We start from the raw sequence: 115,343 nt of genomic DNA, 5'->3' as shown, positions 1-115,343 counted from the left end.
CCGGAAAAGATGACGTCGGCACGGTTCTCGATGGCGGTACGCACCATCTGGGTGAAGGTGGTCAGCGCCACCATGATGTTGACGCCGATGATGCCCTGCGTTTTTTCCCGGGCGAGCTGCAGCTCCTGCCGCAAGGCACGCAGATTGGCTTCAATGGGATTTTTGGCCACATCCGGCTCGCGCATGCCGATCATGGCCCCGGCGATGACGCCGATACCGCCTTCATTGGCCACGGCGGACGCCAGACCGGAAAGAGAAATGCCAACGCCCATGCCGCCCTGCACGATGGGACGGCGGGCGCAGAGTTCGCCAATTTTCAAAGGGGGAAAAGGCACGGTGAACAACCTCCGCGGGCGCATGGAAAGGGAGGCCATGTCTTCCCCCGTCACATACGGGAGGCGTCATGGCCAGAGCAGAACAATTTTAAGGAAAAACAGGCCAAAACACAAGGGTAGCGCACACATCGACACATCGTCCCGATGACGGCGCGACGGAAAGGACGGAAGAACGCCGGGCTGTTGCGTGTCGCGCCCCCGGCGGGCTTTCCCGCCTCGCCGCATGCGCTTCCGGGGCCTGCCGCCGTATGCGGCCGCACAATATCTTACAAAAAAAACCTCCCCACCGGGCGGGAGCATCCGGGACTATCCGGCATCATCCGTCCCGATCAGGCCCGATCAGGCCCGGCAGGCTCCCCGGTAGGGGCAGCGGCCGCAGCGCCCCGTCACGGGCCGGAAGGCGGCGCAATGCTCCATATGCCAGACCACCAGGCCGAGCAGCTCGCGGCAGCGGTGCAGGGCCAAGGCATAGTCCTCGCCGTCCCACGGGCCGCTGAACAGGGGGTGTTCCTCTCCCTTCTCGTAGAGCTCCACGAGACAGGCGTTCTCCACCCGTTCCTCCGGCCGCATCCCGGCCAGCAGGGCGACATAGCAGGGCAGTTGCAGACTGCGCAGGCGCTCCCGCACCGTCGCGAGCAGCGGCAGGGCATCGTCCGCATCCGCCGTCCCGGCTTCCGCCGCGCCGCGGAAGTCTTCCAGCTCCCGCCAGAAATCTTCCTCGTTCCAGAGCAGCGTGTCCGGCCCGTGGACGCGGCCTGTCTTGTAGTCCACGAGATGGAGCGTCCCTTCCCGCCGGTCGATGCGGTCCGCCTGCCCACGGAAGGAAAACTCGCGTCCTTCCCAGAGCGGCAGCCGGGTATCCAGCACTTCCTCCAGGCCGACGATGGTCGTTTCCGGCTGGGCGTCCAGATACTTCCGCAACCGGTACGGTGCGGACAGCTCCAGCATGATGCGGCTCTCCGGCGGCAGGGCGTTCTCTCCACCCAGTTCGGCAAGGGCCTGCGCCAGCAGCCCATCCAGATCCGCCTGCCGGAAAGACGCCGCGTCCACGCGTTTTCCCATATGCGGCCTGTACAGCTGCTCGAGCACACGATGGATGACCTTGCCGACCAGCGCATGGTCGTCGCCCTCATTGACTTCCTCCGCCTCATGCAGGCGGCAGAGGTAGTGCCAGACAAAACGCTTGGGACAGCCGAGGTAGGCATCCAGCGCCGTGGGCGAAAGACGGCCGGACAAGAAGCGCCGCATGGCCTCCCGCAGGGCGGGGGAATGGTCGATCTCGCGCGGTTGCGCCGTGGAGGGCCGCGCCGCGCAGGAGGGCGTACGCAAAGGCTCTTCGCCGGGCGCGAGCAGGCGGCCGCGCCGCCGCTCCTCCTGCCAGATGAGCTGCTCCACGAAGCGGCTGCGGCTTTTGCGGGCATCGAGGAGAGCGGAGCGGGCGATGCCCTCCTGCCAGTAGAAGAAGACCTTGCGCGCCCCGGCGCACAGCCGGAACAGGGTATGCGCCGCCGCCCGCTCGCGCCGCCGCGCATCGGGCAGCCCCAGCTCCAGGCGCAGGCTGTCCGGCAGCAGGGGATCCTGCGCCGCGCTGCCGGGCAGGCTCTCGTCCGTGGCGTCCAGGATGTGCAGATGATCGAAATGCAGCAGGCGGGTCTCCAGCATGCCCAGCACCTGCAGACCGGTCAGGGGGACCGCCTCGAAGGGGATGCGCTCCTGCTGCATGATCTGCCGGGCGAACTGGAAGAGTTGCCGCGCCGTGAACGGCTCCCGGCTCAGGGCATTGTGCCGCAAAACGGGCAGGCAATGCTCCCGCAGACGGTACATGGCCTCGGCGTCCAGCGGATAATGCGGCCAGATGTGCCCGCCGCGCTCCTGCAGGCAGGTACACAGAGCCTCCAGCGCATCGGCCAGCTCCGCGCAGGTCCGTACGGCGGCAAAGGCCTCAAAGAGGATATGCGTCAGTTCGCGCAGGGCGCGGGCCTCCCGCGGCGCGAGCACAGCTTCCACCGGGGAAAGGGCCTCGTCGAGCGTGAGGCTGCGGCTGCCCTGGCGGATGGCTTCGGCCAGCAGGGCCAGCGGTTCCCGCAGGGAGGCGCGCTCCGCGTCCGGCACTGGCGCGGACGCCACAACGTCCTCCTGCTGGAGCATGGCCAGATAGGGATGGCGCAGACATTCCAGCAGGCTCCGCCAGTAATAGCGGCCGTCCGCGCCGCGCTCCTCCTGCGTGCGGAAAAGGCTTTCCAGCAGGCGAAAAAGTGGCGACCGCTCCAGCGGATAGCCCATGGAGATGTTGACGTCCTTGCGGGGCAGATGATGCAGCACCGGCAAGAGCAGCCCGTTATGCGTCAGCACCACGGCCGTGGACGGCCCGGCAGGCTCCTGGCCCGCGGCCCAGTGGATGGCCCCGGCATCCTCGCCGTCCGCATCCTCCAGCCGGGCGACGTCCGCCGTGGCGGGCTCCGCCTCCGGCAACAGGGCCTCACGCAGGGCGGCCAGCTGGGAATGCACGTCATAGCCGGCAAAAAAATGGAATTCCGGCCCTGCCGGCTCCGCCGCATCCGCCGCATCCGCGAGTATGGCCCGCGCCTGCCAGCTGCGCAGCCAGCGGGCATGCTCCTCGCAGGCCCAGTGCGCTTTGCCGCCCAGCGCCAGCGCCGCGTCCGTGTGCAGGCAGACGTCCGTTCCGGCTTCCCAGAGACGGCGGAGCAAGGTGTCCTCGGTGGGCGTCAGCAGGGCAAAGCCCGCCAGCAGCACCGGCCGGTCAGGCCGGGCGCGCAGGCTCTCCGGCACGTCTTCGCCAAGACGGGCCGTCTCGCAGGCGTCAAAGCCCGGCGTCGTCCAGCCTCGTTCCCGCAGCAGACGGGCATAGGCCTCCTGGATGCGGCCCAGCGCGGCGAGCAGGGCGGCCGCGGGCGGCGCCACTTCCCCTTCCATGTGGGCGATGTCGGCGGCCGTCACGCCGTACCCGAAAAGCTCGTCCAGCACGCCGGCCAGCCGCATGCCCCAGGGCAGGAACTCCTCCATCTCCATGCGGGAAAAACGCTCGGCAAGGCCGCTGTCCGTCCGGGAAAGGCCGGAGACGCACTCGCGCAGCAGCGCCACCTGATCCAGACTGTTGGCCGTGCGCACGGGCGGCTCGCCCGCCTGTTCCCGCCAGCGGCCCAGCAGCTCGGTAAAGGTCATGACCTTGGGCAGCAGGGTGGGCTTGCCGTCCAGAGCATAAAGATGCTGCAGATACCGCCAGGGGCGGTTGTGCGGCACCACCAGCAGGGCCCGTCCGGGACAGCCCTCCGTACGGCGGGCGATGTGCTCCTTGAGCGCGGGCAGGAAGGGCTTGCGCCAGTCAAAGACGGAAAAGGGCGTTCCGGCCATGTCTACACCTCATGACGGCAGGGGAAGACCTGCGACAGATCCGCCTGCGCTTCCGTGACGTCCGACAGTTCCACCCGCCGGAAAGACCGCTCATCCAGGTAGACGAGCAGCCCCGTGGCCGGGAGATCCGCCGGCAGGCAGCTCAGGTAGCCGCGCAGCTGCGCCACATGCCCCGCTTCCGGCCTGCCGCTCTTGAATTCCAGCACCAGATGACGCCGCCGGCCCGGAACGATCAGATCCGCCCGGCCGGCCCGCAGGCCGTCGCGTCCGGGCACGAGCAATCCCTGCTCCGCATGCCCCCGGCCCAGCCAGTCCATGAGCAGGGGCTGCCCCGCCACCCAGCCGAGGGCGGTCAGGATGCCCCGGCGCAGCTCTTCATCCTCCGGCACGGCCCGGGGAAAGGTCTCCCGGCCGCGCCGCCAGGCCGCTTCCGCCCGGCATGCGGCGCTCTCGCCCGCCGCCGCGGCAAGATGTTCCAGACAATGGTGCAGGAATTCCCCCCTGTCCTGCGGACGGAAGGCCGTCCCCAGCGGGTTGCGGAAGATCTTGAGCGTGGGCAGCCACTGCATGGGCCGCCACGGCGGATCCCCGCCGTCGTCCGCGCCCGCGCGGGAGCCGCCGTCTTCCGTCAGGGGGGAGGGCGCTTCATCGGGAGCGGGCGTCCCCGCATCGTCCACGGCATCCGCCGCCGTCTGTGCCGGGAGCTCTCCTTCCGCGTAGGGGACGGCGAAACCGGCCAGTTCCCAGAGCCGGTTCAGACCGGCCGTGACGCTGCCGCGCGTCGAGGAGGAAAGCGGCGTGCGGATGACGTGCAGCTCCTCGCAGGCACGGGTAAAGGCCACATAGAGCTGATTGAGGCGCTCCACGCCCTGACGGACGAATTCGCGGTAATACGGCTCGCCCATCCTGGCCCGCGCCCGGCAAACCACGCGCACCCCGCCCACGCTCACGGGCAGCATCTTGTCCACCAGAAGGGACATGCCGGTACCGGGCAGAATGACCACCGGGGCCTGCAGGCCCTTGGACTTGTGAATGGTCATGACGCGCACGGCGTCCAGATTTTCCGGCGCGGGCACCTTCTCTTCCTGTCCCTTCTGATCCCAGTGATACAGAAAGGCCGCCGGAGAGGCCAGGCCGTTCTCCTCGGCGGAGGAAAGCACCTCCATGAAGCAGCGCAGGAAGACCGCCGCGTCAGGGAAACGCTCGCGCGCCCGGAGCCGTTCGCACCATTCCATGAGGGTGTCGTAAGGGGTCATGAGACCGGCCCGCCCGAGGAAGGGCGCCAGGAAATAGTCCCAGATATCCGGGCGGAACTCCCGGAAGGCCTGCCAGAGCGGACGCTGCCTGCGGGCATGGGCGGCCCGCCAGTCGTGCAGGGCCTGCGGTTCGAGGCTGAAGGCGGGATGCCCGGCCAGCAGCTCGCCGTGCAGCACGGTCCACAGGGCCACATCGTCCTCCGGCCGGTCCAGAAAGCGCAAAAAGGCCACCAGCTGCAGGATGAGCGGATGCTCCGCCAGCAGGAGGCTGTTCTCCGTGATGACGGGGACGCCGTCCTCCATGAGCAGCTCGGCATAATCGTGGGCCAGTTCGTTGGTGGTCACCAGCACGAGCAGATCCGACCAGGGGCGGCGCGCGCCCGTTTCCCGCACAAGGCGCAGCAGGCTTTCCCCCACGGCCTGCCTGCCTTCGGCGGCATGGGCGATCGTCTCCGCCTCCGCCGCATCGTACACCCGCACGCAGCCGCCCGGGGCGGACGGCTCCGGCAGACGCTGCACGGCATCGGCATACGCGCCCGCCACGGCGGCCGCGCCTTCTTCCAGCAGATCGGCGGGAACGCTCCTGCCCAGGATGGCCGTCAGCACCTCCCGCGCCGTCTCGCGGTCGGCCAGACGGGAGAACAGGCGGTTATTGTGCTCCACGATGACCTGACGGCTGCGCCGGTTGCAGGGCAGGGATTCCTGACGGCAGCCCTCGGCCATGCCCAGCAGCTCCGCATCCCGCGCCAGTTCGTCGAACAGGCGGGTATCGCCGCCGCGCCAGCCGTAGATGGCCTGCTTGACGTCGCCCACCCAGGTCAGGGTGCCGCCCTGGGCAAGGGCTTCTCCCACCAGCGGATGCATGGCCTGCCACTGCTGGCGGCTGGTGTCCTGGAACTCGTCGAGCATGAAATGCCGCAGGCGGCTGCCCAGACGGCAGAGGGCCTCCGGCACGCCGAACTCCCCGGACAGCGCCTCACGGGCCTTGAGCGGGATGAGCACCGCCGGTATGTTGCCGTCCCGGCGGCTGTCGGCGGCAAAGTCCTCGCAGAGCAGACGGGCAAGCCGGACGGTCTCGGCGGATTTGCGCGCCTCCTCCAGCACGGTCAGATGACGGATGGCCTCATGGGCCGTCCGCCAGAGCGTTTCCCAGGCTTCCGTCAGCGAAGCGGGACGGGCGCTGCCCTTATTGAGGATCTCCTTGCCCGGCTCGGTGAAGTAGGTACTCGTCATAAAGCCCGCATCCCCGGCCGCGACCTTCTCGCAGGCCTTCTTCGCATGGAGATTGAGCTTGATGCCGCTGCCCCGGCCTTCCTCAAGGAAGGCCTCGGCCGCCGTACGGCAGGCCGTCCAGATGCGCCCTTCCTCCTCGTCGATGGCCGCCGGCGGGCTGAGCCGGGCAAAAGTGCCGTCCAGAAAGCCGTCCCAGAGGGAGCGCAGTTCCTCCACAAGGTGAGCGCCCGCCACAAAGCCCTTCCTGTCCCCCTGGAAGATCAGGCCGGCGTACACGGAGCGCAGCATGGCCAGCTTGTCCGCATCCCCGTGCCAGGCCTCGTCTATGAGCCTGTCCAGCCGGGGTTGCATGGCCTCGCTGCTGGCAAAGACGGGCTGGAAGTCCGGCGGCAGGCCGAGGTCCAGCGCCGCGGCCCGCACGATGCGATGCAGCAGGCTGTCGATGGTGCGGATGTTGAGCGAGGAAAGATCGCGGAGGATGACCTCCAGCCAGCGGGCGGCCGCATGCGGCTGCAGGGGGATGTCCTGTGCCGTGTTGCCCAGGGCCACGCTTTTCAGCTCCCTGATGACGCGGTCGCGCATCTCCGTGGCCGCGGCATTGGTGAAGGTGATGGCGAGGATTTCCCCCCAGTGCGCGGGGCCGTCATGGCGCACCAGACAGGCCCCGCCCGCCCCGGCGGCATTTGCCTCGCACTGGGCCAGCCGGTTCAGGAAAAGGCGCGTCAGGGTATAGGTCTTCCCCGATCCGGCGGAGGCCTTGATCTGCAGCATGCGCCGGGGAGAACGCAGAGCGGCGGCGATATCCATCCGCGCTCCGCCCTATGCCTGCTCCGGCGGCAGCATGCCGGCAAGCATGCCCTGACCGGTGGACTCCAGCACGGCCCGCCAGAGATCGGAAGCGATGTTGAGCTTGCGGCGCTTGGCCGTCACCAGCGGCAGCGGCAGATGCACGAACTTGTCCTGCAGGCGGCCCACCACCATCTCCGTGCGTCCGGCCAGGGCGGCATGGACGGCGTACTGGCCCAGGAAGCCGCAGTACACCTTGTCGTTGGGGGTGGCGGGCACGGAACGGATGATGTAGCTGGGGTCGATGAACTTGAGCGTATGCGGCACCTGACGCTCCCCGAGGTAGCGCCGGATCTCCCGCTGCAGCAGGGTGGCGACGTCCCCCAGCACGGGATTGCCCGAAATGTCCGTTTCGCCGCGCAGATCCAGCAGATGCTGGCCCGCGCCCTCGGCCACCACGATGACGGCATGATGCCGCGCCGCCAGCCGCCGCTCCAGCGCGGGCAGCAGGCCGCCTTCGCCCTCCAGCCGGAAGGGGGCTTCCGGCACGAGCACGAAATTCACTTCCTTGAGCGCCAGCGCCGCGCGCGCCGCGATGAAGCCCGACTCGCGCCCCATGAGCTTGACGAGGCCCACGCCGTTATGCACGCCGCAGGCTTCGGTATGGGCGCACTGTATGGCTTCCGTGGCCTTGGCCACGGCGGTCTCGAAGCCGAAGGACTGGGCGATGAAATTGATGTCGTTGTCGATGGTCTTGGGGATGCCGATGACGGAAAGCTTGAGGTTGCGCGCCGAGACCTCGGTGGCGATGGCCTGAGCCGCCTTCATGGAGCCGTCGCCGCCGATGACGAAGAGGATGTTCACATTGTTGCGCTCCAGCATGTCCACGATCTCTTCCGGGGACTGCGGCCCGCGCGAGGTGCCCAGGATGGTCCCCCCGAAGCGGTGGATGTCGCTCACGCGCTGCGGCGTCAGTTCGGCCACCGCATGCCCGTACCGGGAAATGAAGCCTTCCAGACCGTAGCGGATGCCGAGGACGGACGGCACGTCGTAGGCATGGTAGGCCTCCAGGACGATGGAACGGATGACGTCGTTGAGTCCCGGACAGAGCCCGCCGCAAGTGACGATGGCGCACTTGGCCCGGCGGGGATCGAAATAGAGCTTGCGCCGCGGCCCGGCCGCCTCGAAGCAGAGACAGACCGGATCGTCGAAGTCGTCGCAGAGCTCCCTGTCCACATAGATGGGGATGCGCCGGTCGTCGGCCCAGGCCCGGAAGGGCAGGGGAGAGTCCAGCTTGGCAGGGCCGAGCAGCCGGATGTCGGTCGCTATGCCGTTATACTCCCTGTGACAGACGGACAGCATGGGCTGTGACGCGTCGTCCATGTGCTGCTGCGACATGTTTTCCTCTCCTTGTTCATTGCTTTTGTGGGGGAAGGGGAACCCCTTCCCCCAAAACAGACAGCGAATACTGAAAATGTTCTCTGGAGAGAAGCTGTACGCCCTATGCGGCCGGCTGCGCGGCGTCATGCTCCGCCTTCATGGCGGCGATGACCAGCGTGAGGAAGGCGTCCAGCTCCAGGCCGATCTTTTCGCATTCCCGGATATTGTCCCGGTTGACGTTGGCGGCAAAGGCCTTGTCCTTCATTTTCTTCTTGATGCTCTTGCTCTCCATGCCCTCGTAGCCCGTGGGCCGCATGAGGGCCGCGGCGCCGACCAGACCGGTGACGGTCTCCGCGCAGCGCAAGGCATAGTCCAGCCGGCTTTGCGGCATGACGCCCGTCATCTCGCCGTTATGCGCCCGGATGGCCACGATGGCCTCCTCCGGCAGCTTGCCCGCCAGCAGCTCGCCGGCCGCAAGCCCGTGCCGCTGCGGCTCCTGCATGGTGGCCGGATAGTCCACGTCATGCAGCAGGCCCGTCAGCGCCCAGAGCTGTTCATCCTCGCCAAAGTGGCGGGCCAGGGCGGCCATGACCGCCGCCGACGCCGTGCTGTGCTGCAAAAGGCCGCCTTCCACACCATTTTCCGCCAGCAGGGCCAGCGCTTCCTTATGGGATATCATGCGTGCATACCTCGTCAAAGAAAAGTGTCTTAGCCTATGTCAGGCCGGCACGCTTGGCAAGGGAGGAGCGTCCCGTGTTGACAGCGCAGGGAATATGTCGGAAAAGCACTGTTTGTCGTTATGATTTCTTCACGAGGTTCCGTATCGTCATGCCCCTTTATGGCCTGAAATTCCGTACGCTCGGCCAGACGAGCTACCATTCCGGCCCGGATGCGCTGCGCCCCGGCGACCAGGTGATCATCGCCGCCGAGCAGGGCGAGGCCCTGGCCGAAGTCGTCTCCGGGCCGCATGAGAGCCTGCCCGCGCCCTACGCCGACGCCGCGCAGGACATCCTGCGTCCGGCCACGGACGAGGACAGGGAACGCGCCCGCAGCAACGCCGTCCTGGCGCAGGAGGCCGCCGCCTTCTGCCGCCAGTGCATCCGGCAACGCCGGCTGGACATGAAACTTGTGGAAGTGGAAGTCTACTTTGACCGCAGCAAGTTCATCTTTTACTTCACCGCCCCGGCGCGCATCGACTTCAGGGAGCTGGTGAAGGATCTGGTGCGCGAATACCGCGCCCGCATCGAACTGCGCCAGATCGGCGTGCGCCACGAGACGCAGATGGTGGGCGCGGTGGGCAACTGCGGCATGGTCTGCTGCTGCCGCCGCTACCTGCGCAAGTTCGCGCCGGTGACCATCCGCATGGCCAAGGAACAGAACCTTTTCCTCAATCCGGCCAAGATCTCGGGCATCTGCGGACGCCTCCTGTGCTGCCTTGCCTACGAGCAGGAGAACTACGACCGCTTCCATCGCAACTGTCCCCGCCTGGGCAAGAAATACCAGACCACGCAGGGCAGCATGAAGGTCCTGCGGGCCAACATGTTCCGCAACTCCCTGTCCGTGCTCAACGAGAACAACGAAGAACTTGAACTGACGCTTGAAGAATGGCAGGCCCTTGAACCGCACCGCCCCGAGGCGCCGCAGCAACAGGCAGGACAGGGCAAGGCGCAGGCCAGGCCGTCGGCCTCTCCCGCCACGGACGGCATGCTCATCGTTTCCGCCACGCCGGACACCATCGATGACGATCTGTCCCGCTTCCATGACCTGCTGCCGGAGGCGGAAGGCGATCCGGACACGTTGCCGGACAATGCCGCGGGGCAGGAAAGCGCCGCTGGCCAGACGGCGGGGCAGGGCGAAGGCGGCAAGACCCGCCGCAAGCGCCGCCGCAAACCGGCCGCCCGCGGCACGGATGACGGCGGCCCCTCTACCGAACAACCGTAAGGAGCGACCCGGTGTCCCACTTTTTCATCACCACGCCCATTTATTATGTCAATGCGCAGCCGCATCTCGGCCATGCCTATACCACCATCGTGGCGGATTGCCTTGCCCGCTTCCATCGCCTGAAGGGCGAGGACACCCTTTTCCTGACCGGCACGGACGAACACGGCGACAAGATCGTGCAGTCCGCCGAAAAGCAGGGCCAGAGCCCGCAGGAATTCGTGGACGGCATCAGCGGCCAGTTCCGCGCGCTCTGGCCGCGGCTCGGCATCGCCAACGACCGTTTCGTGCGCACCACGGACGCCGACCACAAGGCCCGCGTGCAGCGCTTCCTGCAGCAGGTCTACGATGCCGGGGACATCTATTTCGGGGAGTTCGGCGGCCATTACTGCTACGGCTGCGAACGCTTCTATACGGAAAAGGAGCTGGAGAACGGCCTTTGCCCGCAGCACCTCACCAAGCCGGAATTCATCAGCGAGAAGAACTATTTCTTCCGCATGTCCAAGTATCTCCCCTGGCTGAAGGAGCATATCCTTGCCAACCCCGACTTCATCCGGCCGGAACGCTACCGCAATGAAGTGCTGGGCATGCTGGAATCCGGCGCGCTGGAAGACCTGTGCATCTCCCGCCCCAAGAGCCGCCTGACCTGGGGCATCGAACTGCCCTTCGACACGGATTACGTCTGCTACGTCTGGTTCGATGCGCTGCTCAACTACATCAGCGCGCTGGGCTGGCCGGACGGCCCCGACTACGCGCGCTACTGGCCGGGAGAACATCTGGTGGCCAAGGACATCCTCAAGCCCCACGCCATCTTCTGGCCCACCATGCTCAAGGCCGCGGGCCTGCCCCTCTACCGGCACTTGAACGTCCACGGCTACTGGCTGGTGCGGGATACCAAGATGTCCAAGTCGTTGGGGAACGTCGTCGATCCGCTGGCCATGAGCCAGGAATTCGGTCTGGACGCCTTCCGCTATTTCCTCCTGCGGGAGATGCACTTCGGCTCCGACGCCAGTTTCAGCGAGGAGAGCATCGTCACCCGCATCAACGCCGATCTGGCCAATGATCTGGGCAACCTCTACAGCCGCGTGCTGTCCATGACCGCCAAATTCTGCGACGGCAAAACGCCCCCGTGCGGCAGCCTGAACGAAGATGACAAGGCCATCGCCGAGCTTTGCCTCACGGCCATGCAGAATTATGTGCAGCTCTTCGGCGTCGTCCAGTTCTCGCAGGCGCTGGAATCCCTCTGGGAGCTGGTGCGCGCCTGCAACAAGTATGTGGATTCGCAGGCTCCGTGGGCCCTGTCCAAGCAGGGCGATACCGAGCGCCTGAACACGGTGATGCACACCCTGCTCACGGCCATGCGCAAGGTGGCTCTCTGCCTCTGGCCGGTCATGCCGCAGTCGGCGGCGGCCATGCTGACCCAGCTCGGTCAGCCCGCCGGCGGCGAGACGGCCCCGGCCTGCGACCTGGAGCGGGAAATGGGCGAATTTGCCGGGCTGACGGCGGGCACGCCGCTGGCGGCCGCCTCCAACCTTTTCCCGCGCATCGACGCCGCGGCCCGGGCCAAGGCGGCCGAAGCCGCCGCCAAGGCCGAGAAGGAAAAGAGCAAGGCCGAAAAGGCCGCGCAAAAGGCCAAGCCCGCCCCCGCGCCCGCGGGACCGGCGGAAGAGATCACCTTTGAACAGTTCAAGGCGGCGGATCTGCGCGTGGGCACGGTGCGCGTCTGCGAGCGCCACCCCAATGCCGACCGCATCCTGCGCCTTGAGATCGACTTCGGAGAAGGGCAGCCGCGGCAGATCCTTTCCGGGCTGGCGGAATTCTTCGCGCCGGAGGAACTCGTGGGCAAGCAGGTGTGCGCCGTACTCAACCTGGCCCCCCGCAAGATCCGCGGCCTCATGTCCCACGGCATGGTACTCACGGCGGAACAGGACGGCAGGCTCGTCCTCCTGCAGCCCGGCGGCAACATGCCCGACGGCAGCCGGATAGGGTAGATGACGGCGGGGCGGGGCGCGGCGGCGCGTCCTGCCCTTTGCCGCTCCCGCCGTCCGTCAGTCGCGCTCAGGAAGCGGCGCGGCGGAGCTCTCCCCGGCCTGCGTGGCGAAAAGCCGTTCCAGCGCCTGCTGATCAAGGGGAGAGAGATTGAAACGCATGGCGGCATCGTCCAGCAGGGCATACAGCCCGGCCCGACCCTTTTCCGCCAGCCCGGCAGCCACATAGGCCGCCGCACGGCGCACCAGCTCGCTTTGCGGCATGATCGTCGTCATGGGGAACCTCCTTCGTGCGGCCCGCTCCGCCGGCACTGCGCGGACAGGCGTTCCGCCATTTCCTGCTGACCCGGATCGCCCGGAAGAGCCCGGGCATCCCTATCAACCATTAGCCAAAGTCGTGCCCCTTGGCAATGCGGAAGGGCGCACACGGGGAAATCATGGACAACCTTTTTGTGGCCCTCATCCTCAGCATTGTGGAAGGACTCACGGAATATCTGCCCGTCTCCTCCTCGGGCCATCTCATCCTGGCCAGCGATCTGCTCAACTTCGTGGGCGAGAAGGCCGCGACCTTCAATGTGGTCATCCAGCTCGGCGCCATCATGGCCGTCGTGGTGCTGTACTGGGAGCGCTTCTGGGGCCTGCTGCGCCCGCAGCCCTATGTGCGTTTTGCCGGCATGCGCGGCATCGTCCTGCTTGTCCTGACCTGCCTCCCGGCCTGCATCGTGGGACTGCTCCTGCACTCCACCATCAAGAAACATCTGTTCACGCCCACCACGGTGCTGCTGGCGCTGGTGGCCGGGGCCATCATGATGATCGTGGTGGAGCGGCGCAAGTACCGCCCCTCCTGCGTGACCCTGGACGAGATGACGCCCCGGCTCGCGCTGGGCATCGGGCTCTTCCAGTGTCTTTCGCTCTGGCCGGGCTTCTCGCGTTCGGCGTCCACCATCATGGGCGGCATGCTCCTTGGCGCCAAGCGCAACGTGGCCGCGGAATATTCCTTCATCGCCGCCGTGCCCATCATGATCGCCGCCACAGGCTACGACATGCTCAAGAGCTGGCACCTCTTCACCGCGGCGGACATTCCCTTCTTTGCCGTGGGCATGGTGGGGGCCTTCCTTTCCGCGCTGCTGGCCATCAAGGCCTTTGTGGCGCTGGTCGGACGCATCACCCTGATCCCCTTCGCCATCTACCGGCTCGTGCTGGCGCCTTTCGTCTTTTATTTCATGGAGTACTGACCCGTTCAAAAAAAAATTTGGTCTGACATGAAAAAAATGCTTGCCATCAGGCGGAAGTTTGTCTAAGTTTCTCTTCGCGCTTGATGGAAAACACGGCAAGGTAGCTCAGTTGGTCAGAGCATGCGGTTCATACCCGCAGTGTCGGGGGTTCAAATCCCTCCCTTGCTACCAGAATCCAGGACGTCCGGGAGCTTTCCTCCCGGACGTTTTTCTTTTTGCGCCGGACGGCCTGTCCGTAACACCACCATGCTGAAACCTCCCTCCATGCCGACACGCCCCCGGCACGCTGCCGCCCCAGCCCCGGGCACCAGACCGGCCACCAAACCGTTCGTCAGACCGTCCGCCGGTTCGTCCGTCAGCCCGGCTCTTCAGCCTGCCGGGAAAAAGACGGATGCCGTCCGGCCCGCCGTGCCGCCTTCCACGCCGGACACGCCGCCGGGCTGGCGGGAATGCCTGCGCCGCTATGCCGCGCACCTGCGCCGGCACCCTGTGCGCAGCCTGCTGCGCTGGGCCGTGTTTCTGCTCTTTCTGGACATTTTCCGTTACGCCGTCCTGCCGCCGGTCATCCCGCTCATGGCCTGCGACCCCGGGGAAACGTCCATGATGACCCTGCGCCGCGAAGCCTTTGTCGCGGCCCACCCCGGCAAGACCTGGCGTCCACGGCAGCGCTGGGTGCCGCTGAAACGCATCTCCCCGTGGTTGCGGCAGGCTGTCGTCGCGTCGGAGGATGACCGCTTCCGCCTCCATCATGGCTTTGACTTTGAACTGCTCTGGCAGGCGGCCCTGCGCAATTGGGAAAAGGGCAGGCTGGCGGCCGGCGGCAGCACCATCACCCAGCAGCTGGCCAAAAATCTCTGGTTCTCGCCCGAGCGCTCCCTGCTGCGCAAGATCAAGGAAGCCATCATGACGGCACGGCTGGAGCTCTGGCTCGACAAGGACCGGATCCTGGAGCTCTATCTGAATGTGGTGGAGTGGGGGCAGGGCATCTTTGGCGCGGAGGCCGCCGCCCGGCACTATTTCGGCAAGTCGGCCGCCGCCCTGACCAAGCGGGAGGCCGCGCAGCTGGCGGTCATGCTGCCCGCGCCGCTCAAGCGTTCGCCGCGCTCGCCGCTGGTGCAGCGCCTGTCCTCCCGCCTCATGCGCCGCATGTACTGACGCCGCATGTACTGACGCGGGTTCCAGGCGACGACTGTCCAAAAATCATACGGCGTCCAGTTTTTGCACAGGGGAGGGCGGCCGGAGGCCGCGCCTCTTGATTGTCTTCTGTGCCGTAATGGGGTAGAGTGCTCCCCTCATGTCTGAGACCACACCTTTCAAGGAGTAATACATGACCGAGGAATTGCAGACCCAGCAGGGCCACGACGACGCCCAGGAAGATTTCGCCACCCTTTTCGCCGCGCAGGAGGCCGCCGCGCCCCGCCTGCAGACAGGCCAGAAGGTGACGGGAAAGATCATTGAAATCAATGGCGATTCCGTCTTTGTCGATGTGGGCATCAAGGTGGACGGCGTCATGGATCGCAAGGACATTCTCGATGCCGAAGGCAAGGAAATGGCAGCCCCCGGCGACAGCATCGACGTCTGGGTCGTGGGCGTCAATCCCCACGAGATCCGCCTGTCCCGCTCCATGAGCGGCAGCGGCATGGCCGCCCTGGAAGAAGCCTGCCAGTCCGGCGTCCCGGTGGACGGTCGCGTCGTGGCCTCCTGCAAGGGCGGCTACACCGTGGAAGTGCTCGGCAAGACCGCCTTCTGCCCCGGCAGCCAGATGGATGCCGCCGCCACGGGCGACGCCGAGTCCGTCGTGGGCCGCACCATGCAGTTCGTGGTGCTGCGCGTGGAAAATCGCGGCCGCAACATCGTGGTGTCCCGTCGGGCGCTGCTGGAGCGCGAACGGCAGGACAACCTGGAAAAGCTGCTGGCCAGCATCAAGGTGGGCGATACCGTCGAGGGCCGCATCACGCGCCTTGCCCCCTTCGGCGCCTTCATGGAACTGGCTCCGGCAGTGGAAGGCATGATCCATCTTTCCGAACTTTCGTGGTCGCGCGTGGGCGCCGCCGACGAAGCCGTCTCCCCGGGCGATATGGTGCGGGCCAAGCTGCTGTCCGTGAGCACGGACGACAAGGGACGCACCCGCATCTCCCTTTCCCGCAAGCAGGCTGAGGGCGATCCCTGGGCTCAGGTGACCGACCGTCTGGCTGTGGGCAGCGTCATGGAAGGCAAGGTGACCCGCCTTGCGCCCTTCGGCGCCTTTGTGGAACTGCTGCCCGGCGTGGAAGGCCTCGTGCACCTTTCCGAAATGTCCTGGACCAAGCGCGTGAACAAGGCCGAGGACGTGGTGGCCGCCGGGGATACGGTGTCCGTGAAGATCAAGGAGATCAATCCCGAGACCCGCCGCATCTCCCTGAGCATGCGTGACGCCGAAGGCGACCCGTGGCAGGAGGCCGCCAGCCGCTTTGCCGTGGGCACGGTGGTGGAAGGCACGGTGGAGAGCCAGAGCAAGTTCGGCGTCTTCGTGACGCTGGCTCCGGGCATCACGGGTCTGCTCCCGGCCGGCGTCATCAAGAGCGCCAAGAAGAGCGAATTCACCAGCCTCGACAAGGGCGACAGCGTCAAGCTGGTCGTTCAAAATCTGGACACCGCCGCCCGCCGCATCAGCCTGGCCCCCGAAGGGGTGGAAGTGGCGGAAAAGACCCGCGATACGGACTGGAAGCAGCATGCCAGCGCGGGTTCCGCCGGTCAGAGCGCAGGAATGGGGATCATGGCACAGGCTTTGCAGAAGGCTCTGCAAAAGAAAGCCTAAGGAGCTTCCCCTATGAGAATGAGAAAACCCCTTGCTCTGGCGCTCGCCGCACTGTTCATGATGGGCAGTCTGGCGCAGGCCGCCACGCTGCCTGACTTCACCACGCTGGCCGCCAAGTGCGGCCCGGCGGTGGTCAATATCGGTACGGAGCGTACCGCGCAGGCGGGCGGGCCCGAAGAATTCTTCGGCGAGATGTTCCGCAACATGCCCCCCGGCTTCGGTCAGTTCTTCGACCAGTTCGGCATGGGCCCGCGCGGCGGACAGCGTGCCCCGCAAAAAAAGCAGAAGTCCCTCGGTTCGGGCTTCATCATCTCGGCTGACGGCTACATCGTCACCAACAACCATGTGGTGGCCGACGCCGACGTGATCCATGTGACCCTTGACGAAAGCAACGGCAAGTCCACGCCGCTTGTGGCCAAGCTCATCGGCGCCGACGAGGAGACCGACCTTGCCCTGCTCAAGGTGGAAGCCAAGAAGGAACTGCCCTTCCTCAAGTTCGGCAATTCCGACGCGCTCAAGGTGGGCGAGTGGCTCATGGCCATCGGCAATCCCTTCGGCCTTGACCACACGGTGACCTCCGGCATCCTGTCCGCCAAGGGCCGCAATATCCGTTCCGGGCCGTTCGACAACTTCCTGCAGACGGACTGTTCCATCAACCCCGGCAACTCCGGGGGCCCGCTGCTGAACATGGACGGCGACGTGGTCGGCATCAATACCGCCATCATCGCCAGCGGGCAGGGGATCGGCTTTGCCATCCCCAGCAACATGGCCGCCAATATCATCGAGCAGATCAAGAGCGGCAAGAAGGTCAGCCGCGGCTGGATCGGCGTGACCATCCAGGATGTGGACGAAGCCATGGCCAAGGCCATCGGCATGGATACGCCCCGCGGGGCGCTGGTGGCCAGCACCCTGGAAGGCGAGCCCGCCGACAAGGCCGGCATCGAGGACGGCGACGTCATCGTCAGCGTGGACGGCGAGAACATCGCCGACTCTTCCGCCCTGCTGCGCGCCATTGCCGCCAAGAAGCCCGGAAGCATCGTCAAGCTGGGCATCTGGCGCGGCGGCAAGGAGCAGGTGATGGACGTCACCCTTGGCGAACGTCAGAGCGCCCAGAGCGCCGCTGCCCCCGGCAAGGACGGCAAGAAGCAGGACGAAGGCCTGCTGGGCCTTACGGTACGGGCGCTCAAGGCTGAGGAACGTCAGGAGATGGATCTTTCCGACAAGGAAGGCATCCTTGTGCTGGATGTCAATCCCGACAAGGCCGCTGCCGAGGCCGATATCCGCCCCGGCGACATCATCCTGCGCGCTGACCGCAAGCCGGTGAACACGCCCGAGGCGCTCTCCAAGATCGTCAAGGAAGTGGGCGTGCAGCGCGGCGCCATCATGCTGCAGGTCATGCGGCGCGGCGATACGCTCTTCAAGGCGCTCACCATCGAAAAGAAGTAAGCCAAAAGCCCTTTCGGCAACAAAAAAGGAGGCGCAAGCCTCCTTTTTTGTTGCCCGGCAAAAACAGGGTTGTAACACGCTCCAAAGTCCTGTATCTGAAAAGCAGGAACGCAGGCTTCTTTTCAGATCCCGAGAAAGACACCTCAAGGAGATCTCATGGCTACCACATCCTCCGGCCGGCCCATGCATCCCACGTTCGACGCGGCGCATGAAGCCTTTGTCCAGGAATATCTTGCGCTCTACCACAATTTTCCGAAATATATGGAAGATCTTGTTCTCGGCTTTGGCTGGGGAGAAGGCAAAGACGGTCAGCGCTGGTTCATCATTTCCGCCGATCCCAAGGACTTGCAGCATCTTACCTATCCCGAGCTCATGAACTGGGATCATGAGAGCTTCCGCGATCTCCCCGAGCTCATCCAGCATGCCCGCCTTGAACATATCGTGGAGTAAGGCCCGCACACGACATCTTCAAGAAACGCCCTGACGGCGGACGGACTGCTCCGGCCGGAAGCTGCGCGCCCCTGCATGCGCCGAGAGCAACCAACTCCCGGCCTCCTGCTTTTTTTTGCCCCGAAACTTTTCCCGAGCGTGCGATCCGTTTGCTCGGACACTGCGGGCGAGGCTGCTTTCCCGCATGCGCGGGCGCTGGAGACGGCTGCCGGCGCCTGAGCGGGGAGGCCAGCGGTTGCGTCCGGCAAAAGGGCAGGCTATACTGACGGATGACGCCAAAGGAGGAAACTATGTCCCTGCATCCCCACGCCGGGCAGCTGCCCACGCCTGACATGCTGACTGACGTTCCCACGCTGGTCAGCGCCTATTATACCGACTTTCCCAGTCCGGCCGAGGCATCCCAGCGGGTCAGCTTCGGGACATCGGGACATCGGGGCTCATCCCTCGACCTGAGTTTCAACGAGGAACATATCTACGCCATCACGCAGGCGGTCTGCGACTACCGGGCCAGCCACGGCATCAAGGGACCGCTCTTCCTCGGCGGAGACAGTCATGCGCTTTCCCAGCCGGCCTTTCGTTCGGCCCTGGAAGTGCTGGTCGCCAATGACGTCCATGTCTTCATCGCGCCGGACGGGGAGTATACCGCGACCCCCGTCATTTCCCACGCCATCCTGAGCTGGAATGCCGCCAACGCGGGCAGCGCCCAGGCGGACGGCATCATCATCACGCCTTCGCACAATCCCCCGCGTGACGGCGGCTTCAAGTACAATCCCCCGCACGGCGGCCCGGCGGAGACTTCCGTCACCCGCTGGATAGAGCGCCGGGCCAATGAACATCTGGAAGCCAGCAACCGCGCCGTGCAGATCATGCATTACCGGGCGGCCCGCCATTCCTCGCGGGTCAAGGTCTACGATTTCACGGCCCGGTATGTGGATGATCTTGCCGACGTGCTGGACATGCCGGCCATCGCCGCTTCGGGGCTTTCCCTTGGGGTGGATCCGCTGGGTGGGGCAAGCCTGCCCCTGTGGGAACCCATCGCCCAGAAGTACGGTCTTGCGCTGAAGGTGGTCCACAAGGAGGTGGATCCCTCCTTCCGCTTCGTGCCCTGCGACAAGGACGGCAAGATCCGCATGGACTGTTCGTCCCCCTACGCCATGAGTCGTCTGCTGTCCTTGCGCGACAGCTTTGATCTGGCCTTTGCCTGCGACCCGGACGCGGATCGCCACGGCATCGTGACGCGTGACGAACTCATGAACCCCAATCATTTCCTGGCCGCTGTCTGCTGGTATCTCTTTCGGACGCGTACGCAGTGGAGCAAGGGCAGCGGCATAGGCAAAACGCTGGTGACCAGCGCCATGCTGGACAGGGTAGGGGAGGAACTCCAACGGCCGGTGGTCGAGGTCCCCGTAGGCTTCAAATGGTTTGTCCCCTACCTGCACAGCGGTCGCTGCGCCCTGGGCTGCGAGGAAAGCGCCGGCGCTTCTTTCCTGACACGCGACGGCAGACCGTGGAGCACGGACAAGGACGGCCCGCTGCTTTGCCTGCTGGCGGCGGAAATGATGGCCAGGGAAGGCAAATCCCCGTCGGCCGTTTACGCCGGTCTGACGGAACGGCACGGCGCGCCCTGCTACCAGCGCCTTGATGCCCCGGCGGACGCCAAAGTACGCAGCCTGCTCAAGGGGCTGACGGTGGAACAGGCGGACATTCAGGAACTGGCGGGCGAGCCGGTGGAGAGCGTCATCACCCACGCCCCGGGCAATGACGCGCCCATTGGCGGCATCAAGGTCATCACCCGCAGCGGTTGGTTTGCCGTGCGCCCGTCGGGTACGGAACCCATTTGCAAAGTCTATACGGAAAGCTTCGCGGGCGAGGAGCACCTGCACCGCCTGCAAAAGGATGCCATCGATTTTCTGAACCGTCTGCTCCAGCAGGCATAAGCGGCACGGCGTAGAACCTCTGCAGGCTCTTCCCCCGAACAATGGGAATTCGGGATACACTCCGAATCCCACCACGGGGGAGGGGCCTTTTTCTTGCCAAACACTAAGGGGACGGCCTTGTGCCCTGCCGGGCACTGACCGTACCTTTCCTAGACCTGTAAACACTATTTACAGCCTGTTGGGGGGAAGAAGAACCCCTCGCTCTGCTGTCTTACGGCCTAACAGGCACGGCCCTATGGGCCGCCTTTCGGTCGCCGTCGGCGGGGGAGGGGTTCCCCCTTCCCCTCAAGCCCCCATCCCTTGCCCAGCGCGCTTTTACCAAGGGTAGCGTCGGGAACACGAGGCGACCCCGCCCCCAAAAACAAGCGGAGCGTGTACGGACTAGTTGTCTTATCTATTTAAATTATTTGTTAATCTTACATTGACAGACTCTAGCGCAACCCCACCACCCGCCGCAAGGTCACGAGTTCAGCCTCTTCCAGCGGACGATAATGTCCCGGCGCAAGCGTGCCCAGCTGCAGCGGGCCGACAGCCACCCGCCGCAAGCGCAGGATCGTCAATCCCAGATCCCGGCACATGCGCCGGATCTGCCGGTTGACCCCCTGCCGCAGGACCATCCGCAAGAGCGTACAGCCGGAGGCCGTGCTGCGTGCCGTCACTTCCACGGGGAGCAGTTCCTCACCTTCCGCCAGGCGCATGCCCGAACGCATGGTCTGCAGGGCCTTCTGAGTCACCACATTGCGCACCAGCACCTCATACAGCTTGGGCAGATGATGGCGCGGATGCATGAGGCGCTGCGCAAGGCGTCCGTCATTGGTCAGCAGAATAAGCCCCTCGGAAAAGTAGTCCAGCCGCCCCACAGGGAACAGCCGTACCCCCGGAAACTCGCGCGCCACGAGGGAAAGCACGGTCTGACGTCCCTGCGGGTCCGCGGCCGTGCTGACCACCTGAACAGGCTTGTGCAGCATGAGGTAGAGCATTTGCTGTGCGCGGGCGAGCGGCTTGCCGTCCACGCACACCGTATCGTCCAGAGAGATCCGCCGCCCGGCCTGCCTTTCCACCTCGCCATTGACGCTGACGCGCCCGGCAAAAATCAGTTCATCCGCCTTGCGCCGGGAACAGCACCCGGCCTCGGCGATCACCTTGTTCAGCCGGCGCTCAGAGGACAGAGGAGGCCGGCGCGACGGACGCCGCCAGGCAAGAAGCTCCTCCCGTCCGGCCTGCCGCCAGGAAGAGCGGGCGGAGTCGCCGCCATGATCCTGCTTCGGAGAAAGCGAGGAGGGGAGGGGAGCGAGTTTTTTGTCCCCTGAGGAAAGGTGGTCAGCGCCGACTTCCACTTTTTCCGCCTTTTCCGTCAGGGCACGCTGGGCGGCCTCCTCGCGCTTCCGCCGGGCCTGCCGCTGCCATTGGTTCGCGGCGTCCGCCAGAGGATGGGTCCCGACGGATATTTCAGCCTCCTTTTTGCTTGTGAACTTATTCACTTTTAACGGATCTTTTTTCTTCCATGCCTTTTGGGCATCGTTCTGGTGAGGCGATCTACCACCTTCCAGACAGGCGTCCTGCCTGTCTCGCTGACGCGTCGAGCGATCGCGCGCCGCCTGACCATCATAGTCGGTGTGGCTCCGTTTTGCCTCCCGGCGAGGCCTGCGTCCGCAATCCGCCGGAACCGCCGCATCCGGCTGACACGGAGCTGCCCCCTCGGACGGACAAAAGGGCGCAGGGCACGATAACAGTGCCGCATCGTCAGCGGAAGACCCGGCAGAAGGAGAAGGAGACGGTTTCGGCGCAGCCGCCGCGCGAGGCGGACGCCGCCGCACGGCACGGCGCAACAAGCGAGATCCCATAGAACATACCTCATGAAGCTGACATGACGCCAGAAAGAACACGCCTAGCGCCAACCCGAGTTTTGTGCCCAAGTTGGCGGGACAGGTCAAGAAATTTGTGCCCAAGTTGGCGGGACAGGTCAAGAAAGAGGAACGAAGGTTACGCGAGACAAAACATACAACCCTACGAAATTACACGATTTTTTATGTCAAAAGTTTACATAATTATCATTATGAGACAAATAAAATACGTTTTGGGCAATCATGAGGAAACCCCCCTTCGCCCCTCATTTTCCACCTCATTCCGGGTCCATATTTTTGGCCAAACGCCATAAGGCATCCCATCCATTTTTGCCCATCAAACAGTAGCATGTCTCACCTCAAAAATGAATGCTTCCCTGAGAGGGTCATTCGTTGCCCCCCTTTTGCGTACATCTCGCACCGCCTTCTTATATGCAGTACATCAAAAACTACTCTCACGCCTTCTTGTCCTCGCATTTGCTGTTTTTATAAAACTGTATTGAGCCCTCTTTTGTCTTTGGCTCAATTTTGAATCTTTTTTCCCCATTGACACCCCTGACGCTTTGCTTTCTAGTGGACTCCCCACCGAGGCAGAAAATCCATTCCCGGCCTGGACAGCGCCTGCGTGCGCATGGCCGCAGCCGATACTCCTTCAGCATGCAGGTTATCCCACGATGCCCACTCCGTCCCTGCCACCCCTTTCGCCGCAGCGCCATAAGGAACTGCGGAACCGCCACCCCTTGTACAAGCGCCTTTCAGGCGAAAGCGTCTGGGTCTTTCTGGAGGAACTCGGGCTGGATGAAGCACAGTGTGAGCTCTTCATGGATGCGTTCTTCCGCCAGATGGACCACATCCTCGCCTGCATGGATGCGCTGGAAAGCGACCCCCGCCAGGCGGCCCGCATCACCGGCAGCGCGGAAGCCTGCTGCACGGCATGCGCCGCCTGTACGGGAAGGCGTCTGCTGCCGGACAGCGATCCGGCCTATGGCGATCTGCTGCCGCCTTTCGGTATCGGCTGCCCTCTGCTTCTCCAGCTTGAGGACGCCGGTACGACGCCGCAGCGGGACGACGTGTCGGCTCTGCCCCATGCACGCAGGCCTCTGCAAGAGGAGCATTCCGTGCTTTGCGCCGGTCTGGCGGCAGATCCGCAGGGTGGGCTTGAGCGCTTTCTTGAGGCGCTGCGCGAACTCCCTTCCGCCGCTGTCCCCGCCTAGCCTTCCATTAAGAGGACGTATGACGGATAGTCCATCATTCATGATTTTTTTCACAAGTAGGTCCCGCAGCAAGAAAATTTGGCGTGCGGAAAAAATTCTCCTTGCTTTTTGACGCGGCATCCCCTATATACACGCCTTGCAAGGTCATGGTATTCCCGTTGCGCCATGACTCCGACGGCAAGACCGGATAGTTTTGTAACATCAGTTTTTCTGTATATACGGAGGATACCATGAGCAAAGAATGCGCTTTCTGCGGCAAAAAGCCTCAGGTCGGCAATCTTGTGAGCCATTCCAACATCAAGACCAAGCGTCGTTTCAACCCGAATCTTCAGCGCGTGCGCCATCAGTTCGCTGATGGGACCGTCTGCACCCTCTCCGTCTGCACCCGCTGCATCCGTTCCGGCGTCGTGACCAAGCCGGTCGTGAGCAAGAAGGCTGACGCCTAGGTCTCTGCTTCTGTCCTACAGGCCCCGGCAGCAATGCCGGGGTTTTTTTGTATCCAGGCCTCCTCACCCGTTCAACTGCCGTGCGACCGTATCAGCGTCCCCGCCGCTATCGACTGCGCCGACGTCCGCCTGTCCTTCCGGCCTTCTGGCGTCGCCTCACTTCCCCCAAGGGATTCACCGACTATCTTCAGAAACGCGAGTGGGAACTCCTCTTCAGCGCACGCGGCATCCCCTACCGCTTTGACAAATTCTCCGGGCGGGAACATCTCTATGTCCCTCCTCTATATGAAGACATTGCGCGCTATGAGCTGGAGGCCCTTTCCCGCGAAGCGCAAGAGCCCTCCCCTCCCCCGCCGGCCCTTCCGGCGCATGCGCATGCGGGATGGACCGCCCTGCTGCCTCTTTTCCTGGTTCTCTGGCACGGCTGGCGGGAAGGCTGGTGGCGCTGCCCCTTCCCGTGGCCTGACGCTTCCCGCTGGTCTTTTTTGGGGGAGCTGGACAGCGCCCGCATTGCCGTACATGACGAATTCTACCGCTTCAGCACGGCCCTGACCCTGCATCAGGATGCGCCGCACCTCTGGGGCAATGTCCTCTTCAGCCTGATATTTCTGCCGCTGCTGGGACGTGCCGCCGGGACAGGTCATGCTCTGCTGATCTGCCTGCTGGGCGGGACCATCGGCAATGTGGCCAATTACCTTTTCCGTCAGCATGCCTTTGTCAGCCTGGGGTTTTCCACGGCTCTCTTTGCGGCGCTTGGCGCTCTGAGCGGCATGGCGACCCTCTATCAGCGCAAAAAGGCGCTTATCCCGCTGGCGGCGGGCATGGCGCTCGTCTCCATGCTGGGCACAGGTGACGAAGATGTAGATTACCTTGCCCACTGCTGCGGTTTCGGGGCAGGCTTCCTGCTGGGCATGCTGGAAGGCGCGCAACGCCGCTTCGCACCGGCATGGCTACTGCCCCAGTCCGCTGCCTGGCTGCTGGCCCTGCTGCTGCCGCTGCTTGCCTGGTGGCGGGCATTCCTCGCCTGATCCCTTCTGCCCGGAATCCCTCCCGTGAAAGCGGGAGGTTTTCTTCATACAAAAAGCCCCCCGCCCAAACAGCGGGAGGCTCTTGCCTGAAAACATCCTATCACGCTTGCGGTGGGCAGCGCCGAAAAGATCTCTTACTTGAAGGCCTTTTCAAAATTGGGCACGACCTGCTTCTTGCGGCTCATGACGCCATCCAGCCAGACCGTATCGCCGGACAGATTCACGCCGAAGGCCTTTTCCACCACGGAGGGATCATCGGAAGCCAGCAGCAGTTCCGAGCCTTCCTTCATGATATCGGTCAGCAGAAGGAAGACGCTGTGGCGTCCGTCAGCCTTGATGCGGGCGATCTCCTGCTTGAGCCCGTCCTTGACGCCATCCAGCAGAGAGAGGTCCACCACTTCCAGCTGGCCGATGCCGACCTTCTTCCCGCTCATGTCAAAATCCTTGAAATCACGGTAGACGAGGTCGTGCATGCTGGCGCCGTCCACGGCGCTCTTGACGCGGAACATCTCCATGCCCAGCGCCATCACATCTTCCACGCCGGCAATGGCGGCCAGCTTGGCCACGGCTTTTTTGTCCGCTTCCGTACAGGTGGGCGACTTGAACATGACGGTATCGGAAAGGATGGCGCAAAGCATGCCGCCGGCGATGCTGCGCGGGATCTCGATGCCGTAGAATTCATACATGTTGGCAAGCACCGTATTGGTGCAGCCCACGGGCCAGATCCAGGCTTCCAGCGGGAGGGAGGTGGTGATGTCGCCCAGCTTGTGATGATCCACGATGCCCATGACCGTGGCGCTGTCCATCCCCTTGGGGGCCTGGGCCAGATCGGAATAGTCCACGAGGTAGAGCTCGCGCCCGGCCACGTCATCCACGATCTGGGGAGCCGTCAGCCCGAAACGCTCCAGAACGAAGGCCGTTTCAGGCGCAGGCTTGCCCTGCGCGGCGGGAACGACGTCGAGCCCCCGCTTGGCGTACAGATCGGCGGCGGCAATGGCGGAAATGATGCTGTCGGTATCGGGATGCAGATGACCAAGAACGTAGGCGGACATGATGACTCCTTGCAACGCTTCCCGCAGGAAACGGTGATATGTGATTTTTCCGGGCGGCGCTGACGACCTGCCCGTTCCACGTCTTTGCAATATTTTGACGCGGATTGCAAATCCCGCACGTGCCGGGGCTCTCCCCGCTGGCGGAAAGACTCATGGGAGCGCCCCCTGACGGCAAGAGACAGGGGGGCATGCGCTCTGCCCGTCGTTAACCGTCCCCGTCCTTGCGGACTGGGGCGGACGGCATCGCTTCCGGTTCCCCGTCCGACGACTGGGCCTTGGGATGCGCGGCGTCATACACGCGCATCAGATGCTCAAGGCTGACCTGCGTGTACCGCTGTGTGGTGGTCAGGCGGCGGTGGCCCAGCAATTCCTGCACGCTGCGCAGGTCGGCCCCGCCGTCCAGCAAATGCGTGGCAAAGGAGTGCCGCAGGGCGTGCGGCGAAAAATGCCTGGCCACACCGGCGAGACTGCCCAGACGCTCCATGCTGCGCAGAGCTTCCCGGCGCTGCATCCGCCTGCCGCCGCGCATGCCCACGAAAAGCGCCGCCTCCCCGTCCGCCGCCAGCAGCGTCCGGTCGTCCAGCCATTCCCGCAATGCCGGTACGCATGTGTCGGACAGGGGCGCCATCCGCTCACGATTGCCCTTGCCCATGACGCGCACCACGCCCGCCGTCAGCTGCACATCATCCACGTTCAGGCCCAGAGCTTCGGAAATGCGCAAGCCCGACCCATAGAGCAGTTCGGCCAGCGCCTTGTCCCGCGAATGCCGCAGGGGATCGCCGTCCATGCCGTCCTCGGCGTCCAACACGGAAAAGATCTCATCCACGTTGAGCACACGGGGCTGATAGCTCTCCTGCCGGGGATTGCGCACGGCTTTTGCCGGATTTTCCCCCACCTGCCGCATGCGCAGGGCGTATTGAAAAAAGCTGCGCAGCGCGGCCAGCTTGCGCGACATGGATGAGCGGGCTTCTCCCCGACGGAAAAGCTCGGCCAGAAAGGACTGCACATCCCGCCTGTCGATGCGATCCAGCCGTTCCGGCGTCCTCCCCTGCTCGGCAAGGAAGCTCATGAACTGCCGGATATCGGTAAGATAGGCGCGCACCGTGGCGGCCGAAAGGCCTCGCTGCGTCTCCAGCCACAGATGATAGGGAGCAAGAAGCGCCTCATACTGCCGCGACAGCATGGCCTCTTTCTGCTCTCCAGAGCGCGCGGCCTGCCCCGCCTCCTCTGCGGGCGAACGCCTTGTCTCCTCCCGGGGAAGAAGACTTTCTCTTTTTCGTCCCCGCCGTGCGGCCGTCATGACGTCACCTCATAGCGTGCGCCGGGAAGACGGCGAACCTGTCCGGAAAGTTCCAGCTCCAGCAGCAGCGCGGCCAGACTGGCCGGGCGCACATGCAACCGCTCGGCGAGCGCATCCACATGGAGCGCCCCCTGCCGCAACAGCCGCACGACCTCGGCCGCCTTCCCCACTGGGGCGGAAGGCTGTGCCGCTGGCGCTTCCGTACCGGCTTCGGCCAGGACTTCACCGCCGGTCGCCGGCGGACGGCCATGCTTCCGTTGCGGCGGCACGGCGGCATGGCCCGCGGCTGCGGAAGAGGCTTTGTCCGGCGCATGGACGGAGCCGGACGCCGCAGAGACAGCCTCCCCGGAGCCGGCCGCCTCCTGACATGACGAATTTTGGGCCGCCTCCCGCAGCAGAGCCTGCTCATCCAGGACAGGCCGCTCGATCCCGTAGGGGCGCAGACGCTCCAGAAGATCGCACAAAATATCTTCGGCGGAAAAGACGGCCCGCGCCCCCTGACGGATCAGCTCCTGCGCGCCGCAGCACTGTTCATCCAGGGCCGGACCGGGAACGGCATAGACCTCCCTGTTCTGCTCCAGCGCCGTGCGGGCCGTGATCAGGCTGCCGGAACGTGTGGCCGCCTCCACCACAAGGATGCCCAGCGAAAGCCCGCTGATGATGCGATTTCTGACGGGGAAGTTTTCGGGCAGAGGGGGCGTGCCCGGCGCGAATTCGGACAGGAGGAGACCGCCCTCCTTTTCCATGCGGGCAAAAAGGCCGGTATTGCGCTGCGGGTAGATCCTGTCGATCCCCGTTCCCAGTACGCCGATGCTGCGGCCGACTTCCCGCAGGGCGGCGTCATGGGCGCTGGCATCGACGCCCTGCGCCATGCCCGAGACGATGCTGATGCCGCAGGCGGCGAGGCAGCGGGCCATGTGGGCCGCCACCCGGCATCCCTGTTCCGAAGCCTTGCGCGCGCCGACCACCGCCAGGCAGGGGGCGCGCAACAGGCTGACATCCCCCCGGCAATACAGCAGGATGGGTGCATCCGGCAGAGTACGGAGACAATCAGGATACAGAGGGTTGTTCCAGAGCAGGATTCCGGCGGCAAGACGGCGCGCGGCATCCCACTCCCGTCTTGCCGTCGTTCGCCAGGACCCGGAGGCCATCTCCGCGGCGAGCGTCGAATGCTTTCCCGCTGTGCGCCACAGATCAAGCTGCTGCAGAGCCTGATAGGCGCTGCCGAAACGCCTTACAAGCGAGGCCTGCCGTCGCGGGCCGATCCCCCGGCAATGACGCAAGGCGAGGCTGGCCCAAAATTCCTTGCGGCCAGCCTCGTCCAAATCTTGCCACTGCGGGCAACAGCCTATGGCATTCTGTGACAACGTACGCTCAGATTAACGGCCGATGCCGCTAGAACGGATCTTGCTCGCGGCTTCGGACTTGGGGAAGAGCGCAAGCACCTGCTGATACTGCTGACGAGCGCCCTGCTGATCTCCCAGACGGCTCATGGTCATACCAGCCTTGAGCATGGCGTCGGCACTCTTATGGTGAGCGGGATAACGGGTGCTGACAGCCTGGAACTGGCCGAGGGCTTCCTGAAGCTTTCCTTGCGAATACAGGGCTTCACCGATCCAGTATTCGGCGTTGGGCGCAAGCTTGCCCTGCGGATACTGCTGGAGGAACTGACGAAAACGTTGGATGCCTTCTTCCGTACGGCCGCTGCGCACCACCTGCAACGCTGCCTGATACTCGGCGTTTTCCGTCCGAGGGGAAGACGAAATGGCCGGGGTGGACGTAGCGGAGGGGTACGGCTGAGGCTGCACCGCCGGCATCGTCGCGGCAGGCGCACCCTGGGCAGGCTGCGCGCCGCCCATGCTGGGCAGCTGAGGAACGGGGACCGTCGCATCGCCCCTGCGCGAAGCGGGCGTACCGGGCGTCACCGAAGCGGGAGAAGGCGCGGGCTGGCTGGCCGCAGGCGCGGCAGCCGGAGCGGGCGCCGGCGTCGCAGCGGGAGCGGGAGCCGGGGTCGTGGCGGGCAGCGTAGCCGGAGCCATGGCCGGCGGCATGCCGAGAGCGGAGGCATCCTTGGGCTCTTGCGCCTTGGCGGGAGCCGGAGCGGCCGCCGGGGCGGCAGGAGCGCGCCGCGGCGCGGCGGGACGGCGTGCCGTCGAACCACCCGGGAAGGGGGCCGGCTTGCTGGCGGGATTGATCACCCGCGAAGCCGGAGCGCCCTGCTTGGCCTTGCTCGCCTGCGCGGCGGGCGCCGCCGGAGCGGCGGCAGGCGCGGCAGGTTCACCGCCGGGGTTGCGCAACTCGCTCGGAGTGGGGTTATACACCGGGACAGCCACCATGGATGTTTTTCCACCGCGGCGGGTACGGATTTCATAGGTCGTTTCGCTCAGGGTGGTGAGACGCCGGTCAAGAGAATCCACACGCTGAGCAAGCTGAGAGATCCGCTGTGAATTTTCCAGGACGCCGGTCCGGTTTTCCACCGTCGCATCTTCCAGCTGGCGATAGCCGCAGCCACTGGTAAGAACAAGGCAAGCCAAAGACAGGGCTGTCAATTTATTCATTTTTCCCCTCACTCCTCTTCAACAGGAAAAAACCAAAACTTTAAGTTTTTCTTTAAGAATACCTCGGCCCAATGAGGCGTTCTTCCAGTAAGAGATAAAGAAATTTCCTCGGCAAGGCAAGCCTTTACCCCCATGTTGCGCCATTTTCCAGAAAAAAATTCGAGAATTTCTTTATTTTTTTGCCAAGGGCCTGTCAGCCTCTTGCGACCATGCGTTTTTTCAGGCACAAAGTCCCTGTTCTCTTGTATGGGGGCGGCGGCATGCCCGCATGGTTTCCCCTCCACGTTCTTGCATAAAGGCGGTCGTATGCAGGCGTTCCTTGCCGATAATCCTGTGCTTCAACATATCCTGGATGTGGCAGCCGTCATCATCCCGCTGTCCATGCTCTTTGCCTTCTGCGGCATCTGCATCCTGACGGTATCCGGCGAAATCCTCAGCCTGCGGCGGCGGCGCAGCTTTTACGGAAAGTGCGCCATGCAGCTGTCCATGCTGGGGCAGGGGCTGGGCTGGACGCTGCTTGTCGGCGGACGCGTCTGGCTCTATTTCCTCGAGCAGGATATCCCTAGTGAGAGCTTCCTGATCAACATCCATGAAGTCAGCTGGATGGTGCTCGGCCTTTCGGTCATCTTCAGCTGCATTTACTTCCTTTTATGGAAGGCGCTGGCCCAGTATCCCGGCATCCATATCGGCGTGGGCGTGCTCAGCGCACTCCAGGGAGTGCTTGCGCTCCTGCTTGTCCTTGTCTGTCTGCGGATCGCTGCCGTGGGCAGCCTGCCGCATGCGGAAGAGATCACGCTACTGGAAGTGGTGCTCCCCGTATGGGGGACGGACTACGCGACCAGCCTGTGCTATGTCCCCTTCCTCCTGCTGGCCATGCCGGCTGCCTTCGGCTGCGTCTGGCTGCTGCTGCGCCGTAGCAAGGACGATTACGGACGGGATCATTACAATACGGTCGTTCCCTGGTGCGCCGCCTGGGCACGCAATGCCTGGGGAGCCGTCTGGCTGCTGCTTGCTGTCGCCAGCGGGCTGGAGATCAGCCGGCTGCTGGGCGAGAAGGATTTTACGGCGGACGCCGTGACGGCCGGGATCCGGGTCCTCCTCTGGCTTATCCCACTCCTGCTCTGGTTCATGGCCGCACGCAGCGAGACCCCGCTGCGCCACAAGGCCGGACTGACGGTCAGCCTGGTGTTGAGCTGCCTGTTCATGCTGCCTTTCTTCATGGGCCTGGGCAGCTGGACGCCCCTCCCCTGATCGTGATGACAATTGCGGGAGAGAGTTTCTTCCTGTCCGCCGCCGGCAGCAAGCTGCCGGCGGCTTTTTTTAGAGCGTATCGCTTTTGAAAAAGACAAAACGCAATGCGGGGCAGCACCGCCCCCCGGCCGAAAGCACACGGGGAAAACCATATTTTTCCGTGAAACGGCAGGCCCGCATGGGGCTTGAAAGAAAACGCAAAGCCTTTCACACGGGAAAAGCTTTCTATTCGACAGCATGCCGGACCTTTCCCCGGCGAAACGCTCCGTTCCGCTCCGATGCCAACCAGTAACGGGCGGCACGGAAACTTCTTTCCACTGCTGACGCGACAGGGGCTATCTATAGAGACAAGGCAGACATGGCGACTCCGCAGAAGCGGCCTTTTTCCTGCATGCAAAAAGCCCCGACCTTGCGGCCGGGGCTTTGATGCTGGCAACGTGCGGCAGACGCTAGACGACAGGCGTTTCCGCCGCCTTCATCTGGGCCAGCAGCTTCTTGGCGGGTTCGTAGTCGGGATCAAGCTCAAGGGCGATCTCCGCAGCCTGTTTGGCCTTGTCCTTGCTGTATCCCAGCGACAGCACCTGTGCCATATTGTAGGCCACCACGGGCGACGTGCGGGGAAGGCTGGAGTTGAGCCCCAACGCCTTGAGCATGAAGCGATTGGCGTTCTCGTATTCCTTGCCTTCGGCGTGGGCCATGGCGATATTGTAATACAGCTCGCTGGAATTGGGAGCGATCTGCAGCGCACGCTTGTATTCCACGATGGCGTCAAGCCACCTCCCCTGCTTGCGCAGGCATATGCCCAGCTGATTGAAGGTGGTGAGGTCATCCGCCGTAAGATCCTTGCCCTTGAGCTCAAGACATTTGCGGAGATACTTTTCCGCCTGAGCCGGGTCCTTGTCCTGCAGGGACATGGCGATCTTTTCCGACATGAGCGCCACCTGCTGCATGGCGTTTTTATAGGCACGGTTGACGGCGCCGTCAAAAAGCTTCTTGGCCTCGTCCATGTTGCCCATTTCCATCTGCAGCTCTGCCATTTCCACCTTGCGCTGGGCATTCATGGGGGACAGCTCGTCCAGCCGCTTGAGATACTCAAGCTGCATGTCGGTCTTGCCGTCTTCCTTGGCCAGATCCACCAGTTTCTGCAGGGGCTCCAGGTAATCCTGCGAATACTTGCAGGCGCGTTCATAGGCCACCTGGGCCTTGTCCCTGTTGCCGGAGACGCGCAGGGCGTCCCCCAGCACCACATAGCCGGAAGCGCTGTCCGGTTTGACCTTGAGCACGCCCTGCGTGATCTTGATGGCCTCGCTGCTCACGTTCTTGATGACGAACTTGCGCGCCTTGTCGAGCAGCTGGCGGATGGTGCTCGGCTCGCGCAGGGTGACGGCCATCTTGTCGATAAGATCGATGCTGCTTATGGGCTTGAGGATGAAGTTGTCCGCGCCGGACTCGTAAAGCAGCATGATGCGTGCCTTTTCCGAGGTGGTCGTCATGGCGAAGATGCGCAGGTCAGGAAAGCTTTCCTTGAACTGGCGGACCATGAAGCTCGTTTCGCCCGAGCCGCTCATGACGCTTTCGATGAAGAGCGCGGGCCGCTTGTGGGCGGCGAAGGAGTCCGTGATGGCCTTGAGCAGCTTGCTCGGGTCAGGAACGAAGACGACAAGCTCGGAGGCCGGCAGGCCCATTTCCTTAACGGTCGCACGCAGCAGGCTCAGGATGGTCGGATCGTCCGACAGGCAGAGAAGCTGTCCATTCCGTTTGGTAAAGTACTCGCGAATAATCGATTTCTGCTTGTTCTGCTTCTGTTTTGTCTGAAAATCTGCAAATGCCATTCTCTGCTCCCGCGTACATGGATTACATGACTCGTAATCCGGTAAAACGAAGCCTTACCGGAACAACCGCCATACGTCCGCCTCAGGTAACCATGAAAATTTTCGTTTGCCGCGCCCGGCACGAAAACAGGATGATCTCCGCCGGTATCGAGCGGAACATTTTTCCCGGCACGATACTTGCATAAAATTAGCGTATTGCAATTTTTTCATCGGATTTGACATGCGGCACACGACGAAACATTTCAGCGCATCCCTCTGCGGGCACAGCAGCGAATCCCTTCTGTCAAAAAAAGGGGAGAAATCTCCCCTTTTCGCAAGAAACTGCTGCTTTTCCCCGATGAAAAAAAGCAATTCTCCCCGAACCAGAGGATATGGGGAGAATGCCCTCATCCCTGTCGCCGCATCCTGCGGCGCGGCAAAAGCATGTTGTGCAACTCTGCTAGGCCTGAAGGGACAAGGCTCCATGCGCAGGCTGGGCATACGCCCGGCCGTAGGTCTCATTGCGCTGGGCAACCTTGCCGCCAAGAGCTGCATTGTTAAAGAACTGCATCTCGCTTTCGCTCAGATATTTGCGGGCGGTATACAATTCAAAAAAATTTTTTTCTTCCTGGCTCAGCACGGAAGAAGGTTCCCGGGTCATCACGTCCTGTTTCAGGGGAAGGACGGCTCCCGGGCCCATGACCGCAGCCAGCTGAGAATTGACATTTTCCGCTGCCTGCAGGCCTGCCTGTGACTCGAATGTCTCTGCGAACGAGCTGCCCCCCGCAGCCTGCCGCGAACGCGACGCCTCTGAAGACGTCTGCGCATGAGACATCCCAACGCTGTTGATGTTCATAACTCCCTCCCAAAACGTTTCCTGTACCCTACGCACTTTTGCAGGAAAAGGCCAGCTTGAGGGAACTTCTTTACATTTCGATACGTTATAAAAAAATCAAGATGGCGTACAAGGTTTTTTACTTTTTTTTATCTAATAAAATCAAAATGTTAAAACTTTATACCTTTTCTAGATTTTTTTAAAATTGTACATTTTTTTCTGCGCCCGCCGACGTACCGCAGGGACACATCCCCACGAAAAGACATATATTTTAATAGGTTAATTCAAAAAATATTTTTTCTCACGCAAAAAAACCTCCGTCCCTCTCATCATCCGGCATTTTATCATGCCGAAATCCTTATTTTTCTGAGATAGCACGGCAAGGGGAACGCCCCCATAGCGAAGGCGCAGCTATGCCGCCCGGCAGCGGCGATGCGCGCCGGATGACTCCCGCAAGTCGTGGGCAAGGGAGCGGGACGACCCGCTCCCCGCGCATCAGGCACCCCGGTACTGCCGACGCCACTCGTCCAGGAAGAGGATGGCCGTCTCCACATCGCTCAACGCACCACTCTGCCGGCGCAGCGTGTGGACGACATTTTCAAAGGATGCCCCGGGCCCCAGCTCCAGCCGCTGCAGCAGCTCCAGCAAGGGGGGAGCAATGGCCGCCTGTTCCGCTTCCGCCTTCCAGGGGCCGAACTGTTCGGCCACATAGTCCAGCAGCCGCTGCATGCGCTGCGCATAGGTATGCTCGGCCAGAACGCGCTCCCTGGCCCGCCGGCAGTACCGCGCCCGCTCGTCGGGATGAGAGAGGAAGAAGTCTATCTTTTCGTAGAGCTCCGCCTCGGAATCAAAGCAGGCCAGCTCGTCTTCGGCAAAAAGTTCCGGCAGGAGGCGGCGTCTGTCCACCAGCTGGAAGGCCCCCATGCTCGCCAGCTCAAATGTTCGCGGATTGACGAAATCCCCGTGGCTGACCAGCGTCTCCGTCTTCAGACTGGAATGCAGGTTCAGATTGATGCGTGAGGCATTGTAGATCTTGACGCTCTCCTCCTCACCGATGCGCTGCCCCTGACGCTGGATGCAGGGGGCAAGCACGCTCTCCCCTTCCCAGTCCGAGCCCCAGATCTTGAAGTTGCGACCGGCCAGCGGCCGGAAGGCCAGCCGGCGGTTGGGGTAGCCTGCGCCAAGGAAGCCGATGTCCGCGCCGTACTCCCGCTCTTCCTCCGCGGACAGAGCCAGCGGCCTGTGGAATTCGGGCAGAGCGGCCAACGGCAGATAAGGGGCGTGCGGCTGCCCCGCGGCGGCAAGCTTTTCCTGGAAAGGATCCTTCTGGATGACGGCAAAAACATCATAAAGAGGCGCATAGGTCTGCCAGTAGTCGAAGATCTGCCAGTCTTCCACAAACCACATGGCCGTCCGCACCCCGGCCTTGCGCAGCTTCTGAAGAGTGAGCCGGTTCAGCGGGGCCTGCGCCAGCGCCAGGACAAAGGCCGGTTCAAAGTGTTCCACCTGCGCCCAGATCGCCTGATTGAGCACCTGAAGGAAGGAATTCTCCAACGGCCCCAGGGCTGAAGGGGGAAGCTCCAGGTTTTTCAGACCGGTAAAGGCGGAATGGAAGGCCGGCGCGTCAAAGATGCGCACGGCATGCCCCATGCCGCTCAGGGCTTTGGCGCAGTACCGGCCGATGGGCAGAGAGCCGCCGTACAGCGGCAGGACGACAAGGATACGCAGCGAGGGCGTCATCAGCTATACCTCCGGGGGGGCAACATCCAGTCGCTGTCGGCACGCAGCCAGCGACGCACGGTTTCTTCGGCAGCGGCATCAGCGCGGGGGACGCCGTCCGGCATGTCCTGCAGCGTCAGCCCCAGCCATGCGGCGAGTTCCTGACGCGCGGCGCGGCGCAGGCCGGCCTGGGCGTCCCGCCCTGCCGCCAGCCGCAGCACGCAGCCCAGGGCATCCAGCCCGCTGGTCCAGACCTGCAGGCCGTCGGGGAGGCGGCTTCCGGCCGCATCCGCCCTGCCCTGCAGCAGCCCCACCAGCGCCCCGGGCAGCCGTTCGTCCTCAAAGGGACGCAAACAGCTCACGCCACGGGGACAGGGAGCCGACTCCAGACACGGCACGCAGGGAATATCCGCCTGTACGACGGTATGCCCCACCCCGTACGGGCCTGTTTCGTGCGCATAGGCCGAGGACAGGAAAAAGGCCAGCACCGGCACGCCCAGCGCGGCGGCCAGATGCATGATGCCGGTATCCGGCGTCACCAGCCGGTCCAGACCGCGCACCGCCTCCACGAGGGCCGGCAGATCGGTTTTGCCGCTCAGATCCTCCACATTGCCGAGCATGCGCGCCGGCAGCTCGCGCAGCAGCCGCCGGGCAGCGGGCCGCTCCTGCGCGGAACCCAGCAGACGCACGCGCGGCCCGCCCATGAGATCATGCAGCGTACGCACGATGCGCGCCAGCAGCGGCACCGGCAGGGACCGGCGGGATTCGCGGCCGGCCAGCACCACGCCCAGCCCGGCCCCTCCTCCTGCCGCCGGCGGATTGACCCGCTCCGGCGCTATGGGGTCCGGCGCGAAATGCCCCCAGTAGTCCACCAGATTGAGACTGCCGCAGGCTCGATGCTCCGTCATCCGGAAGGCCCGCCGGGCCCACGGCGACCGCTCGGGCCCGCCGCTGCCGGGCCGGTAGCCGTGCACCAGCTCCGGGGCGAAAAGACGGCAAAGGCTCGTGCCGGCCGACGAGAAATTGCAGTTGTAGACCGCCGTGAAGTCCAACTCATGCCAGGCGTGCAGCACTTCGCCGGCCTGCCGGGCCGCGGCGGCCGCATCCCGGGTGTAGAGCGGCAGGGCGTGCAGCCGGGCAAAGGGATAGAGCACACGGGCCAGCGGCACCAGTCCCGTATCCACGGCCAGATGCGTTTCCCCGCGCTCCGCCAGCGTCAGCAGGAGACGGCGCGTCTGCACGAGGTCCCCCAGACGGGCGGACTGGATGACAAGAAATCGGGGCATGGACATTCCTTTACCGTCACACACAACCGGACGGACAGCGTTCCAGCCTAGCCCAAGCCGTACGGAGAGGCAAGAAAAGCCTCCCCCGCCCCCCTTGCGCATGACGACGGCTTGCGTATACTGCCGCAGGGTGACGTATGAAATCCGACCTCTATCCTTTGTTTCTCGATCTGCATGATGCGCGCTGCCTCGTGGCCGGTCTGGGCGACGTGGGCTGCCGCAAGCTGCGGGGCCTGCTGGAAGCGGGAGCCGGTACGGTGCTGACCTTCGATGTCGCCGAACCGTCCGCCGAAGCCGCCGCCCTGCTGGCATCGCCCCAGGTGCGGCACGCCCGCCGCGCGTGCGCGGAGGAGGATGTGCGGGGCTGCCGGCTGGTCTTCGCCGCTACCGGCGACCGTGCGGAAAACGCCCGCATCGCCGCTCTGTGCCGGGCGCACGGCGTCCTCTGCAATTGTGTGGACGCCCCCGACGCGGGAGATTTTCTGGTACCCGCCCTTGCCCGGCAGGGAGAACTCATGCTGGCCCTTTCCACGGGAGGGGCCAGTCCGGCCCTGGCGCGCCGCTGGCGGCGGGAGCTGGAAGAATGGCTCGCGCCGCGTGTGCGCATGGCCCGGCTCATGGGCCGTCTGCGCCCCTGCGTGCTTGCCTTGTCCACGGACTCGCGGCAAAATGGAAACCTGTTCCGCAGCCTGGCGGAATCCCCCTTGCAACACTGGTTGCAGGACGGCGACATGCAGGCCTGCCGCGACTTCCTCGCGCAGAGCCTGCCGCCGGAACTGCATGCCCGCATACCGGAGTTTCTGCATGATCTCGCCTGAACTCTCCACCCTGCTCACCCTGTGCCTTTACGGGGCGGCCAGCCTTGCCGGCATCAGCGGCATGATGCTGCGCAGCGCCATGCTGCGCAAGGCAGGCTGCTGGCTGGCCGGCCTCGGTTTCCTCGTCCAGACGCTCATGCTGGCGCTGGGCTTCCACTCCACTCTGCCGGAAGGGCTCAGCCTGGGGGCCTACCTCCAGATGCTGGCCTGGTTCGTGCTGCTCTGCGGGCTCATCTCCCGTCTGCGTTACCGGCAGGAGGCCACCCTCATCCTGTCCGCGCCGCTGGCGCTCATCCTCTTCATCATGTCGGCCCCCTACCTTGCGGCGGTGGTGAAGATCCCCCCGCAGCTGAGCGCCCCCTTCTACGCCCTGCATATCGGCGCGCTCTTCCTCAGTCTGGGGCTGCTCACGCTGGCCTTTGCCGCGGGCTGCATCTTCCTTTTCCTCGAGGGGCGCATCAAGAGCAAGCAGGCCATGAAGGGCTTTTGGCAGGACATGCCCGCCCTTTCCCTGCTGGACAGGATCAACTCCTTTGCGGTGATGACGACCTTTCCGCTCTATACCCTGGGCATCGTCGCGGGGCTCGTCTGGGCCAAACCCGTTTTCGGCGCCACCTTCAACGGCGACCCCAAGGAGGTCATCAGCCTTGTCGTCTGGCTGCTGCTGGCCGCCCTTTTCCATAACCGGCTGACGCGGGGCTGGCGGGGCCGCAAGCCCGCCCGTCTTGCGGTCATCATCTTTGGCCTGTGCCTTTTCTCCATCATCGTGGTGAACACCTTCATGGAAACGCACCACGCCTTCATCAGGGGCTGATCTACCACCATGAACTGCGATCTTGTACTTGTGGGACTCAATCACCGCACGGCGGGCGTGGATGTGCGCGAACGCTTTGCGCTGGTCAATCACTGCTCGGCGGACAGCTGGGCCGTCCCCTGTGAAGGGGCCATCAGCGAGGCCATGATCCTTTCCACCTGCAACCGGGTGGAACTGCTGGCCGCCGGACACGGCGACATGGCCGAACAGATGCTGACCGACTGGGCGCACACCTGCAAGGCCCCTGTGGAAGACCTGCGCCCTTACGTCTACATCTATAAAGGGGTCGAGGCCGTACGCCATCTCTTCACCGTGGCCTCCAGTCTGGATTCCATGGTGCTGGGCGAGCCGCAGATCCTGGGGCAGCTCAAGACGGCCTACCGCAAGGCGGCGGCCTGCCATACCACGGGGCTCATCCTCAACCGGCTGCTGCACAAGGCCTTTTCCGTGGCCAAACGCGTACGGACGGAGACCGCCGTGGCTTCCAGCGCCGTTTCCATCAGCTACGCCGCCGTGGAGCTGGCCAAACGCATCTTCGGCGACATGCCCTCCCATCGGGCCATGCTGCTGGGCGCCGGGGAAATGGCCGAACTGGCCGCCACCCATTTGCTGCAGGCCGGCATTGCCGAGATACTGGTCGCCAACCGCACCCTTGCGCGCGGGCAGGAGCTCGCCCGGCAGTTCAACGGCCGGGCCATCGCCTTTGAGGCCATTGCCGCCCATCTCGTGGATGTGGACATCATCATCGCCTCCACCGGCTCGCCGGAACCGGTCATCCGCGCCCGCGACATCCGCAGCGTGCTCAAGGCCCGCAAAAACCGGCCCATGTTCTTCATCGACATCGCCGTCCCCCGCGACATCGACCCGGACGTCAACGGACTGGACAATGTCTATCTGTATGACATCGACGACCTTAAAGAAGTAGTTGAAGAAAATCTCGCTTCCCGCCGGGATGAAGCGCAAAAGGCCGCCGAGATCGTCAATGACGAGGTGGGCCATTTCGAGCAGTGGGTACAGGGGCTGGATATGCAGCCCACCATCGTGGACATCATCCAGCGCGGCGAACACATGGCCGAGGAGGAGCTTGCCCGCACGCTCAAGCGGCTGGGGCCGGTCTCCGACGAGGTGCGCGAGGCCCTGGACGTCATGGCCAAGGCGCTGGTCCGCAAGATGAATCATGATCCCATCATCTTCCTCAAGGAAGGCGCGGGCTCGCATGAAGGCAGCGCCTCGCGCATCAGCCTCATGCGCCGCATCTTCAATCTGGACGGCGGCACCTGTACCCGGGCCGCCCCGCGGGAGAAAAGCTGATGCGCGTCTATCTTGCGGAAGATCTGCCGCCGGAGCTCTGCCGCCGCCTGGCGGACTTTGCGCGGGAACGGGGTTATGCCTCCTCGCTTGAAGGGCTTTTCTGGCTGCCTGTGCCGGAAAGCCTCTGGTCGCCCCTGCAGCGGGAACATGCCGCCCGCTGCGGGCCGTACGTCGTCTCTCTGGAGATAGGCGAGGACTCCCTGCGTCTGGAACTGCTGGTACGCGCCCGCGACCGCCTGCATTGCGAGTGCATCGCTCCGGCGGACAGCGCCACCCGTCAGGCGCTCATCGACCGGCTGGAAGAGCTCATCAGCGAATGCGATCTGCCGCACTAGTCTGCCCGTCCCGTGCGCCCGGCATCCGCCGCCCGGGCGGTTCCGTATCCTTCTCTCCTTGCGCCTTCGCAGCAGGCCAGCCGTGACGCTTCCTCCGCTGTCCGCGCCGCCGGCTTCGCTCCGTGAGCTGCGGCCCGCCGTGGCCCGCGAGTGCCTGCGGCTGGAAAACGCCCTCCTCCGTTGCGGCGTGGCTCACGGTCAGTCGCTGCTGCTGGCGGTCTCCGGCGGAGGGGACTCCACCGCCCTGACCGTCATCCTTGCCCTGCTCGCTCCCCGTCAGGACTGGCGTCTGCACGTCTGCACCGTCCATCACGGCCTGCGCCCGGAGGCCGACGCCGAGTGCGCGCAGGTAGGGCATCTGTGCGCGGCGCTGCGCCTTCCCCATCACGTCCGCCATGCCTCTGTGCGGGACATGGCCCGCGCGGCCGGGACCGGTCTGGAAGAAACGGCCCGCAAGGCCCGCTATGCCCTGCTGGAAGAGGTGCGGCGGCAAACGGGCTGCCACTGGCTGCTCACCGGCCATCAGCGCGAAGATCTCTGTGAGGATCAGCTCATGCGCCTCTTGCGCGGCACGGGCTGGCCCGCGCTGGGCGGCATGGCCGCCTGCGACCCGGAACGCCGCCTTTTGCGGCCGCTCCTGCACCTGTCCGGCAAAACGCTCCGGCAATGGCTGACCGACTGGGGGATCCCGTGGAGTGAGGACAGCTCCAACAGCGATTCCGCCTTTCTGCGCAACCGCCTGCGGCACACGCTCCTGCCCCTGCTGGAAAAGGAAAATCCCGCCTACGGTGAATCGGCTTCCCGCCTCTGGCGTCTGGCGCAGCTGGACGCCGACTACTGGGAAAGCACGCTGGATGCGGCCCTTGCCCTGACGCCCTGGCAACAGACCGAGGACGGCATCACCCTCCCCCGCGCCCTGCTCCGCGCCCATCCCCCGGCCGTGCGCCTGCGCCTCTATCTGCGGGCCCTGCGCCACCTGAACCGCCGCCACGGCGGGCAGGCCCGCGCCGAGCGCCTGCTGGCGCTGGATCAGGCCTGGCAGGAGGGCCGGGGAAATACCCGCTTCCAGTTTCCGGGCGGGCTTGTGGCCGTCCTGCGGGGCGGAGCCGTCACCTTCGGCACAACGCCGCCCGACCCAAAATGAGCGGAAAAACCGCGCTTTTTCCGCGAAACGACAGGCCGTATGGTTTGAAGCGCGCGTAGAGTGTCAACACGCTGTTCACCCTCCGTTCAGGCATGAAGCTGGAGGTTTTTGCCAAGAGCCGAATGAGGAAAGGGGAACAACCTATCGGAACACGACACCTAGTGTCAACAGGCCCTCATGGGCAGAGATGAAAAAAGCCCCCTTTGCCTTGAGGGCAAAAGGGGCAAGACGACATTTTTCCCTGAGCCGTCACTCCTGCAGGGCGTCACGCACGGCCTGCGCCAGATGTTCGGCATCCAGCCCCACCATGCGCCGCAGTTCGGCCTGCGTGCCGTGCTCCACAAAGGCGTCCCACAGTCCCAGCCGGCGGATGCGCTGTCCGCGCAGGGCCCCCTTGTCGGAAAGCAGCTCCAGCACCGCGGACGAGAAGCCCCCGGCCCGGACGCCCTCCTCCACCAGCACCAGCACGGAAAAACGCTCCGCCAGCTCCAGCAGCTGGGCCTCCGGCAACGGCTTGATCCAGACGGCATCGAACACTTCCACGGAAAGGCCTTCCGCCGCCAGCGTTTCCGCCGCCTGCAGGGCCGGATGCACGCAGCTGCCCACCGCGATGAACACGGCATCCTTGCCTTCGCGCAGGCATTCCCCCTGCCCCACGGGCAACAGGGCGGGCTCTCCCTCCAGCGGCACGCCGACGCCCGCGCCGCGCGGGATGCGCAGGGCACAGGGGGCGTTCACCGTAAGCGCCGTGGCGAGGCAGTGCCGCAGCGCGTTCTCATCCCGCGGGGCCAGCAGGTGCATATTGGGGATATGGCGCAAATAGGCCATATCGAAGACGCCGTGATGGGTCGCGCCGTCCTCGCCCACCAGCCCGGCCCGGTCGATGCAGAAGGTCACGGGCAGATTCTGCAGGCAGACGTCATGCACGATCTGGTCATAGGCCCGCTGCAGGAAGGTGGAATAGATGGCCACCACGGGCCTGAGGCCCTGACTGGCCATGCCCGCCGCAAAGGTGACGGCATGCTGCTCGCAGATGCCCACATCGGCAAAGCGATCGGGGAAACGATTCTGGAAGGCCTGCGTGCCCGTGCCTTCCGGCATGGCGGCGGTGATGGCCATGATGCGCTTGTCCTCTTCGGCCAGCGCCACCAGCGTCTTGCCGAACACGCTGGTATAGGACGGAGCCGAAGCCGTGGCCGAAGGCACGGCCTTGCCCGTTTCCGGCAGGAAATGCCCGACGCCGTGATAATGCGTGGGGTCCAGTTCCGCCGGAGCATAGCCCTTGCCCTTGCGGGTGCGGATATGCAGCAGCACCGGACCGTCCTCCACGCCCGCGGCCATCTCCAGATGCGTCCGCAGGGCGGTCAGATCGTGCCCGTCCACCGGCCCTATGTAGGTGAAGCGCAGGGCCTCGAAGAGCATGCCGGGCGTGAAGAAGGACTTGAAACTCCACTCGCCGCGCATGGCGTAGGTGGCCAGATGATTGCCGATGCGGGGCACGGTACGCAGGAAGGCCAGCACGTCCTTGCGGACCTGCCGTACCCAACGGCGGGAGAGCGTGCGGCTCAGAAAACGGGAAAGCGCCCCCACGTTGGGAGAAATGGAGATCTCGTTGTCGTTGAGCACCACGATGAGCCGCCTGCCCATATGTCCGGCAAGATTGAGCCCCTCGAAGGCCTCCCCGCCCGTCAGGGAGCCGTCCCCGATGACCGCCAACACATGATGCTTCTGATGCTGGTAGTCGCGGGCCACGGCCATGCCCAGCGCCGCCGAGATGGACGTGGAGGAATGGCCCACGCCAAAATGATCGAAGGGGCTTTCCTCCCGGCGCGGGAAGCCGGAAATGCCCCCCAGCTTGCGGAGGGAATCAAAGGCGGCATGCCGGCCGGTCAAAAGCTTGTAGGCGTAGGACTGATGCCCCACATCCCAGACCAGCTTGTCGCGGCTCATGTCGAACGTGGCCAGCAGGGCCAGCGTCAGTTCCACCACGCCCAGGGAGGGCGCAAGGTGGCCGCCGTTGCGCGCCACCACCTCGATGATGCGCCGCCGCAGCTCGTCCGCCAGCTGCTGGAGCTGGCTGTCCGTGAGGTTCCCCACCTGCGCCGGCCCGGTAAGGGAATCGAGCAGCGGCGTCATGCTTTCCGTGTCCATCGCTAGGCCGTTCTGTTGACTGTGTAATCCGCCAGCGCCGCAAGGAAGGCGGCTTCCTGTCCGTCAAAGCGGGACAGCGCGGCCTGCGCGCCGTCGGCATAGCCGCGCGCCAGTTCCCGGCTCTTTTCCAGCCCCACGAGTTTGGGATAGGTATTCTTGCCCTGTTCCTCGTCGCTCCCGGCGGGCTTGCCGAGGGTCTCGGTATCCGACACCACATCAAGGATGTCGTCGGCGATCTGGAAGGCCACGCCCAGCGCCGCCCCGAAGTCGCCAATGGCCTTGAGCGCATCCTCGCCAGCCCCGGCCAGCAGGGCCCCGCACACGCAGGAGGCGCGCAGGATGGCCCCGGTCTTCATGGCGTGCATGAGGCGGAGCTGATCCAGACTGATGCTGTCCATGCCGGTGAAGATCATGTCCCATTCCTGCCCGCCCACCATGCCGGACGAACCGGCCGCCAGGGCAAATTCCCGCAGGGCGGCCAGCACGCGGTCCGCAGGCAGGTCAAGGCCGCTCATGACGTAGAAGGCGTCCGTCAGCAGACCGTCCCCGGCCAGGATGGCCGTCGCCTCGTCAAAGGCCTTGTGATTGGAGGGCTTGCCGCGCCGCAGGTCGTCATCGTCCATGGCGGGCAGATCGTCATGGATCAGGGAATAGGTATGCACCATCTCGATGGCCCCGGCAAAGGGCAGCACCTTTTCCGGCGCAAGGCCGCACATGGCCGCCGTGCTCATGCAGAGCACGGGACGGAGGCGCTTGCCGCCCGCCTGCAGGCTGTACAGCATGGATTCCTTGAGGCGCGGCGGCAGATCCCGCCCGTCCAGACAGGCGGCGAGCCAGGTCTCGACCTGTGCGCCGCGTTCCTTGAGCAGTCGTTTCATTTCCTGAGGCGTCATATGTGTTCCTCCTCGTCCGGCTGACGGCCGGACACGGCATCCGTAAGGGTCAGATCCTTTTCCTCGCCATTCTGCCAGATGGTCAGCTGATGACGGGCCTTTTCCAGTTGTTCCCGGCACAGGCGCGAGCATTCCACGCCTTCCTTGTACAGGGCCATGCCCTCTTCCAGCGGCAACCGGCCTTCTTCCAGCGCGGTCACGATCTCCTGGAGACGTTCCATACGGCCCTCAAAGTCGGCCGGGATCTTGTTGCGTGAATTCTTCATGTATTACTTGAGGGGTTGAGCGGCCGGAGAAGCGGCCACGGGCTGCGCCCCGCTCTCTTCCCAGGGGGCAAGGAGCGGTTCCACGTCCACGGACTGTCCCTGCACGATGAGCGAAAGATGCAAGTGCGGCCCGGTCACGCGCCCCGTGGCGCCGACCTTGCCGATGATCTGCCCCTTGCGCACTTCCTGTCCGTTCCGCACCAGCTGCTCGGACATGTGCAGATAGGCGGTGAAGACGCCCTGCCCGTGATCCAGATACACGGTCTTGCCGGAAAAATAGAGGTCATCGCACAGCACCACGCGTCCGTCGGCGCAGGCCTTGATAGGCGTTCCGCTGGCGCCGCGCAGGTCAAGGCCCCGGTGATAGCCGCGCGGCTGCCCGTTGAAGACGCGCTTCAGCCCGTAAAGACTGGATATCCCGCCCGGCACGGGCCGCGTGAGCGGCAAAGCCCACTGCCGGACAGGCGAATAACTGGCCAGCGCGGCCTTGACCTGTGCCCTGTCCCGGCGGATGCGCTCCATGACCTTGGCGGGCGGATCCACATATTTCTTGTCCACGGTGAGTTTCTGCACCGGGCGCTTGCGGTCGAAAAGCGTCACCGCCGCCTGCGGGGAACGCCCGCCGCCCGCTGCCGAGGCCGACAGGGCAAGGCGTTTCTCCTTGGCTTCCAGCGGGACGGAAAGCAGCATGACGGCCTGCCAGGCCTGCGTCCCCTGCGGCGTGGCGACCGTCTCGGCCTGTGCGCGCCATTCCTTGCCGCGCCAGCTGAAGACCACTTCCTGTACGGGGACGTCGGAAACGGCCAGCGCCAGGAAGGCATCGCCGCGCGCCACCTGTTCCGGCGCTTCGAGGCGAAGGGTCGCCGCCTGCGCCATGACGGCCCACAGGCAGCAGCACAGGGCGGCAAGCCCGGGCAGCGCCATCCGGCCCCCCCGGCGCAGCATGCCGGGAATCCGCAGCCAAGACTGGGACATGATCATTCTCCTTTTTCCGCCGTTGCGGTCGTGTCCGCACGGGGGCGAATCTGGGCGACTGTAACCCCCAGTGCGCCATCCTGCAAGCGGATGTGCAACTCCTGTCCGCCCCGCGCCTGCCGGACGCTGCGCAGCAGCGCCCCCCGGCTGTCGGAGACCAGCGCGTAGCCGCGTTCCAGCGGCCCCAGCGGATCGCAGGCCGCCAGCCGCAGGGCAAGCCGCTCCTGCTGCGCTTCCGCCCTGCTCACGCTCTGTCGTCCGGCCGCCTGCAGACGCTGCTCCCACCAGAGCAGTTCCTGTTGCCGCCGCGACAGCAGCCGGGGCAGCGCCGCCCGCAGACGTTCCTCCAGCGCGACGGCTTCCCGCGCTTCCGTCGCCAGCCGGGCCGGATTCCAGAACGAGCGCAGCATCCTGCTCAGATGCTCCGCCTGCCGCTGCCGTCCGCCCAGCATTTCCCGCGCGGCCCGCTGCAGGGCCAGCGCCAGGCGACGGCGCGTACTCTCCAGCCGTTCCAGCCGGCGCTGCGGCGCATGCGCCCGCAGCAGACGCGTCAGATTATCCAGCTGCAGCGCCTGACGTTCCAGCCGACGCCGCATGCCGCGCCAAAGGGCGGCCTCCTGATCGTCCAGCAGCTGCAGCAGCTCCTGACGCGAGGGCCAGAGCAGCTGCGCCGCATGCGAGGGGGTCGCGGCCCGAACGTCGGCCGTCAGATCAGCCAGCGTCACGTCCACTTCATGTCCGATGCCGGCCAGCACCGGCAGCCGGGAACGGTACACCGCCTCGGCCACCTCCTGCTCATTGAAGGCCCAGAGATCTTCCAGCGAACCGCCGCCGCGGATGAGGACGATGACCTGCGGGCCGTCAGGCCGCAGGGCATGGGCATTGGCCGTCTCCAGAGCGCGCACGATGGACGGGGCCGCGCCGTCCCCCTGCACGGCCACCGGATACAGCCGAACATGCGCCGCCTGTCCGCGCTGGGCGGCCAGACGCCAGAAGTCATGGATGGCCGCGCCGTGGGGAGAGGTGATCAGCGCCACCCGGACGGGATCCCAGGGCAGACGGCGCTTGCGCTCCTGCGCGAAATAACCGAGTGCGGCGAGACGGCGCTTGCGCTCCTCGAAGGCCTGAGCCAGGCCTCCCTGTCCGGCAGGCTGCACGAGCTCCACCACCAGCTGATACTGCCCGCGCGGAGCGTATATGCCCACATGTCCGGCACAGATGAGTTCCGTGCCCTGCCGGAGCAGTTCCTCCGGGGCGGGCGGCGGCGTCTCAAAGACTTCGCCGGTCAGAGGATCAAAGCCCCCCCGCTGCCGCTGCTGCTGGCGGAACCAGACGCACTGGAGCTGCGCCTCGGCATCCTTGAGCGTGAAATAAAAATGTCCGGATGCGGGGCGGGAGACGTTCCCCACCTCGCCCCGCACCCAGACAAAGGGAAAATGACGCTCCACCATGCGGCGGAGCTGTTCCGTCAGCTGGCGGACGGACTGGATGGTCATATCTTCCGACACGGGCCCTCTCCGGCCCCCGCCGCATCAGCAGGGGCCGCGCTTCGCCTTCCCGGCTCAGGCCATGCGGGCCTGCCAGCCCTGCCGCACCGTTTCCATCCAGGCGGCCAGCGCCTCGGGCAGCGTCGCCAGGGGCAGCTCGCCCTTTTCGCCGGTGCGCCGGTCCTTGCATTCCACGATGCCGCGCGCAAGCCCCTTGCCGCCCACGATGAGCTGCATGGGCGCGCCGATGAGATCCGCGTCCTTGAACTTGACGCCGGGCCGCTCCTCGCGGTCGTCCAGCAGCACGGAAACGCCCTGCCCTTCCAGAAGGTCATGGATCTCGCCGACCCTGGCGGAAACGTCTTCCTTGCCGGGATCGAGATTGAGGAGGATGCACTGCACCGGGGCGATCTGCGGCGGGAAGATGATGCCGTTCTCGTCGTTGTTCTGCTCGATGGCCGCCGCCACCACGCGGGAAACGCCGATGCCGTAGCAGCCCATGATCATGACGCGTTCCTTGCCGTTCTCGTCGAGGAAGACGGCGTGCATGGCGTCGCTGTACTTGGTGCCCAGCTTGAAGATGTGCCCCACTTCGATGCCCTTGGGCAGCTCGATGGGCGCGCCGCAGCGCGGGCAGCAGTCCGCCGCCGTGATGGCGCGCAAATCGGCATAGGCCGTCACCACGGCGTCACGCGCAAGATCCACATGCAGCAGATGCGCGTCAGCGGCGTTGGCGCCCGTCACATAGTCCGTGGCGCCCTGCAGCTCGGCATCCGCATAGATGGGCACATCCAGTCCCACCGGCCCGGCAAAGCCCACCGGCGCATGGGTCAGGGCCTCCACCACCTCGCCGCTGGCCAGCTGCACGTCCTGCGCCTTGAGCAGGTTCTTGAGCTTGATGTCGTTGACTTCGCGGTCGCCGCGCACGAGGACGGCCACATGCTTGCCGTCCACCGTGAACAGCATGGTCTTGACCACGCGCTCCGGCGCGACGCCCAGCATGGCGCTCACTTCCTCGACGCTGTGCGCGCCGGGCGTGGCCACCTGCTCGCGGGGCGGGCAGCCGGCCGTGCAGGGCTCTCCCTTCCAGACCACTTCGGCGCGCTCCACATTGGCGGCATAGCGGCAGGAAGTGCAGGCGGCGATGGTGTCTTCCCCGGTATCGGCAAGCACCATGAACTCATGCGAGAAGTTGCCGCCGATGGAGCCGGTATCCGCCTCCACGGCCCGGAAACGCAGGCCGAGACGCTGGAAGATCCGCATATAGGTCTCGTACATGATGGCGTAGCTGGCATCGGCCGCCGCATCATCCACGTCGAAGGAGTAGCCGTCCTTCATGACGAATTCGCGCCCGCGCATGAGGCCGAAGCGGGGCCGGATCTCGTCGCGGAACTTGCTCTGGATCTGGTAGAGCCGCACGGGGAGCTGCCGGTAGGAGCGCACCTCGCCGCGCACCAGATCGGTGATGACTTCCTCGTGCGTGGGGCCGAGGCAGTAGTCCCGGTCATTGCGGTCCTTGAAGCGCAGCAGTTCCTTGCCGTAGTGCTCCCAGCGGCCGGTCTCCTTCCAGAGGTCGCCGGGGATGACCGAGGGCATGAGCAGTTCCTGGAAGCCGGCGGCGTTCATTTCTTCCCGCACCACGCGGGCCACGTTGTCGATGGCCCGCAGGCCCAGCGGCAGATAGATGTAGACGCCGGACGTCAGCTTGCGAACCATGCCCGCCCGCAGCAGCAGTTTGTGGCTCGCCACCTCGGCCTCGGCCGGGGTTTCCTTGAGCGTGGGGATATAACAGGAGCTGAAACGCATCAGGCGAATTCCTTTTCCTTGAGCAGGAGTTGCAGTTCTTCAAGAAATGCCGCCAGCAGGGCGTCCTGCCCCCTGACGGAACGTATGACCTCTCCCTTGCGGAAGATGATCCCCTTGTCCCGGCCGCCGGCAAGTCCGAGGTCCGCCTCGCGCGCCTCGCCCGGCCCGTTGACCACACAGCCCATGACCGCCACCTTGATGTCGGCCGTGGACTCGGCAAGCCGTTCTTCCACCGCGCGCGCCAGAGCAAAAAGATCGATCTCCGTGCGCCCGCAGGTGGGACAGGAAATGATCTCCGGCCCGCGACGCCGCAGGCCGAGGGCACGCAGGATCTCATAGGCCACGCTGACCTCTTCCGTGGGGTCGGCCGTCAGCGAAACGCGCAGGGTGTCGCCTATGCCTTCATGCAGCAGGATGCCCAGCCCCACGGCGGACTTGACCGTGCCGCGCATGAGCCCGCCCGCTTCGGTGATGCCGATATGCAGCGGATAATCGCAGACCCGCGCCAGCAGGCGGTAAGCCTCCAGCGTATCCTGTACGGAAGAAGACTTGAGGGAGATCTTGGTGTCATAAAACCCGCGCTCCTCCAGCATGCGCACATGCCCGAGCGCGCTCTCCACCATGGCCTGGGGGCAGGGCCCGCCGTATTTGGCAAGCAGCCCCTTCTCCACGGAGCCGGAATTGACCCCGACCCGGATGACCGCCCCGTGGGCCTTGGCCGCATCCACCACGGCATCCACATGGGCACGCGGCCCGATGTTGCCGGGATTGATGCGCAAACCTTCAAGTCCCGCTTCAAGGGCCGCCAGCGCCAGCCGATAGTCGAAATGGATATCGGCGATGAGCGGCACCGGGGAGCCCTCGCGGATGGTCCGCAGGGCCGCGGCGGCGCTTTCGTCGGGAACGGCCAGCCGCACGGCTTCGCATCCCCGGCGCACCAGCGCCTCGATCTGACGCAGCGTGGCCGCCGCATCACGCGTATCGGTATTGGTCATGCTCTGCACGACGATGGGGGCCTTGCCGCCGATGGGCAGGCTGCCCAGCCGCACGGAACGGGTCTTGCGACGCTCGATCATCTTTTCTCCCGGACGGATGCGATGGACGACAGCCCGGACGCGGGCCGTATCTTCGTGGAAGAACCGCGAAAGGTTGTATGCTATTTCCCCCCGCAAGCCAAGTCTTAACCGCCGCTTCCGGGCATGTCGTCCGCCGGGGGGCTCCGCCGGCGCGGCCGTGTCCCCTTCCGGATAAATCCTTTCCCTTTGCCAGCTTTTTCGCTATATTGCCCTTGTCGGCGGAGAAAGCCCCCCTGCTCCGCGCCCGCAGCAAGGGCATTTTTTACCGGAACGAAACTTGCATAGAACGACCGGAAAGGCCGGCCGGAAGGGAATATCCGTCACTTCCGCCGGCACGCTCAAGTTTTTTCTCGTACTGCCGTTAAGCTTCGCAAGAACTTCACCTCAGAGGTGCCTATGCTTCACATGCCCACGTCCCCTTCCGCCTGCCGCCGCGTCTGCCTGCTTCTCCTGCTGCTGGCGACGCTGCTCCCGGCCTGCACTCGTGCCACGGCTCCCACGGATCCCGAGTACATCGATGCGGTGGAACTCAAGCTCAAATGCCGGGAACTGGCCGATCAGATGCTGGCCACCGTGCCCAACGACGCCCTGAAAGGCGTCGTCGCCCTGCCGACCTCCTTTGTGGAGCAAGGCAATCGCAACATGAGCTCTCCGCTGGGACGTCTCATCTCCGAGGCGCTCATCTATGAGTTCAACCAGCGCGGCTTCCCGGTCCGGGAATACCGTCTGGCGGGCAAGGTTTCCGTCACCGGCGGAAGGGATGACCTTGCTTTCCTCAATAATGTCAGCATCCCGGTGGGTCAGAAGTGGGCCGCCCTCATCGTGGGGACCTACTATGTGGACAAGGACGCCACCTTCGTCAACGCCCGCCTGGTGCGCGCCACGGACGGCCTCGTCCTGCGCACGGGACAGCTCGTCCTGCCCAATACCGGCATCGTGCAGCGCATGTCCCAATCCGATGCTCAGGTGGCCTCCCGTCAGGCCGCGGCGAGCAAGTCGCGCAAGTACGGTCAGAACGGCTACTATCCCCCGCTCTACACCCCCGGCGGCGGCAGCAGCCTGGGCAGCGGTTCCCTCCCCATTCGGCAGGGCAATTAGGGTTTTTCAGGAGGTATGACAATGACATTCAAGCCCATCTTCAGCCTGGCGGCCGCCGGCGGTCTGGCCTGCACCCTCCTGCTGTCCCCCGTCGTTTTCCTGCCGTCGCCCTGTCAGGCGGTGGAATCTTCGTCCAGCACCAACGCCCTGAGCAGGCAGTATGTGAAGGAAGCGCGGGCCTTTCGCGCGCAAGGCCGCTACGAGCTGGCCCGGCAAAGTTATGTGCAGGCGCTTTCCGTCTGCCATGATCTTCGAGAATACGAAACCATCAAGCAGGAACTCAACGGTATCGAGATGCTGCTGCGAACCATGCGCTAGGTGAGGTCATGAAACGTCTCCTCATTCTGCTTCTTGTTACGGCACTGGCCCTCTCCCCGCTGACGGCGGCCGCCTTCTTCGGCGGCAACGTCCCCTCGGCGGCGGATGACATCACCGATCAGATCGACGACCAGCTCATGATGCGCTATGCCGGGCGCGACCCCGACATGAGCAAAGCCAACCGTGAGGCCGTGGCCCGTGCCGGCATCATGATTCTGGGCACTTCGCCGGTCAACATCAATGATCTGGAAGAAAGCAGCCCTCTGGCCCGGCAGATGATGGAAGAAGTTTCCCGCGGCCTCATGCAGAAGGGCTACCGCTTCAAGGAACTGCGCACCGGCAGCTATGTGCGCTTCGACAAGCAGTCCGGCGAGTTCCTGCTGACGCGCGACGTCCGCAAGCTGCAAAGCCGTACCGGCACCGGACAGGCGGTCATGGCGGGAACCTATGTGGTCACCCAGGAGCAGGTGCGCTTCAGCATCCGCATCATCCACATTCCCAGCAATGAGGTGATGGCCATGGGCACGGCCACGGTGCCCATTACCGAAGATATCTACCCCCTGCTCCGCGACCCCTACAATCCTTCCCGTTCGGGCAGCGGCGTTCCTTCTTCCTATACCCGGCTGCAATAGACCTTGCCGTCCGGCTCCATATTGACTATAAAATGCCCCGGCGCGTCCGGGGCTTTCTGTTTCGCGCTGCTCCGCATCACGCGGCATCCACCCACAAGGAGAACGCATGGCTCTCAGCATCGGTATCGTCGGACTGCCCAATGTGGGCAAGTCCACCCTGTTCAATGCCCTGACCAAGGCTCAGAATGCCCAGGCCGCCAACTACCCCTTCTGCACCATCGAACCCAACAAGGCCACGGTGGCCGTGCCGGACGCGCGGGTGGACGCCCTGACCGCCAAGGCAAAGCCCAAGAAGACCATCCACGCCAGCGTGGACTTCATCGATATCGCCGGCCTGGTGCGCGGCGCCAGCAAGGGAGAAGGCCTTGGCAACCAGTTCCTGGCCAATATTCGCGAGTGCGCCGCCATCGTCGAAGTGGTCCGCTGCTTCGAGGACGACAATATCACGCATGTGGACGGCACGGTGGACCCGCTGCGCGATATCGACACCATCGAGACCGAACTGCTCCTCGCCGATATCCAGAGCGTGGAAAAGCGGCTGGAAAAGTTGCAGAAGATGGCCAAGGGCAGCAAGGACGCCAAGGCCGCCGCGGAGATCATGCAAGAACTTTTGGCCGCGCTCAACGACGGCAAGCCCGCCTCGACCTTCTCCCTGCCGGAAAATGAGGCCTTTTTGCAGTCCTGGCGAGAGCTTGGCCTGCTGACGGCCAAGCCCGTCATCTACTGCGCCAATGTGGATGAAAGCGCCGTGGCCGAGGGCAATGAGCTCTCCCGCCGCGTGGAGGCGCTCGCCGCGGAACGTCATGCCGGCTTTGCCCGCATCTGCGCCAAGCTGGAAGAAGAGCTGCAAGGCCTGTCCGCCGAAGAACAGGCGGAGATGCTCTCCTCCTACGGCATCGACGAGAGCGGACTCGTGCGCATCATCCGTACCGGCTACGCCACGCTTGGCCTGTGCAGCTACTTTACCGCCGGGCCCGACGAAGTGCGCGCCTGGACCATCCACAAAGGCTGGAAGGCCCCGCAGGCTGCCGGGGTCATCCATACGGACTTCGAGCGCGGCTTCATCCGTGCCGAAGTCATCTCCTATGACGATTACATGAGCCATGAAAGCGAGGCCGCCTGCCGCGCCGACGGCGTGCTACGCGTGGAAGGCAAGGAATATGTCGTGCAGGACGGCGACGTCATGCACTTCCTCTTTAATGTATAAGGTGAAGGATTGACGAACAGGATGGACTCCTGTCCTCCTGCGGCCGGCCCGCGACGGATGCCGCCATCTTCCGGGAAAGCCCCTGCCCCACGCGGGCGGGGGCTTCCTGCATATCTACGCCTTCTCTCCCCGCCGGCTTTTAGAGCATTTTCAGTTTGAAGCGCTTCGCGTTTCAAACCTTACGGCCTGCCGCTTCGCGGCAAAAACGCTCCAGGGTGGGACAGTCTCGCATCCCCATTCTTCCCTGGTAAAATCGCGCTGGGGAAGGGATGGGGGGCTTTGGGGGAAGGGGAATCCCTTCCGCGCCGGCGGCGACCGAAAGGCGGCCGCAGGCCGTGTCCGTTAGGCGACACAGAAGCCTTGCGGACATCGACAGCAGAGCGAGGGGTTCCCCTTCCCCCCAAAACAAACAGCGATAGGATCTCCATAAAAAAAGAGGAGAAGAACTCTCCTCCTCTTTTCCGCGTGTCATGTGACGGCATTCAACGGGCGGCCGGCAGGGCTGCGGGCGCCTGCTGCATCGGGACCTGTGCAGGCATCTGGGCCGGCGCCGGAGCCTGCATGGGGGCTGCCGGTGCGGGCTGCGCAGGCGTCACGCCGGGCTGCGGCGTGACGTCTTCCACGCCGGCGATACGCACCCCGAACTCGGCTACCGTATCGGACGGCGCATAGAACAGCACCATGAAGGGCACTTCGCCTCCCGGAGGCACATTGGAATTGCGGATATAGATATCCGTGCTGCTCTGCAGGAAGGACTCCAGCTCCTTCTCCCCGAGAACCTGCAGCTGGAAGAGCGAGAGCTGCGAACCGGCAAGCTGCTGCTTCACGGCCAGCGGCTTCCTGTTCTTGTCATAAATGGCCGCTTCCACCCGGATAAGCGCCTTGGGCTGCGGAAATTCATTGCGCACGTCGCCGACGATGACGCAGACCTTGCCGATCTTTTCATTCTGCACATAGTACTGACGCACATTGCGCATGGTCAGCATGGAAACACGCTGCGCCAGCTCCTCGTCCGAGAGCTGCGGCTTTTTGTTCCCTGACGGGAACTGGATGTAATACCAGTAGCCGGATCCTCCCAGCACGACGAGGAAGACCAGCAAGCCCAGCCAGAGGAAAAGAGAAGAACCCTTCTTTTCCTTTCGGGCCGGGGCGGCTGCCCGGGCCGGAGCTTTTTTGGGGGCGACGGCTTCGGCCCCCTTGGCAGCGGTCTTGGCCGGCGCCTCTTTTCCGGGAGTCTCCAGCGTGAAGACGTTCTTGCAGACCGAGCAGCGCAGCTTGGCGCCGGGCTTGACGAGCTTGTCCGGCAGATTGAAGCGGCTGCTGCAATGAGGGCATTGTATTTCCATGCGGATACCTCGACAACCGACTAGGGCGTGTTAACCCAAATTTTACAAAAATTTCCGTACATGCACCGTTTGCTTTTGGTGAGGGGCGCCTCGTGTCCCTGTCGCTTCCCCTGATAAAAAAGCGCGCTGGGGAAGGGATGGGGGCTTGTGGGAAAGATGAAGGGAACGCCTCTCCTCGCTTCGCTGCGAAAAGGCTGGGCCCTCCCGCGCTGGCGGAGGGGCTTCCCTTCCCCCCAAACAAGCAGCGAATAGTGTTTAACAGGCCTTAGACGGACAGCAATTCATAGATAGACGGCAGGGCGCGATAGCGCTCGGCATGATCAAGCCCGTAGCCCACGATGAAGCCGGAATCCAGCATAAAGCCGGAAAAGGCCACCGGGATGTCCACTTCCCGCCGTTCCGTCTTGTTGACCAGCGTGGCGATGCGCACGCTGCGCGCGCCCCTATCCGCCAGAAGATTCAGCAAAAACCGCAGGGAATGCCCGGAATCCACCACGTCTTCCACCACGAGCACATGCTTGCCGCGGACGTCGCATTCCAGATCCTTGGTCAGCCTGATTTGGCGGCTCGACTCCGTGCCCGCGCCATAGCTGGAAATGCGGATGAAATCCATCTCCAGATCTTCCCGGCTGATGGCCCGCGTGAGATCGCTGAAAAAGTGGACGGCGCCCTTGAGGACGCATACGGCCACCAGCGGCTCCCCCGTATAGGCAGCCGAGATCTCTTCCCCCAGCTCCGCAACGCGTGCGGCGATGTCTTCCGCGCTGAAAAGCAGCTTGGCCGTCATTGTCCGTCGCTCCCCAGATGCTTGAACACCGCTGTTTCGTCGCAGCAGTCGGGATATTTGGCGCAATGCACGCAGTCCGACCAGATCTTCTGCGGCAGCGACCCCTTGTCGATGATCTCATAGCCGAGCCGGGAGAAGAATTCCACCTGGTAAGTCAAGGAAAAGACGCGCCGGATGTGCAGCGCCTCGCAATCGGACATGCAGGCTTCCACCACCTTGCGCCCGAGCCCGTGACGGCGCAGATCCTCCCGCACCACGAGCGAGCAGATCTCACCCAGGTCTTCCCATACGGGGGCCAGCGCACAGCAGGCGGCAATGCCGCCATCCGGCGCGTCCACCACCCAGAAGTTGCGGACATGTCCGTACAGGAAAATGAGCGCGCGCGGCAGCAGCAGGCCCTTCTGCGCGCAGTCCAGCAAGAGGGCGTGGATATCCTTCATATCATCCATGTGCGCCTTGCGCACGGGCCAATCATACGCCATGACTAGTCTTCCAGCAGTTTGTCAAAAATTTCCACAAGATCCTTATGCTCCACAAGCCCGGAGCCCGCCAGCACCACGTTCCCCTTCTTGTTGATGAAAACGTTGAAGGGGATGCTGCTGATGCCGAAGGCACGCGCGACGCTGCTATCGGCCATGTAGGCGGGATAATTCACGCCCAGATTCTGCAGGAAGCCGGGAACGGCGTTCTTGTCCTCATCCACGGACAGGCCGATGATCACGACTCCCTTATCGGCATATTTCTCATGCACTTTTACCAGATCGGGGATCTCCTTCCGACAGGGCGGGCACCAGGTGGCAAAAAAGTTCAGCATGATGGCCTTGCCCTTGTTTGCCGCCACGACCTCGTCCAGACCCTTTACGTCAAGGGTCTTGAGGGAGGCCGCGGACGCCAGCGCCGGCAGCAGCAGGACAAGCAGGAGCGCAAGAGACAGTCTTTTCATTGTGCATTACACCTGACTGATGAATTTTTTCGCCGCACGCACGGAACTGACGGCGTCTTCGCAATAGGCGTCCGCCCCGATGGCGTCCGCAAAGGCCTGGGTCACCGCGGCCCCGCCCACCATGACCCTGATGGGCAACTGCCGCTCGCGGATCAGCTTGATGGTGTCCTCCATCCTGACCATGGTGGTGGTCATCAGTGCCGACAGCCCGATAATATGCGCCTTGTGCTCCAAAGCGCAAGCCACAATAGCCTCGGCCGGCACATCTTTTCCGGCATCGATGACGTCGAAGCCGTGATTGCCCAGCAGCAGGGCCACGATGTTCTTGCCGATATCGTGGATGTCCCCTTCCACCGTCGCCACCACGATGACGGGCCGCTCTTCGGGCCCGCGACTTTCTTCAAGCAAAGGTTTAAGTTCGGCGAAGGCCGTCTGCATGGTCTCGGCCGAACGGATGAGCTGCGGCAGGAAATACTCCCGCTTTTCGTAGCGGTTGCCCACTTCCGTAATGGCCGGGATGAGCACCTCGTTGACCAGGGCAAAGGGCTGGGCTCCCTTTTCAAGTTCCGCGCGAAGGAGCGGCAGCACGTTCTCCTTGTCGCCCTGCAGCACGGCCTCGCCCACCGTCGCCGCGCGCGCCGCCGCGGGCACGGTGGCCGCCGTATTGGGCGCGGCCGCCTTCCACTGGGCATAGCGGGGGATGAAGACGGCCGCGTGGGCATCGTGTCCGCGCAGCACATTAAGGGCATCAAAGGCTTCATGCAAGCGTGCGGCGGAAGGATTGGCGATGCAGGAGCTCAGCCCCGCCCCCGCTCCCATGCAGAGGAAGGAGGCATTGAGCAGGTCACGGGCAGGCAGGCCGAAGGAAAGGTTGGAAAGCCCCAGCGTGGTGGGCAGGCCCTGCTCCCGGCACCAGCGGATCATGTCCAGACAGGCCAACGCCCCTTCCGGCTTGGACGAGACGGCCAGCGCCAGGATGTCCACCAGCATGAGGCGCCGGGGGATGCGCAGGGCTTCCGCCTCGCGCAGCAGCTTCTCCAGGATGGCGATGCGCTCGGCGGCGCTGACGGGCAGCTCCGCGCCCTTGAGCGGGAGCAGGATGAAGGGCGCGCCGAAATCCCGGCACAACGGGCCGAGCTTTTCCATGCGTCCGCTCTCCCCGCTTACGGAGTTGACCAGACAGGAGCCCGGGCAATAGGGCAGCGCGGCGGCGATGGCGTCGGCATTGGAGGAATCGAGCGAAAGCGGCGTCGAAACGCGCTCCACAAGGCAGCGGGTCAGCTCCGGCAGGAGCTTGCCTTCGTCCACGAGGGAGGCCCCCACGTTGACGTCCAGCACCTGCGCCCCGGCCGCGATCTGCTCGTCGGCGAAACGGAAGGCTTCATCAAAGCGGCCTTCCTGCAACTGGGCGGTGAGTTCCTTCTTGCCTGTGGGATTGATGCGCTCGCCGATGATGACGAAGGGGGCCTCGGGCGCAAAGCGCACGAGCTGCGAGCGGCTGGTCAGACACATGCCCGGCGCGGCGGCTGGGGAGGACGACGTGAGCTCCACCCTGTCGAGCGCTTGCCGCAGGGCGGCCAGATGCCGCGGCGTGGTGCCGCAGCAGCCGCCGAGGACCCGCGCCCCCTGCGCGGCGAAGCGCGCCGTCTTTTCGGCGAATTCCTCCGGCCCCAGCGGGAAGACCGTCACGCCGTCGCGCAGTTCCGGCAGACCGGCATTGGGCTCGACCATGACCGGACAGGCGCAGACATCCAGCAGCTCGCGCACCACGGGCGCCATCTGATCCGGCCCAAGACTGCAGTTGGTCCCCACCACGTCCACGCCGAGGTTCTGCATGGTCTCGGCAAAGATGGTCGGGCTGGAGCCGGTGAGGCTCACCCCCTGCTCGAAAGTCATGGAGACCATGACCGGCAGGTCGCATACCTGACGCGCCGCCACCACGGCGGCACGGGCCTCGGCAAGGTCGAACTGCGTCTCCACCAGCAACAGGTCGCAGCCGCCGGCCACCAGACCGCGGATCTGCGCGGCAAAGGCGGCGATCAGGTCGGCAGGCTCCACATCGCCCAGCGGACGGGCAAAATGACCGGACGGCCCCACATTGCCGGCCACGAAGACCCGGCGCGAACCGCGGGACGCCGCGGCCCGGGCCGCCTCGACCATGCGGCGGCTGAAATCGAAGACGTCCAGACCGGCGGGCAGCTTGTAGGGGTTGCCGCCGAAGGTGCAGGCCGTGATGATGTCCGCCCCCACATCCACATAGGCGGCATGGATATCCTGCAGGATGTCCGGCCGCTGCATGCAGAATTCTTCCGGGCTGACGCCAAGCGGCAATCCTGCGGCCTGGAGCATGGTTCCCATGGCTCCATCAAGCATGAGCGGACGTTTTTCCGAGAGTCGGTCCAGGAACGGCGATGCTGACATGACGAATCCTTTGTGTGCTGCGTGCAAAAATTCATATCTTCCGGGGCATTTCCCCCGGACAGGTTTTTATTACTGAAAAACATTGAAAAGGACAAACCAAAACTATAGGATTGTCTCCCCGGGGAAAGTCTCCCCTTTCTGCAACGCCCCAACATCCAAGACATCTCATGGCAGACAAGGCCAAAAACGACGCCGGCCTCCTCGCGGAAAGCCGGCCTGAAGTGGAAATCCTCCCTCCCCCGGACGCCAAAACGCGCAAAACGCCCGCGGCCCCGACGCAGGCACGGGCCGAACATGATCAGGATGAAGACGGCAGGGACGACGACCTGACCGACGGACTCCTGGAGGCGGACGAGCCGGATCACGACGACCTCGACGCCGATGCGCTGGATGTGGACGCCTACGAGGGGGATCCGCTCTTCCTGACCGAAGCCCCGCACGACGACGCCCTGCCCGCGCCGTCCGAGTCGCGCCTGCCCGTGCAGGCGGCCAACAAGGACAGCCTGCACCTCTATCTGCGGGAGATCAGCCGCTTTCCCCTGCTCAAGCCCGACGAGGAGCACGAGCTTGCCCTGCGCGTGCGGGATCACAACGACCCTGACGCCGCCTTCCGGCTGGTCTCCTCCCATCTGCGGCTCGTGGTGCGCATCGCCATGGATTTCCAGCGCCGCTGGATGCAGAACGTGCTCGACCTCGTGCAGGAGGGCAACGTGGGCCTCATGCGCGCGGTCAACAAGTTCGACCCGGACAAGGGCATCAAATTTTCCTATTATGCCTCCTTCTGGATCAAGGCCTATATCCTCAAGTTCATCATGGACAACTGGCGCATGGTGAAGATCGGCACCACCCAGGTGCAGCGCAAGCTGTTCTACAACCTGAACCGGGAACGGCAGAAGCTCATCGCCCAGGGCTTCGACCCCGACGCGGCCATGCTGTCCGAGCGCCTCGGCGTCAGCGAGGAACAGATCAACGAGATGGACCAGCGCCTCGCCGCCGGCGATCTGTCGCTGAACGCCCAGGTGGGGGACGAGCCCGGCGGGGCCACCCGCATGGACTTTCTGCCGGCGCTCGGCCCCGGCATCGAAGACGATCTGGCCAGCGGCGAGATGGCCGGCATCCTGCGGGACAAGATCAAAACGCTCCTGCCGAAACTCAACGACAAGGAGCTGTACATCCTGCAGAACCGCCTTCTCACCGACGATCCCGTCACCTTGCGTGAGATCGGCGAACGGTATAACGTGACGCGCGAGCGCGTTCGCCAGCTGGAGGCGCGCCTGCTGGAAAAAATCCGTCGGCACATTGCGGGCGACGTCAAGGACTTTTCAGACGAATGGATCCAATCCTAGATGAAACGCGGTAACTCTCCGATGAAATGCGGCAAATCCCTCCTGCTGTGTGCCGCGCTGGTGGGCGGCATGGTGCCTTTTGCCCTGCTTGGCTGCGGCGGCTGCGCCAATCAGAACAACGCGGCCTCTTCCGGACACACCGTCGTCGGCATGGAGACCCGTCCGCCGGCCACGAGCCTTTCGCCCGAGGCGCAGGATACCTATGCCTATCTTGTCCTCATGCAGCTTATGGGCAACGGCGAGGGGGAACTGCGCGAAGAGGATCTCCGGGAGGCCATCGGCCTGCTCAAGAGCAGCCATGTGCCGTCCAGCGCCTGGCTGGACGGGGCCGTCTGGCTGCTCGGCCGCCGGTCCGATCTGGTCGTTCCCTTTCTGGAAGACGCGCTGGCCGCTCACCCCGACGACCTCTCGCTGACCATGCTCTATGCCGAAACGCTGGCCGACCGCAAAATGACGCGGAAGGCCATCGGCATCATGCAGAACTACATCGCCCGCCACCCCGCGGAAGCCGACGCGCAGGTGGAGCTGGCCCTGCTGCTGGTCAAGGACGGCCGCTTCGACGAGGCGGACGCCCTGCTCAATTCCCTGCCGGAAAAGGCCCGCACGCCGCTGGTGGACTACAGCCATGCCCGCGCCCTTGCCGGCATGGGCCGCAAGGACGAGGCCATCGCCAAGCTGAAACGCGCCCTCAAGGAGATGCCCGAATTCGTGGAAGCGCTGGCCGAGCTGGCCTTTCTGCATGAGCAGCGCGGCGAGTGGAAGGAAGCCCGCGCCGTCTACGAACGCCTTGCCGAGCTGAACTTCTCCCCCGAGGACGTGACGCTGCGGCTCATCAACATCTCGCTCCAGCTCAATCAGCCTGACAGGGCCCTCAAGTACATGCAGAACGGCCCGGACACCCTGGCCTTCAGGCTCACCGTGGCGCGCATGTTCATGGATTCCCGTCACTATCTGCAGGCCGAGAGCCTGCTGCGGCAGGCGGCGGACGACCCCGCGGCTCCGCCGGAAGTCTTCCTCCTGCTGGCCGATCTGGCCTATCAGCAGCGCCGGGACGTCTCCCAGGCGCTGGGCTGGCTCAATCGCGTCCCGGCGGAAGGGAGCGCCGCTCCCCGCGGCGCGCTCCTGCGGGTGCAGATCATCGCGGAATCCGGCAAGAACGAAGACGCGCTGCGCCTCGTGCAGGAGGGACGCCGCCACTACGCGGACATGCCCGAATTCTATTCGCTCGAGGCCCGTATCCTCGTCCGGCTGGAACGCAAGCCGGAAGCGCTGGCCATCATCCGCGAAGGCCTGAAGACCTGGCCCGCCGACGAGGATCTGTCCTTCCTGCTGGGCAGCCTGCTGGACGACATGGGCGACAGGGACGGCGCTCTCGCGGCCATGGAGACCCTGCTGGCCAACCATCCCCGCAATGCGCAGGCGCTCAATTACGTCGGCTATTCCCTGGCCGAACGCGGCCGCGATCTGGATCGCGCCGTCAGCCTGTTGCGTCAGGCCGACAGCCTGTCCCCCAATCAGTCCTACATCATCGACTCTCTGGCCTGGGCCCTCTACAAGGCCGGCCAGCTCCCCGAAGCGCTGGAGCAGATCCGGCGCGCCGTGCGCACGGGCGAAGTCATCGACCCCGCCATCTGGGAGCATTACGGCGACATCGCCGCGGCCATGAACCTGCGGGACGAAGCCCGCGCCGCCTATCAGAAGGCCCTTGAATACAAACCCGCCAATGCCGACATGCTGCGGCAACGCCTGTCAACGTTATGAAACGCATCACCTCTCTTCTTGCCGTCCTCTGTCTGACGGCGCTCCTGGCAGCCTGCGCCGGCAAAGGGGCCGGGCAGCTCCCGCCCCCGGAAAGCCCCGCCGCGGCCGAACGCAGCGAACAGCTCTGGCAGGCTCTGGTCCGGCAGAGCGCCCGGCATGACGCCGCCCCCTACCGCCTGGGCCTGAGCCTGCGCTTCGGCTCCCAGGGCGACACCCGCCGGGTCACCGCCCTTTTCTGGGGCAACGACGACAGCCATCTGCGGCTTGACGTCATGGCGGGCGTGGGCGCCGTCATCGCCAATATCGTCGAGGCGGACGCGCGCTTCCTCATTTACAGCCCCCGCGAAAACGTCGCCTATTTCCATGAGGGCAGCACCAAGCCGCTGCTCAAGGTCGGCGTGCCCGTCCCGCTGGCCCTGGCCGATCTTTCCGCCCTGCTCAACGGACGCTTCCTGCGGGCCTTCGGGGAGGGACACACGCCCGTGGCCGCCTCGTCGCCCGATACGGCCGCCTTCGCGCTGGGAAAGCGCCTCGGCGGCGTGCTGACGCTGGATGCGCAGGGACTCCCCGTGCGCTGGACGGAAAACGGCGACAAGGGCTGGCGCATGGAGCTGCTCTATGACGAGCAGGGCCTGCCCCGCCGGCTCAACCTGACGCATGCCAACGGGCAGAAGGCCATCGTGCTCGTCAAGCAGCGCGACACGGTACAGCAGCCCTTTACCGAAGAACAGCTCGGCCTTGCCCTGCCGGAGGATACGCCCCTGCTGCCGCTCTCGCGGTACCGGGCCCCGGCAGACGGAAAGGTCGCCCCATAAAGGAGAACGAATGGAAACCATTCATCTTGCCTGTGACCATGCCGGTCTTGAACTGAAGGAAACACTGAAAACCGCACTGGAAGCCCGGGGCTTCCAGATCCGCGACCACGGCACGCACAGCCGGGAAAGCTGCGACTATCCGCAGTATGCCCATGCCCTCTGCGCCGCCGTGGAGGCGGAGAACGGACGCGGCATCCTCATCTGCGGCACAGGCATCGGCATGTCCATAGCCGCCAACCGGCATGCGGGCATCCGCGCGGCCCTCTGCACCACCGAGCTGCATGCCCGCTTCACCCGTCTGCACAACGACGCCAACGTGCTGTGTCTCGGCGCGCGGGTGACCGGCGTGGAGCTGGCCCTTGCCATCATGCATGTCTTTCTGGACACCGCCTTCGAGGGCGGCCGTCATCAGCGCCGCATCGATCTGCTCAACCCGCAGCCCGCAAGGTAAACGCCATGCAGCTCTACAATACCCTTACCCGCAAGAAGGAAACCTTCACCCCCCTGCGTCCCGGCAAGGTGCACATGTACGTCTGCGGCATCACCGCCTATGACTACTGCCATATCGGCCATGCCCGCTCGGCCATCGTCTTTGACCTGCTGGTGCGCCACATGCGCGCGCAGGGCCTGGAAGTGACCTTCGTCCGCAACTTCACGGACGTGGACGACAAGATCATCCGCCGCGCCAACGAGGAAGGCCGGGACTGGAAGGAAGTGGCCGAGACCTACGTCCGCGCCTTCCATGAAGATATGGACCGCCTCAATGTCCTGCGCGCCGACCACGAGCCGCGCGCCACGGACTACATCCCGCAGATGCAGGACATCTGCACGAGCCTCATCGAACAGGGCAAGGCCTACGCCACCCCTTCCGGGGACGTCTACTTTCGCGTACGGGCCTATCCGCCCTACGGCAAGCTCTCCGGCCGCAGTCTGGACGATCTGCAGGCCGGCGCGCGCGTGGCCCCCGGCGAGGAAAAGGAAGACCCGCTGGACTTCGCCCTCTGGAAAGCCGCCAAACCCGGCGAACCCTTCTGGGAAAGCCCCTGGGGCAAGGGGCGGCCCGGCTGGCACATCGAGTGCTCGGCCATGAGCAAGCCCTATCTGCCGCTGGATATCCACGGCGGCGGTCAGGACCTTGTCTTCCCCCACCATGAAAACGAGATCGCGCAGACGGAAGCCTCCTGCGGCTGCGAGCTGGCCCGCTTCTGGGTGCACAACGGCTTTGTGCAGATCAATGCCGAAAAGATGTCCAAGTCGCTGGGCAACTTCAAGACCATCCGCGACATCCTGGACGGCTACCTGCCGGAGACGCTGCGTTTCTTCCTGCTGGGCAAGCAGTACCGCAGCCCCATCGACTTCAGCCCCGAAGCCATGGACGAGGCCGAGCGCGCCCTGCAGCGCATCTACGAGTGCCTGCGCGAAGTTCATGCGGCACGTGAACGCTCCAGCTGGAAAAAGATCGCCCTGCCCGCCGACCTGCTCACGGAATGGCAGCAGCTCGGCCCGACCGTGACGGCCGCCCTGGACGACGACCTGAACAGCGCGCAGGCCTTCGGGCACATCTTCACCCAGATCCGTCTGGTCAACCGTCTGCTGGAAGACAAGAGCCTGCGCGCCGGCGAAGGGGCGCGGGATCTGTTCGAGGACTTCCTGACCCGCGTCCGCGACTGGAACGCCCGTCTCGGCCTGTTCGGGCAGGACCCGACGGCCTTCCTGACGGCCATGCGCGATCAGAAGGCCCGCCGCAGGAATCTGGATACGGCGCATGTGGAAGAGCTCATGAGCCGCCGGGCCGAGGCCCGCCGCAACAAGGACTTCGCCCTTTCCGACAGCCTGCGGGACGAGCTGGCCGCCCTTGGCGTGCTGGTGCGGGATACTCCGCAGGGGCAGCAGTGGGATCTCGCCTGAAGCGGCCTCCCCTCTTCATCCACTACTTGAAAGGAGGGTCCATGCGAACCGTCATCACCTGCTGCGCACAGGGACTTCGGATGGCCCTCCTTGTTCTGCTGGTCTGGCAGCTTGCCGTCGGACAGGCCCACGCCTTCTTTTTCGGAGGGGTCTCCCTCAAGGACGAAAAGAAGATGGGGCGGAAGTTCGACACCATGATCCGCTCCAACCTGCCGCTGGTGCAGGACCCGGAGGTCAGCCACTATGTGGAGGGCCTGGTGCGTCGTCTGGTCAAGGCCATCCCGCCCCAGCCCTTCACCTTCCGCTCCGGGGTCATCCTGCATCCGCAGCTCAACGCCTTTGCCGTGCCCGGCGGCTATGTCTACGTCTTCACGGGCCTGATCATGAACCTCAACAGCGAGGGAGAGCTCGCCGGCGTGCTCGCCCATGAGCTGGCCCACGTCACGCAGCGCCATGTGGCCACGCGTCTGGAACGGGCGCAGGTGGTCAGCATCGCCTCCCTGCTGCTGGCCGTGGCCGGCATCGCCGCCGGCGGTTCGGGCGGCGGGGCGCTGGCCGTGGGCGCGCTGGGGGCCGGGCAGTCGGCCATGCTCAATTACAGCCGTCTGGATGAAAACGAAGCCGACCACATCGGCCTGCAGTACCTCACGGCCGCCGGGTATGCTCCGGCGAGCATGGCGGGCGGCTTCAAGGTCCTGCGCCAGAAAAGCTGGATGAGCGGCGCCAGCGTGCCGGCCTATCTTTCCACGCATCCGGACATCGGCGACCGCATCAACGGCATCATGGCGCGGGTGACGGGCATGAAGGAGAGCATCCGCAACCGCCGTACGGACAACAGCCGCTTCCTTCGCGTGCAGACCCTGCTCTGGGGCCGCTACGGCGACGAACAGGCCGCCCTGCAACGTTTCCGCGGCAAGGACGCCCTCTCGCTCATGGGCCGGGGCATGGTGCATGCCCGCCGTAACGATGTGGTCCAGGCCGCCCGGCATTTTGACGCCGCCGTGGCCGCCGCTCCCGCTGATCCGCTCGTGCTGCGCGAGGCCGGGGCCTTCCATTACCGCAAAGGGGACATGAGCAAGGCCGAACCTCTGCTGACCCGCGCCATGCAGCTTGACCCGCGGGATTATATGGCCAGTTTCTTTTATGCCCGCCTGCTGGACGAGACCGGCAGGGCCGCCCAGGCGGACCGCTATTACAAGGATGTCCTGCGGCAGGTGCCCGAGGAGGCCGACGTGCATGAGGCCTATGCCCGTTCGCTGGGCCGCTCGGGCCGCACAGGCGCCGCCTATGTGCATATGGCCTACAGCGCCATTTACGCCAATCGCCGCAAGCAGGCCAAACGTTATGTGGAAGAGGCCCGGGCCAAGGCCCGCGGCGCTGCCGACGCCCCCCTGCTCAAGCGTCTGGAAGCCGTATACAAGGAACGCAAGGAAATGTGGGAAGACGACTGATGGAAACGCATGCCACCACCATACTGGCCGTCCGCAAGGACGGCATCGTGGCCATGGCCGGAGACGGCCAGGTGACCCTGGGCCAGAACATGATCATGAAGCACTCGGCGCGCAAGCTGCGCCGGCTGCATGACGGCAAGGTGCTGGCCGGCTTTGCCGGCGCTACGGCGGACGCCTTCACCCTCTTTGAACTCTTTGAAGCCAAGCTCAAGGAATTTCGCGGCAATCTCGTGCGCGCCGCCGTGGAGATGACCAAGGAATGGCGCAAGGACAAATACCTGCACAAGCTGGAGGCCATGCTGCTGCTGGCCGACAGCGAGCATATCCTCCTGCTGTCCGGCACGGGCGACGTCATCGAGCCGGATGACGACGTGGCGGCCATCGGCAGCGGCGGCCCCTACGCGCTCTCGGCCGCGCGCGCCCTGCTCCGGCACAGCGATCTGCCGGCACGGGACATCGTGCAGGAGGCCATGCGCATCGCCTCGGAGATCTGCGTGTACACCAACGATCACTTTACGGTGGAAAGCCTCTGATGTCCGTCCGCGATCCCCAGCCGCAGGCTGCCGGAAAGGAGGCCTCCCCCCTGCGCCTGACGGCAGGCTGCAAGGTCAATCTCGGTCTGCGCATCACCCGTATCCGCCCGGACGGCTATCATGAGCTGGATTCCCTGTTCCTGCCGCTGTCCGAGCCGAACGACCTGCTGGAGCTGACCGTCATGGACGAGGCCGAGCCCGGTATCGCCGTCTCCTGCGACGCCGGCATCCTCGATCCGGCCGACAATACGCTGACCAAGGCCTACGCGGCCTACGGCCAGGCCAGTCCCCTGCCGCTCCCCGCCCTGCGGGTACGGCTGCACAAGGGCATCCCCTCGGGAGCTGGCCTTGGCGGGGGCAGCAGCGACGCGGCCGCTCTGCTGCGCTGGCTCGACGCGGCCAGCCCCGCGCCCCTTGCGCCGGAGGTCCTTGCCCGCGTGGCGCTGCGCGTGGGCGCCGATGTCCCCTTTTTCCTGCAGGGCGGCCCCTGCCGCGTACGGGGCATCGGGGAGATCCTCGAACCGGCGTCCGTGGATCTGCCGGGGACCAGCCTGCTGCTCGTCTGCCCGGAAGAGCGCATCAGCACGCCGTGGGCCTATCGCGCCTACGATGCGCTCGCCAAAGTAAGGCAAGCGGACGACGAGGGCTTGACAAATGCCACGATGCAGGCTAAAGGAACAGCTCTCTCGACCATGCCGGACATAAGCATAGCGGCGACGGCCTGCTTTCGCCGCTGCCATGCTCTTGCCATGCGTAATGATTTGGAAGAAGCCGTTGCGCGGGAATATCCGGTCATCACCGCCGTCAGGCAGGCCCTGACGCGTTACGGGGCATGGGCTGTTGTCATGAGCGGCAGCGGCTCTGCGGTCGTCGGCCTCATTGCCTCCGAAGAGGCGGAGAAGGCCCGCGCCGCACTGACGGGAGACGGCTGGCGCACATATGTGCAGACGCTCTGATACTTGCTGGGATGTCGCCAAGTGGTAAGGCAACGGGTTTTGGCTCCGTCACACGAAGGTTCGAACCCTTCCATCCCAGCCACATAACCCCTACGGCGCAAAGGCACGCAGATGATGTTCAGCGATCTGAAGATTGTCACAGGCTCCTCCAACCCCGATCTGGCCAAGGCCATTTGCAACCATCTTGGCTGCCAGCTTACCCCTACCCTTGCCACGACCTTCAGTGATGGCGAACTGCGCATAGAGATCGGCGACAACGTGCGCGGCGACGACGTTTTTGTGGTGCAGCCCACCTGTCCGCCGAGCGTCAACCGCAACTTCATGCAACTCTGCCTCATGCTGGACGCCCTCAAGCGCGCCAGCGCCGGCCGCATCACCGCCGTCATCCCCTATTACGCCTACGCCCGGCAGGACCGCAAGGTCAGCCCGCGCGCGCCCATCAGCGCCAAGATGGTCGCCGACTTCATCAGCACGGCCGGCGCCGAGCGCGTGGTGACCATCGACCTGCATGCAGGCCAGATCCAGGGATTTTTCGACTGCCCGGTGGACAATCTGTTTGCCACCCCGGTCATGATGGATCCCCTGCGCAAATACAGCGAAAATGACGACATCGTCATCGTCTCGCCCGACGCGGGCGGCGTGGAGCGCGCCCGTTCTTACGCCAAGCGCCTTAATGCCCCGCTGGCCATCGTGGACAAGCGCCGCGACAAGCCCAATCAGGCGCAGGCCATGCACGTCATCGGCGAGGTGGAGGGCAAGGTGGCCATCGTGGTCGACGATATGATCGACACCGCCGGCACGCTGTGCGCCGGCGCGGAAGTGCTGCTCAAGTACGGCGCTTCCCGCATCATCGCCTGCGCCACTCACCCCGTGCTGTCCGGCCCCGCCATCGAGCGCATCAACAATACCGCCGCCCTGGACCGCGTCATCGTGACGGACACCATCCCGCTGGGCGACAAGCTGGCCGCCTGCCCCAAGCTGGAGGTCGTTTCCGTGGCGGCCCTTCTGGGCAAAACCATCCACAACATCCATACCGGTTCCTCGGTAAGCGTGTTGTTCGTCTAGTGAAATACGGGAGCCCTTGCCCCGTTTCATAAAAAATACGAGTGTTTCCCGCCTCGCAGCGGTAGACAGTGAAGGAGAAGACAATGAGCATTGAAAAGACGTTGAGCGTGCAGAAACGTGAAGACAGCGGCAAGGGCCCGGCGGGTCGTACGCGCGCCCAGGGCCTCGTCCCCGGCGTGTTCTATACGGCCGATGGCAAGAATATCGCTGTTCAGGTTCCTTCCCTGCCCGTGGAAAAGCTGTATGGCGAAATGGGCCGCACGTCCGTTTTCAATCTGGAGATCGACGACAACGGCACCAAGACCGTGTATCCCGCCCTCTTCTGGCAGGTGCAGATGCACCCCTACAAGAAGGAATTCACCCATATCGACTTCTACGGCGTGGATCTTGACAAGGAAGTCAAGGTGGACGTGCCCGTGGAATATGTGGGCGTGTCCCGCGGCGTGAAGCTGGGCGGCGTCATGGAGACCTACCGGGAAGTCGTGCGCCTCAGCGCCAAGCCCATGGACATGCCGGCCAAGATCACCATCGACGTCACGGATATGGACATCAACAGCAGCGTGACCATTGAGACCCTTCCCCTGCCCGCCAATGTTTCCGCCGTGTTCGATCAGAACTACGCGCTGGTGAGCATCATCGACAAGTCCAAGGTCAAGGGCGAAGCTGCCGAAGGTGAAGCCCAGTAAGCCTTTTTTCCTCTGTTCTTTCGGGCCGGTTCCCCACAAGGAGCCGGCCCTTTTTTCCGCATGCCCATAGCTTTCACCCCATCCCCCTTCTGCCCGGCCTTCCGGCGCGTGCCGCTTTCTTCCCACAAGGGCGGGGCGCTTCTGGACTACTGGCCGCGCGAGGGCGCAGCCACGGTGCTCTTTGTGCCCGGCACCATGCTCGGCCCGCTGCAGTACCGCGTCTTTTTGCACGCGCTTTACGAGCAAGGCCTTGCTGTGGCGGCCCTGCATCTTACGGGGCATGGCGCTACGCGTCACATACTCTCCTTTCGCCTGCCGCAGCTGCTGGACGACTTGCGGCAAGCGGTCGTCCATCTGCGGCAGCGGCACAGCGGCCCTCTCCTGCTGTGCGGACACAGTCAGGGCGGCATCATGACGCTGGCGCTGGCCTGCGGCGGCAGCCTGCCCGACGGGAACGGCCGTCACATCGCATTTGCCCCGCTTGACGGCGTGGCCGCCTTTTTTGCCGTTTCCGCCGTTTTTCCCCAGCACGACGACATCATGCGGCTCACGCTGTTCGCCCCCCTGCTCGCCCATCGCCACCGCATCCAGGAGAAACTGCTGCGCCTGGCCCGGCGATTTCCCGCGCTTCCCCTGCCGCTTTTCAGCTATCTTTCCCCGCGCCGCCTGCTTGCCGGACATGGTTCCATCGATCTGCCCCTTGCCGGACGCCGCCTCACCTATCCGCTGGGCTTGCTGGCGGACCTTCTGGCGCTCCGGCTCAACGAAATGACCGCCCGGCCGTTTTTCCTTCTGGGGGCGCGCAATGACGCCCTGTTCACTCCCGATATCCTGCAGGCCACGCTTGACCGGCTCGACGCGCCGCACAAGGCGCTCCACCTTCTTCCCACAGGCGGGCACATGCTGCTCATGCAGCGCGGGACGGCCCGCGAAGCGGCGGCTTTTCTAGCCCTGAACGCCTGTGCTCTGGATCTGCCGCTGCAATGCGGCTATGCAGCACCAAAGGACTGAGTATGGATTTTTCCGGTGTATTGGTCGGCCTGGGCAATCCGGGCCCGTCCTATGACGGCACGCGCCACAACTGCGGTTTTGCTCTGGTGGAGAATCTTCTGCGGGCCGTCTCCCGTGAGGGAGGCGATGTGCAGGAAGCCAGCGGCAGCAAGTTCTCCTGCCGCCTCTGGCGGCTGCGCTCGCCTCTGCTGGGCGGGGTCTGGCTGGCGGCCATGCCGCAAACGTACATGAATCTGAGCGGGCAATGCGTGCAGCCGCTGCTGGCCTGGCACAAGGTCTCGCCTGACCGCCTGCTCGTAGCCCATGACGAGCTGGATATCCCGCCGGGGGAACTGCGCTTCAAGCTGGGCGGCGGCAATGCGGGCCACAATGGCCTGAAGTCCATCACGCAGCAGCTGGGCACGCCGGATTTCTACCGTCTGCGCATCGGCATAGGCCGGCCGCCTGTCCGCGGCGACGTGAGCAACTGGGTGCTCGGCCGCCCGGCTTCCGATGATCAGACGCGCATAGACGACGCTCTCGACCGGGCGCTCAAGGTCGTCTTCGCCTTTGCCGACAAGGGACTGGATGCCGCCGTACGCGCCTGCAAGCCCCCCAAGGAAAAGAAGGAGAAGGCAGACAAGGCAGCACCATAACGGCACGATCGATTTGGCACCCCAAAATAGGCCACCCCTTTGCCGGGTGGCTTTTTCGTACCGCTCGAAAGATTTGGGAGGGAAGGGGGACCCAGCGATCTGCTGTCGATGTCCGTAAGGCTCCTGCCTCGCCTAACGGATACGCCCTCCGGGCCGCCCTTTGGGTCACCGTCAGTGCGGAAGGGCCCAGCCTTTTCGCAGCGAAGCGAGAAAAGGCATTCTCGTCATCCTTCCCCCCAAGCCTCCTATCTCTTCCCCAGCGTGCTTTTACCGAGAGGCTGGACGGTCAGCGCTCAACTCGACTCCGGGCAGGACACTTGCTGCAACTTCTCAAAGCCCTCACGCATGATGTGAGCCATCAGGATGCGTCTTTTTTCCAAGAAGTCAGCATATTGCATGGATTCCCATCCTTCCGGCAAGGCGTGCAGCCGTAAATCCTCCTGAATTTCCGGGCGATGCGTATGCTTGGCCATCTGTCTGGGGAAGTAGTCGGCAGGCGCATCGTCCGCAATGTCGACATTGCGATCCCATTCGACCAACGCATAATTGGCGATTTGGTTTCTATCGCGATCGCTGTCTATGCCGATGCGTTGCAGATACGCCTTTGGAAAAAGATGGTGGCGCTCTAAAGCATCTCTTCCGCCCCTCATTGTTCCATCCAACATATCCGCTATTTTCAGATCCGAAAACAGGACATGGGCATCCAGCAGAACCAATGCGGCGTAGTACGCATAGAGTGCCGGACTCCGTGCGGCAGCCGAGGCAAGTTCATTGGGCAATGTGATATTCCAGTAGTCATCGGTCAACGTATCGCGAATGACACGATTAAGATGGTCCAAAAAGGCCGATCCGTTTTGAATGCCTCGCAAGTTGGCAAGATCCTGCTCCATCCTGGACTCGGGAGAGCTTGAATAACGAGCAGTAAGTGAACTCATGAAGAACCAGCGAGCAGTCACCAGCCGGAGCGCGTCGCCAGAAAGTGCATAATCGTACTTTCCTATAAGAAAAAAAGTGTACGCATATATCAGTCCGACGCCGGACGTGATCATTTTTTCATTGCGAAATCCGGCGGTATACAGGCAGCGAAGGAAATCCTTCCAGTTCTGTAGCGCAAGGACTTTGCCTTGTGCTTCCTTGAGCAGCAAAAACTGCGCTTCTCGCCGTTCTGGCGTCATGTCGCCTGTTTCCAAATCTTTTCCCCGAAGGACCTGATAAGCATATTTCAGACGCGCACGCTTGAATGCCAGACCAATACTGACCCGCAACAAATCGCTGGGATCCGGCGCATAAAAATAGTTGTATGGACTCCCCTCGTCTGCACTTGGGATGCGCGAAGCTCTGCAAAAGTTTTCCAGCGCGGCCCTTCCCTCATCCCAAAAAACAGACATGAGCGTCAGGATAAAGTCTGACTGGTTCAGCTTTTGGCCTCCGCTATTTACCCGGACAAAAATGTCGGAAACCAGCTCCTCGTCAGCTTCCTTGTCGATCTCAAGCGCGGAAAAGCTGTACGATTTGATACCAAGCAGGCGTTCAATATTTTCCGCCATGACCTCTTCACGCTCAGGACTGATTTCCCCCTGACTCTTTTTCAAGCAATCCAAAAAGTTATTAATATGCTTACGACTGCTGCCAGACCGCACAAATAGCTCAGAGATATCGCTTATCCACTCCGGGCTGCGCTCTAAAGCAGGTGTGGATACTTCAAAAATGCCTTTTTCAGGATGAAATGCGATTTTTATGCGCCGCTCGGAAAAATTTTTGTCCAGAACAGGCCTTCCCTTCATCACTGCATACAATGAAGTGAGCCGTTGCTGTCCATCAATGATCAAAAGTGACGGATTATCCGTACCATGCCCCAGGCTACCGATCTGACGATTCCCCGAATTGAAAGGTGCAGCCCAGAAAAGCAGAAAACCAACGGGATACCCGCGAAACATTGAGTCAAACAGATCCCGCACCTGCGCATTGCTCCAGACAAAAGGTCGCTGGATATCAGGAAGGCCAAGGTTGCCGTGGTCGATATCGGACACCAACCATTCAACAGAGCAGGAAATAGGCTTGATCAACGGTGCAGGCATGGTCCCTCCAGCATACAGTAATTGGATGTTATTCCGAGAAGCCACCAAAATAGACAGAGGGAAGAGGAAAAACCGCTGTCGGATTTCCTCTTCCCTCTTGCAGATGTCTTACTCAGAACAGCCGACTAGAAGTCCATCTTGCGGCATTCTTCCAGAGCGGCCGCCTGTTCTTCAAAGGAGGCAAAGCCCGCCTGATGCAAGGCATCTTCCACGGTGCTGCTCCAATCCCACGTCGCGTAGATGACGGGCTTGTGGAACATGGAGCGGAAGCTTTCCAGCTCGGTGCGGTAGAAGTCTTCCTTGGGGGTATCCAGATGCTCGCGCAGCTGCTCGTGCCGGCGCTGCAGTTCGCCTTCGTACCACTCCTGGATATCCTGCGGCAGGGTGTACTTCTTGAGGATATGCCCGTAACCGGCCTCTTCCATCAGCGCGGCAAGGTGCTTGTGATGCTGCTGGCCGAGCCATTCGCCCAGACGGGAAGTGGGGATGTTCTCCGCTTCCACCGCGGCGATGTCCTTCACGGTCTGGAAGTAGGTATCCGGCACCACCGAAGCGGAAACGATGCCCGCGATGGCCACCAGACCGCGCAGGATGACGCTGTTGGAGACGCCCTGCCCGCAGAAGCCCACCTTCTTGCGATACTTCTGCCCGGCGAAGATGCTCACCAGGATGGCCCAGACCACCGCCGGATCCTCTTCGTCGTAGATATGGGACAGACGGGAGTTGTCGCGATCCGTCGCCAGCACCATCTGCGTCATGTCGTTGGAACCGATGGAGAAGCCGTCGAACTCGCTGATGAACTGCTTGGCCAGGATGGCGTTGGACGGAATCTCGGACATGAGGATGATCTTCAGGCCGTCCTCGCCGCTCTTGAGCTTGTGCACCTGCTCCAGATAGCTGCGCATGGAGCGGGCTTCTTCCAGCGTGCGCACGAAGGGCAGCATCATCTGCAGGTTGCTGCCGCCGTAGACGCCGCGGGCCAGCTTGAAGGCTTCGATCTCCCAGTCATGGATATTGCGGGAAACGCCGCGATAGCCCAGCATGGGGTTATCTTCATGATGCTCGAAGAGGCTGCCGCCGATGAGGTTGCGGTATTCGTTGCTCTTGAAGTCCGTGGTACGGTAGACGATGGTCTTGCCGTAGAAGGCCATGGCAAAGAGGGCCAGGCTCTGGGCCAGCGTCTGCACATAGTGCTCCTTGCCGGTGCGGTAGCCGCGGGCCTTGATGAGAGCGCGGATCTTGTTGGGCAGATTGCGCACGTCATCCATTTCCTTCTTGAGACCGGCGCGCAGGCTCACTTCCTCACGCAGACGCCCGATGTTCTCCAGCAGGGACTTGACGGCGGGCAGATCCTTCACGCGTTCCACACGGTCGGCCACGCTGGCCTCGATCTCGGCCATGCGCTTGGCCTCTTCGGGATCGGCGGGATTGAGCAGGGCCAGCTCGTCGTCATAGCCCATGATGATGCGCACATGGTCGGCCAGATCGTCGGAGGTCTTCAGCACTTCCAGACGGCGGGAGGCGATTTCAAGATGCTGGTCGATCTTGTGATCCAGTTCGCGCATCTTGCGGTGCAGCAGCAGGACCTCCTCGGCATTGGCGCTGGTATCCGTCGCCGCAAGGGCCGCGGCTTCAGCGGAAAGACCGGTGATCTCGCCCACATATTCGCGCAGGTTGAAATTGAAGACGATGAGACCGGCGGCCATCTGCTCGCGCAGCACCTTGGAGAGGTTGCCCGCCAGCTCGCGCAGTTTGGCCTGCACGATGCTTTCCAGCTCGCCGTTGTCAAAGGCTTCCAGCGCGCGCGGATGGATACTGATGTTGCCCAGCATGAATTCGGCACGCAGCAGGCCCACTTCAAATTTGGGGAAATTGCGCAGACGGGAGAGGAAGAGCGCCTGCCCCACGTCGGCCAGCACCAGCCCCACCTTGGTACGGGTGACGGGCAGCTGGGCCACGTCCATCTCGCCGCCCACTTCCTTGAGCGGCAGCAGGCCACGGTACACGCGGCCGCGCGTGCCGTCCACGGTCACTTCCGCACCGTCCAGGGCCCGCAGCACGTCCAGACGCTGGATGCCGATGACGGCGGCAATGCCCAGTTCACGCGAGGTGATGGCCGCGTGGCTCGTATCGCCGCCCACGTCGGCCATGATGGCCGAGGCCACGCGCATGCCCGGCACCATATCGGGGTCGGTACGTTCGGCCGCCAGAACATCGCCCTTTTCCACCTTGTTCAGCTCCAGGGCCGAGCGCAGGAAGCGCACCGTGCCCTGTCCCGCGCCGCGGGACGCGCCGTTGCCTTCCACCAGCACTTCGGCGGCAGCAGCAGCCTTGGGATCGACCTCCCGGCGGCGCATGAAGATGGTGGTGGGATGGTTTTCCAGCTCTTCGTTCCAGCGGGTCTCAGGACGCGCCTGCACGAACCAAAGCTTGTCGTTGGCGTCGATGCAGAACTCGGTGTCCATGATCATGCCGCCGTAAGCCTTGCTCACGGCGCGCACGCCCTTGGCCACCCGCTCGGCCTGGCTGAGCGACAGGGCCCAGCGCAGGGCTTCCAGTTCCGGCACTTCCACTTCCCGGGTGCCGCCCTTTTCGTCATAGACGATCTTCATGTCCTTGCAGCCCATCTGACGGATGACCACGTCGCTGCCGTCATCGCGCTGGAAGACATAAAGCTTGTCGGGCGTCACCTTGCCGCCCACCACGGCCTCACCGAGACCGTAGCTCGTATCGATGCTGACCAGATCCTTGCGGTCCGTACCGCGGCAGCCGGTGGCCGTATCAGCGGAGAAGGCCGTGCCCGACACCACGGGATTGATCATCTGCATCATGCAGACGGACAGGGACGTATTTTCGATGGCCCATTCTTTCTTGGCCGTTTCGGCAATGGATTCATCCCCGGTCTCTTCGGCGCGGGCGATGGCATCCAGGATGGCCTCGCGGCGGTAGGTCATGGAACGCAGATTGTAGGCCGAGGCGCAGTCCCAGTGGTAGGCTTCCACCACCTTGTCCCCGCCGACCATGTTGAGATAGGTGTCCTGCAGGCCGGCAAAGGCCTTTTTGCGGGAGTCTTCGCCCGCGGCGGAGGAACGCACGGCCACCGGCGTCATGTCGTCGCCGTTATCCGCGCAAATGGCCTGATAGGCGCCGCGCACGGCGGTATTCACATCCGCGGGCAGATCCACGGACAAAATGGCGGCCTGCACCATGACCGAGCGCTTGCGCAGCTGGTCGATGCCTTCCGGAGAAGTGGCGAAGCCGTCCACCACATTATTGATGAAGGTGCGCAGCTTGGTGTGCCCCTGCTCGGCCTCGGCCGTGGCGGCATCATGGATCTGGCGGCCAAGCTGGCGCACGAATTTCTGGAGAAAATCAGGATCCTGATTGATTTCGGGATCGTTCCAATCGATACGACCGTATTCCTTGTCGACTACGCTGCGGACAACGCGACCGCTCACCTTGGTTTCATCAAGCAGATGATGGAAGGCCTTTGAGGAAATGGCCCGGAAATACGGAGCCTGGATGCCTTCGATCTGGCTGATGAGCGCCGTATTGTAGTTTTTGCCGCCCACAAGCAGCTCGGCTTCCTCACCCAGCGCGACGATGTCCGCGCCGGTGAGAACGAGCTTCTGGCGAATGGCGTCAAGGCTTTCCTTATCGTTTTTGCCGCCTGATTTGGTGACAGGGGTCTTGTTGGGCATGACGTCCTCCGAAGTAATAGGGATGGATGACCGTAATATTCTAGCGCGCCTGCCCGCAGCTGTCTACTGTTGCGGGCAGGCGGGCGGCAAAGCTTACACGGGCGAGCCGCAGTAGGGGCAGAAGGCGATGTTCTCCATGGGGATGGGCTGACCGCAGGCCTCGTTGCGGCAGGTGCGCGGCACAGGGCAGAGCTCCACGATGAGCTCGCCTTCCCGCACGGAGACCATTTGCTTGTTTTCCTTGAAATCCGCCGTCTTGAGCACGCGCTTGACCATGGCGTCCACAGGCGCGAGCACGGCCTTTTCCTGCTTCATGATGGAGACGTTGAACAGCTCTTCGCCTTCCTTCACGATATCGCCGGGGTGCACATACATGACCCACAGATCGCCGTTGCTGGGCGCGGCCACATGGAACTTGTTGGCGGGATCGGCCATGGTGATGCCGCGCTTGGCCTGACCGCCCTTGTCGCTGACCTGCACTTCACAGCTCATGATCTCCGAATCCAGCACATAGCGGCAGATGGACACGCCGGCCTCGTTGGGACGGGAGATGCTGAGCAGCGCCAGATGATGCGGCTTGCCGCTCGTATCGTTGAAGCTCAGACCCTGTCCGGGCTTGAGGCCCTCGAACCAGACATGCAGCGGCAGATTGTTGGGATCCCCGAACTTGGCCCGGAACTGCATGGTCTTGAGCGCGTCGCCGGGATGGTTGAGGTACATGACGAATTCCTCTTCCGTGGGCTGGCGCTTGATGAGATCGGCGCAGGCCTTGTGTTCGGCGGCCAGGTTCACGTCCGCCAGCGATTCCAGCGGCGAGGCTTCGGTGCGATTGGCGATGGCGCTCTTCCATTCGCTGCCGAAGGCGCTCCCATAGACCCAGTCCGGCGGGAAGCCCAGCGGGAGACGGCCGAACTTGCCCAGCAGAAGATTGCGGAAGGCGTCGTTGCAATCCTGATAGATGTTGAGGCGCGCATGGCGCATCTGCTCGCTCAGTTCGTTTTCGGGACGGCTCGTCACCTCGTGCAGCACTTCCAGCAGGTAGCGCACCTCCTCTTCGCCGCCGCGCTTCCAGGCGCCGGTCACGGCAAGGAAGGCCGTGTTCCACGTCACCTGCGAGCCGGGCGTCACGTCGTGGTACCGCACGATCTGCCGCGTCCCTTCCAGGAACTTGAGCATATAGGGCAGCAGGTGAATGTAGCCCTGCTTCATGGCCCCTTCCTGCGACGAGGACGTCGCCCCGCCGGGCATGCCGTGCAGGGTCACGTCGTAGTCGATGCCCTTGAAGTACGGCGAGCAGTAGCGGTCATAATACGGCATGATCTGCTTGCAGACGAAGTTGGCGTCGCGGATGGCGTCCTTGTTGAGCTGGCAGGTGAGGCCGAGCTCGTCTTCCATATAGGCCACGGTGGACAGCACGTCCCCCTGCCCGTACGAACGCACGGCCGAACCGAGGCCCACGTCCACGATGTGCGCGCCGGCCTTGGCCGCCGCCCCGCAGGAGGGCACGAACAGTCCGTCCGTGTAGTGGCGATGCACATGCAGCACGAGCTCCGGCCAGGCTTTGCGCAGGGCGCTCACCAGCTCGGTCATGAAGCGCGGCGGGCAGACGCCGGCCATGTCCTTGAGGCCGAGGATGATATGGCGGGAGGCCTCGCGCGGGTCCACGCCCATGATGTTCCCCATCATGCGCAGGATGGCTTCGGTCACGCCGAGGTAGTGCGGCACGTCGAAGCCCTTGGCCCAGGAGAGCGAGAGGGCCGGCTCAAAGACCACGTCCTTGCGGGACATGACCACTTCCGCGATGGGCCGCATGTTCTCCACATGGTTGAGGAAGTCGAAGCAGCGCACAACGGAGTAATGGTCGCAGATCATCTCCCCGGTCAGGCGCATGAGGTTGCGCGGCTGCGGCGTGTAGCCCAGCACGTTGGTGGAGCGCACCAGCAGCTGTTTGTGCGTCTTGGGGGCAAAGCTGTTCCACTCGCGGGCTTCCCGGAAAGGATAGGTCATGTTGGCCATCATGGCCACATGGAAGTGGGCCCCGCCGCCGTTCTCGATGGAGAAATACCCCACATTGTCCAGATAAGGGCCGATGAGCCGGTCTTCCGCCAGGCGGAAGCGGTTGCCGGAATTGGACTGGGTGAAGTCGCGCGGCGTGGTGTCGGTGAAGTGCACCCGCCCCGAATCACGCACATAGTCCAGCAGCGCGAGCCGGTCGCCGTGCGGATAGGGCGAGGGCTGACGGCGCACGTTCGAGGGGATGACCGGCAGCACCGGGTCGAACACGCCCAGTTCCGGCGTGGTGGCGGAGCGGTATTCCCCGAGCTGGAGGAAAGGATTGTACCCTCTGGCGGAGATCTCGGCCACGAGGCGGGCAAGGCGTTCGCTTTCCGGCGCAAGATCCAGATACTGCATGAGCTCGGGATGCGCGGCGATGAAATTGGTATTGACGTTGCCGCCACGGAACATGGGATGCTTGAGCACCTGCCGGAAGAACGGGATGGTCGTCTTCAGGCCGCCGATGACGTATTCCCCGAGGGCGCGCTCCATGATCGCCACGGTCTTTTCCCAGTCCGTGGCGTAGGTGATGAGCAGCGCGCCCGCCGAGTCGTAGTTGGCCGGAAATTCGTAACCCGCGCAGATGTTGGAGTCCAGACGCACGCCGGGGCCGCCGGGCGAGACATAGCGGCTCACCAGACCGGAATTGGGCGTGAAGTTGTCCTGCGGGTTCTCCAGATTGATACGCACCTGCATGGCCCAGTAGGTCGGGCGCAGCTGCTCTTCACGGTAGCGCAGCTCGGCGCCGAAGGCCACGGCGATCTGCTCTTCCACGAGGTCGATGCCGTAGCGGGACTCGGTGATGCCGTGCTCCACCTGCAGGCGGGTATTGACCTCGATGAGGTAGGGCTGCCCTTCGGGCGTCACCAGGAATTCCACCGTGGCCAGCGAATGGTAACCCACGGCCCGCACCAGACGGCGCGCGTAGTCCTTGAGCTGGTCGCGCAGGTTGCGGGTGATGCCCTTCCACGGCGAGGGCGTGATCTCGATGAGTTTCTGGTGGTTGCGCTGTACCGAGCAGTCGCGTTCGTCAAAGGCGAACACGTTGCCGTACATGTCGGCGATGACCTGAATCTCGATATGGCGCACATTGTCGAGGAATTTTTCCACGAAGAGACGCGGATTGCCGAAAGAGGCCTGCGCCATGGTGGACGCCTTGAAAAAGGCGTCTTCCAGCTCCGCTTCATTGTGGATGGCGAAGATGCCGCGCCCCCCGCCGCCGCCTTCGGCCTTGAGCATGATGGGCAGGCCCATGTCGTTGATGAGCTGCCGGGCCGTGGGGATGTCCACCGCGCCGTCGGAACCGGGCACCACCGGGATGCCCAGCTTGCGGGCGACCGTACGGGCCTGCACTTTGTTGCCCAACAGGTTCATGGCCTCGGCCGTGGCGCCGATGAAGGTCAGGCCGGCTTCCTTGCAACGCTGCGGGAAACGCGTATCCTCAGACGCGAAGCCCCAGCCGGGATGGATGCCGATGACGCCGTGCTGTTTGGCTTTGTCGATGATGCGGTCTATATCAAGGTAGGCACGCGGATCGGAGCCCAGCAGAATGAGCTCCTGCGCAGCGGAGGCCGCCGGGGCCGTCTTGTCCACGTCGGTTGCGGTCATGGCCGCAATGGCGTCGAAACGTTCACGAATGGAGCGGCAGATACGGCGCGCGGGGATACCGCGGTTCGCCACAAGGATGGTCTTGCCCTTGAGAAACTCCTGAACCTCAGCAAAGCTCTTGTTGGCCATGTGCTACGCCCTTTGATTGTCGTACGGAAGACGCAGGCTCCCGCTGTAAAAAATCCTCTCCCCGCTTCCGCACAGCAGACGAGCGCCGCCGTCGGCGTGCAGGCCGGCAAGAATGCCTGAAACAGTTTCTTCACCGTCCTCGATGACCACCTGCCTCCCCTGCCAGAGCAGATGGCGGCAAACCGTCTCATGACAGCGGATCATGGGAGAACGTCGGGCAGTATATGCGGAATAAAGGCGCTTTACAAGCATGGGCCACAGCCTTTCCGCGGGCGGGCAGCAGGCCGCCCCTCCCGGCCAGACCTCGGCCAGACACGCCGCGGACAGGGCCGCGCCAGCCCGCAGGCTTTCCCGCTCCGGCCGCCAGGCCACATTGATGCCGATGCCCGCGCAGAGCACGCCGCCCCGCTCCTCCATCAGGATGCCCGCCACCTTGCAGGGGCCGTCCGCCGTGTCCGCCACCAGATCATTGGGCCATTTCACGCGCACGCTCAAGCCCAGTTCGGCAAAGGCCGCCGCCAGCATGAGGCTTAAGGCGGGCGTGGCCTCGCTGCCCAGAAAGGGATCGGCCTGGGGCAGGCGCAGGGTGGCGTATATATTGCCTGCCGGAGAGAGCCACTGCCGCCGCAACTGGCCCCGGCCGCTGGTCTGCCGCACGGCCTGCACGCTCTCCCACGCGGACAAGAAGCCGCCCTCCATCAGGGTGCGGGCCGCGTCCAGCGTGCTTGTCACCTCTCCCAGCCGCCAGACAAAGGGGCAGCCGCCGCTGTCCGTCAGCACGGCAGGCTCCCGCCCCTCAGGGCAGCCCGGCCCCGCTCCTGAAAAACAAGTGCATTCTTCGCGTGCTTCTGTCATATTCGCCTCATGAACGTCTATCTTGTGGGCGGCGCAGTGCGCGACATGCTGCTGGGCCGCCTGCCCCATGAATGGGATTATGCTTTTGACGGCAGCCGGCAAGCCTTTCTGGCCGCGCATCCCGGCGCGGAGATCGTCGGCGCCGTACAAGTCTGCCTCTGGCAGGGCTGCGAATTCATGCCGCTGCGCGGGACCGGCATCCTTGCCGATCTGCGCGCCCGTGATCTCACCATCAACGCCCTGGCGCTGGATGCCGCGGGCCGTCTGTACAGTCATCCGCAGGCCCTGCATGACCTGCGGCACAAGCTGCTCCGCCCGGCCTCTCCCGCAGCCCTTGCCGACGACCCCGCCCGGGCCTTCCGTCTGGCCCGCTTTGCCGCCTGTCTGCCGGACTGGCAGCTTGCCCCGGAAGCGCAAGACCAGCTCCGCCGCCTTGATCCGGCGGCGCTGGCCGCCCTGCCCGCCGAGCGCGTGGGCCGCGAACTGCTCAAGGCCCTGGCCGGGCCTGCCCCCAGCCGCTTTCTGCGCGTGCTGGCCGCAGGCGGCTGTCTGTCCCCCTGGTTTGCCGAGCTGGAGGAGGCTGCGCGCATCCCCGCCGGGCCGCCCCGCTGGCACGGCGACAATTCCGTGCTCGATCACACCTGCGAGGTCATGGACCGCTGCACCGGTGATGCCCTTGCCGTCTGGATGGCGCTCTGCCACGATCTCGGCAAGCTGCGCACGCCGGCGGACAACTGGCCGCATCACTACGGGCATGACGCTCTGGGCGTCCCCGTCGCGCAGGCGCTGTGCCGGCGTCTGGCCCTCTCGAACCTGCACCTCAATGCTGCGGAAACCGCCTGCGCCGAGCATATGCGCGCGGGCCGCTACGGCGAACTGCGCACAGGCACCCGGCGGGATATCCTCTGGCGGGTGGACCGGCGCGGCCTGAGCCGTCCTTTCTGGCGGCTTGCGGATGCCGACAGCCGCCACGAATGGAGCCAACGGGCCGAACGGGAGCTGACCATCCTGCGCGCTGTCCGCCTGCCGGAGGCCTGGCGTGACCGCGGCCCGGAATCCGCCCGGCAGCTGCGCGACCTGCAATGCGCGGCGCTGGCGGAAAGCGGCTGCCGCTGACTGTTTTTTTGCGGGAGGGGGAACCCCTTTCCCTCGCGCGAAAAGGGGTTCCCCCTCCCGCGCCCTCCCCTTCCCCAAACGCGCTTTGCCGGGAAATATGTCATGCCGCGGCGACACGACGGCTCGTCCCTCGTCCACAGGTCCCTCGGCAGCACAATGGGGCAAGACAAAAGATGGTCAGCACGGCGTATCTTCACCGCAGACGGAAAGCGCCGCCATCCCGGCTCCCAGGCAGGCCCCGGCCAGAGCATCCATTTCCGGGCCGTGATCCAGACCGGCCAGATGTCCCACGCCGTGCGCCAGCAGCCGCAGGAGATGTTCCCGGCCGTCCTGTCCGTACAGCAGGCATTCCCTCCGCCAGGTCGGCAGAGAAAGCACCAGCTGGCCCGGCAAGGCGGCATCTCCAGGAAAAGAGAGCACGTTGGTCGGCCCGGAACAGTCCATATGCCGCCTGTTGCAGCGGGCCATATCACCATCGTCCACCAGATGCAGCGTCAGCGCGGGGACGGCGTAGCCGCGCTGTGCGACCTCTGCCTGCATATGCTCCAGCACCTGCCGCAATTGCCGTCTGTCCAGATCGCACTGCCAGATGTTGGCCGCGCCATGTATCAGTATTTCCACACTCATGGAGATCTCCTCGTCATCCTATGCCATCCGTCGGCACGCATACGCATACCACCATCGCCCGCAATAAACTGAAATCCTTTTCGCAACGCAAGGAAGCGGGATTATATCGGACGAAGCTGTATCGCCGGCCGCAGGGGAGACTTTTTTCGGCATCGGCACCAGACGAAAAAAGACAGCCTGGCTACCGACAGGATAACGCCTCCTACCGCTGGGGGCTGTTCATGGAGGGCTTTTGAATCATTTCAACGTGGGGGAGATATTGACGACGCTTGCCCCGTGTGCCTTCCGATGGACACCTGTACCCCGTCCATACCGGCCCCGACCCGACGGCGCGCCTGAACGATTTATCCAGACGCTATTGAAAGAGTGGACATGCACGCAAGCGCACGCCCACTCATGGAAAAGGACAGCCTACTTGCCGAAATAGATAGACAAGTACAACCTTGTGCATCCAAGTCGACTCTTGACAAAAATCTCCAGCACCATGCCGGACCGGCGAATAAACAACGTGTCGACACTCTGCACCTGGACGGTAAATCATTTTTTTTACATTTATCCTTTATTCCCCCAATAGATTTCATTAAAAAAACGGTCTGCCTCAATCATATCGGAGAAACCTAATTTCTTTGATATTTCCTTTATTAAATCACAATAGTAAGCATATTCTTTGCCACTGAAGTTGCGGTAATCCTTATAGTTGAACGTTACGCCTACTTTTTTTGTCAGCACACTAAAAGGATTGCTGTTTAAAATGGCAAAATCCTTTTGATTGTATGAAATCATGATTTCAGTGACACAATTTACTGAAATATATGGCATATTTTCTACACGCTTCATTGCTTCCGAGAAAACATAATCCGCATTTTCTGATTTGTTGGCACGGATAAAACGAACCAGCTCAGCAAACTCTTTATAATATCTATGGATAGATGGTTTTGTTCTCTTCAATCCTCCCGAAGACCACTCATTTAACAAAGCATCAAGCAGCGAAATAACCTTTTTTTTGGGCAAAAGAGGCTTGTCTGCAATTTTAGTTAATATTTTTTCAGCGGTACGATATTTTTCTTGCCGCTCTGAAAACATGGCTTCCAAACTTTCTTGTGACCATTCTCCAAGATACTTTTTGAGCATGTCATAATCAAAAGCATATTCATATGTTAAAGGAACAGGCTTTATTTTTTTATTGTAAACTTGTTGCTTTTTATAAAAATTTTTATACTTCTCAATCCTCAAAAGAGTTGCAGGCACAGAATTTGACGTATAGGTTGCAAATGTTGCCATTGACTGTTTCCAAATATCAGAATCAAGTTTACATTCAAAACTTATTGAAACTTCATTATTTGAAGTTATCCCCCCCTTGGTCATGTTTGCAGAGCCTAAAATAATTTTACCACATTTATCTGTTTCAAATAAATACATTTTGGGATGAAAAACACTTTCAGCCGACTTAGTTTCATAAAGGTATAATTTTGACGCTGGATAATTTTCTAGTACATTAAGCAGATGGGTTAGCGCTTCGGGCTCAGTCAGTCCAAAGTTCAGACCTGCAATAATGTGAATTTCACCATTGTTGGAGAAGAATGTTTCTAATGCGCCCATAATAAGGTCTAAACCTGACATTTTTAAAAATGCAACAGAAATATATGCTTTTTGGGCTGTTTTCAGGCAGGCGCACAATTCCTTCATGTGGCTTTGCTTTTCGCTTAAATTATTAAGGAGTTTCATTTTTCCTCACAAAATTATATATTATAGAATTTATTAAAATGGTATCAATCAGTGTCATCAATAAACAATATGGGCCAAGCACAGCGAGCATATTTTATTTATTTGAAGTTACTTGAAATTTTGTATCGACACGCCTTAGCAGGTACGCGTCGGCTTGGCGCTGCCGGCCGGCTGGGGCATATCCGTTCCGTACAGGCCGCCGGCATGCGAGACGACGGCCGGAGGCGGCGGGGCCATCACTCCGGTGGCAGGCCGCTTCTGTACCGGAGCGGCGGGGCGCGTCTCGGGTCGGGCTTCGGCCTTGTTTTCCGCCTTGGGGACGATGCCGTTGCTCTTGAGCTTGTCGTCCGGGTAGACGATGCGCTGATGGAAGATGCCCGTCAGGATGCGCTGGAAGTTTTCGCTCAGGAAATGCAGATCCTTGAAGGTCAGCTCGGATTCATCGAGCTGTCCCTCGGAAAAGATGCCCTTGATGATGGTGTCGATATGCGACCGGATGCGGGCCGGGGTGGGATCGGTCAGCGTACGGCTGGACGCCTCCACGGAGTCGGCCAGCATGAGGATGGCGGCTTCCTTGGTTTGCGGCCGGGGCCCGGGATAGCTGAAGTCGGACTCGCGCGGCTTTTCGCCCAGATTGATGGCCTTCTGGTAAAAATAGCGGATGATGCGCGTGCCGTGATGCTGGCGGATGATGTCGATGATCTCCTGCCCCAGGTTGTAGCGCTCCGCGAGCTCCGCCCCCTTCTTGACGTGGGAGATGAGGATGAGGGCGCTCATGGAGGGAGAAAGCTTGTCGTGCTTGTTGGGGCCGCCGAACTGATTCTCGATGAAATATTCAGGATAGGCGATCTTGCCGGCGTCATGATAGAGGGCCGCCACCTTGCACAGCAGGCTGTTGGCGCCGATGGCCTTGGCGCCGGCTTCCACCATATTGGCCACCACCAGCGAGTGATGATACGTGCCGGGGATGGTCACCATCAGCTCCTGCATGAGCGGATGCTCAAGGCTCATGAGCTCCATGAGCCGGAAACGCGTACTGTAGCCGAAGGAAAGTTCCAGCACCGGGCTCAGGGCAAACAGCAGGAGGAGAGAGACCACGCTGTTGGCCAGCACGGCCACGGCATAGGCCGGATACAGATCCAGCGGCACGCTGAAGGAGAGCAACAGCGCAAGGCAGATCACCGCCTGGCCGATGGTCAGGGGCATGACGCTCCAGACCACGTCCTGCCGGTTCTGGGCGCTGGTCACGAGCCAGGTGGCCAGCATGCCGCCGAGGAAGTGGAAGAGGAAGACCTGATAGCCCTGCTGGAACATGAGCGTGACGAACAGGCAGAGCAGCAGCCCCATGGTGCAGTACCGGCGGGCGGCGAAGACCATGGCCACCAGCCCCACGGCCCCGGCCACGGGATAGGCCACGGCATAGGCGGCCAGATGGTTGAGATCGCTCACCACGAGGCTCAGGGCGTACAGGGCCTTGGCGCCGATGCCGAACAGCAGGAGGATCAGCGAGATGAGGAGCATGTCCTTGCAGCGCAGGGGCGTGCCGGGCTTGCCGCTGGGCGCCACGTAAAAGCCTATGCCGAGGATGAGGGAAAAGATGAAGGCGCCGCCGGCCACTGTCCAGTGCATGCCGTCGCTTGCCTGATCATACATGGCCTGGAGCTTGATCTGCTGCTCGCGGCTGACGCGGGCCCCCTTGCGGACGATGAGCTCCCCCTTCTGTATCTGGTAGAAGACCGGCTCCACGTTTTCCGCCACGGCATTGCCGCGTTTTTGCGTGGACTCGCGGTTGAGGGTCAGCGTGGGCGGCAGCGTGGCCGCCAGAAAGGTGTTCAGCGCCCGCCGCGCATGGACGTTGAGGCCGCTCTCGCGCTGTATGAGCGACGAGACTTCCGCCAGGAAGGACTGCACGTCCGGAAGGCTCGTCACATCCGGCCGCAGCAGTTCCGACCCGTTGTCCAGATTATGGATGATGGCGCCGGAGCGGCCCACGCGGGCTACCCGGATATCGCTGACCAGCCCCTCGGTCAGGCGCTCGTTGATCAGAGGGATAAGCTTCTTGAGCAGATAGGCCTGGACTTCCGGCTGGGCAAGCTGCGGCAGGACATCCTCGGCCACGTTTGGCGTGAGCTCGTCGGTCAGCCGCCGCAAAGCGCTTTCGCCCGGCGCGGCAGGCTCATCCGCGGCAGCCCCGCCTTCGGCGGATGCGGCGGCTCCGCCGGCCGGCGGACCGGCGGGACGTTCTCCCGTCAGCTCCCGCAATATGGCCAGCACCCGCGCCTGAAAATGGGTCAGCGGCTCCAGGCTGAGGTCATAGACAGGCGGCTGCAGCATGAGCACCTGCTTGCGCCGGGCGGCCGTGGCCTGGGAATCCTCCACCTGCATGTCCCGGTCGGCCACCACATCATGATCGGCCACCTGTCCGGCCACATAGAAGTGCCGCTCTCCCTCGAAGTTGGCTCCCGCCAGCAGGGAGAGCACAAGCAGGCTGCACACAAGGACAAGAAGCCCCTGCCCGCAATGATGGCGCGCACGGATGGTGCGGACCAGCGCGGAGAAGCTAGAGGGGCGAACGGCTTTTTTCGGCGTCGTCATAAGCGCTCACAATGGCCCCCACAAGAGGATGCCGCACCACGTCGGCCTTGCAGAACGTGTGGACGGCAAGCCCGGGAACGTCATGCAGCACCTGAAGGGCATGCACCAGCCCTGAACGTCCGTGGGGGGTCGTGTTCTGGGCGGGCAGATCGATCTGCGTGGTGTCGCCGGTGACGACCACCCGCGATCCGAACCCCATGCGGGTCAGGAACATCTTCATCTGCTCGTGCGTAGTGTTCTGCGCTTCATCCAGGATGATGAAGGCATCGTTGAGGGTACGGCCGCGCATGAAGGCCAGCGGGGCCACCTCGATGATGCCGGTCTCCAGCATGGAGGCCACCTTGGGCTGCGGCATCATGTCGTGCAGGGCGTCGTACAGGGGGCGAAGGTAGGGATTGACCTTCTCGGCCAGATCGCCGGGCAAAAAGCCCAGGCGTTCACCGGCCTCCACGGCGGGGCGGGTCAGCACGATGCGCTTGACCTTGTGCTGCTGCAGCATGGAGAGCGCCATGGCCACGGCCAGATAGGTCTTGCCTGTCCCCGCGGGCCCCACGGCAAAAACGAGTTCGTGCCGCCGCAGCACCTCAAGATAACGCTTCTGCGCCACATTGCGCGCCGCAACGCTCTTGCGGGGCGTGTTGACGAAGACCGCCTCGCGGAAGACCTGGCGCAGGTCGAGCCCTGGATCGTTGGCCAGCATGGTGTAGCTGCGCACCACATCCTGCCGGCTGATCTCCATGCCATCGCGCAGCAGCGCATACAGCTGGATGAGCGCGTTGCACACCCGCTGCCGCGCCTGCTCGTCGGCGGACTCCACCCAGAGGTGAGAGCCGCGGCTGCCGATGCGTGTGCCGCTTGCCTCGGCCAGCAGATCCAGATGCAGGTTCTGCGGCCCGAAAAGACTTGCCGTCAGAGCGGGATCGTCAAAATCCACTGTCTCGACGTGTTGCGAATGAAAAGCCATAGGCGTCTAACATAGTCCATTTCCCCCCTCCTGTCCATTGCTTCCCCCCGCAGGCAAAGAATACCGTGGCATGCTTGTTGCATGTTTTCGGGCAACTTACTTGCCCGCAGCGCACAGCGGCAAAAATTGCAGGAGTCATCATGAGTATTTCCGGTCTCAGCGTTTATGCCAACAGCAGCCGTTATCAGTGGCAGAGCACTCAGAATACAGGGTCTTCCTCGTCTTCCAACCGCACGCAGAATGAACTGAGCGGCCTGACCTCCTATACGTCCATGGCCAGCCAGATCTCCGGCATGGTGGAGCTCGTGCAGTATGCCATGAAGGCTATGGGTCTTTCCGAAGACAGCCGGGTGACCTTCAGCCAGATCAGCAAGTATCAGCAGCAGATCGAAAAAGAATTCGACGATGCCCTCAAGAAGGCGCTCGAAGAGTCCTCCCTGTCCGACATGTCCGGCCTGACCTTCACGCTGGATACGGAAGGCAAGCTGACTGCCGCCGGCGCGACGGAAGAAGACACCAAGAAGGCGCAGGCCTATCTGGACGAGCATCCCGAGCTGGCCGAAAAGCTTGTGGAAAGCTTGAAGGAAGCCGACCTCGAACTGACGGAAAATCTGAAGTTCACGCTCTCCTCCACCGGAGAATTCACTCTTGCCAGCGGCTCCACGCATGAGCTGCAAAGCCTGCTGAACGAGGAGACCGAGCTTGTCGACAGCCTGCGCGAAGGGCTTGCCGGGATCAACGTGAACCTCGACGAACTCTCCCTGGTCTTTGACGATGCCGGCAACCTGGTGGCCAATGAGGATAACCCCCAGGCCTACGACATCAACAACTGGCTGCGTCAGCACAGCGAACTGGAAACTCTCCTTAAAGAAAAGCTTGAAGAAAAGGAGATCGCCCTGACGGACGTCAGCCTCACCCTGCCGAAGGATGGCGGCGTAGCCATCAACGTCGCTTCCGACAACAGCGAAGAAGTGCAGCAGGCGCTGCGCGACCAGAGTGAGCTGGGCAAGGAGATCTACGAAGGCCTTGCCGGTCTGGGCATCGATCCTGACATCACGTTCTCCATGCAGGTGGAAAGCGACGGCAGCGTCACCATCAACAGCTCGCATCCCGATGCCGACAAGCTGCGCCAGCTCTTCAAGGACAACCCCGACCTGACCAAGCAGTACGCTCAGGTGCAGGCTCTGGCCGGCATTGAAGACGCCCGCTCGGCCATGCAGATCGATCCCTCGGCCATGCGCACCCGTCTGCAGATGGAGACCATCGCCTCGTCCTGGTTCTCCAACCAGTCCTCCAGCGGCTTCGGCACCTACTCCTCGTCGAGCGGCCTGAGCCTGCTGACCGGCCTGAACATGAGTGTTTAGTCCGGTAATCCAAGGATACATCTTTGCCTGTACGGGGAAGGGACGGCGCAAGCCCCCCTTCCCCGTCTTTTTTCACGCCGAACCGCCTGCGGACTGACGTAAAAAACGTCCGCCGCCTGCCCCCTCTCCCCTGCTGTCCTTCAGGATCTGTTAACACAAATTTTACATGTTATTACAATGTATAAGGAAAATTATCCCTGCCCGCTCCGCTTGCCTTTCGGGGAGGGCATGCCCCGTGTCCCTGACTCTTCTCCTGATAAAAATGCGCTGGGGAAAGGATAGGGGGTTTGGGGGGAAGGACTGCGGGAACGCTTTTTTTCACTTCGCTGCAAAAAGGCTGGATCCTCCCACGCCGGCAGCGGCCCGACAGGCGGCCGCAGACCGTGCCTGTTAGGTCGTGAGGCCTTACAGGCATCGACAGCAGAGCGCGACCGAAAGGCGGCCCGAAGGGCCGTGCCTGTTAGGCCGTGAGGCCTTACAGGCATCGACAGCAGAGCGAGGGGGTCCCCTTCTCCTCACACAAGCAGTGAGAGGCGGCGGCACAGGGCCGCCCGGTCGAAACCAAGCGAAAAAAACGCGTTTTTTCCGCGAAATGCCAGGCCGTATGGTTTGAAACGCAAAGCGTTCCAAACTGGAAATGTCTAGATGCTCCGCGCCGGAAATATCTTCCTCCTTCGCAGTACAGGAGCAAGAAAAAGGATGACAAGCGCCGCATCTGCGTCTATGCCCAACACGTCCCCGTCAGCCTGGACCCTGCCGGCCGCCCAGGGACGCAGCCGGCGTAAACTTCCCGCATTCGCAGAAGGAGAATCATCTGGTGAGCACGACACGCACGTTCAGCACCCTCAACCACTTCATCCTCTGGTTCGGCGCTTCCATTTCCATTGCGGAAATCGTCACCGGGACCCTGCTTGCTCCGCTTGGTCTGGCGCAAGGTCTGCAAAGCATCCTCATCGGCCACATCATCGGCGCCTCCATCCTCATGCTGGCAGGCCTGACGGGCGCCTGCAGCGGCCTGTCGGCCACGGCGACCTTCCGCATATCCTTCGGCCGCTACGGTTCCTATGTCTTTTCCGTCCTCAACATGGTGCAGCTGCTGGGCTGGACGGCGGTCATGATCATTTGCGGCGCCAAGGCCCTGGACGGCATAGCCCGCGTCCTGCTGGGCATCGAGCAGGAAAAGATCTGGTGCCTGCTCATCGGCGGCCTGATCCTCATCTGGATCTCCCGCGGCCTGCAGGCCATCTTCCGTATCCATACCGTTGTGGTCGTGGCCCTGTTCTGCTGCTTCATGGTGCTGGCCTACAAGGTGGGCACGTCGCCCGTTCCCGCCACGCTGGACCGGACGGACGCCCTCAGCTTCGGCAGCGGCGTGGAGATGAGCGTCACCATGTGTCTTTCCTGGCTGCCGCTCATCTCCGACTATTCCCGTACGCTCAAGCGGCCCGTCAGCGGTACGATCATCGGCGTCATGGGCTATTTCTTCGGCAGCATGCTCATGTTCTCCATCGGTCTGGGGGCGGCCCTGCTGGCCGGCACGTCCGAGATCAGCGAGATGCTCCTTGGCGCGGGGCTGGGCGTCGCCGGGCTCTTTATCGTGGCTTTCTCCACGGTGACGAACACCTTTCTGGATGCCCACTCCGCCGGCGTCAGCGCGGCCAACATCACGCCGCGCGTCAACGAGCGGCTGGTGGGCATCGCCGTGTGCGCGCTGGGCACTCTTGTGGCGCTGTTCGTGCCCATGAGCCAGTATGAGCAGTTCCTCTACTTCATCGGTTCGGTCTTCGCTCCGCTCTTTGCCATCCTGCTGGTGGACTTCTTCATCTTCAAGCGGAGGGACATCGAGCAGAGCCTCAATGTGCCCAACCTGCTGCTCTGGCTGGCCGGCTTCATCGTCTACCGCCTGCTGCTCTCCACAAGCATCTTTCTGGGCACGACCTTCCCGGTCATGTGCATCATCGCCCTGGCCTGCCTGCTCATGAACCTGCTGCGCGGCAAGAGGCCCGCACAAGCCTGCTGATGCCGTCGGAAAGATTCGTCGGATAAAAAAGGGGAGGAACGCGCACCGCGTCCCTCCCCGTTCATTTTCCTGTGGCAAAAGGCCTACCAGCCGGACTCCTGCGTATCGGCCGGCATGGTGTATTCATGCACTTCATTGAATATCCGGCCATCGGGCTCGAGGCCGACGCTGCGCGCCTTTTCGTACCACTGGGCGGACTGGGCGGCATCCTCATTCACGCCCACGCCGTGCTCATAGCAGGCGCCGACAAAGAGCATGGCCTGCCCGTAGCCGCCCTGCGCCGCCTTGAGCGCCCACTCGAAGGCCGTCTGCGGATTCTTCTCCACAAAGCGGCCCTTGGCGTAATACTGGGAAAGGGCATAGGCCGCTTCGGGCAGACCGCCATCCGCGGCGCGCCGCATCCACTGCAGGGCCTGGGAACCGTCCTGCGGCACGCCCACGCCGGACTGGTAGGCATAGGCAAGCAGGAGCTGCGCTTCCACATCGTTCTGCTCGGCCGCCAGCGCGTACCACTGGGCGGCTGTTTCCATATTCTGCTCCACGCCGAGCCCGCTTTCATAACAGCGGCCCAGCATGACCTGCGCCCGCGGGTTGCCTTCGCTGGCCAGCGGCTGCACCAGACGGATCGTCGTGGCGTACTGCCCGATGTTGAAGGCTTTCCAGGCACGATTGAGGGTAACCTCCGGGGTGGCGGCCAGCACGGAGCCTGCCGTGCCCGACAGGGAAAGTCCGGCAGCCAGCGCCACGGCACAGGCCCAGCGGGCATATTTGCGGAATTGACCTTTCATGTTATACTCCTTTGCAGAGAAAAAACGCTGCCGCCAAGCATACAGGCTTGCCCGCCCCTTTCACAAGGGGAAAATGCGGGCCCGGCGGCCGGCCCAACCATGCACCGGAAAAGATGACGCGCTCTCCTTCCATCCTCATACGCGGCGCGGGCGAAATGGCCACGGGGATCGCCCTGCATCTGAGCGCCGCCGGATTCGAACGGCTGGCGCTCCAGGAATGCCCGTGCCCCACGGCCATACGCCGTGGCGTCTGCTTTTCCGAAGCGGTCGCCGAAGGACGCTGGCAGGTGCGGGAAAAAGTCGCCCGTCACCTGCGCGAGCCGGAGCAGAGCCCTGCCTGCTGGGCGCAAGGCGAGATCCCTGTCCTGACCTGCGCGGAGGAGGCGACCCTGCACGCCCTGCGGCCTGACATCTTCATCGAGGCCACCCTGCGCAAGCGCCCGGTCGCGCTCGGCAAACATCTGGCCTCCCTGGTGCTGGCGCTGGGTCCCGGCTTCACGGCCGGGCAGGATGCCCACCTCGTGGTGGAGACCCATCCCGCGCACTGCGGCGAGATCCTCGCTTCCGGCATGGCCCGTGCCCCGGAGGGAGAACCCGCCGCCGGACAGGCCTCCGTCCAGCACCTTCGCGCGCCGGCTGACGGACATTTCCGCACCAGCCGCCGTCTGGGCGGCCGCCTTGAGGCCGGGGCCCCCGTCGGTTTCCTGCAGACCGGCGCACGCAGCATCCCTCTGTATGCGCCCATCCCGGGCATGCTGCGCGGCCTGCTGCGTGACGGCACGCCCGTACGGCAGGGCCGCAAAGTCGCCGACATGGACGACAGGCCCCACATCACCCCTCAGACCCTTTCCAGCCGGGCCACCACGCTCGGACGGGCGGTGACGCGCCTTGTCCGGCAGTGGCTGCAAGGAGACGCTCCCTATGTCCTCCCTTGAACGACCTCCTCACGAGAACGACACGCCGCAGGAGCCGCGTGTCCATGACGCCGAGATCCTGCATGGCCACAGCCGCCAGGGCGAACAGCATTCGGGTTCGGATGCGCGGTCGGGCTACACTGTCCGTTTCGTGCAGTTCCGGCAGTCCGGTTTCGGGGCGGCCCCGACTGAAGGCTGCCTGCCCCCGGCCATCACCTTCGGCTTTTTTCTGGGCTGCCTTGTCCAGCTGGGCATCCTGGCGGCCATCGGTTTTGTGGTCTTCTGGTGCATCGGCGCCGTTATCGGCACCCTGCTCCAGGTGCGCCGCACCCTCAACCGACAGCCGACCAATCCCTGGATCTGGCGGATAGCCAACTGGATCGTCTGCCTGATGCTGGTCTCCTGGCTGGCCGAAGGGCGGCCATGAGCGCGGACTGGCATGTCTACCTGCTCCGCTGCGCCGACGGCAGCCTCTACTGCGGCATAACCACGGACATCACGCGCCGTCTTGCCCAGCATAACGGCCTGCTGCCCGGCGGGGCCCGCTATACCCGGACACGCCGTCCCGTCCGCCTGGAAGCCTGCCGCGCCTGCGCCGACCGCTCGCAGGCCCTGCGGCTCGAGGCCCGCATCAAAAAAACGCCCCAGCGGCAAAAATGCCTCCTGCTGCATACCGACCCCCTATGATCAGCCTGCAGACCGCCCTGACCTTTTTCGGCATCGCTCTCGGTCTGGCCGTCGCGCCAGGTCCGGACATCCTCTTCGTGCTTACCCAGTCCGCCCTTTACGGCGCACGCGCCGGGCTGGTCACCACCCTCGGCCTCATGAGCGGGCTCTTCTTCCATACCGCACTGGTGGCCGTGGGCGTGGCCGCCATCTTCCAGCATTCGCCCACGGCCTTTCTGCTGCTCAAAGGAGCGGGGGCCGCCTACCTGCTCTATCTGGCCTGGCTGTCCCTGCGCTCGGGGGCCGTGCTGGCACAGGGCGGACAAGGCCTGTTCATCGGCTACGCGGCACTCTACCGCCGCGGCGTGCTCATGAACATCACCAATCCCAAGGTCACGCTTTTTTTCCTTGCCTTTTTGCCGCAGTTCTGTTCCCCTGAACGCGGAAGCATGGTCATGCAGATCGTCCAGCTCGGCCTGCTCTTTCTGCTGGCGACGGGCATCATCTTCGGTCTCACGGCCCTGCTCGGCGGCCGCCTGGCCCTATGGTTCAACACCAGTCCCCGTGCGCAGGTGCTCATGCACCGCCTGGCCGCCCTGGTGTTCGCCGGGCTGGCCTGTTCCCTGCTGCTGACGGTCTGACGCGCTTTTCAGGCGGCAGCAGCCGTACCGTCTATCTTCACGAGATCCGCATGCAGAATCACCATCTTCTTTCCCTCAACGATCTTCCGCCGGACGGCAGGCGGCTCACGCTGGATGATGCCTCCCTCTGGACGGCGAATCTGAGCGAGTTCCACATGGACTGCCGCGTGGAACGCCCCCTGAAGGTCGAGCTGCATATCCTGCCCGTGGAGGACGGTTATCTGGTGCGCGGCGAGCTGACGGGCGGCGTCATCGTGCCCTGCAACCGCTGCGCGGAGGACGTGCACGTCACGCTGGACAGCCGTTTCGAGGAATTCGAGGAAGTCCCGGATGCCGGAGAGGCGGACGACGCGCAGCCGGGCGACAGCCATATCCTGCTGGACAAGGGCGTGCCCATGCTGGACATGGCGGCGCTCTGCTGGGAAGAATTCGTGCTGGCGCTGCCCATGAATCCCCTTTGTCATGAGGACTGCAAGGGACTCTGCCCCCAGTGCGGCGCCAACCTCAATACAGCCTCCTGCCAGTGCACCCGCGACGAGGGCGACCCGCGCCTGGCCGTGCTGCGCGGACTTTCGCTGCAAAAAGACTGGACAGAGAAAAAATAATCAGCTAAAGTTTCAGCCCTTGAGCGAATACTCTTCGCCATAGACCGACAACACTTTCCGCCCCGGCGGAGAAGGAGAACATCATGGCTGTCCAGCAGAACAAGAAATCCCGTTCCCGTAAGGGCATGCGCCGTTCCCATGACCGTGTGGCCGTGCCTGCCGTCATCTACTGCTCCTGCGGCGAACCGACCGTGCCCCACAGCATCTGCCCCAATTGCGGCACCTACAAGGGCCGTCAGGTGGTCGCCAAGAACGACGCGGAATAATGGACACGCGCCCCATCATAGCCGTGGATGCCATGGGAGGCGATTTCGGGCCTTCCGTGGTGGTGCCGGGCGCCATCGAGGCCGCCCGGCTTCATGACCTGCACGTCCTGCTGGTGGGCGATACGCCCAAGATCGAAGCGGAACTGGGCAAGCTGGATCTTGCCGGCGTGCAGTTCGATATCGTCCATGCCGACGATGTGGTGCACATGAACGAAAAGCCGTCGGACATCCTCCGGCGCAAGAAGAACGCCTCCATCCAGGTGGCCTGCCGTCTCGTCAAGGAAGGCGCGGCGCAGAGCGTCGTCAGCGCCGGACATTCCGGGGCGACCGTTGCCTGCGGCATGTTCATCATGGGCCGCCTGCCCGGCGTGGAGCGCCCCGCCCTTGCCGCCCTGCTGCCCACGGAAAAGAACCCTGTCGTGGTGCTGGATGCCGGCGCCAACGTCGATTGCCGTCCCTACCATCTCTTTCAGTTCGGCCTCATGGGCGATGCCTTTGCCCGCGACCTGCTGAACTACCCTTCCCCGCGCGTCAGCCTGTTGAGCATCGGGGAGGAGGAAGGCAAGGGCAACAGTCAGGTCAAGGAAGCCTACGAACTGCTCAAGCTGGCGCAAAACCTGAACTTCATCGGCAACGCGGAAGGCCGCGACATCTTCACCGGCGATGTGGATGTGGTGGTGTGCGACGGCTTTGTGGGCAATGTGGTGGTCAAGATGAGCGAGGGACTGGCAAGCTCGCTCATCCGCATGCTCAAGCGCGTGTTCACGTCCGGCGTCCTGCCGGCTCTCGGCGGCATGCTGGCCAAGGGCGCTTTCAAGAAGTTTGCCGCCACCATAGATTATGCCGAATACGGCGGTGCGCCGCTGCTGGGCCTCCAGGGTCTGGCCATCGTCTGTCATGGCCGCTCCAATTCCCGCGCCATGATGAACGCCATCAAGATGAGCGGTAACTTCGTCCGCAAGGGCACCAATGACCGCCTTGCGGAAACCATTCTTGCCAACGAGGAGCTGACGCGCTTCTCGCGGGCCATCTAACTCCCCATATCACTCGAGCTTTCCTATGAACGCACGCTGCAACCTCCTTTCCTTGAGCAGTCATGTGCCCTCTCAGGTGCTGACCAACGACGACCTCGCCAAAATGGTCGACACCAGCGATGAATGGATCACCACCCGCACGGGCATCAGGGAGCGCCGGCGTCTGGCGTCCACGGAAAACGCCTCGGATCTGGGCTACAAGGCCGCACTCAAGGCGCTGGACGAGGCCGGCATGAAAGCCGGCGAGCTGACGCACATCATCGCCGCCACCTGCACGCCGGATTCGCTCTGCCCCTCCGTGGCCTGCATCATCAGCGGCAAGCTGGGGGCCGGCGCCGTCATGGCCTTTGACGTCAGCGCCGCCTGCTCGGGCTTTCTTTACGGTCTTTCCCTCTGCCGCAGCATCCTCGCGCAGGACCCCGCGGCCAAGATCCTCTTTGTTTGCGCCGAAGCCCTGACCCGTCGCTCCGACTGGACGGACCGCACGACCTGCATCCTGTTCGGCGACGGCGCGGGCGCCTGCGTGCTCACGGCCGACCAGCGTCCGCCGCTGGCCACGCTGGAAGACGCCATCTGCAAGAGTGACGGCAGCCTCAACCAGCTCATCGTCGTCGGCGGCGGCACCGCCAGCCAGTACAAGCAGGGCGATCCTGTCGGCAGCGACTTTTTCATCCACATGCAGGGACGGGAAGTCTACCGGCACGCCGTCCGGCAGATGTCGGCCATTTGTGAGGAGATCCTCGAACGCAACGGGCTGACCATCCAGGATGTGGATCTTTTTGTCCCGCATCAGGCGAACCTGCGCATCATCGAAGCCGTGGGCAGCCGTCTGGAGATCGATGCCGCCAAGGTCTTCACCAATGTGGAGCACTACGGCAACACCTCCTCCGCTTCCGTGCCGCTGGCGCTCGTGGAAGCCCGGGCCCAGGGACGCCTTGCCCCCGGCATGCGCGTGCTGATGACGGCTTTTGGCGGCGGTCTGACCGTCGGGGCGACCCTGCTGCGCTTCTAGTTCACCGCCTGCCGTGCGGCGTCAGCCTTCCGGCAGAGGGCGCGGACGCGCGTGTCGCGCGACCGGCGAAGCTCCCGCATTGCCTTTGACCTCTCTTTCGTGTAATATCTGAAAAATTTTTTTGAGGTATCCGCATGAGCGCACTTTCCCCCAGCGCCCCGACAGCGCTTGTTACCGGCGGCTCGCGCGGCATTGGCCGCGCCATTGCCCAGACTCTTGCCCGGGACGGTTTTCAGGTCCTGTTGACCTATGTGAGCCGCCCCGAAGAAGCGCAGGAAACCGTCGACGCCATTTGTCAGGCGGGCGGCGCGGCGCAGGCCGTTGCGCTCAATGTGGGCGACGCCGAGGCTGTGGCGGCCTTCTTTGCCGAACAGGTCAAGGACAAGATCCAGCTGGCCGCTCTGGTCAATAATGCCGGCATCACCAAGGACGGCTTCCTCGTCCGCATGAAGGACGAGGATTTCGATCGCGTGCTGACCATCAACCTGCGCGGGGCCTTCCTCTGTACCCGCGAGGCCGCCAAGATCATGAGCAAGAACCGGCGCGGCCGCATCGTCAACATCTCTTCCGTGGTCGGCCAGATGGGCAATGCCGGACAGGTCAACTACGCCGCCGCCAAGGCCGGCCTGCTCGGTCTGACCAAATCCTGCGCCAAGGAGCTGGCCGCCCGCAACATCACGGTCAATGCCGTGGCCCCCGGCTTCATCGAAACGGACATGACCGCCGCCCTGCCGGACGACGTGCGCGCCGCCTATGCCGAGGCCATCCCCCTCAAGCGCATGGGGACGGCGCAAGAGATCGCGGATGCGGTCTCCTTCCTCGTGTCGGACAAGGCCGCCTACATCACCGGTCAGGTACTTGGCGTCAACGGCGGCATGTACTGCTAGCAGCCGACAGGCGGCTTCCTTGCCGCCTTTTCCTATTTGCAAAACTACTCAATCTGGAGGAATCCCATGTCTGATGTCGCTGATAAGGTGAAAAAAATCATTGTGGATCAGCTCGGCGCCAATGCCGACGACGTTAAGCCCGAAGCCTCCTTCGTGGAAGACCTCGGCGCCGACTCCCTGGACCTGACGGAACTGATCATGGCGATGGAAGAAGAATTCGACATCGAGATCGCCGATGAAGATGCCCAGAAGATCCTGAAGGTGCAGGACGCCATCAACTATATCGAAAGCAAGAAGGGCTAAGCCGCAGCCTGTCTCTGCCGGGCAACGGGTCCCAGCCCGTTGCCCGGGCATTCTCCGTCAGCCCTGCAAGAAGGAGCATACATGAGCCGCCCCCGCGTCGTCATTACTGGTTTGTCCGGCCTGACCCCGCTGGCCAATGATATCGAGACCACCTGGAAACGCCTCATCGCGGGCGAATCCGGCCTGGGTCCCATTACCCATTTTGACTGTTCGGCCTACGATTCGCGCATAGCGGGTGAAGTGAAGGGCTTCGATCCCGAGGCGTTCATCCCTGCCAAGCAGGCGCGCCGCATGGATCGTTTCACCCAGTTTGCCGTGGCCGGGGCGCAGATGCTGCTCAAGGATGCCGACTTTGCCATCAACGAGAGCAATGCCTATGACGTGGGGGTCATCCTGGGGGTCGGGCTGGGCGGCCTGCAGACCATCGAGACCTATCACGCCAAACTGCTGCAGAGCGGCCCCTCCAAGGTGTCGCCCTTCCTCATCCCCATGCTCATCTCCAACATGGGGCCCGGACAGATCGCCATGTTCACCGGCGCCAAGGGTCCCAATATCGTGACCACCACGGCCTGTGCTTCCGCCATCCACGGCATCGGCACGGCGTACAGCGAAATTTTGCTCGGCCGCATCACCGCCGCCATCACCGGCGGCGTGGAAGCGACCATCACGCCCCTTGGAGTCGCCGGCTTCACCGCTCTCAAGGCGCTTTCCACCCACTACAACGACGATCCGACCAAGGCCTCCCGCCCCTTCGACAAGGCGCGCGACGGCTTCGTCATCGGGGAGGGCGCCGGTCTTCTGCTGCTGGAGACCCTGGAGTCCGCCAAGGCGCGCGGCGCGCGCATCTATGCCGAACTCGTCGGCTACGGCGCTTCGGATGACGCCTACCATATGACCGCTCCCTGCGAGGACGGCAGCGGCATGATCCGCGTCATGCGCAACGCTCTGCGCGACGCCAATCTTTCCCCGGACGCCATCGGGCACATCAATGCCCACGCCACGTCCACCATGCTGGGCGACAGGGCGGAAAACAAGGCCGTCAAGGAAGTTTTTGGCGAGCATGCCAAAAAGATCAAGATCTCCGCCACCAAGTCCATGACCGGTCACCTTCTGGGGGCCTCGGGCGGCATTGAATCGGTCTTTACGGCACTTGCCCTCTACCATGAGACCCTGCCCGGCACCATCAACCTGGTCGATCCTGATCCCGAATGCGATCTGGACTATCTGGCCGGCGGTTCCGAGCATGTCGCCTGCGAATACGCCATGTGCAACTCCTTCGGTTTTGGCGGCACCAACGCGAGCATCATTCTCAGGAAGTGGACGGAATAGACGGCGCGATCGGGCCGGACGGCAGCGTCTGGCCAGCTCCACGCGATATTTTGTAGTTGATCACACCCGCAGCCCCAGCCCGGAGGAGACCTTACATGGACCACATTCTGTTGCAGGATCCCGAACTTGCGCAGGCCATCGCCCTTGAATCCAGCCGCCAGATGAGCAAGCTGGAACTCATTGCTTCCGAAAACTTCGTGTCCGCCGCCGTGCGTGAAGCCCAGGGGAGCGTCCTGACGCACAAGTATGCCGAAGGCTATCCCGGCAAGCGGTATTACGGCGGTTGCGAGTATGTGGACATCGCCGAACGCCTCGCCCAGGATCGTGCCAAGCAGCTCTTTGGCTGCGAGTATGTCAACGTCCAGCCGCACTCCGGTTCCCAGGCCAATATGGCGGCCTATTTTTCCTGCCTTGAGCCCGGCGCGACCATCCTGGGCATGAACCTCTCGCACGGCGGCCACCTGACCCACGGCAGCCCCGTGAACTTCTCCGGCAAGCTGTTCACCTTCGTGGCCTACGGCGTGCAAAAGGAGACCGGTTGCATCGACTATGACGAGGTCGCCGCTCTGGCCCGCCAGCACAAGCCGGCGGCCATCATGGCCGGCGCCAGCGCCTATCCCCGCAAGATCGACTTCGCCCGTTTCCGGGCCATCGCCGACGAGGTGGGCGCCATCCTGCTGGTGGACATGGCCCATATCGCCGGTCTGGTGGCGGCGGGTCTGCACCCCAGCCCCATCCCGCACGCCCATATCACCACCACCACTACGCACAAGACGCTGCGCGGTCCGCGCGGCGGCATGATCCTCTCCGACGAGAGCCGCGCCAAATCCCTGAACAGCCAGATCTTCCCCGGCATCCAGGGCGGTCCGCTCATGCACGTCATCGCGGCCAAGGCCGTCGCCTTTGGCGAGGCCCTGCATCCCCGCTTCAAGGTCTATCAGCAGCAGGTGATCGACAACTGCGCCGTGCTGGCCCGTACGCTCATGGACGCCGGCTTTGACCTTGTCTCCGGCGGCACGGAGAACCACCTCATGCTGGTGGACCTCTCCAACAAGGACATCACCGGCAAGGATGCCGAGCATGCGCTCGATCTGGCGGGCATCACGGTCAACAAGAACACCGTTCCCTTTGAGACCCGCTCGCCCTTCGTGACCTCCGGCATCCGCATCGGCACCGCGGCCCTGACCACCCGGGGCATGAAGGAAGACGACATGCACCAGGTGGGGCGGTTCATCGTGGAGGCGCTGGAGCGTCCCACGGATGAAGCCGCTCTGACCGCCATCAGCAAGCGTGTGGAAGAGTTCGCCAGATCTTTCCCCATTTTTGCCTGGTAAGCCTGCTCCCTCTTTACGGGCCGTCCCAGGGGCGGCCCTTTTCTTTTTCATGCTTGGCTTTTGCGGCCTCGCCGTGTACCATGCCTGAAGCGAGCTTTCCCATGCAGAACAGACTTCCCTGGCCGGACTACTTCATGAACATCACCTATATGGTGAGCGAGCGCTCCACCTGCACCCGTCGCAAGGTGGGCGCCATTGCCGTCAAGGACAAACGCATCCTGGCCACGGGCTACAATGGCGCGCCCGCCGGGGTTCCCCACTGTCTGGAGATCGGTTGCCTGCGGCAGGAGCTGGGCATCCCTTCCGGTCAGCGGCACGAGATATGCCGGGGCCTGCATGCCGAGCAGAATGTCATCGTTCAGGCCGCCGTGCATGGCGTGAGCATTGCCGGGGCCCAGCTCTACTGCACCACCCATCCCTGTGTGCTTTGTGCCAAGATGCTCATCAACTGCGGCATCCGGCACGTCTTTTTCCATCAGTACTACCCCGACGAACTGGCCAGCCGCATGTTCAAGGAAGCGGGCGTGACGGTGGAACAGCTCCATTTTTCTCCCATGCAGCTCAAGGACGTACCGCATGTCTGATCCGACGATGTACGAACCCTTCATGCGGGCTGCCGTGGCCCTTGCCGAACGTGGCCGCTGGCTGACCTGCCCCAACCCGACGGTGGGGGCCGTCCTCGTGCGTGACGGACAACAGCTTGCCGAAGGCTGGCACCATGCCTGCGGCGAGGCCCATGCCGAAGTGGACTGCCTGCGTGACGCGGCGGAAAAAGGCGTGGACCCGCGCCAGTGCACCCTTGTCGTCACCCTTGAACCCTGCAACCATCAGGGCAGGACGCCACCCTGCACCGACCGCATCCTTGAGGCGGGCATCCGGCGCGTGGTCATCGGCCTGCGTGATCCCAATCCGGTGGCTGCCGGCGGCGTCGAACGCCTGCGGGCGGCCGGTGTCGAGGTCATCGAAGGCGTCTGTGAACAGGAATGCCGGGATCTGGTGGCCGACTTCCTCGTCTGGCAGGAGAAAAAACGTCCGTATCTGCTGCTCAAGCTGGCCAGCACGCTGGACGGGCGCATCGCTACCCGTACCGGGCATTCCCAATGGGTCAGCTGTGCGGCTTCCCGGGCGGGCGTGCATGCCCTGCGGGCCGGCATCGGTCACGCCGGCGGGGCCATCATGGTGGGCGGCGGCACGCTGCGGGCGGACAATCCCCGCCTGACCGCGCGAACGGACCTGGAGAACGCCTCTCTACGTCAGCCCTGGGCCTGCGTGGTGACTTCACGCCTGCCGGCTGCCGGCAGCGACTGTCACCTGCTGCGCGAGCGCCCGGAGCAGACCATTTTCATCTCCACGCCGGCGGTAGCGGCTTCGCGGCTGGCGCATGAGCTGCGCGATCTGGGGGCGCGAGTGCTTTCCGTGCCGCCGCTGGCCAAGGGCAGCCTGGATCTGGGCAGCATGCTCACGCAGCTGCATGAAGAGATAGCCTGCCCTTACATCCTTTGCGAAGGCGGCGGCAGACTGGCGCTCTCGCTGCTGGAGTGCGGCCTTGTGGACGAGTTCCATCTGCATCTGGCCCCGCGCATCCTGGGCGACAATCAGGCGGTGCCCCTCTTTGACGGGCGCACGCCCCTGCAACTGGATGAAGCCCTGCAGATGCGCATCAGCGACCTGCGGCATTGCGGCGATGACGTGCAGCTCATCCTGCGGCCTCAGGGGTAGGGAACGGGATGTTCACCGGCATCATCCAGTGCACCGGCACGCTGACGGGCGTTGTGCGGACGGGCGACGAACGGCGTTTCACCGTCCGCCCGGCAAACCCTTTTGCCGATGTGCGGGACGGGGAATCCATTGCGCTCAATGGCGTGTGCCTGTCCGTGGAGTCGCACACGCCGCGGGAATACGTGGTCTATGCGTCCGCCGAGACCGTGGGGCGCAGCACGCTGGGCAGCCTGACCATCGGCGACGAAGTCAACCTGGAGCGGGCGTTGGCGCTGGGCGACCGGCTGGGCGGCCATCTGGTCAGCGGCCATGTGGACTGCATCGCCCATGTGCGGCGGATCATCTCCGCCGGATCGTCCGTAAAGGTCGAGCTGACGTATCCCGCCGCCTACGCCCCCGAAGTGATTTGCAAAGGTTCCGTCTGTCTTGACGGCATAAGCCTGACGATAAATGATTGCGGTCGCGATGCATTGCAGGTAAACGTCATCCCCGATACGCAAAAACGCACGACCATGCGCCACTGGCGGCCGGGGACGGCCGTCAATATGGAGACGGACGTCATCGGCAAGTACGTTCGCCGTCTTTTCCAGTGCGGCGTGGTTCGAAATGAAGACATGGCGGCTTCCGCCGGCAGCGGCAGTCCGGCCATCAGTCACGAATTTCTGCGGCAAAACGGCTTTTTGTAGACGGGGCCCGCGTCCCGCCGTATCCGCCGCGACATATGTACAGCAGATCAGACAACACCGGCCTTCTCCGCAACGGCGTGCAGGAGGCGTCTACTCCAGGAGTCAGCATGAGCACACCAACCATCATCGCCGGGCAGATGGACGCCAAAGGCCTCCATATCGCCATCGTGGCCACCCGCTTCAATGATTTCATTGTGGAGCGCCTTGTGGGCGGCGCCGTGGACTATCTGGAACGCCACGGCCTGGACGCCGCGAACCTGACCATCGTCCGCATCCCCGGCGCGTTCGAGCTGCCGCTCGTCTGCCAGAAGCTCGCGGCCAGCCGCAAGTACGACGGCATCGTGGCCCTCGGGGCGGTCATTCGCGGGGCTACGCCGCACTTCGACTATGTTTGCGCCGAAGCCAGCAAGGGCATCGCCCAGAGCATGCTTGCCCATGAAACGCCCATCGGCTTCGGTCTGCTGACCTGCGACAGCATCGATCAGGCCATCGAACGCGCCGGTTCCAAGGCCGGCAACAAGGGCGTGGAAGCCGCCGCCGCCATGCTGGAAACCATTCGCGTGCTGGAGCAGTTGTAAACCATGAGCAAGGGCAAGAACGCCAGCCGTCGCGCCGAACGCGCGCAGGCATTTCAGGTATTGTACGGCCTTTCCTTTTCCACGGACGCCACCATGCGGGATGTGCGCCGGGCCTTCCTTTTCTTTCCCGACAACAGGGAACTGGAGCCGGTAGAGGATGAAGGACTCCTGCCCCCGCCGTCCGGCTTTGCCTGGGAACTCGTGCAGGGCGTCTGGACGCGCGCCGCGGAGCTTGACCAGTACCTTGCCCGCTTTTCCCGCAACTGGCGCGTTGACCGCATGGGCCGTGTGGAGCGGACCATCCTCCGCCTGGCCATGTACGAACTGCTGTACCGGCAGGATGTCCCTGCCCGGGTGGCCATCAGCGAGGCGCTGGATCTGACCCGTCAGTTCGGGGAGGACAATGCCGCCGCCTTTGTGAACGGCATTCTGGACGCCGCGGCCAAAGCGGCGGAAAACGGCACGCTGCTCCCCGGCGCCGACGCGGGAAAACAGTAGGTTCCCGGGGATGTCCGCGGCGGTCTGCCGCCCGGATTCGGAAAAGATCCCCCGGCCGCCCGGCCCGGCATGTGCCGCATAACGACAACAACACTTTGCCCTACGCTGTATTGTCATGAGCCAAGACCGCTATACCCCCAATGAGATCGAACTGAAATGGCAGGCCCGCTGGCAGGCGGACAAAGCCTTTGCCTGCTCCCATGAAAGCGACAAGCCCAAATACTATTGCCTGGAGATGTTCCCCTACCCCTCCGGCAACATCCATATGGGGCATGTGCGCAACTACTCCATCGGCGACGTGGTGGCCCGCGTCAAGCGCATGCACGGCTACAACGTCCTGCATCCCATGGGTTGGGACGCCTTCGGCCTGCCGGCCGAGAATGCCGCCATCAAGCACAAGACGCATCCGGCCAAATGGACGTATGCCAATATCGACAACATGCGCGCCCAGCTCCAGCGCCTGGGCTATTCCTATGACTGGTCCCGCGAAACGGCGACCTGCCGTCCCGAATACTACCGCTGGGAGCAGGAGTTTTTCCTGCGCTTTCTGGAAAAGGGCCTTGTCTACCGCAAAAAGGCCCCGCAGAACTGGTGCCCATCCTGCCACACCGTGCTGGCCAATGAACAGGTCATCGACGGCCTGTGCTGGCGCTGTGACAGCCGCGTGGAACAAAAGGACCTGACCCAGTGGTTCCTGCGCATCACCGCCTACGGCGACGAACTGCTGGAAGATCTTGCCAAGCTGGAGGGCGGCTGGCCGGAACGCGTGCTGGCCATGCAGCGCAACTGGATAGGCAAGTCCCACGGGGCCGCCATCGCCTTTGCGCTGGAAAAGCCCCTGCCCGGCAAGGAGCGCATCGAAGTGTTCACCACCCGCCCGGACACGGTCTTCGGCGTGAGCTTCCTCACGCTCGCCCCGGAACACGAGCTGGTGGAGCACCTTATCGACGGCTACGAAAAGGCCGATGAGGTGCGCGCCTTCGTCACCCGCATCCGCAATATGGACCGTCTGGAGCGGCAGTCCGACGTGCTGGAAAAGGAAGGCATCTTCACCGGCGCCTATGTGCGCCACCCCTTCACCGGCGAGCGCGTGCCCCTCTGGCTGGGCAACTTCGTGCTGGCGGACTACGGCACCGGCGCGGTCATGGGCGTTCCCGCCCACGACCAGCGCGACTTTGAATTCGCCCGCAAGTATGATCTGCCCGTCAAGGTGGTCATCTCCCCGAAGGACGGCCCCCTTGACCCCGCCACCATGTCCGAGGCCTACAGCGGCGAAGGCGTGATGATCCATTCCGGCGAATTCGACGGCATGGCCAATACCGACGGCAAGCAGGCCGTGGCCCGCAAGCTGGAGGCGGACGGCAACGGACGCGCCACCACCCAGTTCCGCCTGCGGGACTGGAACATCTCCCGTCAGCGCTTCTGGGGCGCGCCCATCCCGGTGGTCTACTGCGACGCCTGCGGCGTCGTCCCCGAAAAACGGGAGAACCTGCCCATCACCCTGCCGCTGGATGCCCAGATCAATGAGGACGGGCGCTCTCCCCTGCCGCAGATGGACAGCTTCACCCGCTGCACCTGCCCGCAGTGCGGCGGCCCGGCCCGGCGGGAGACCGATACCATGGACACCTTCGTGGAGTCCTCCTGGTATTTTGCCCGCTACACGTCGGCCCGCAAGGAAGACGGCCCCTTCGACATGGACGCCCTGCGCTACTGGATGCCGGTCGATCAGTACATCGGCGGCGTGGAGCACGCCATCCTGCATCTGCTCTATGCCCGCTTCTTCACCAAGGCCCTGCGCGATCTGGGCTATTTCCCGCCGGACCTCGAAGAGCCCTTCAGCCGCCTGCTCACTCAGGGCATGGTGCTCAAGGACGGCAGCAAGATGTCCAAATCCAAGGGCAACATCGTTGCGCCCTCGGAGATGATCGACAAATACGGCGCGGATACCGTGCGGCTCTTCTGCCTGTTCGCCGCCCCGCCGGAACGTGACTTCGACTGGTCGGACAGCGGCATCGAAGGCGCTTCGCGCTTCCTGCAGCGCGTCTGGCGGCTCTTCGTGGAAGAGGAAGGCCGCTTCCTGCCGGTACGCGGCTGCTCCGCCACGGCGGCGGACGTGCTGAACGACACCGCCCGCGACCTGCGCCGGCGCGAGCATCTCACCGTCAAGAAAGCCGGGGAGGACATGTCCCGCCGCTTCCAGTTCAATACGGCCATCGCCGCCGTTATGGAGCTGGTCAACGCCATGTACCTCGCGCGCGAGAAAATGGGACAGGAAGAAGGCGACCGCCGTGTCTTCTCCTCGGCCATGGCCTCGGTGCTGACCCTGCTCTCGCCCATCACGCCGCATATCTGCGAAGAACTCTGGGAACGCCTCGGCCACACGAGCTCCCTGCAGGATGAAGCCTGGCCCGAATGGGACGAGTCCGCCCTGCAGCAGGACAGCGTCACCATCGCCCTGCAGGTCAACGGCAAACTGCGCGGCACCATCGACGTGCCCGCCCAGGCCGACAAGGCCGCTCTGGAAGCCGCCGCCCGGGAAGATGCCGCCGTCCAGCGGCACACCGCCGGTCTGACCATCCGCAAGGTCATCGTCGTCCCCGGAAAGCTGGTCAACATCGTAGCCAACTGAGCCTGTCCCCGCGCGCCATCCGGCGAACGTCCCGGATGGCGCGCGGGTCCTACGGACGCCTTCGCTTTTTCTCCCTTTTTGCCGCCCGCAGGCCGCCATGTCGCATCCCGGATTCACCCTTCTCATCTGCCCGGACAGCCGCCTGCTGCAGGCGCACATGGAGGGCCTGCTCTCTTCCGCCAAGGCGGACAGCCGCTGGGAGCGGCATGTCTACTGGGGGGACGAGGAACCGCCCCCGCGCTTCTGGGAACAGCTCACCCTGCAGGGCCTTTTCGGCACGCCGCGCGTGCTGGTGGCCCGTCAGGCGCATCTTTGGCCCGCCGCCGTCTGGAAAAAGATCTCCGCCGCCCTGGGCCATCCCTCGGACCAGTGCTGGCCCTTCTTCTGCCTTGAAGTGGCCTGGGAACGGGGCCAGCCCAAGATCCCCGCGCATCTGGCCAAATTGCGCTGTTTCGCCTATGCCGAACAGCAGGGCTGGATCTGGCGCAACGAAGGCCTTACGGAACGCGGCCTGAGACGCCATGTGCAGGAACGGGCCACGGCACTGGGCCTGCGCTTTGCGCCCGATGCGCTGGAGCAGTTCTGCGCCTCCGTGCCCGTGGCGGCGCAGGCCGTGGAAAACGAACTGCAGAAGCTGCTTCTGCTGGCCCCCGCCGATGCGCCCCCTTCGGCCGCCACCCCGCTGCGGGTGGACGTCGCCATGCTGGCCACCGCTTCCTGGAGCCCGGACTGCAACGTCTTTGCCCTCATCCGCCACCTTGAGGCCGCCAATCTGCCCGCCGTCTGGAAGGAGCTCGAACGGGGCCGGCGCGACGGCGACAGCCTCGTCTTTTCCCTGCTGGCGCTGCTGGCCCGCGAATTTCGCCAGCTCTGGCAACTGCTGGCCGGCGAGAAGGTCCGCATGGCGCCGGCGGAGACCGGCCCCAAGCAGCAGCTTGCCCGGCGGCTGGGCTTTGAGGGCCTGAGTCAGGGCCTTGCGCTGATCATGGATACGGAATGGCAGATCAAGAGCGGCCGCCGCAGCCCGGAACAGAGCCTGGATTTCCTGGCCGCCGAGTTGTGCCGCCTGTTTGCCCGGGGACGGAGCTGAGGCGTGGCGGCTCCTGCTCGTGCATTTGTTCTCATTCCGCCTTTTTCCTTCCTCTCCCCTTGCCTTGCGCCAAAAACGCCTTACCCTATGACTGCCCCCAAAGCCGCTTCCCCGCCGGAGCGGCCGCGGATCGAGAGCGTATCCTCATGACAGACAGGACGCCCCTTCCCGCCGGTACCGCCGGTCATCGCGCCCGCCTGCGTCAGCGGCTGGCCCGTGACGCGCAGACCGTGGAAGACTACGAGATTCTGGAACTGGTGCTGGGCTTCGCCCTGACCCGCAAGGATACCAAGCCGCTGGCCAAGGAGCTGCTCCGCCGCTTCGGCAGCATCCGCGGCGTGCTGGATGCCCGGCCGGATGAACTGCTGGCGGTCAGCGGCTTCGGCCCCGGGCTGCTCTCCCTCTGGCAGCTCCTGCGCGAGCTGATGACGCGTTACCAGAGTTCGCGCCTGCGCCGCCGCGAGGAGGTCGCCACGCCCGAGGCCGTCGCCCGGCTGGCGCGCACGCAGCTGGCCGGCTGCCCGCATGAGGAATGCTGGCTGGCCCTGCTCAACGGCGGCAACTTTCTCATCGGCTGGGAACGACTGCGGCAGGGCAACGTCAGCACGGTCCCCATCCTGCCGCGTGACGTGCTCGAGCTGGCGCTGCTGCGCAAGGCCCGCGGCATCATCGTGGTGCATAACCATCCCGGCGGGCAGGCCCGGCCGTCCCAGCCGGACTTGCGCCTCACGCAGGGGCTGGATCATCTGGCGCCGCAAATGGGACTGCGCCTGGTGGACCATGTCATTGTTACCGAAAACGACTGCTACAGCATCCTGCAGGGCAGGTACCTCTAGGCGGTCGAGGAGATATACCTATGTCTGACAGCAAATTCGATCTGGAAAAGGCGCTCGGAGACATGCTGCGCGCGTCGGGACTGTCCTCCTCCGAGGAAAAGGAGGATGACGCCCCGGAGGCTCCGCAGCAGATCCCCGATCAGCTCCCCGTGCTGCCGCTGCGTGATGTGGTCATTTTCAGCCACATGATCCTGCCGCTCTTCATTGGCCGCGACAAGTCCGTAGCCGCCGTGGAAGCCGCCCTCAAGGAAGGACGGCATCTGCTGGTCTGCGCCCAGCGCGACGAGGCCACCGAGGACCCCACCCCCGCCGATCTCTATGATATGGGCACCGTGGTGCAGGTCATGCGCATGCTCAAGATGCCCGACGGCCGCATCAAGATCCTTGTGCAGGGCATCAGCCGGGCGCGCATCATGGCCTATCTCCGCCAGGAGCCCTTCCTTTTTGCCCAGCTTGAACCCGTTGCCGATCCCGCGGCGGCCCAGGACGCCACCGTGGAGGCCCTGCTGCGTACCGCCCGGGAAGAGAGCGAAAAGGTGCTGCAGCTGCGCGGCGTCGCCTCCCCCGATGTCATGAGCGTCCTGCAGGGCGTGACCGAGCCGGGCCGTCTGGCCGATCTCATTGCCGCCAATATCCGCATGAAGACCCAGGATGCCCAGCGCATCCTTGAGGCCGTGGACCCCGTGGAACGCCTCACGCTGGTCAATACCCAGCTGCACCGGGAGGTGGAGGTGGCCACCGTGCAGGCCAAGATCCAAAGCTCGGCCCGGGAAGGCATGGACAAGGCCCAGAAAGAGTATTTCCTGCGCGAACAGCTCAAGGCCATCCGGCACGAGCTGGGCGATACCGGCGAAGGCGAGACCGAGGACGACGTGGACGAACTGCGCAAGGCGCTGGACAAGGCCAAGCTGCCCCCGGCCGTGCGCAAGGAGGCGGACAAGCAGCTGCGCCGCCTCTCCGCCATGCATTCGGACGCCTCGGAAGCCAACGTGGTGCGTACCTATCTGGACTGGCTCGCCGAACTTCCCTGGAAGAAGTCCAGCCGCGACAATCTGGATATTGCCAATGCCGAGGCCATCCTCAACGAGGACCATTACGGTCTGGAAAAGGTCAAGGACCGCATCCTGGAATTCCTGAGCGTGCGCAAGCTCAATCCGCAGTCCAAGGGGCCCATCCTCTGCTTTGCCGGCCCTCCCGGCGTGGGCAAGACCTCGCTGGGGCGCTCCATCGCCCGCGCTCTGGGTCGCAAGTTCCAGCGCATCTCCCTGGGCGGCATGCGGGACGAGGCGGAGATCCGCGGCCACCGGCGCACCTACATCGGCTCCATGCCCGGCCGCATCATCCAGGCCATCAAGCAGGCCGGCACCAACAACCCGGTGATCGTGCTGGATGAAGTGGACAAGCTGGGCTCGGATTTTCGCGGCGACCCCTCCTCCGCTCTGCTGGAAGTGCTCGACCCGGAACAGAACAACAGCTTCAGCGACCATTACCTGAACGTGCCCTTTGACCTTTCCCGGGTCATGTTCCTCTGCACGGCCAATCATCTGGACACCATCCCGGCCGCCCTGCGCGACCGCATGGAAGTTATCTCCCTGCCCGGCTACACCCTGCAGGAAAAGATGATCATCGCCCGCCGCCACCTGCTGCCCAAGAAGGTCGAGGAGAACGGCCTCAAGGACGGCGACGTGTCCCTGGACGATGCCGCGCTGGAAGCGGTCATCAAGGAATATACCCGCGAGGCCGGCCTGCGCAATCTGGAGCGCGAACTCGGTTCCGTCTGCCGCAAACTGGCCCGGCGGCGGGCCGAAGGCGAACAGGGTTCCTTCAGCCTCACGGCGCGGGATGTGGAAAAGCTGCTCGGCGTGCCCCGCTTCATCGAAGATGAAAAGGACAAGGAGCTCCTGCCCGGTATGGCCCTCGGCCTTGCCTGGACGCCCGCGGGCGGCGAAGTGCTCACGGTGGAGGCCTCCGCCGTGTCCGGCAAGGGCGCGCTGCTGCTCACCGGGCAGCTGGGCGACGTCATGAAGGAAAGCGCCCAGGCCGCCATGAGCTATATCCGCAGCCGGGCGGATACGCTGGACGTCCCCACCGACTTCACCACAGAGCATGACATCCATGTCCATGTGCCCGCCGGCGCAACGCCCAAGGACGGCCCCTCGGCCGGCGTGACCCTGACCACGGCGCTGATCTCCGCCTTTACCGGCAAAGCCGTACGCGCGGACCTCTGCATGACCGGCGAGATCACCCTCCAGGGACGCGTCCTGCCTGTGGGCGGCATCAAGGAAAAGATCCTCGCCGGCGTGGCGCGCGGCCTCAAGCACGTCATCATCCCGCATCAGAACGTCAAAGACCTTGAGGAAGTGCCGAAAGACCTGCTCAAGCGCATCGCCGTGCATCCTGTCCGGCACTACGACGAAGTGCTGCAGCTGGCCTTTGCCGAAGGCGCCCTGAAGGGCGGTCATGCCGCCACGGGCAAGGCCCGCCGCGCCGCCGACGGCAAGAAAAAGGACAAGGACGCGCCAAAGGCGAAAAAAACGTCCCGCCGCAAGGCCCCTGAAACGGAATAATGCCGCATAGGCGGGGGAGGACGGCCTCCTCCCCCGCTCTTCTGTCTCCTCCCATGCTCCCGCCGCCTCTCCCCACACTGGATACGCTCATGCAGCAGGCCGCCGCCCGCCTGCGCGCCGCCGGCGACGACAGTCCGCACGTCTGCGCCCGCGCACTGGCGCAGGCCGTCACCGGCCTTGACCGCACAGGTCTCATCCTGGCCGGGGAACGTCCCCTCGCTGCCGAACTGGCCGCCCGGCTGGAAGAAGGCGTCACCCGGCGCTGCGCCGGGGAACCGCTGGCCCATATCCTTGGGCAACGGGAATTTTTCGGACGGGACTTTGCCGTCACGCCGGACACCCTCATCCCCCGCCCGGAAACGGAGCTGCTCGTGGAGCTGGCGCTCCAGCATATGCAGGAGGCGGAAACGCATCAGCCCGGCGGCTCCCCCCTCCGCCTTGCGGATCTGGGCGCGGGTTCCGGATGCATCGGCATCACCCTCCTCTGCGAGCGTCCCCGCTGGCAGGGGCTGCTGCTGGACATCAGCCCCGCGGCGCTGGCCGTCGCCCGGCGCAACGCCCGGACGCATGGCGCGGATCAGCGTCTGCACTGTCTGCTGGCCGATATGGCGCACGCGCCGCTCGCCCCCCGCAGTCTGCATCTGCTGGTCAGCAATCCCCCCTACATCTCCCCGGCCGAACGCCACGAGGTCATGGAAGACGTTCTGCGCCACGAGCCGCACGCCGCGCTCTTTTCCCCCGATGACGGTCTGGCCCATCTGCGCGCCGCCTGCCGCGCCGCGGCCGTGGCGCTTGTGCCCGGCGGCCATCTGCTGCTGGAACACGGCTGGCGGCAGGGCGAAGCTGTCCGTGCGCTGCTGCGGCAACAGGGCTTCGTCAACGTGACCACCCACACTGACCTCGCCGGGCACGAACGCTGCACCGAGGGACGGCTGTCCTAATTTTTTTGCTTGCAATATATTTTCGGGGAGGAAAACCTTTTGTGAACAAAAGGTTCTTCCTCCCCGAACCCCTCCTTTCCAAAAAACTTTACAGGGGCATTGAACGGACGATGCGACCCGGCAGGGCGTCGCACGTCTGTTTTGTCCCCCGGCAGCATGGCAAAAAAGCAAGCCGGACAACATGATATGTCCGGCCTTTCTTGTTCAGGGTTTGGCTGGCTTGAGGTCAAGCGTCGTCTTGCATGCCGCGACACCTGACATCAAGACAAGCAAAGTTTTTGGGGGGATGGGGGGTGTGGGGGGAAGGGCCCCTTTGTTCACAAAGGGGCCCTTCCCCCCACGAAAAAAGAAAAAAATATCCCAACAAAAAAGTGTCCGCTCACATGTGCGTTTCAAACGGAAAATGCTCTAATATATTTTCGGGGAGGAAAACCTTTTGTGAACAAAAGGTTCTTCCTCCCCGAACCCCTCCTTTCCAAAAAACTTTACAGGGGCATTGAACGGACGATGCGACCCGGCAGGGCGTCGCACGTCTGTTTTGTCCCCCGGCAGCATGGCAAAAAAGCAAGCCGGACAACATGATATGTCCGGCCTTTCTTGTTCAGGGTTTGGCTGGCTTGAGGTCAAGCGTCGTCTTGCATGCCGCGACACCTGACATCAAGACAAGCAAAGTTTTTGGGGGGATGGGGGGGGTGGGGGGAAGGGCCCCTTTGTTCACAAAGGGGCCCTTCCCCCCACGAAAAAAGAAAAACCCCCCCCCCAAAAAAAACGGGAACCGCTTCGCGCGAGCGAAGGGGTTCCCGGTCTGGCTGCGATGGCGCAGGGATATCTAGTCGTCCTGACGGCGGCGTTCTTCTTCGTCGCGGTAGAGCTTGTAGATGACGGAGTCGGCGAGGGCCTGCCAGCTGGCTTCGATGATGTCGTGGGAGACGCCGACGGTGACCCAGGTACGGGAGGCGTCGCCGGATTCGATGAGCACGCGGACGACGGAGGCGGTGCCGCCGGGGCGGCCCACGTCGTCAGCGGTGGTGAGCACGCGGACCTTGAAGTCCAGCAGACGCATTTCGGCCAGACGGGGATAGAAGGGTTTGAGGGCCTTGCGCAGGGCGGTATCCAGCGCGTTGACCGGGCCGTTGCCGGTGGCGGCGGTATGTTCCACCACGCCTTCCACTTCCACCATGACGGTGGCCTCGTCCATATTCTCGCCGGTACTGCCGCGCAGCGAGGTCACATGATAGCGGACGAGCTTGAAGAAATCACGCACGCCGCGCCGCGCCAGTTTGCGCAGGATCAGCAGTTCCACGCTGGCCTCGGCCGAGGCGTAGTCATAGCCGAGACAGGTCTTTTTCTTGAGTTCGTTGAACAGCCCGCGCACCACGGGTTCGTCCTTGTCCAGGTGGAAACCGAAGCCGCGCGCCATGGAGACGATATTGCTGCGCCCTGCCAGTTCGGTGATAAGGATGCGCTGGGCATTGCCCACGGTCTCCGGCGGCATGTGCTCGTAGAGCGAGGAGGAGCGATTGACCGCGCTGGCGTGCACGCCGCCCTTGTGGGCAAAGGCGGACTTGCCCACAAAGGGTTGCCGCCGGAAGGGCTTCATGTTGGCCACCTCGGCAAACCAGCCGGAAAGCGCGCTGAGCTGGCGCAGGCGCTGACTTTCGTCCGGCGGCAGGCAGCTCAGGCCGCACTTGACCTGCAACACGGGGATGATGGAGCAGAGGTTGGCATTGCCGCAGCGTTCGCCCACGCCGTTCAAGGTGCCCTGCACCATCTCCGCGCCGTGCTGTACGGCCACGACGCTGTTGGCTACGGCCATCTCGCAGTCATTGTGGGCATGGATGCCAAGCCGCACATCCGGCAGGGACGCCTGCAGCGCCGTCACGATGGCCGCCACCTCATCGGGCAGCGTGCCGCCGTTGGTATCGCAAAGGGTGGCGATCTGCGCGCCGGCCTCATGCGCCGTGCGGATGACCGCCGTAGCGTATTCGGCATTGCGCTTGTAGCCATCGAAGAAGTGCTCGGCGTCAAAATAGACTTCCCCCACAAAGCGGCGCAGATAGGCGATGGAGTTGCGGATCACTTCCAGATTACGTTCCGGCGTGATGTTCAGGGCCTCGCGGGCGTGCCGCTCGCAGGATTTGCCGAAAATGGTCACTGCCGGGACGGCGGCCTCCACAAGGGCATTGAGGTTGGGGTCCGTTTCCGGCGTATTGGCGGGGTGATGCGTACTGCCGAAAGCGGCAATACGGGCATGTTTCAGATGATAGGAGGCGATCTCCCGGAAAAACTCCACATCCACAGGATTGGAGCCCGGCCAGCCGGCCTCGATATAATCGATGCCGAACTCGTCCAGCCGCAGGGCAACCTTGATCTTGTCCGCCGTGGAAAGACTCACTTCCTCGGATTGCGTCCCATCCCGCAGGGTGGTGTCGTAGATGATGATTTTTTTGCCCATGCTCAGCTCTCCGTACATCGCGTTGGGTGACAGGCGCGTGCAGCGCGCCGGACATTCTGCGGAAAATACATCGTCGCCCGACGGCTGGCAAGAGCGGCCCAGGGACGTGTCGTGTGGCCGGTCAAGGTCATACGTAGCGTTTGGGGGGAAGGGAACCCTCGCTCTGCTGTCGATGCCCGTAAGGCTCCTGCGTCGCCTAACGGACACGGCCCTCCGGGCCGCCTTTCGGTCGCGCT

Annotated in this window: 96 protein-coding genes and 2 tRNA genes (1 of these 98 running past the window's edge); 60 read left to right on the top strand and 38 right to left on the bottom strand. The window is 63.7% G+C overall.

Features of this window, described 5'->3' with window-relative positions; translation table 11 throughout:
- The 5 genes from Q0K12_RS00490 to Q0K12_RS00470 form a co-directional block, all read right to left on the bottom strand.
- A protein-coding gene (locus tag Q0K12_RS00490) for a nitronate monooxygenase (RefSeq protein WP_297259422.1) crosses the window boundary here: on the bottom strand, positions 1-335 show its 5' portion. The gene continues 763 nt to the left of window position 1, outside the view; the window shows 335 of its 1,098 coding nt (coding positions 1-335); the start codon lies at positions 333-335; the stop codon falls past the left edge of the window.
- A gap of 339 nt (positions 336-674) precedes the next feature.
- On the bottom strand, positions 675-3,707 hold the full coding sequence (locus tag Q0K12_RS00485) for a PD-(D/E)XK nuclease family protein (RefSeq protein WP_297259420.1): 3,033 nt from the start codon (positions 3,705-3,707) through the stop codon (positions 675-677).
- Positions 3,708-3,709: 2 nt separating this feature from the next.
- Positions 3,710-7,003 carry a UvrD-helicase domain-containing protein gene (locus Q0K12_RS00480; RefSeq protein ID WP_297259419.1) on the bottom strand — a complete coding sequence of 1,098 codons (3,294 nt, stop codon included), beginning with the start codon at positions 7,001-7,003 and terminating at the stop codon, positions 3,710-3,712.
- A gap of 12 nt (positions 7,004-7,015) precedes the next feature.
- Positions 7,016-8,344, bottom strand: coding sequence for an ATP-dependent 6-phosphofructokinase (locus Q0K12_RS00475; RefSeq protein ID WP_297259532.1), 1,329 nt, complete (start codon positions 8,342-8,344; stop codon positions 7,016-7,018).
- A gap of 139 nt (positions 8,345-8,483) precedes the next feature.
- Positions 8,484-9,041, bottom strand: a complete 558-nt coding sequence (locus Q0K12_RS00470; RefSeq protein ID WP_297259417.1) for an HDIG domain-containing metalloprotein — start codon at positions 9,039-9,041, stop codon at positions 8,484-8,486.
- Positions 9,042-9,190: 149 nt separating this feature from the next.
- Between Q0K12_RS00470 and ricT the strand changes: the two genes are divergently transcribed.
- Both ricT and metG read left to right on the top strand, forming a co-directional pair.
- Positions 9,191-10,303, top strand: a complete 1,113-nt coding sequence (gene ricT / locus Q0K12_RS00465; protein ID WP_297259415.1) for a regulatory iron-sulfur-containing complex subunit RicT — start codon at positions 9,191-9,193, stop codon at positions 10,301-10,303.
- An 11-nt stretch (positions 10,304-10,314) separates the two neighbouring features.
- A complete protein-coding gene (gene metG, locus Q0K12_RS00460) occupies positions 10,315-12,291 on the top strand; it encodes a methionine--tRNA ligase (protein ID WP_297259412.1) in 1,977 nt (658 codons plus the stop codon).
- A gap of 57 nt (positions 12,292-12,348) precedes the next feature.
- Here the strand turns inward: metG and Q0K12_RS00455 are convergent, their stop codons facing one another.
- Positions 12,349-12,564 (bottom strand): hypothetical protein, encoded by a 216-nt coding sequence (locus Q0K12_RS00455; RefSeq protein ID WP_297259410.1) that lies wholly within the window; start codon positions 12,562-12,564, stop codon positions 12,349-12,351.
- 161 nt (positions 12,565-12,725) lie between these two features.
- On the opposite strand from Q0K12_RS00455, the gene Q0K12_RS00450 reads away from it, so the two are divergent.
- The 7 genes from Q0K12_RS00450 to Q0K12_RS00420 all read left to right on the top strand — a co-directional run bounded on the left by Q0K12_RS00450 (position 12,726) and on the right by Q0K12_RS00420 (position 20,153).
- A complete protein-coding gene (locus Q0K12_RS00450) occupies positions 12,726-13,523 on the top strand; it encodes an undecaprenyl-diphosphate phosphatase (protein ID WP_297259408.1) in 798 nt (265 codons plus the stop codon).
- A 94-nt stretch (positions 13,524-13,617) separates the two neighbouring features.
- Positions 13,618-13,694: transfer RNA gene (locus Q0K12_RS00445), tRNA-Met, on the top strand.
- 93 nt (positions 13,695-13,787) lie between these two features.
- Complete coding sequence (mtgA, locus tag Q0K12_RS00440) at positions 13,788-14,678, top strand: monofunctional biosynthetic peptidoglycan transglycosylase (RefSeq protein ID WP_297259406.1); 891 nt, start codon at positions 13,788-13,790, stop codon at positions 14,676-14,678.
- A gap of 172 nt (positions 14,679-14,850) precedes the next feature.
- On the top strand, positions 14,851-16,320 hold the full coding sequence (locus Q0K12_RS00435) for a 30S ribosomal protein S1 (protein WP_297259405.1): 1,470 nt from the start codon (positions 14,851-14,853) through the stop codon (positions 16,318-16,320).
- 12 nt (positions 16,321-16,332) lie between these two features.
- Complete coding sequence (locus tag Q0K12_RS00430) at positions 16,333-17,766, top strand: DegQ family serine endoprotease (RefSeq protein WP_297259403.1); 1,434 nt, start codon at positions 16,333-16,335, stop codon at positions 17,764-17,766.
- A 156-nt stretch (positions 17,767-17,922) separates the two neighbouring features.
- Positions 17,923-18,216 (top strand): hypothetical protein, encoded by a 294-nt coding sequence (locus Q0K12_RS00425; protein ID WP_297259402.1) that lies wholly within the window; start codon positions 17,923-17,925, stop codon positions 18,214-18,216.
- Between the two features lie 290 nt (positions 18,217-18,506).
- The gene (locus tag Q0K12_RS00420) at positions 18,507-20,153 is read left to right on the top strand and encodes a phosphoglucomutase (protein ID WP_297259400.1); all 1,647 of its coding nucleotides are present in this window, start codon (positions 18,507-18,509) and stop codon (positions 20,151-20,153) included.
- Between the two features lie 431 nt (positions 20,154-20,584).
- Here the strand turns inward: Q0K12_RS00420 and Q0K12_RS00415 are convergent, their stop codons facing one another.
- Positions 20,585-21,634, bottom strand: a complete 1,050-nt coding sequence (locus Q0K12_RS00415; protein ID WP_363315603.1) for a pseudouridine synthase — start codon at positions 21,632-21,634, stop codon at positions 20,585-20,587.
- A 1,037-nt stretch (positions 21,635-22,671) separates the two neighbouring features.
- On the opposite strand from Q0K12_RS00415, the gene Q0K12_RS00410 reads away from it, so the two are divergent.
- The 3 genes from Q0K12_RS00410 to Q0K12_RS00400 all read left to right on the top strand — a co-directional run bounded on the left by Q0K12_RS00410 (position 22,672) and on the right by Q0K12_RS00400 (position 24,685).
- On the top strand, positions 22,672-23,211 hold the full coding sequence (locus Q0K12_RS00410) for a hypothetical protein (protein ID WP_297259399.1): 540 nt from the start codon (positions 22,672-22,674) through the stop codon (positions 23,209-23,211).
- Positions 23,212-23,441: 230 nt separating this feature from the next.
- Positions 23,442-23,657 (top strand): 50S ribosomal protein L28, encoded by a 216-nt coding sequence (gene rpmB, locus Q0K12_RS00405; RefSeq protein ID WP_297259397.1) that lies wholly within the window; start codon positions 23,442-23,444, stop codon positions 23,655-23,657.
- 80 nt (positions 23,658-23,737) lie between these two features.
- Positions 23,738-24,685, top strand: coding sequence for a rhomboid family intramembrane serine protease (locus tag Q0K12_RS00400; protein ID WP_297259396.1), 948 nt, complete (start codon positions 23,738-23,740; stop codon positions 24,683-24,685).
- 134 nt (positions 24,686-24,819) lie between these two features.
- On the opposite strand, the gene Q0K12_RS00395 is transcribed toward Q0K12_RS00400, so the two are convergent.
- The 5 genes from Q0K12_RS00395 to Q0K12_RS00375 form a co-directional block, all read right to left on the bottom strand.
- Complete coding sequence (locus tag Q0K12_RS00395; protein WP_297259394.1) at positions 24,820-25,737, bottom strand: manganese-dependent inorganic pyrophosphatase; 918 nt, start codon at positions 25,735-25,737, stop codon at positions 24,820-24,822.
- 205 nt (positions 25,738-25,942) lie between these two features.
- Positions 25,943-26,920, bottom strand: a complete 978-nt coding sequence (locus Q0K12_RS00390; protein ID WP_297259391.1) for a tyrosine recombinase XerC — start codon at positions 26,918-26,920, stop codon at positions 25,943-25,945.
- Between the two features lie 113 nt (positions 26,921-27,033).
- Positions 27,034-28,362, bottom strand: coding sequence for a DNA-processing protein DprA (dprA, locus tag Q0K12_RS00385; protein ID WP_297259389.1), 1,329 nt, complete (start codon positions 28,360-28,362; stop codon positions 27,034-27,036).
- 54 nt (positions 28,363-28,416) lie between these two features.
- Entirely contained in the window at positions 28,417-29,595 is a 1,179-nt protein-coding gene (gene ybgF / locus Q0K12_RS00380) for a tol-pal system protein YbgF (RefSeq protein ID WP_297259388.1), read from the bottom strand.
- 8 nt (positions 29,596-29,603) lie between these two features.
- Positions 29,604-29,822: a hypothetical protein gene (locus Q0K12_RS00375; RefSeq protein ID WP_297259386.1), complete on the bottom strand. Its 219-nt coding sequence runs from the start codon at positions 29,820-29,822 to the stop codon at positions 29,604-29,606.
- A gap of 106 nt (positions 29,823-29,928) precedes the next feature.
- Here Q0K12_RS00375 and Q0K12_RS00370 point away from each other — a divergent pair, with 106 nt between their 5' ends.
- A complete protein-coding gene (locus tag Q0K12_RS00370; RefSeq protein ID WP_297259385.1) occupies positions 29,929-30,846 on the top strand; it encodes a hypothetical protein in 918 nt (305 codons plus the stop codon).
- Positions 30,847-31,295: 449 nt separating this feature from the next.
- Here the strand turns inward: Q0K12_RS00370 and Q0K12_RS00365 are convergent, their stop codons facing one another.
- From Q0K12_RS00365 to Q0K12_RS00350, 4 genes are all read right to left on the bottom strand, one after another.
- On the bottom strand, positions 31,296-32,678 hold the full coding sequence (locus tag Q0K12_RS00365; protein ID WP_297259384.1) for a response regulator: 1,383 nt from the start codon (positions 32,676-32,678) through the stop codon (positions 31,296-31,298).
- 439 nt (positions 32,679-33,117) lie between these two features.
- Complete coding sequence (locus Q0K12_RS00360) at positions 33,118-33,513, bottom strand: hypothetical protein (RefSeq protein WP_297259382.1); 396 nt, start codon at positions 33,511-33,513, stop codon at positions 33,118-33,120.
- Between the two features lie 474 nt (positions 33,514-33,987).
- Positions 33,988-35,232: a glycosyltransferase gene (locus tag Q0K12_RS00355; protein WP_297259380.1), complete on the bottom strand. Its 1,245-nt coding sequence runs from the start codon at positions 35,230-35,232 to the stop codon at positions 33,988-33,990.
- Positions 35,232-36,497 (bottom strand): glycosyltransferase family 9 protein, encoded by a 1,266-nt coding sequence (locus Q0K12_RS00350; RefSeq protein ID WP_297259378.1) that lies wholly within the window; start codon positions 36,495-36,497, stop codon positions 35,232-35,234. Before Q0K12_RS00350 ends, Q0K12_RS00355 begins: the two co-directional genes overlap by 1 nt.
- Positions 36,498-36,634: 137 nt before the next feature.
- On the opposite strand from Q0K12_RS00350, the gene Q0K12_RS00345 reads away from it, so the two are divergent.
- From Q0K12_RS00345 to tilS, 5 genes are all read left to right on the top strand, one after another.
- A complete protein-coding gene (locus tag Q0K12_RS00345) occupies positions 36,635-37,315 on the top strand; it encodes a bifunctional precorrin-2 dehydrogenase/sirohydrochlorin ferrochelatase (RefSeq protein ID WP_297259376.1) in 681 nt (226 codons plus the stop codon).
- Positions 37,302-38,129, top strand: a complete 828-nt coding sequence (gene ccsA, locus Q0K12_RS00340) for a cytochrome c biogenesis protein CcsA (protein ID WP_297259374.1) — start codon at positions 37,302-37,304, stop codon at positions 38,127-38,129. Before Q0K12_RS00345 ends, ccsA begins: the two co-directional genes overlap by 14 nt.
- A gap of 9 nt (positions 38,130-38,138) precedes the next feature.
- Positions 38,139-39,440: a glutamyl-tRNA reductase gene (gene hemA, locus Q0K12_RS00335; RefSeq protein WP_297259372.1), complete on the top strand. Its 1,302-nt coding sequence runs from the start codon at positions 38,139-38,141 to the stop codon at positions 39,438-39,440.
- Entirely contained in the window at positions 39,440-39,775 is a 336-nt protein-coding gene (locus Q0K12_RS00330) for a hypothetical protein (RefSeq protein ID WP_297259370.1), read from the top strand. Before hemA ends, Q0K12_RS00330 begins: the two co-directional genes overlap by 1 nt.
- Positions 39,776-39,857: 82 nt before the next feature.
- Entirely contained in the window at positions 39,858-40,919 is a 1,062-nt protein-coding gene (tilS, locus tag Q0K12_RS00325) for a tRNA lysidine(34) synthetase TilS (RefSeq protein WP_297259369.1), read from the top strand.
- A 249-nt stretch (positions 40,920-41,168) separates the two neighbouring features.
- Here the strand turns inward: tilS and dxs are convergent, their stop codons facing one another.
- Genes dxs through ispG form a run of 7 tightly spaced genes read right to left on the bottom strand, consistent with a single transcriptional unit; the run spans position 41,169 to position 49,573 of the window.
- Positions 41,169-43,055, bottom strand: coding sequence for a 1-deoxy-D-xylulose-5-phosphate synthase (gene dxs, locus Q0K12_RS00320; protein ID WP_297259367.1), 1,887 nt, complete (start codon positions 43,053-43,055; stop codon positions 41,169-41,171).
- 17 nt (positions 43,056-43,072) lie between these two features.
- Positions 43,073-43,963 (bottom strand): polyprenyl synthetase family protein, encoded by an 891-nt coding sequence (locus tag Q0K12_RS00315; protein WP_297259365.1) that lies wholly within the window; start codon positions 43,961-43,963, stop codon positions 43,073-43,075.
- Positions 43,960-44,229: an exodeoxyribonuclease VII small subunit gene (gene xseB, locus Q0K12_RS00310; protein WP_297259363.1), complete on the bottom strand. Its 270-nt coding sequence runs from the start codon at positions 44,227-44,229 to the stop codon at positions 43,960-43,962. The genes Q0K12_RS00315 and xseB overlap by 4 nt, the downstream gene beginning before the upstream one ends.
- A gap of 3 nt (positions 44,230-44,232) precedes the next feature.
- Positions 44,233-45,204, bottom strand: a complete 972-nt coding sequence (locus tag Q0K12_RS00305) for a M23 family metallopeptidase (protein ID WP_297259361.1) — start codon at positions 45,202-45,204, stop codon at positions 44,233-44,235.
- Positions 45,205-45,206: 2 nt separating this feature from the next.
- Positions 45,207-46,712 (bottom strand): exodeoxyribonuclease VII large subunit, encoded by a 1,506-nt coding sequence (gene xseA / locus Q0K12_RS00300; protein ID WP_363315602.1) that lies wholly within the window; start codon positions 46,710-46,712, stop codon positions 45,207-45,209.
- A 54-nt stretch (positions 46,713-46,766) separates the two neighbouring features.
- Complete coding sequence (locus Q0K12_RS00295) at positions 46,767-48,497, bottom strand: proline--tRNA ligase (protein WP_297259360.1); 1,731 nt, start codon at positions 48,495-48,497, stop codon at positions 46,767-46,769.
- Complete coding sequence (gene ispG / locus Q0K12_RS00290) at positions 48,497-49,573, bottom strand: flavodoxin-dependent (E)-4-hydroxy-3-methylbut-2-enyl-diphosphate synthase (protein ID WP_297259358.1); 1,077 nt, start codon at positions 49,571-49,573, stop codon at positions 48,497-48,499. Before ispG ends, Q0K12_RS00295 begins: the two co-directional genes overlap by 1 nt.
- Positions 49,574-49,969: 396 nt before the next feature.
- Between ispG and Q0K12_RS00285 the strand changes: the two genes are divergently transcribed.
- From Q0K12_RS00285 to ychF, 4 genes are all read left to right on the top strand, one after another.
- Positions 49,970-50,671: a FlgO family outer membrane protein gene (locus tag Q0K12_RS00285; protein ID WP_297259356.1), complete on the top strand. Its 702-nt coding sequence runs from the start codon at positions 49,970-49,972 to the stop codon at positions 50,669-50,671.
- A gap of 21 nt (positions 50,672-50,692) precedes the next feature.
- The gene (locus Q0K12_RS00280) at positions 50,693-50,989 is read left to right on the top strand and encodes a hypothetical protein (RefSeq protein WP_297259354.1); all 297 of its coding nucleotides are present in this window, start codon (positions 50,693-50,695) and stop codon (positions 50,987-50,989) included.
- Positions 50,990-50,997: 8 nt separating this feature from the next.
- The gene (locus tag Q0K12_RS00275; protein WP_297259353.1) at positions 50,998-51,621 is read left to right on the top strand and encodes a FlgO family outer membrane protein; all 624 of its coding nucleotides are present in this window, start codon (positions 50,998-51,000) and stop codon (positions 51,619-51,621) included.
- Positions 51,622-51,727: 106 nt separating this feature from the next.
- Positions 51,728-52,828 (top strand): redox-regulated ATPase YchF, encoded by a 1,101-nt coding sequence (gene ychF / locus Q0K12_RS00270; protein ID WP_297259352.1) that lies wholly within the window; start codon positions 51,728-51,730, stop codon positions 52,826-52,828.
- Positions 52,829-53,310: 482 nt separating this feature from the next.
- Here the strand turns inward: ychF and Q0K12_RS00265 are convergent, their stop codons facing one another.
- The 5 genes from Q0K12_RS00265 to Q0K12_RS00245 form a co-directional block, all read right to left on the bottom strand.
- A complete protein-coding gene (locus Q0K12_RS00265) occupies positions 53,311-54,174 on the bottom strand; it encodes a DUF3426 domain-containing protein (RefSeq protein WP_297259350.1) in 864 nt (287 codons plus the stop codon).
- A 265-nt stretch (positions 54,175-54,439) separates the two neighbouring features.
- Positions 54,440-54,961: a hypoxanthine phosphoribosyltransferase gene (gene hpt, locus Q0K12_RS00260; protein WP_297259348.1), complete on the bottom strand. Its 522-nt coding sequence runs from the start codon at positions 54,959-54,961 to the stop codon at positions 54,440-54,442.
- Positions 54,958-55,443, bottom strand: a complete 486-nt coding sequence (locus tag Q0K12_RS00255) for an N-acetyltransferase (protein ID WP_297259347.1) — start codon at positions 55,441-55,443, stop codon at positions 54,958-54,960. Before Q0K12_RS00255 ends, hpt begins: the two co-directional genes overlap by 4 nt.
- Positions 55,444-55,445: 2 nt before the next feature.
- A complete protein-coding gene (locus tag Q0K12_RS00250; protein WP_297259345.1) occupies positions 55,446-55,904 on the bottom strand; it encodes a TlpA disulfide reductase family protein in 459 nt (152 codons plus the stop codon).
- 6 nt (positions 55,905-55,910) lie between these two features.
- Positions 55,911-58,325, bottom strand: coding sequence for a homocysteine S-methyltransferase family protein (locus tag Q0K12_RS00245; protein WP_297259344.1), 2,415 nt, complete (start codon positions 58,323-58,325; stop codon positions 55,911-55,913).
- Positions 58,326-58,492: 167 nt separating this feature from the next.
- Between Q0K12_RS00245 and Q0K12_RS00240 the strand changes: the two genes are divergently transcribed.
- From Q0K12_RS00240 to pth, 13 genes are all read left to right on the top strand, one after another.
- Positions 58,493-59,671, top strand: coding sequence for an RNA polymerase factor sigma-32 (locus tag Q0K12_RS00240; RefSeq protein WP_297259342.1), 1,179 nt, complete (start codon positions 58,493-58,495; stop codon positions 59,669-59,671).
- A gap of 21 nt (positions 59,672-59,692) precedes the next feature.
- Positions 59,693-61,432 carry a tetratricopeptide repeat protein gene (locus Q0K12_RS00235; protein WP_297259340.1) on the top strand — a complete coding sequence of 580 codons (1,740 nt, stop codon included), beginning with the start codon at positions 59,693-59,695 and terminating at the stop codon, positions 61,430-61,432.
- On the top strand, positions 61,429-62,247 hold the full coding sequence (locus Q0K12_RS00230; protein WP_297259338.1) for a hypothetical protein: 819 nt from the start codon (positions 61,429-61,431) through the stop codon (positions 62,245-62,247). Before Q0K12_RS00235 ends, Q0K12_RS00230 begins: the two co-directional genes overlap by 4 nt.
- Before the next feature lie 10 nt (positions 62,248-62,257).
- Positions 62,258-62,698, top strand: a complete 441-nt coding sequence (rpiB, locus tag Q0K12_RS00225) for a ribose 5-phosphate isomerase B (protein WP_297259336.1) — start codon at positions 62,258-62,260, stop codon at positions 62,696-62,698.
- A gap of 5 nt (positions 62,699-62,703) precedes the next feature.
- On the top strand, positions 62,704-64,155 hold the full coding sequence (gene cysS / locus Q0K12_RS00220; protein ID WP_297259334.1) for a cysteine--tRNA ligase: 1,452 nt from the start codon (positions 62,704-62,706) through the stop codon (positions 64,153-64,155).
- A 41-nt stretch (positions 64,156-64,196) separates the two neighbouring features.
- Positions 64,197-65,606, top strand: a complete 1,410-nt coding sequence (locus Q0K12_RS00215) for a M48 family metallopeptidase (protein WP_297259333.1) — start codon at positions 64,197-64,199, stop codon at positions 65,604-65,606.
- Positions 65,606-66,139, top strand: coding sequence for an ATP-dependent protease subunit HslV (hslV, locus tag Q0K12_RS00210; RefSeq protein ID WP_296303556.1), 534 nt, complete (start codon positions 65,606-65,608; stop codon positions 66,137-66,139). The genes Q0K12_RS00215 and hslV overlap by 1 nt, the downstream gene beginning before the upstream one ends.
- Positions 66,139-67,095 carry a 4-(cytidine 5'-diphospho)-2-C-methyl-D-erythritol kinase gene (ispE, locus tag Q0K12_RS00205; RefSeq protein ID WP_297259331.1) on the top strand — a complete coding sequence of 319 codons (957 nt, stop codon included), beginning with the start codon at positions 66,139-66,141 and terminating at the stop codon, positions 67,093-67,095. The genes hslV and ispE overlap by 1 nt, the downstream gene beginning before the upstream one ends.
- 7 nt (positions 67,096-67,102) lie before the next feature.
- Positions 67,103-67,177: transfer RNA gene (locus tag Q0K12_RS00200), tRNA-Gln, on the top strand.
- Between the two features lie 32 nt (positions 67,178-67,209).
- On the top strand, positions 67,210-68,160 hold the full coding sequence (locus Q0K12_RS00195) for a ribose-phosphate pyrophosphokinase (protein ID WP_297228051.1): 951 nt from the start codon (positions 67,210-67,212) through the stop codon (positions 68,158-68,160).
- An 83-nt stretch (positions 68,161-68,243) separates the two neighbouring features.
- Positions 68,244-68,846, top strand: a complete 603-nt coding sequence (locus Q0K12_RS00190) for a 50S ribosomal protein L25/general stress protein Ctc (RefSeq protein WP_297259329.1) — start codon at positions 68,244-68,246, stop codon at positions 68,844-68,846.
- Between the two features lie 60 nt (positions 68,847-68,906).
- Positions 68,907-69,857 (top strand): alpha/beta fold hydrolase, encoded by a 951-nt coding sequence (locus Q0K12_RS00185; protein ID WP_297259327.1) that lies wholly within the window; start codon positions 68,907-68,909, stop codon positions 69,855-69,857.
- Positions 69,858-69,859: 2 nt separating this feature from the next.
- Positions 69,860-70,492: an aminoacyl-tRNA hydrolase gene (gene pth / locus Q0K12_RS00180; RefSeq protein ID WP_297259325.1), complete on the top strand. Its 633-nt coding sequence runs from the start codon at positions 69,860-69,862 to the stop codon at positions 70,490-70,492.
- Between the two features lie 293 nt (positions 70,493-70,785).
- On the opposite strand, the gene Q0K12_RS00175 is transcribed toward pth, so the two are convergent.
- The 4 genes from Q0K12_RS00175 to Q0K12_RS00160 form a co-directional block, all read right to left on the bottom strand.
- A complete protein-coding gene (locus Q0K12_RS00175) occupies positions 70,786-72,570 on the bottom strand; it encodes a DUF262 domain-containing protein (protein ID WP_297229289.1) in 1,785 nt (594 codons plus the stop codon).
- A gap of 125 nt (positions 72,571-72,695) precedes the next feature.
- Positions 72,696-76,271, bottom strand: coding sequence for a PEP/pyruvate-binding domain-containing protein (locus Q0K12_RS00170; RefSeq protein ID WP_297259324.1), 3,576 nt, complete (start codon positions 76,269-76,271; stop codon positions 72,696-72,698).
- Between the two features lie 93 nt (positions 76,272-76,364).
- Complete coding sequence (locus Q0K12_RS00165) at positions 76,365-80,063, bottom strand: pyruvate carboxylase (RefSeq protein ID WP_297259322.1); 3,699 nt, start codon at positions 80,061-80,063, stop codon at positions 76,365-76,367.
- 3 nt (positions 80,064-80,066) lie between these two features.
- Entirely contained in the window at positions 80,067-80,918 is an 852-nt protein-coding gene (locus Q0K12_RS00160) for a biotin--acetyl-CoA-carboxylase ligase (RefSeq protein ID WP_297259321.1), read from the bottom strand.
- Positions 80,919-80,927: 9 nt separating this feature from the next.
- On the opposite strand from Q0K12_RS00160, the gene Q0K12_RS00155 reads away from it, so the two are divergent.
- Positions 80,928-82,034: an HD domain-containing protein gene (locus tag Q0K12_RS00155; RefSeq protein ID WP_297259319.1), complete on the top strand. Its 1,107-nt coding sequence runs from the start codon at positions 80,928-80,930 to the stop codon at positions 82,032-82,034.
- Positions 82,035-82,211: 177 nt separating this feature from the next.
- Here Q0K12_RS00155 and ybeY read toward each other — a convergent pair whose 3' ends face one another.
- From ybeY to Q0K12_RS00135, 4 genes are all read right to left on the bottom strand, one after another.
- The gene (gene ybeY / locus Q0K12_RS00150; protein ID WP_297259317.1) at positions 82,212-82,661 is read right to left on the bottom strand and encodes an rRNA maturation RNase YbeY; all 450 of its coding nucleotides are present in this window, start codon (positions 82,659-82,661) and stop codon (positions 82,212-82,214) included.
- A 552-nt stretch (positions 82,662-83,213) separates the two neighbouring features.
- The gene (locus Q0K12_RS00145) at positions 83,214-84,386 is read right to left on the bottom strand and encodes a phospholipase D-like domain-containing protein (RefSeq protein WP_297259315.1); all 1,173 of its coding nucleotides are present in this window, start codon (positions 84,384-84,386) and stop codon (positions 83,214-83,216) included.
- Between the two features lie 135 nt (positions 84,387-84,521).
- A complete protein-coding gene (locus Q0K12_RS00140) occupies positions 84,522-86,981 on the bottom strand; it encodes an HDIG domain-containing metalloprotein (protein ID WP_297259312.1) in 2,460 nt (819 codons plus the stop codon).
- Positions 86,947-87,945 carry a PhoH family protein gene (locus tag Q0K12_RS00135; RefSeq protein WP_297259311.1) on the bottom strand — a complete coding sequence of 333 codons (999 nt, stop codon included), beginning with the start codon at positions 87,943-87,945 and terminating at the stop codon, positions 86,947-86,949. Before Q0K12_RS00135 ends, Q0K12_RS00140 begins: the two co-directional genes overlap by 35 nt.
- A gap of 140 nt (positions 87,946-88,085) precedes the next feature.
- Here Q0K12_RS00135 and Q0K12_RS00130 point away from each other — a divergent pair, with 140 nt between their 5' ends.
- Positions 88,086-89,309, top strand: coding sequence for a hypothetical protein (locus Q0K12_RS00130; protein ID WP_297259309.1), 1,224 nt, complete (start codon positions 88,086-88,088; stop codon positions 89,307-89,309).
- Positions 89,310-90,126: 817 nt separating this feature from the next.
- Positions 90,127-91,329, top strand: coding sequence for a putative hydroxymethylpyrimidine transporter CytX (gene cytX, locus Q0K12_RS00125; protein ID WP_297259307.1), 1,203 nt, complete (start codon positions 90,127-90,129; stop codon positions 91,327-91,329).
- A gap of 83 nt (positions 91,330-91,412) precedes the next feature.
- On the opposite strand, the gene Q0K12_RS00120 is transcribed toward cytX, so the two are convergent.
- Entirely contained in the window at positions 91,413-92,117 is a 705-nt protein-coding gene (locus tag Q0K12_RS00120; protein ID WP_297259305.1) for a tetratricopeptide repeat protein, read from the bottom strand.
- A 113-nt stretch (positions 92,118-92,230) separates the two neighbouring features.
- Here Q0K12_RS00120 and Q0K12_RS00115 point away from each other — a divergent pair, with 113 nt between their 5' ends.
- From Q0K12_RS00115 to prmC, 22 genes are all read left to right on the top strand, one after another.
- A complete protein-coding gene (locus tag Q0K12_RS00115) occupies positions 92,231-93,052 on the top strand; it encodes a hypothetical protein (protein WP_297259304.1) in 822 nt (273 codons plus the stop codon).
- A complete protein-coding gene (locus Q0K12_RS00110; protein WP_297259302.1) occupies positions 93,039-93,458 on the top strand; it encodes a hypothetical protein in 420 nt (139 codons plus the stop codon). Before Q0K12_RS00115 ends, Q0K12_RS00110 begins: the two co-directional genes overlap by 14 nt.
- Positions 93,455-93,718, top strand: coding sequence for a GIY-YIG nuclease family protein (locus Q0K12_RS00105; RefSeq protein ID WP_297259300.1), 264 nt, complete (start codon positions 93,455-93,457; stop codon positions 93,716-93,718). The genes Q0K12_RS00110 and Q0K12_RS00105 overlap by 4 nt, the downstream gene beginning before the upstream one ends.
- Positions 93,715-94,338 carry a LysE family translocator gene (locus Q0K12_RS00100; RefSeq protein WP_297259298.1) on the top strand — a complete coding sequence of 208 codons (624 nt, stop codon included), beginning with the start codon at positions 93,715-93,717 and terminating at the stop codon, positions 94,336-94,338. Before Q0K12_RS00105 ends, Q0K12_RS00100 begins: the two co-directional genes overlap by 4 nt.
- Before the next feature lie 50 nt (positions 94,339-94,388).
- Positions 94,389-94,943, top strand: coding sequence for a DUF177 domain-containing protein (locus Q0K12_RS00095; RefSeq protein WP_297259297.1), 555 nt, complete (start codon positions 94,389-94,391; stop codon positions 94,941-94,943).
- 83 nt (positions 94,944-95,026) lie between these two features.
- Complete coding sequence (gene rpmF / locus Q0K12_RS00090) at positions 95,027-95,209, top strand: 50S ribosomal protein L32 (protein ID WP_296305090.1); 183 nt, start codon at positions 95,027-95,029, stop codon at positions 95,207-95,209.
- Positions 95,209-96,243 (top strand): phosphate acyltransferase PlsX, encoded by a 1,035-nt coding sequence (plsX, locus tag Q0K12_RS00085; RefSeq protein ID WP_297259296.1) that lies wholly within the window; start codon positions 95,209-95,211, stop codon positions 96,241-96,243. The genes rpmF and plsX overlap by 1 nt, the downstream gene beginning before the upstream one ends.
- A gap of 25 nt (positions 96,244-96,268) precedes the next feature.
- The gene (locus tag Q0K12_RS00080) at positions 96,269-97,255 is read left to right on the top strand and encodes a beta-ketoacyl-ACP synthase III (RefSeq protein WP_297259295.1); all 987 of its coding nucleotides are present in this window, start codon (positions 96,269-96,271) and stop codon (positions 97,253-97,255) included.
- A 134-nt stretch (positions 97,256-97,389) separates the two neighbouring features.
- Positions 97,390-98,142, top strand: coding sequence for a 3-oxoacyl-[acyl-carrier-protein] reductase (fabG, locus tag Q0K12_RS00075; protein ID WP_297259293.1), 753 nt, complete (start codon positions 97,390-97,392; stop codon positions 98,140-98,142).
- 66 nt (positions 98,143-98,208) lie between these two features.
- Positions 98,209-98,445, top strand: a complete 237-nt coding sequence (gene acpP, locus Q0K12_RS00070) for an acyl carrier protein (RefSeq protein ID WP_296305094.1) — start codon at positions 98,209-98,211, stop codon at positions 98,443-98,445.
- Between the two features lie 81 nt (positions 98,446-98,526).
- Positions 98,527-99,774 carry a beta-ketoacyl-ACP synthase II gene (fabF, locus tag Q0K12_RS00065; protein WP_297259291.1) on the top strand — a complete coding sequence of 416 codons (1,248 nt, stop codon included), beginning with the start codon at positions 98,527-98,529 and terminating at the stop codon, positions 99,772-99,774.
- A 95-nt stretch (positions 99,775-99,869) separates the two neighbouring features.
- Entirely contained in the window at positions 99,870-101,108 is a 1,239-nt protein-coding gene (gene glyA / locus Q0K12_RS00060) for a serine hydroxymethyltransferase (RefSeq protein ID WP_297259289.1), read from the top strand.
- 101 nt (positions 101,109-101,209) lie between these two features.
- Positions 101,210-101,692 carry a cytidine/deoxycytidylate deaminase family protein gene (locus Q0K12_RS00055; RefSeq protein WP_297259287.1) on the top strand — a complete coding sequence of 161 codons (483 nt, stop codon included), beginning with the start codon at positions 101,210-101,212 and terminating at the stop codon, positions 101,690-101,692.
- Entirely contained in the window at positions 101,685-102,827 is a 1,143-nt protein-coding gene (gene ribD / locus Q0K12_RS00050; protein WP_297259286.1) for a bifunctional diaminohydroxyphosphoribosylaminopyrimidine deaminase/5-amino-6-(5-phosphoribosylamino)uracil reductase RibD, read from the top strand. The genes Q0K12_RS00055 and ribD overlap by 8 nt, the downstream gene beginning before the upstream one ends.
- A gap of 8 nt (positions 102,828-102,835) precedes the next feature.
- Complete coding sequence (locus tag Q0K12_RS00045; RefSeq protein ID WP_297259284.1) at positions 102,836-103,513, top strand: riboflavin synthase; 678 nt, start codon at positions 102,836-102,838, stop codon at positions 103,511-103,513.
- Positions 103,514-103,620: 107 nt separating this feature from the next.
- Complete coding sequence (ribE, locus tag Q0K12_RS00040; RefSeq protein ID WP_297259282.1) at positions 103,621-104,091, top strand: 6,7-dimethyl-8-ribityllumazine synthase; 471 nt, start codon at positions 103,621-103,623, stop codon at positions 104,089-104,091.
- A gap of 3 nt (positions 104,092-104,094) precedes the next feature.
- Entirely contained in the window at positions 104,095-104,589 is a 495-nt protein-coding gene (gene nusB, locus Q0K12_RS00035; RefSeq protein ID WP_297259280.1) for a transcription antitermination factor NusB, read from the top strand.
- Positions 104,590-104,704: 115 nt separating this feature from the next.
- Positions 104,705-107,218: a leucine--tRNA ligase gene (leuS, locus tag Q0K12_RS00030; protein WP_297259278.1), complete on the top strand. Its 2,514-nt coding sequence runs from the start codon at positions 104,705-104,707 to the stop codon at positions 107,216-107,218.
- Between the two features lie 97 nt (positions 107,219-107,315).
- Positions 107,316-108,308 carry a DNA polymerase III subunit delta gene (holA, locus tag Q0K12_RS00025; protein ID WP_297259276.1) on the top strand — a complete coding sequence of 331 codons (993 nt, stop codon included), beginning with the start codon at positions 107,316-107,318 and terminating at the stop codon, positions 108,306-108,308.
- A gap of 146 nt (positions 108,309-108,454) precedes the next feature.
- Entirely contained in the window at positions 108,455-109,144 is a 690-nt protein-coding gene (gene radC / locus Q0K12_RS00020) for a DNA repair protein RadC (RefSeq protein WP_297259275.1), read from the top strand.
- Positions 109,145-109,206: 62 nt separating this feature from the next.
- The gene (gene lon / locus Q0K12_RS00015) at positions 109,207-111,711 is read left to right on the top strand and encodes an endopeptidase La (protein WP_297259528.1); all 2,505 of its coding nucleotides are present in this window, start codon (positions 109,207-109,209) and stop codon (positions 111,709-111,711) included.
- 89 nt (positions 111,712-111,800) lie between these two features.
- Complete coding sequence (prmC, locus tag Q0K12_RS00010; RefSeq protein WP_297259273.1) at positions 111,801-112,652, top strand: peptide chain release factor N(5)-glutamine methyltransferase; 852 nt, start codon at positions 111,801-111,803, stop codon at positions 112,650-112,652.
- An 829-nt stretch (positions 112,653-113,481) separates the two neighbouring features.
- On the opposite strand, the gene cimA is transcribed toward prmC, so the two are convergent.
- Complete coding sequence (gene cimA / locus Q0K12_RS00005; RefSeq protein WP_297259271.1) at positions 113,482-115,107, bottom strand: citramalate synthase; 1,626 nt, start codon at positions 115,105-115,107, stop codon at positions 113,482-113,484.
- Positions 115,108-115,343: the final 236 nt, after the last annotated feature.

Origin of the sequence: uncultured Desulfovibrio sp. (genome assembly GCF_944324525.1) — a bacterium.
In the GTDB taxonomy this organism is placed as follows: Bacteria; Desulfobacterota; Desulfovibrionia; order Desulfovibrionales; family Desulfovibrionaceae; genus Desulfovibrio.
This window is presented reverse-complemented; position numbering and strand designations above follow the sequence as displayed.

Excerpts from the sequence above, each read along its gene's own strand:
- Q0K12_RS00485 (WP_297259420.1), bottom strand. The coding sequence starts at position 3,707 with ATGGCCGGAACGCCCTTTTCCGTCTTTGACTGGCGCAAGCCCTTCCTG.
- Q0K12_RS00480 (WP_297259419.1), bottom strand. The coding sequence starts at position 7,003 with ATGGATATCGCCGCCGCTCTGCGTTCTCCCCGGCGCATGCTGCAGATC.
- Q0K12_RS00475 (WP_297259532.1), bottom strand. The coding sequence starts at position 8,344 with ATGCTGTCCGTCTGTCACAGGGAGTATAACGGCATAGCGACCGACATC.
- Q0K12_RS00470 (WP_297259417.1), bottom strand. The coding sequence starts at position 9,041 with ATGATATCCCATAAGGAAGCGCTGGCCCTGCTGGCGGAAAATGGTGTG.
- ricT (WP_297259415.1), top strand. The coding sequence starts at position 9,191 with ATGCCCCTTTATGGCCTGAAATTCCGTACGCTCGGCCAGACGAGCTAC.
- Q0K12_RS00455 (WP_297259410.1), bottom strand. The coding sequence starts at position 12,564 with ATGACGACGATCATGCCGCAAAGCGAGCTGGTGCGCCGTGCGGCGGCC.
- Q0K12_RS00450 (WP_297259408.1), top strand. The coding sequence starts at position 12,726 with ATGGACAACCTTTTTGTGGCCCTCATCCTCAGCATTGTGGAAGGACTC.
- mtgA (WP_297259406.1), top strand. The coding sequence starts at position 13,788 with ATGCCGACACGCCCCCGGCACGCTGCCGCCCCAGCCCCGGGCACCAGA.
- Q0K12_RS00435 (WP_297259405.1), top strand. The coding sequence starts at position 14,851 with ATGACCGAGGAATTGCAGACCCAGCAGGGCCACGACGACGCCCAGGAA.
- Q0K12_RS00430 (WP_297259403.1), top strand. The coding sequence starts at position 16,333 with ATGAGAATGAGAAAACCCCTTGCTCTGGCGCTCGCCGCACTGTTCATG.
- Q0K12_RS00425 (WP_297259402.1), top strand. The coding sequence starts at position 17,923 with ATGGCTACCACATCCTCCGGCCGGCCCATGCATCCCACGTTCGACGCG.
- Q0K12_RS00420 (WP_297259400.1), top strand. The coding sequence starts at position 18,507 with ATGTCCCTGCATCCCCACGCCGGGCAGCTGCCCACGCCTGACATGCTG.
- Q0K12_RS00410 (WP_297259399.1), top strand. The coding sequence starts at position 22,672 with ATGCCCACTCCGTCCCTGCCACCCCTTTCGCCGCAGCGCCATAAGGAA.
- rpmB (WP_297259397.1), top strand. The coding sequence starts at position 23,442 with ATGAGCAAAGAATGCGCTTTCTGCGGCAAAAAGCCTCAGGTCGGCAAT.
- Q0K12_RS00395 (WP_297259394.1), bottom strand. The coding sequence starts at position 25,737 with ATGTCCGCCTACGTTCTTGGTCATCTGCATCCCGATACCGACAGCATC.
- Q0K12_RS00390 (WP_297259391.1), bottom strand. The coding sequence starts at position 26,920 with ATGCTGTCGCGGCAGTATGAGGCGCTTCTTGCTCCCTATCATCTGTGG.
- ybgF (WP_297259388.1), bottom strand. The coding sequence starts at position 29,595 with ATGAATAAATTGACAGCCCTGTCTTTGGCTTGCCTTGTTCTTACCAGT.
- Q0K12_RS00365 (WP_297259384.1), bottom strand. The coding sequence starts at position 32,678 with ATGGCATTTGCAGATTTTCAGACAAAACAGAAGCAGAACAAGCAGAAA.
- Q0K12_RS00360 (WP_297259382.1), bottom strand. The coding sequence starts at position 33,513 with ATGAACATCAACAGCGTTGGGATGTCTCATGCGCAGACGTCTTCAGAG.
- Q0K12_RS00355 (WP_297259380.1), bottom strand. The coding sequence starts at position 35,232 with ATGACGCCCTCGCTGCGTATCCTTGTCGTCCTGCCGCTGTACGGCGGC.
- Q0K12_RS00350 (WP_297259378.1), bottom strand. The coding sequence starts at position 36,497 with ATGCCCCGATTTCTTGTCATCCAGTCCGCCCGTCTGGGGGACCTCGTG.
- Q0K12_RS00345 (WP_297259376.1), top strand. The coding sequence starts at position 36,635 with ATGAAATCCGACCTCTATCCTTTGTTTCTCGATCTGCATGATGCGCGC.
- ccsA (WP_297259374.1), top strand. The coding sequence starts at position 37,302 with ATGATCTCGCCTGAACTCTCCACCCTGCTCACCCTGTGCCTTTACGGG.
- hemA (WP_297259372.1), top strand. The coding sequence starts at position 38,139 with ATGAACTGCGATCTTGTACTTGTGGGACTCAATCACCGCACGGCGGGC.
- Q0K12_RS00330 (WP_297259370.1), top strand. The coding sequence starts at position 39,440 with ATGCGCGTCTATCTTGCGGAAGATCTGCCGCCGGAGCTCTGCCGCCGC.
- dxs (WP_297259367.1), bottom strand. The coding sequence starts at position 43,055 with ATGACGCCGCTGCTCGATTCCCTTACCGGGCCGGCGCAGGTGGGGAAC.
- Q0K12_RS00315 (WP_297259365.1), bottom strand. The coding sequence starts at position 43,963 with ATGACGCCTCAGGAAATGAAACGACTGCTCAAGGAACGCGGCGCACAG.
- xseB (WP_297259363.1), bottom strand. The coding sequence starts at position 44,229 with ATGAAGAATTCACGCAACAAGATCCCGGCCGACTTTGAGGGCCGTATG.
- Q0K12_RS00305 (WP_297259361.1), bottom strand. The coding sequence starts at position 45,204 with ATGTCCCAGTCTTGGCTGCGGATTCCCGGCATGCTGCGCCGGGGGGGC.
- Q0K12_RS00295 (WP_297259360.1), bottom strand. The coding sequence starts at position 48,497 with ATGCGTTTCAGCTCCTGTTATATCCCCACGCTCAAGGAAACCCCGGCC.
- ispG (WP_297259358.1), bottom strand. The coding sequence starts at position 49,573 with ATGATCGAGCGTCGCAAGACCCGTTCCGTGCGGCTGGGCAGCCTGCCC.
- Q0K12_RS00285 (WP_297259356.1), top strand. The coding sequence starts at position 49,970 with ATGCTTCACATGCCCACGTCCCCTTCCGCCTGCCGCCGCGTCTGCCTG.
- Q0K12_RS00280 (WP_297259354.1), top strand. The coding sequence starts at position 50,693 with ATGACATTCAAGCCCATCTTCAGCCTGGCGGCCGCCGGCGGTCTGGCC.
- Q0K12_RS00275 (WP_297259353.1), top strand. The coding sequence starts at position 50,998 with ATGAAACGTCTCCTCATTCTGCTTCTTGTTACGGCACTGGCCCTCTCC.
- ychF (WP_297259352.1), top strand. The coding sequence starts at position 51,728 with ATGGCTCTCAGCATCGGTATCGTCGGACTGCCCAATGTGGGCAAGTCC.
- Q0K12_RS00265 (WP_297259350.1), bottom strand. The coding sequence starts at position 54,174 with ATGGAAATACAATGCCCTCATTGCAGCAGCCGCTTCAATCTGCCGGAC.
- hpt (WP_297259348.1), bottom strand. The coding sequence starts at position 54,961 with ATGACGGCCAAGCTGCTTTTCAGCGCGGAAGACATCGCCGCACGCGTT.
- Q0K12_RS00255 (WP_297259347.1), bottom strand. The coding sequence starts at position 55,443 with ATGGCGTATGATTGGCCCGTGCGCAAGGCGCACATGGATGATATGAAG.
- Q0K12_RS00250 (WP_297259345.1), bottom strand. The coding sequence starts at position 55,904 with ATGAAAAGACTGTCTCTTGCGCTCCTGCTTGTCCTGCTGCTGCCGGCG.
- Q0K12_RS00245 (WP_297259344.1), bottom strand. The coding sequence starts at position 58,325 with ATGTCAGCATCGCCGTTCCTGGACCGACTCTCGGAAAAACGTCCGCTC.
- Q0K12_RS00240 (WP_297259342.1), top strand. The coding sequence starts at position 58,493 with ATGGCAGACAAGGCCAAAAACGACGCCGGCCTCCTCGCGGAAAGCCGG.
- Q0K12_RS00235 (WP_297259340.1), top strand. The coding sequence starts at position 59,693 with ATGAAATGCGGCAAATCCCTCCTGCTGTGTGCCGCGCTGGTGGGCGGC.
- Q0K12_RS00230 (WP_297259338.1), top strand. The coding sequence starts at position 61,429 with ATGAAACGCATCACCTCTCTTCTTGCCGTCCTCTGTCTGACGGCGCTC.
- rpiB (WP_297259336.1), top strand. The coding sequence starts at position 62,258 with ATGGAAACCATTCATCTTGCCTGTGACCATGCCGGTCTTGAACTGAAG.
- cysS (WP_297259334.1), top strand. The coding sequence starts at position 62,704 with ATGCAGCTCTACAATACCCTTACCCGCAAGAAGGAAACCTTCACCCCC.
- Q0K12_RS00215 (WP_297259333.1), top strand. The coding sequence starts at position 64,197 with ATGCGAACCGTCATCACCTGCTGCGCACAGGGACTTCGGATGGCCCTC.
- hslV (WP_296303556.1), top strand. The coding sequence starts at position 65,606 with ATGGAAACGCATGCCACCACCATACTGGCCGTCCGCAAGGACGGCATC.
- ispE (WP_297259331.1), top strand. The coding sequence starts at position 66,139 with ATGTCCGTCCGCGATCCCCAGCCGCAGGCTGCCGGAAAGGAGGCCTCC.
- Q0K12_RS00195 (WP_297228051.1), top strand. The coding sequence starts at position 67,210 with ATGTTCAGCGATCTGAAGATTGTCACAGGCTCCTCCAACCCCGATCTG.
- Q0K12_RS00190 (WP_297259329.1), top strand. The coding sequence starts at position 68,244 with ATGAGCATTGAAAAGACGTTGAGCGTGCAGAAACGTGAAGACAGCGGC.
- Q0K12_RS00185 (WP_297259327.1), top strand. The coding sequence starts at position 68,907 with ATGCCCATAGCTTTCACCCCATCCCCCTTCTGCCCGGCCTTCCGGCGC.
- pth (WP_297259325.1), top strand. The coding sequence starts at position 69,860 with ATGGATTTTTCCGGTGTATTGGTCGGCCTGGGCAATCCGGGCCCGTCC.
- Q0K12_RS00175 (WP_297229289.1), bottom strand. The coding sequence starts at position 72,570 with ATGCCTGCACCGTTGATCAAGCCTATTTCCTGCTCTGTTGAATGGTTG.
- Q0K12_RS00170 (WP_297259324.1), bottom strand. The coding sequence starts at position 76,271 with ATGCCCAACAAGACCCCTGTCACCAAATCAGGCGGCAAAAACGATAAG.
- Q0K12_RS00165 (WP_297259322.1), bottom strand. The coding sequence starts at position 80,063 with ATGGCCAACAAGAGCTTTGCTGAGGTTCAGGAGTTTCTCAAGGGCAAG.
- Q0K12_RS00160 (WP_297259321.1), bottom strand. The coding sequence starts at position 80,918 with ATGACAGAAGCACGCGAAGAATGCACTTGTTTTTCAGGAGCGGGGCCG.
- Q0K12_RS00155 (WP_297259319.1), top strand. The coding sequence starts at position 80,928 with ATGAACGTCTATCTTGTGGGCGGCGCAGTGCGCGACATGCTGCTGGGC.
- ybeY (WP_297259317.1), bottom strand. The coding sequence starts at position 82,661 with ATGAGTGTGGAAATACTGATACATGGCGCGGCCAACATCTGGCAGTGC.
- Q0K12_RS00145 (WP_297259315.1), bottom strand. The coding sequence starts at position 84,386 with ATGAAACTCCTTAATAATTTAAGCGAAAAGCAAAGCCACATGAAGGAA.
- Q0K12_RS00140 (WP_297259312.1), bottom strand. The coding sequence starts at position 86,981 with ATGACGACGCCGAAAAAAGCCGTTCGCCCCTCTAGCTTCTCCGCGCTG.
- Q0K12_RS00135 (WP_297259311.1), bottom strand. The coding sequence starts at position 87,945 with ATGGCTTTTCATTCGCAACACGTCGAGACAGTGGATTTTGACGATCCC.
- Q0K12_RS00130 (WP_297259309.1), top strand. The coding sequence starts at position 88,086 with ATGAGTATTTCCGGTCTCAGCGTTTATGCCAACAGCAGCCGTTATCAG.
- Q0K12_RS00120 (WP_297259305.1), bottom strand. The coding sequence starts at position 92,117 with ATGAAAGGTCAATTCCGCAAATATGCCCGCTGGGCCTGTGCCGTGGCG.
- Q0K12_RS00115 (WP_297259304.1), top strand. The coding sequence starts at position 92,231 with ATGACGCGCTCTCCTTCCATCCTCATACGCGGCGCGGGCGAAATGGCC.
- Q0K12_RS00110 (WP_297259302.1), top strand. The coding sequence starts at position 93,039 with ATGTCCTCCCTTGAACGACCTCCTCACGAGAACGACACGCCGCAGGAG.
- Q0K12_RS00105 (WP_297259300.1), top strand. The coding sequence starts at position 93,455 with ATGAGCGCGGACTGGCATGTCTACCTGCTCCGCTGCGCCGACGGCAGC.
- Q0K12_RS00100 (WP_297259298.1), top strand. The coding sequence starts at position 93,715 with ATGATCAGCCTGCAGACCGCCCTGACCTTTTTCGGCATCGCTCTCGGT.
- Q0K12_RS00095 (WP_297259297.1), top strand. The coding sequence starts at position 94,389 with ATGCAGAATCACCATCTTCTTTCCCTCAACGATCTTCCGCCGGACGGC.
- rpmF (WP_296305090.1), top strand. The coding sequence starts at position 95,027 with ATGGCTGTCCAGCAGAACAAGAAATCCCGTTCCCGTAAGGGCATGCGC.
- plsX (WP_297259296.1), top strand. The coding sequence starts at position 95,209 with ATGGACACGCGCCCCATCATAGCCGTGGATGCCATGGGAGGCGATTTC.
- Q0K12_RS00080 (WP_297259295.1), top strand. The coding sequence starts at position 96,269 with ATGAACGCACGCTGCAACCTCCTTTCCTTGAGCAGTCATGTGCCCTCT.
- fabG (WP_297259293.1), top strand. The coding sequence starts at position 97,390 with ATGAGCGCACTTTCCCCCAGCGCCCCGACAGCGCTTGTTACCGGCGGC.
- acpP (WP_296305094.1), top strand. The coding sequence starts at position 98,209 with ATGTCTGATGTCGCTGATAAGGTGAAAAAAATCATTGTGGATCAGCTC.
- fabF (WP_297259291.1), top strand. The coding sequence starts at position 98,527 with ATGAGCCGCCCCCGCGTCGTCATTACTGGTTTGTCCGGCCTGACCCCG.
- glyA (WP_297259289.1), top strand. The coding sequence starts at position 99,870 with ATGGACCACATTCTGTTGCAGGATCCCGAACTTGCGCAGGCCATCGCC.
- Q0K12_RS00055 (WP_297259287.1), top strand. The coding sequence starts at position 101,210 with ATGCAGAACAGACTTCCCTGGCCGGACTACTTCATGAACATCACCTAT.
- ribD (WP_297259286.1), top strand. The coding sequence starts at position 101,685 with ATGTCTGATCCGACGATGTACGAACCCTTCATGCGGGCTGCCGTGGCC.
- Q0K12_RS00045 (WP_297259284.1), top strand. The coding sequence starts at position 102,836 with ATGTTCACCGGCATCATCCAGTGCACCGGCACGCTGACGGGCGTTGTG.
- ribE (WP_297259282.1), top strand. The coding sequence starts at position 103,621 with ATGAGCACACCAACCATCATCGCCGGGCAGATGGACGCCAAAGGCCTC.
- nusB (WP_297259280.1), top strand. The coding sequence starts at position 104,095 with ATGAGCAAGGGCAAGAACGCCAGCCGTCGCGCCGAACGCGCGCAGGCA.
- leuS (WP_297259278.1), top strand. The coding sequence starts at position 104,705 with ATGAGCCAAGACCGCTATACCCCCAATGAGATCGAACTGAAATGGCAG.
- holA (WP_297259276.1), top strand. The coding sequence starts at position 107,316 with ATGTCGCATCCCGGATTCACCCTTCTCATCTGCCCGGACAGCCGCCTG.
- radC (WP_297259275.1), top strand. The coding sequence starts at position 108,455 with ATGACAGACAGGACGCCCCTTCCCGCCGGTACCGCCGGTCATCGCGCC.
- lon (WP_297259528.1), top strand. The coding sequence starts at position 109,207 with ATGCTGCGCGCGTCGGGACTGTCCTCCTCCGAGGAAAAGGAGGATGAC.
- prmC (WP_297259273.1), top strand. The coding sequence starts at position 111,801 with ATGCAGCAGGCCGCCGCCCGCCTGCGCGCCGCCGGCGACGACAGTCCG.
- cimA (WP_297259271.1), bottom strand. The coding sequence starts at position 115,107 with ATGGGCAAAAAAATCATCATCTACGACACCACCCTGCGGGATGGGACG.